The organism is Novipirellula caenicola (assembly GCF_039545035.1).
GTDB lineage: Bacteria > Planctomycetota > Planctomycetia > Pirellulales > Pirellulaceae > Novipirellula > Novipirellula caenicola.
Map to the genome: position 1 here is coordinate 57672 of NZ_BAABRO010000007.1, position 115343 is coordinate 173014.

A 115343-nucleotide genomic window follows, 5' to 3' on the forward strand; every position below is an offset into this window, starting at 1 on the left:
ATGGCGAAGCAGTAGATTTCGGTTTGGATCGACTTCTCAAAATCGTTGTCACAGCACACCCATAGCGTGCGGCGACCATCGGGCAAGCGAGGTCCCCAGCACAGGCCTTCGGGTTTCTCGTGAGCGTGTTCGCCCCCCAATCCAAATTTGGGGTCGAGCAAATCGATAAAGAGGCTCTTGTGTGCCGGGGTCACCGACGACGGCAGGTCCGTTTTAGGCAGCGATTCAATTCGCGTCACGTCGGTGGCCTCGGTGGTGTCGATCAAGAAGATCGCTTTCGTCTTGGCTTCACGCCCGGCCTTGCTGTCACGTTCAAGCACGAGAAAGCGATCTTCGTCGACCGCCAAGATCTCGCTCGTTCCGCTGGCAAGGTTGTCTAATTGGTAGACGATTTCGCTTATGCAGTTGTGATTGCCGTCAAAGACCACGCAGCGGCAATTCAGTCCAATGCAATATCCGTTTTCGATCACCGCGTCTTGGATCAGCGGGCTTTGCGGAAGGGCGATCATGCGACTGCCGCTCGGGGTGACGGCGATTCCTTCCAAACCGCGGTTGCTGTACACGCCCTTTGTATAGACGCCGTCTTCCACCGCTCGCAAACGGAACTTGTCGGGCACCGTGAATTCATTCGAGATCCGTCCCGACTCGTCAACGACAACGATATGAGGCCCATACTCGTCGCTGATCAACAGCGACTTGTCGGGCAACAGTCGTACGCTCTCAGGATCAAACGCGGTCCAAACGGGATGTGGGGTTGGAGAATTCAAGCACTTTTCATGGGCCTCGATCGAACCGACAAGCGGTTCGCCGGTCGGTGTGCTGAGCATTCGCGTCGTTTTCAGCGCGAAGCCGATGGATTTTGATGCTGGGTCGACGGTGATTTCGGCTTCATGGTAACGGCACTGATAGTTCACCTCGCCATCGCCCGCCCCGCGATCGGCCAGCAGCAAGAATCGGTTGCCGATGCCGGTGTATTCGATCCCCGACAGACCACCGAATTGGTTTGACGGCGAGCCGTCTTCAAGCGGGGTGTCATCGTGGCTGAGGTCGTGTTGATCGCCATCGATCGCGACTTTTCCAATCAGTTCAATCTCAGGCGTTGCCGCGGGGACCGCTGCACCGCCCAAACCCAACGTTGCAATTCCAATGCTCAAAAATGATCGAATCAGGCCCGTTTTACAGGTCATTATGTGTACCAGCAAAAGAACAGAGGAGTGAGTGGAAGCGACAATCGTTCCATGCTCGCGCAGGAAGAGAAGCCAAACCCTGCGATCGGTTGATCGAGCGGGATTATGTAAAAGCTTGGCGAAAATCCGATGTTGGAAATGTGAAGATTGCGCGAAGGTGCACGTGCGCTGGATGCAGTACCGGGTCGAACAGACCAAGCCGATTCGCATGCGCGACCCGTTGTTCGCGGAAATCTTTCGCCATACCGATCAGATCAAAATGGTCCGCGTCGACACGGACAAGGGCGTTCGCGTCACCGAAACATCGGATGACCCGTATATCGTAAAATTAATCAAAGCTCACGCCCAAGCTGTTTCTGGTTTTGTTGCCAAAGGGTTCCCGCAAGCCATGAAGAATCATCCCGTGCCAGAAGAGACAGCGGCGGATCCGCCCAAGTATTCGCACCCGGCGATCGCCAAGTATGGCAAAGTCGTCTCGCTGCCGGACGCTACGCAGCAACCTCGCGACGGCAGCTGCATCGTTGTCGATGTCACCCAAGGCGGCGAGCCGGACAAACTGAACTCTGCGTTGGATAAGGTCGCTCGCTTTGTCAACATCTACCGAGGTGCTGGCAAGAAGCCGGCCCAGGTCGACATCGCCGTTGTCCTTCACGGCGATGCGACGTTGACCATTTTGAACGATGACGCCTATGCCGCTCGGTTTCAAACCAAAGGCAATCCCAATCTTGATTGTTTACAGGCACTGCACGAAGCCGACGTTCAGATCTTTGTTTGCGGCCAGTCGCTGATTGGTAGCAAGGCCAAGCCGGACCAGGTCGTGGTGTTCGCCGACGTCGCCGTGTCGGCACTGACGTCTTTGGTCAATCTGCAAACCGAAGGCTACGCCTACGTGCCGCTGGGCAAGTAGGCGGTCAGTCTCGCCAGCGGCTGGCTACGCGAACTCGCCGTTGCGAGTCAGCACGAGGTTGTCGCGGTGGACCACATTCTCGTAGGGACAGTGGCCGATCAACTCGCCGATTTGGTCGCTCGGTTTGCCTAGGATCTTTTCGAGTTCGCTTGAGCGGTAATTGCAAAGCCCACGCGCGATCTCGTTGCCGTTGGGATCGTGCAGCGCCACCACGGCTCCTCGTTTGAACGTTCCCTTGACCGATTTGACGCCGACGGGCAAAAGGCTTTTGCCATTCTCCCAGACCGCCTTGGCTGCTCCGGCATCGATATGCAGAACCCCTTCGACTTTGGCCGAACCTCCGATCCAGCGACGTCGTCCCTTGATCGTTTTTTCGGTCGGCAGAAAAAGAGTGCCCACGTTTTCACATGCAAAAATCTTGTCCAGCACCGCGTCGTCATGCCCGGGTGCGATGATCGCCGTGTGGCCGTGGGAGGCGGCGATTTTTGCCGCTTCCAATTTGCTGGTCATGCCCCCTTTGCTGACATTGCTCAGTTTGTCTTTGGCAAGACTGAGGATCGAATCGTCGATGCGTGGGACCAATTCGATTCGTTTGCTGTTGGGATCATTCGGCGGCCCGTCATACAGCCCGTCGATATCTGAAAGGATGATCAGCAATGTGTCGGTCAGCAGTCCGGCCACACGGGCGGCCAACCGGTCGTTGTCCCCAAACGTCGTTGTCAATTCACGCACCGCCACCGAATCGTTCTCGTTGACGATCGCGATCGCGCCATATTCATGGATGCGGCTTAGCGCATTTCGAACGTGCAGGTAGGCGCTGCGGCGGCGAAGGTCCGATGCAGTCAATAAGACTTGAGCGGCATGACGGCCACGTGCGGCGATACTCGATTCGTAGGCCTGGATCAGGTCGGTTTGGCCAATCGCGGCAACGGCCTGCAGTTGCGAGACGACTTTGGGCCGCGTCGTCAGCCCCAGCTTGCCGACGCCGGCGCCGACCGCGCCGCTACTGACCATGACGGTTTGCCGCCCCGTGTCGGCGATGCGACAAAGTTGCGCCGAAAGTTTCTCGATACGATCCCGGTCCAGTTTGCCGTTGGGGGTGGTGAGGACCCTCGTCCCCACCTTCACCACGACACTACGTGCTCGCTGGATCGCAGATTTTCGGTGCGCTAAATACTCGTTTTCAGCTTGGTTCATCGGAAAAACGATTCCTTGATGACTTTAAAATGGGCAGCCGTTGTGAGGCTGCGGAGGGTTCGGAAATAAGAGGTGCGGCCCTGCGTACGGGCGAGTCAGACTGCATATTGCTGGTAAATTTCAGCAATGGATGCGGAACACGTCGCCCTTTTCACCAGGAAATAGCAGCTTCATGCCACCGCAAGAAGATTGAATTGTGTTGGGGAATCGACGACCTTGGAAGCCCAGCGTACATTTCATGTAGACTTGATGAAGCAGCATCGATCGAGAATCGTTGCTCCTTTAGCCGAACCATCCGCCTCTTCATCTTCCTCAGAACGAAGCATCTGATATGAGCGAATTACATCACGAGTGTGGTGTTGCTGCCATTTACCACCTGTCGGGACGCGGCCGAAGCCCGCTGTGTACCTCCGATGGGCCACGCCACATCTCGCGGTTGTTGCCTCGAATGTTGCTGGATATCCAAAATCGAGGCCAATTGGCTGCCGGGATGACGACGTTTGATCCCGCACGTCCTTCGATTCTGAGAACCCGCAAGGACGTCGGTACGGTGACCGAAGTTTTTCGGTTGAATCACCGTGCTAAATCCGAATCCTTGATGAAACATTTGGCCGGACGCGCCGCGATCGGCCATGTTCGCTACGCCACCTGTGGCCAAGATGACCGCAGTTACGCTCAACCGTTCGAGCGAAAACATATTCACAAACGGAAATGGTTCAGTTTCTGTTTCAACGGCCAATTGGCCAACTACGGTCTGCTGAAAGAACGACTGCTCGCCGATGGCGATCATCATTTGTCGCTCGATACCGACACCGAAATCATCTTGCACGAATTCGGTCGTCTGTTGAGCCAAAAACCCGATCGAATGGAATGGATCGATGTGCTGCGTGAAGCCACGGCCAGTTTTGATGGGGCTTACAGTTTGGCGTTGTTGACCGCCGAAGGCGAGATGATCGTCGCGCGAGATCCATTGGGTGTCAAACCGATGTGTTACGCCAACGAAGGCCCATTGTTTGCCGCCGCCAGCGAAAGTGTGGCGCTGTTGAATCTGGGGTTCTCCGATGACCAAATCAAATCCTTGGCTCCTGGGCATGCGATCATCATCCATCCCGAAACGGGATTTCGGATCGAGCGTTTTGCCGAAGAAAGATCGCCCGCCCACTGCTTCTTTGAATGGATCTACTTTGCCAACGTCGCCAGCACGTTGGATGATCGAAGTGTCTATCTGAGCCGTACGCATCTCGGCGAAGAACTAGCTCGTGCCGAACGCGCCCTTGGTCGTGTGCCATTGGATTGTGAAAACACGATCATCGTTCCGGTGCCTGACACCAGCAAAGCGGCAGCCGACGCGATGGCGTTTGAGTTGTCGATCCCCTGCCGCGAAGGTTTGATTCGAAATCGCTATGCCGGCCGAACGTTTATCGAAGGTGGCGGCGCGCGAAAGGCCAAGGCATCAGCGAAATACACGCCGCTTCGCGAAGTGCTCGAAGGCAAAACGGTGATCTTGGTCGAAGACTCGATCGTCCGCAGTACCACGATGAACGTCTTGTTGGACCGAATCCGCGAAGTCGGCGGCGCCAAAGAGATCCATGTTCGTGTCGCCTGTCCGCCGATCGTCGCGCCCTGCTTCTACGGGATCGACATGAGTACGATCGATCAGTTGATCGCACCAAAATACTTTGGCATCAACGGCGAATTGAGCGACGAGTCCCAGCAGCGATTGGCCGATGATCTCGGAGCCGATTCGCTACGTTACCTGCCCGTCGACGCGATTGCGCGTGCGATTGGACTGCCCGAAGAAAAGTTGTGTCGTGCTTGTGTGACCGGAAATTACCCGACCGAATGCGGCCAACATCTTTACCAAATCGCGTTGGACAATCGCGGCAGCAACATCGATTCCAAGCGAACCTACGAACAGCTCGCCGCAGCATTGCAACAGAGCTAGTCTGTCGAACAGCTAAGCTTTTGAGCTTGTAGTGGTTTGTAGGTTGCGCAATCTTCCAGCCACCTCTCCCGGCGAAGCTGGGAGAGGTCGAACGGGCCTTTCGGCCTCGTTCGGGTGAGGGCGACCGCGCAACCTAGCTTGCCGCTCGCCACAGCTTACGCACGTTGGCACAGAGGCGTCGCCCTCAACCGCGCATCACTGAAGGCTCTGCTCGACCTTTCCCAAACTGCGTTTGAGAGAGCCAGCAGTACAGTGGTGTTAAGACACACGCTCATTCAGTAACCTCTTCGTCGACGGCGAGGTCACTGCGAAATTAGCGAAAACAAAAAACACCGCCCCCATGAAACTTGATCCGTCACTTCAATCGCTTGTCCTACGGGCCACGTCCGCCAGCGGCGTGAGCGATGCGGCGCTGATTCAATCGCTGTGGAGCGGCTATGGCAAGATCCTTCGCGTCCCGTTGACGTTCAGCGACACCGATCCCTCGCACCCCGCATCGGTCATCGTCAAACATGTCTCGCCTCCATGCGAGCAGCAAGGTTCGCCGGGGGCCTCGCATCCTCGCGGCTGGAACACCGATCAATCGCACCAGCGAAAAGTTCGCTCCTACGACGTCGAGGCAAGCTGGTATCGCGAGTATAGCGATCGCTGTGACGCGGCCTGCCGCGTCCCTGCATGCTTGCTCGCCGAATCGTTCGATGGCCAGTGGGTGTTTGTGCTCGAAGACCTGGATGCATCCGGGTTCGCCACGCGGAAATCGCATCTTGATCGTGACGGCGTGTTTGTCGTGTTGGCATGGTTAGCCCACTTTCACGCAACGTTTCTGTGCGAACCGCTTGAGGGTTTGTGGCCGGTCGGGACGTATTGGCATCTGGCGACTCGCCGCGACGAATATCAAGTGATGCAGTCGGGGAAATTGAAAGCGGCCGCTGCGGCGATCGACGCCCGCTTAAACGCGTGTCGTTTTCAGACGGCGGTGCATGGAGACGCCAAGGTCGCCAACTTCTGTTTCTCGGCCGACGGGACGCGGACCGCCGCCGTTGACTTTCAGTATGTCGGCCGCGGTTGTGGCATGAAGGACGTCGCCTATTTTCTTAGCAGCTGCATCTCCGAAGCCGAATGTGAGCGTAATGAATCGGTCTACCTCGATTTCTATTTTCGAGCCTTGCGTCAATCGCTCGCGTCTCGAAACAGCACGGTCGATGGTGATGCGCTCGAATCCGAGTGGCGTGCGATGTATTCATTTGCCTGGGCCGACTTCACGCGGTTTTTACTCGGATGGTGCCCCGGGCATCACAAACTGAATCGTTACAGTCGACGCATCACTGAGCAAGTCCTGGCGGAGTGTTAGCTCGGGTGTATCAACACGATGTAACGTCGGGCTTTCTAAGGACGTTCGGAACAATAAATGGTGGACGGTAGTGGACGAGGCAACGAGTCCTGCAGTTTCACTGAGCCAAAAAGGACTCGTTGCCTCGTCCACTACGGAAGACGTCGCCCGTTATTCTTCCGACGGTCCTAAGCAGGTCGTTCGGTGTATACCGCTGAAGCGTCGGCTCAGACCATCATGTGGAATGACTCATATTGTCCTGCTTAATTCGTTGGTTCGTCTTTAGGCAGGATTTCTTCAGGGGTTTTCCAGGGGGTGCCCGCCAAGTAGCCACCCGGTTTCGCAAACGTGTCAAAGTAAAAATCATACAGCGGAGAAAACTGCAAGCGAAAATCTTCGGAATCGCAATCGAAGAAATCGTCGGGGATCTCTTTGCCGAGACGCCAATCGAATACCCAGTTATGTTGCTCTTTTGTAAGCCCAGTGAACAATCCGCCTGCCGCTGCGTTGATCACATAAGGCAGATACTTTCCCGATCCCGTGTGCTTCTTCCACTTGATCTCCGTCTCTCCGTAAAGATGCGGATGCTCTTTCGAAGTGCTGGTGTATTTAACGTGTGTCGGTAAATAGCCATACGCCTTCGATTGTGTTAGCTCGATGTCGAAATTCCCATAAGGCTCGTTCAGTTGCCATTTGCTGCGGATGTCCCCCTGAGTGATCGTTTCGGCTGATAGAAGCTTGCTCTTGGTGAAAAAAATCCGTTCGATCCATCCATACTGATTCATTGGGTTCCTTAAGAACATCGGATGCAGCACAAGGTCATCAAATGGGTCGAAGCCAATCGATTCGACGAGATTCTTCTCAAGGAAGTTTTTAGTCGTCTCGTCTTTCTGTCGCACCTTGTAGCCGCGGGCCGATGCACTGCCGTAATTTGCCTTCATTACCAAGCCGCACTGTAAAAGCTCCCTCCAAAACTGGCACTCATAGGGGCGATTGGTCTGCTCGACGCCAAGCACAGCACCGCTTGCCACGTATTTGAATGACGTCGACTTCAATCTCGCTTGCAGGTCATAAATGCGATTGATCCTCAAAGGCACGCGGCTTTTTATCGACGCATCGTAGGATTTGTGTGACTCGCCTGTCACCATCAGTGTATAGCGTTTGAGTACGTCGTCTCGCAGTAGCGTCAGATCCGTAATTCCCTGATAGACAAGATCAACCGTGTCCTGATCGCTTTTCGATTCCTCGCCCCAAAGGCTTGCCGCCAAGATGGGCTGGCACAACAAGAAAAGAAAAGTGGCTAAAGTGCGAAATCGCATTGGTTTTCCCTGCAAGCTTCATGGAATCGCTGTCGTGGGGAGTGGTCGACCCCTTCCGCCGATAGCGGTGATGCTAACGTATGGGATTTGCGAGTCAAGCAAATGCTGCGGAGTGTTCGTCGGCTCTCTGCAAAGCGTTGTTGCGGTCACGCCTTGAATCTCACCTTCGTCGGAAAGTCTTCAAGCGGGGTGCTTTTCTAAAACACGACAGAAAGATTGATGCGACAGAAAAATTTTTTCACCGCGACGAAACCTTCTCTTTTTTTCCGTCGCATTAATGTTTCTGTCCGTAGGGTAAAAGCATTCGTGAATGCCGGTACCGTGTTTGGTGTTCAAGTGAAGGAGCCACGCCATGCGAGTGCGTATAGGAAAATGACTGTTTCCCCCGAGCACTTTGTATTCCTGGCACTTTGTGTCGACGCACCCCCGGAATTTGCCTGTGACATTGGCAATCCGTTAAACTTCGGAATGCGAATTCAACTGCGGTAGATCGATTGGGGTGTGCGGTGCCACAACCATCAGGTGCAATGATGCGAAAAAAAGAAGTGCTCGCAGCGATTCGGCGACGATATCGTGACCGCCAACCTCTGAACGTGTCCACGGTCAAACGCGAGGATCCTGAGCTGGTGGCCGCCGTGTACGATGTGACGCCGTACTGGGGTTGGAAACAAGCGTTAGCGGACGCGGGGCTGTCTTACCAATCAATTCGAATCGAGGTTCGTGAAACGGTCCAGTGCCAATTGTGTGGGAAATCGTTTCGCTCGTTGCTGGGGCATTTGCGAATCCACGAAACCGACCCGGAAGACTACCGCGTCAAATACCCGGACGCGGAAATCGTATCCGAGTCGATGCGTCAAGCGTCGATGGGGCCTCGTTGCAAAATGCCAGCCCCTTGGCTACCGCACTGGGAACCCATTTATACACCCGAGTATGTACTGGACCGTGTGAAGGAGTACGCGGATCAAGGCATATGGATGGAATTGTCAACGATTGAGCGGTTAGATGCTTCGTTGCTTCGTGCGGTTCGATACCATTTGGACGTCAGCTGGGATGATGCCTTGCGATGGATCGGGTTGGATCCAGTCGTCTATCGGGGATGTTACCGGCCCGATGATTTTTCGTTGGCGGATCTGCAGGCGTTTTTAGAGCAGCGCCGCGCGGCGGGCCTGCTCAGTACTCCGGCAGCACTGTTTGCAACCTATGATGATCGTCATCGTCGTCCGCGAGTGTTCACTTGGGCGCTGCAGCGGTACGGCAACTGGTCCGCGGCACTTGATGCCGCAGGCGTCGATCGATCGGACCCGCTGTTTGGCGGTGATCGGTATCTGACAAAAGAGAGTGTGATCGAAGACCTGCAGCGATTGCAGCACGAGTTGCCGGATATGTCACATACCACCGTCAGTCTGTTGCCCTACGGGATACAGTTGACCGGAGCAGCTACCCGGTACTATGGCGGTTGGGACGCCGCCTTGGACGCCGCAGACATTCCCGTTGATATTCGCCGCCGCATGGCGACTTACGATTCGGCGGACGAAGTCGTTGCGGGGATCACCCATCGATTGGAAAATGAATTCAGTGTTGCACCGCTAGATGTTTTCTTTGGCGCTCGTAGCGACATCCAATTGTGGAAAGCGGCGTTTCGTTTTTTCTCCAGCTGGCGATCTGCGGTGGTCAAATCAGGCGGCACATCCGCTCAAGTAAAGCAGGCGGCTGACACACCGCTGGGGACTCGGGCCAAGGTGCTTCGCGAGCTGCGACGGCGAAGCCATGATGTTCGCCAATTGGCTATCACCAGTCTGACCAGTGATGTTGCCGACAAACAACTTCATGCCATGGCATCGGGTTTTTTCGGTGATTGGCAATCCGCCGTGCGAGCGATTGGCGTCGATCCGAAATCCTATCATCAATGGAACTTGACGCCCCACCGAAAGTATGCGGATAAGGAATCGTTGTTGAAGGAAATTCGGCGACGCCGGCGGGCGGGCGAACCGTTGCACGCTCGCGGATTGACCAGCGGCGAACACGTCGATGTCCCGCTGCTGTACACCGCGCGTAAGATGTTCGGAGATTGGGAATCGGCGATCCGTGCTGCGGGTATCGACTACGACACGATCGTTCGCAAACGACAAGACTATGATGCGTACCGTGACCGTGTGTATCGAAGTTACACGTCGGCCGACCAAGTGACGCAGGAACTGAAGCGGCGTCATGCCGAGGGAATGCCGCTGAATGTGCGGGCGGTGACCCACAGCAAAGAGGAAGAGTATCGTGATTTTGCACTCTTTCGTGCCGCCAAAGAGTACTTTGGTTCATGGGAGGCGGCGCTAACCGATGCGGGGATCGACGTCGAGTCGATCCGCCCCGCTTGGGTGACCAAACGTGCCGAACGGCTGCGTCAAAAACAGCAGCGATCGCCTTGAAAACCTTGCCGACTGCCATTCCACGGCATGTGCCATCGCAGCCGTGTCTGATCACTGCCTTCGCCCCAAGGTGGTGACGCGTCTTTGCGAGGTGCCCCGCTGCGCTCTGGCGAGCATTGCATACCGAATGCAAGTGCCGTCCGCCAACAATATCACGTCATTCCGAGGCGGTCTTGTACCACCGAGGTCGTCCAGACGATTAGAATTGTGTGGCAGTGAGCGAGGGGGACAGGTTCGAGTCGAAACTGGGGTGTCGTTCGCTGCAAAAGCAAAAGCGAATCAATCGCATCGGGAAAAATGGGAATGCCAAACTTGAAATTGAAAACGATTTTGACTGTGTTGCTGTTGGTGTGTTTGTCGCTTCCGACCGCGTTTGGCGAGGATTTGGTCGAGCTTATGAACGGTTCCACCTTGACCGGCAAAATGCTCGAGATTCGTAAGGACGCACGCGAGTTTGATTTTTCGTCCAAGTTTGGTCAGACCGCAGTGACGCGAACCTACTCGTACGCCAGCGTGCATGCGGTCACGTTCAACGGCAAACGTTTTGTCTTGACTCCCAAGCAAGCGACGTCGGAAGGCGAGACATCCACTGGCGGGATCACTCGAACGCCCGCCGAACTGCGAAAGTACATTGAACAAGTCGGTAGCACTCCGCCCGATTGGCTCGCGTCGACTGACATGAACCACCCCTCCTCGCTCGATCTCGACTGGCCACTGAAGGCGCCAGGGAAATGGGACGAGTCTAAAAATATCGGGCAATACATTTGGGGCCGCGTCAATCCAAACGTCTCGCGTTGGAAACCGGGCATCAAGTTGGTGCATCATGTGATGGAACGTCATCAGCGTAACCCAACGCTGCTGAAACGTGACATGGAAAAACTCGGTGAGATGTACTTCACGTTGCTGCAAGATTACCCGCGTGCCGCCTATTGGTTGCAAAAAGCCAAGGTCTCGGCGACCACTCCGACCGGGATCCATCTGGCCGAATGTTATTGGCGTTTGGGCAGCAAGCCGATGGCAATGGAGATGCTGAAAGGCCGCAGTTTGCATCTCAACGCGATCAAGCTGCTGGGGGACATGGACGAAGTGGACAAGGCGATGGCGTTAACGGCAAGCTATGCCAACACGAACGCGTTTAACGAAGCCTTCCTGAACGCTGGCGATGCGCTGCGAGGTGCCGGACGACTGGACGAGGCGATTGAGTACTACCAGCGAGTGCTGGACATCAACAAGGCCCGCAATGCCGAGTATTTGAAGCGGTACCAAGCCCGAGCCGCCGAATCGATTGAGGCAATCAAGTTGTTTGACAAGGCCGATGTCAGCCGGGTTGCCGATGGAACGTACACCGCCCACAGCACGGGATACAACGGCCAGATGAATGTGGAGGTGACGGTGGCGGATCAGAAAATTCGCGACGTTCGCGTGACCAAACACAGCGAAAAACAGTTTTACTCGGCGCTGACGGATACGACGACCCAAATCATCGACCAGCAAGGAATCCAGGATGTCGATGGTACCTCGGGAGCGACGATCACATCGCAAGCGATCGTCAGCGCGACCGCTCGCGCATTGGCAAAGGGTGCAAATTAGATGACACATTTGTCGACTCGGATCACGAAGGCTGCGATGGGAATCAAACTTGCGTTGGCGGTATGCTCGCTGTTCGCTTACCTTGGGGGCGCGGCGGACGGGATAGCCCAAGAGCTGAATTCTTTCTCAACTTCCCAAACGCCGCTCGCACCTACGGCACCGTCTGAAAACGACCCGCTTCGAAGCGGCGATTTTCGCTGGCGTGTTAGCTCACCGCTGATTGCGGTGGATCCCGCACGGCTTCCCGAGTCGCCCCAACATCCTTGGCTGGCCCTGAAAGATCCTTCGATCGTGCGGCATCAAGGACGTTGGCATCTGTTTTGTACCTTGAGAAAAGCGAAGCAAGGCGACGGTCGTATTCGAATCGGGTATGCATCGTTTGTCGATTGGGCGGATGCGAGTGATGCCGATTGGAGTGTGCTGGATTTGACGTTGGGGTACCACGGAGCGCCTCAAATCTTCTACTTCGAGCCGCACCAGAAATGGTACTTGATCTACCAAGCCAGCGATGAGACTCGCAATTTGAAATACGGTCCGTGTTACTCGACCAATGATGATATTTCAAAACCCGACCGCTGGACTCGCCCCGAGCCGCTGTATGTTGTCAAAGAAGGCGCCAAGGCGGGGCTTGATTTTTGGCTGATCTGTGACGAGCAAAAGGCACATCTGTTCTTCACCACGTTGAACGGCCAAATGTGGCGAGCGGAAACGGCAAAGCAAGATTTTCCTAACCGCGGTTGGTCCGATCCCAAAATCGTGCTGAAGGCCGATATCTTCGAAGCTAGTCACACCTACAAATTGAAAGGCCAGAACCGGTTTTTAACCATCGTCGAGGCCCAGGCTGGCAAACGGCGCTACTTCAAAGCGTTCACCGCGGATGCGCTGGATGGACAGTGGACGCCATTGGCGGCAAGTCGCGATCAACCGTTCGTCTCGCCCAAAAATGTCGTCAACCAAAACGAGTCATGGGCGACGTCCTACAGTCACGGCGAATTGATCCGCGATGGATCGAGTGAAACGATGGAGATTGATCCCGCCGAACTTCGTTTGTTGTTCCAAGGTGCCAGCGATGCCGAGTATCAAAGTGGGAACTATGGACAGATTCCGTGGCGATTGGGGCTTCTGGAATTGCAAGGTTCCGCAAAATGAAACCGTTGCGAAACTACCTGCTCGCCGCTGCCTTGGCGACGCTTGCCACTGTGTTAATCACCACCGCGATGACGGGACACGCATTTTACCGTGACCTGTTTCGCGATCGATTCTCGTTGGCGATCACGGTTGGGACGGTGTTGTTGACGGCCGCGGTGTTGGCGTTATTGACGACGCTGGATCGAGGCCGATCCACCGCAGTGATTCGGTTGGATTGGTTCCTGCCTGCACTTCGCCGAGTGACTGCAGGAAATTCTCCATCGCATACGTTCCCTGGACGGCTGCTGCGACGCTGGATTCCCGCTCGCTTTCAATCGGATCGTCTCAAAAAGAAGCGGGGTTGGATTCGAAAGTCTTTGCGAAAGCTTGGCGTGTCGTGGTTGGCGACGCCGGTGCGACGCGTGGTGCAGTCAGTCTGTTTGGTCACGTTTGTCTTGCTGTTTTTCTACGTGTGCTGGCCATACAGTGCCCGTCCTCTGCCGCCTGGCGGCGTGTCGCACGGTTGGTCACTGCAATCCGTTGATCAACAAAGTGGCGAGTTTGTCTTAACCCAGGAAACTTCCCATTCGGCTTCGCCATCTGACTGGGAAATCAAATCCGGCGCGAAGCTTTTTGTCGTTGACGACCGCGTCGCGGCCCAGGCGACTGCGGCTGAGTCGATCACTGCGATTGGACCGTTCGTGGTAACAGGTCGCGAGGGAAAGCAGATTCGCTTGACGCCGCGGGAAACAGCCACTCCGGCGATGTTGGATGCGTTTTTAAGTGGTTCGGGGGCTTTCCAGTTGGCCCAGCGTGATCCACAAGCATGGCCTTCGCATTATGCCGACAACCTTTCGTCTAAAGAATTCATTCCGGCCGAGAGTTTCCTGCTGATCGACCCGTTGGTCAGTTTGTCCACAGCCGTCGCTTCACGCAGTTGGATCGCGTCGCTGGTTTCGGCGGCGGCGATCTTGATCGTTTGCATTTTGATTCCTCGCGGGTTTTGCGGGTATTTATGCCCTCTGGGGACCACCATTGATCTGTTCGATTGGGCGATCGCCCGGCGGACGACGCGATTCAATGTCCCTGACGATGGATGGTGGGTTCACATCAAGTATTACTTGTTGGCAGGCACTTTGATCGCCGCGGTGTTCGGTGTGTTGGTATCGGGGTTTGTTTCTGCGATTCCCGTGATCACTCGAGCGATGTTGTTTATCGGTGATCCGCTGCACAGCGGCGTGACTCGCGGTTGGCATCTTGTGCCCAGCATCGGAGTGGGCCATTTCGTTTCGATCGGGCTGTTTATCGCCGTGTTGTCGCTGGGGTTTTTGCGTCCTCGGTTTTGGTGCAAGTACGTTTGTCCAAGTGGTGCGGTGTTTTCGCTTGGCAATCTGTTTCGTGTGACCGAGCGTAAAGTCGAATCGTCCTGTATCCATTGCAACAAGTGTGTCGAGATTTGTCCGTTTGACGCGATCAAGCCCGACTTCACCACGCGCACCTCGGACTGCACGATGTGCCAATCGTGTGGCGGTGTTTGCCCCACTCACGCGATCAAATTCGTCGAACGCTGGAACGTCGTCGAGCTCAAAGTGGACAATGATCCGCCGACAAACGAAACCCCGCTCGGTCGTCGCGGTTTCCTGTCACTTGCCGCCGGCAGCACGGCGGCTGCGGTTGGCGGAATCGGGCTGGCCAGTGTGACCAAGGCGTGGGGAGCGAATTTAGATGATCCCAATTCGCCACGACTGGTGCGACCTCCGGGAAGTGTCCCCGAGCAATCGTTTTTGGAAATGTGCATCCGCTGTGGCGAATGTTTCAAAGCGTGCCCGAACAACGTGCTGCAACCCGAGGGATTCCAGCAGGGATTAGAAGGACTGTGGACGCCGATGGTGGTGGCCGATTGGGCAGGCTGTGAATCGAGCTGCAACGCATGCGGGCACGTTTGTCCGACGGGTGCGATCCGGCCGCTGGTGATCGAAGAGAAGAAGGCCGCACGGATGGGGTTGGCGATCGTCGACGAATCGACCTGCCTGCCCTTTGCCGGCACCGGAGCATGCGATTTGTGTGTGCAAGAATGTGACGCGGCGGGCTACCACGCGATTGAATTTACCCAGGTCGGAACCGAGCTGGACGAAGCCGGCCAACCGGTCGAAGGCACTGGCTATCTAGCGCCCGTGGTCCTGGATGACAAGTGCGTCGGCTGTGGTTTGTGTCAAACGCGATGTTACGCCATCAACGTCAAAGCCGAAGGACTGCTGTCTCGCTCGGCCATCATCATCGAAGCCGGTGAGGGCAAAGAGGATCGGTTGCACGAAGGTTCGTACATTGCGCTGCGTGAGCAACCGCAACGTCGACCCCCTGTCCCAACCGATAACGAAGTCGTGCCACCGGCGGAACCAATACAACCCAAGGAGGTGGATTCAGGAGGCGAGTCGGCCGACGACCCGTTCGGAGTTCAATCGGACGAAGCGGACGCCGATCCCTTTGGATTGTCCGATTGACCGGAGCAGGTATTTGTCTTGGTTCGGTAGCGTTGCTAGCAGGGAATTAACGGACATGGCGGGACAGCACTGCTGTGAAGCATTTACAAGCAGCGTTTAGCGGGTTTTCATAACCCGACGCGTCAGTTTTGAAGTTGCGCGTTTGTATCTAGGGGTAAAGCCCCGGACGTTTACCTAGCCCAGCCCAACGGGCTGGGACCAAGAAAACCAATGAATTGTAGGCCCAACGGCCCGGCCGTTTGCTGGGACGTATTGAGGGCGGCTAGCAAATGGCCGGGCCGTTGGCCCTTAGGTTTGTTTGCATTGAAAACCTGGCCCGTTGGGCCAGGCTAGGCAAATTGCTGGGCCTTTGGCCCGAAGAACGTCGAAAAGCGTAACTTCAAAACTGACGCTTCGGGTTATGGAAAATGCTTCACAGTGTTGCGTTTCGCGGCTGATGGAATGTCCCATTCATTCCTGTCTAACTACTTACTCGCATCTAGAACCGCTCTAGTCGCTGAGTCAATGAGTAACTAAAATTTGCGTTATGATCCAATTTGTTTCACTACTGCTGATTCCCTTTTTTGTGCTGGGGCAAGCTCTGCCTCATTCGCACGCGGGAACCGGCGTTGCTCAGCCGGATGGTCATGCTCTGCGTCCGCATGTACATATGCATTCGCACGCTCACCATCATGGTGACGAAACTGATCATCACCATGATGCCGATGAAAAGGACGTTGCAGCGGATGTCGAAGGCATTGTGCCAGCGGCGGATCATGATTCGGATGCCCTTTATCTGACGGCATCCGGGCAATCGCTGACGCGTCATTCCCAATCTTTTGAGATTGACGTGTACGCGGCAAATTTGGATGCGTCAACGCTGCCGGTTATGGTTGATACACGTTGTCGATACCACGCCAGCGTTCCGCCGGATCCGCTTGCAGCACTGCCGATCTATCTTCTCACAGCCTCGCTTCGGCTATAGCGGACGCTCCCTTGCACATGCTTTGATCATGTGCAAATCCGAGTGATCCGGCGGCAACAACTGAGGGCATTACTGCTCGATTCGCTGCCGCTGTCTTCTCCCCAACCAAAGCTTGTTTCAGCCTTGCGCTAACGCTGCGCGGTGGGTGTTGTCCGCTGGAAATCCGTTGAGAACAAACGACTCATGAACCCCTTGAAATCACGTTTAAACGCCTTCGTCGGCCCCACAGTGATCATCATTGCCGTTGCGGTAATCTGGTTTTATCAAGACGAATGGTTTGGCAGCGGCGACGTGGTCGACACGTCTGCGGCAACCCAATCAAATGCGTCCGCTGAGAAGCAAACGGTGCTAGAGATCAGTGCCCAAGCGAGGAAGAACCTCGGGTTGGTGTCCAAGCCTGCGCGGCCACAAACGTACTGGCGATCGGTCACGATTCCTGGGGTGGTTGCCGATCGCCCCGGCGTCTCGGACCGTGGCGTCACGTCGCCCGCGGTCGGGATTGTGACCGCGATCCATGCGTTCCCCGGTGACACCATGCGTCCAGGCGATTCGCTGTTCACCTTGCGACTGTTTAGCGAGTACCTGCAGAACACGCAGACGCAATTGTTCAAGGCGAATCAAGAAACGAGCATCATTCAAGCCGAGATGGAACGATTGGCCGGAGCCGCCTCGGTCGGAGCAGTTTCGCAAGGCAAGATGATCGAGTTGCGAGCCAATTTGACTCGTCAACGCGCGATCATTCAATCCTCGCGGCAAGATCTGTTGACGCGTGGATTGCTTCCCGATCAGATCGACCAAGTGCAACAGCAAGGTGAGTTCGTTTCGACAATCAAAGTCACGGCGCCTCCGTTGATGAACCAACAATCGCTGTGGGATGACCGTGATAACGCGGTTCGTCAAGCGAGCTTGGTTACCGATTCGGTTACGGCCAACGACATGGCTTATGAAGTTCAAGAGCTGAATGTCGAGATGGGGCAACAGGTTCAAGCGGGCCAACTGCTAGCCAAACTCTCCAACCATCAATCGTTGTATGTGATTGGTCACGCATTCAAACGTGAGGCATCGTTTTTAGAGCAGGCGGCAGCGGCCAATCGCGCGGTCCAGATCGAATTTGCTGAAGACAACGCGGCGGATTGGCCTGTGGTCGAGCAAACGTTCGTGATTCGACATCTCTCCAATACGATCGACCCTGATAGCCGCACGTTCGACTTCTTCATGCCGCTCTCGAATCAGTCGCATGCCTACGAGAAATCGGGGAATATGTTTCTGGTGTGGCGGTATCGACCAGGCCAACGAGCAAGGATACGTGTTCCCGTCGAGCAATTTGAAAACGTCTTCGTCTTGCCAGCCGAAGCGGTGGTACGAGAAGGACCCGAGGCGTACGTGTTTCGCCAAAACGGCGACCTCTTCAAACAGTTGCCGGTTCATGTGCTGCACGAAGATCGCCTTGCCATCGTGATCGCCAATGATGGCAGCATTTCACCTGGAAGCTATTTAGCGCAGAGTTCTGCCGCCTCGCTTAATCGGGTGCTCAAGTCACAGTCGACCAGCGGAAAAGCACCCGGAGTGCATGTGCATGCTGACGGCACCGTGCACGCGGCACATTGATTGAAGATTGAAGATTGAAGATTGAAGATTGAAGATTGAAAGGAACCAGACATGAATGATTCGGAATTGAAGAAGAGGACAAAGCAGCTTGCTCTGAGGGTGATGAAGCTCGTCGGTGCTTTGCCGAAAGATGCAGTCGGGCGTCCCATCGGCAGTCAATTGATCCGGAGTGCGACATCCGTTGGGGCGAACGATCGAGCCGCGTGTCGCGGGCGTTCGAGAGCTGAGTTCGTCTCAAAGCTTAGCATCGTCATCGAGGAAGCAGACGAATGTTGCTACTGGCTCGAACGCATTATGGAAGGCGACCTTTTACTAAAGGAGAAAGTCGAAGCACTACTCGACGAAGCGAATCAAATCACGGCAATCATGGTCGCATCCCGAAAAACAGCCAAAGGTGAATGAGGGTCGGCGATTCAATGTTCAGCAATCTTCAATCTTCAATCGATGATCTTCAATGTTAGATTCAATTATCAAATTTTCGCTCCGCTACCGAATGCTGGTCATTGTGATGAGTTTGGCAGTGTTGGTGTATGGTTCGTACCTCGCCACGCAAATGTCGATTGACGTCTTTCCTGACCTCGACCGACCTCGCGTGGTCATCATCACCGAAGCACCCGGCTTGGCGACCGAAGAAGTCGAAACGCTGGTGACCCAGCCTATTGAAATCGCGTTGTTGGGGGCCAACGGAGTGCAGGCGGTCCGCAGCCAGTCAACCGCGGGGCTGAACGTCATCTATATCGAGTTCGATTGGTCGACCGAAATTCGCGCGGCCCGGCAAACGGTTCAAGAGCGATTGGCCACACTCGAAGGCATTTTGCCCGCGGGCATCCGGCCTCAAATGACGCCGCCCTCGTCGATCATGGGGCAAATCGTAGTCGCCGGTATCTATCGTCAAGATGGACCCGATGGCGGACGACTTGCTCAACTTGGCAACACCGAAATGATGGCCGAAGTCCTTGAACGAATTGATGGCAAACCGCAGATCCAAATTTGGGAACCCGGCGACCGCCACGATCTTTCGACCTGGAAAAAGATTGAACCAACAAAAATTCAGTGGCATGATGAGCCTGGTCTCGGACCTGCCACGTCATCGGTCTCCGTGGGATTCGCCACCATCGAAATCAACGGCAAGACGTTGGAAGCAAACTTCTACAGCGAAGCCAAGCAGCAGTTAGAACTTCGCACCGTCGCGGACTGGATTGTCCGACCGCGGTTATTAAAAGTCACCGGAGTGGCCGAGGTGTTCATGCTCGGCGGCGACCGGAAACAGTACCAAATCCTGATCGATCCTACATTGCTACTCGAATACGACGTCACCGTTCAAGATGTCGAACGGGCACTGCGAGCCAGCAATATCAATACCAGCGGTGGGTTTGCCATAACCGGGGAAACCGAGCGTCCCATTCGTGTGCTCGGACGATTGGGACCCCAGTCGCGAGTGGTCATCGAAGACTTGAAGAAAGTGCCGGTGGGGAATCATCCCAAACGCTCGGTCTTGCTCGAACAGGTCGCGCGCGTCACCGAAGGGCCTCAAATCAAGCGTGGCGATGGCAGCGTGGATGGTCGACCGGGAATTGTCTTTACGACGGTCAAGCAACCGCACATCGATACACGAAAACTGACCGACGATGTCGCGCAGGCGTTCGCGGAAGTCGAAGCGTCGTTGCCTGCGGACATCGTCGTCAATAGCGAACTGTTTCGACTCAAAAACTTCATCGATCGAGGTATCTTCAACGTCGCCGAAGCGCTGGTGATTGGCGCCGTATTGGTCATTGTCGTGCTGTTTTTGTTTTTGCTGAATTTTCGTACAACCTTTATTACACTGACCGCGATTCCCTTGTCGTTGGTGCTGACGACGCTCGTGTTTCGCGTGATCGGGATGCTCAGCGGCAGCGAGTTGTCGATCAACGTGATGACGCTTGGTGGCATTGCCGTTGCCATGGGCGAATTAGTCGACGACGCAATCGTCGACGTCGAAAATATCTTTCGCCGATTGAAACAGAACAATGCGCTGCCGAGCGAACGACAGAAGCCATCCATCGTTGTTGTCTTCGAGGCGAGCAAAGAGATTCGTAGCTCGATCGTGTTCGGCACCGCGGTCGTGATTCTGTCGTTTATGCCGCTGTTTGCACTCTCGGGTGTCGAAGGCCGCTTGTTCACACCACTGGGGTTTGCCTATATCGTTTCGATTCTGGCTTCATTCGTGGTGTCGATGACAGTCACGCCCGTGCTGTCGTATTACCTGTTGCCCAGGTCGGGGGCGACTCACCGCGAAGGTGATGGTTTCCTGCTTCGTGGTTTGAAACATCTGGTCACGCCGCTGATTCGACTGAGCATGGCGATGCCCGGCACCCTGTTGATCTTGACCTGGATGGGGGTGGGGCTCGCTGCTTGGCAGATGTCACAGATGGGTAAGAACTTCTTGCCTCCGTTTGACGAAGGAAGCATTCAAGTCAACGTCACTCTGCCGCCTGGTTCCTCACTCGACGCTTCCAATCAAGTGTCCAAGTCGATCGATTCCGTTTTTCAATCGTTGCAGAAAAACAGTGAGAATCCTGATGGCGAGATTTTGCACTTTGTTCGCCGTACGGGGCGAGCCGAGATGGACGAGCATGCTTCGCCCGTCAATTTAGGAGAATATATACTCAGTATGAACCCCGATTCGCCAAGCGAGCGTGATGAGATCATCGCTCGACTGCGAGCAAAGATCAGCGACGAGGTTCCGGGCGTGGATATCGAAGTTGAACAACCGCTCGCTCATCTGATCAGTCACATGATTTCAGGCGTGTATGCTCAAATTGCGATCAAAATTCACGGTGATGATCTCGACACATTGCAGCATTTGGCGGAACAGGTAGAGCGGACGATCAAAGACGTTCCCGGCATTACGCCGCCCATCGTTGAACCGATTCAAGAAACCGCGGAACTGCATATCGAATTGCGGGCGGACGATTTGGCGCTGTACGGATTGACGCGGCAATACGTGGCTGACGTTTTGCAGACAGCACTCCAAGGCGAAGTGGTTTCGCAGGTCTTAGAGGGACAACGAAGATTCGATTTGCTGGTGCGGCTGGAAGAGGAGTATCGGACGGACTATGCCAACTTGGATCGCCTTCGAATCGACTTGCCCCATGTCGATGGCGATGCCGAACGCGGTCAAATTGAATTGCATGAAGTCGCCAATGTCGGTGAGGGGACGGGGCCGAACTCGGTAAACCGCGAGAACGCTCGACGCCGAATTGTGATTCGCTGTAACACCGAAGGACGCGATTTGGCCGGCGCGGTAGGCGAGATAAAACAGCGTGTGTCCGCTCAGGTTCAATTGCCAGTCGGCTATTTCATCGAATACGGCGGCCAATTTGAAAGCCAACAGCGGGCGACTCAGATGATCATCGTGTTGGCCGCGATCTCGGTCGTCGGAATGTTTGTCGTGTTGTTGATCCTGTTTCCCTCGGTGCGAATCGTTTTGCAGATATTGAACGCGTTGCCGACCGCATTTATCGGCGGAGTGCTGGCACTTGTGATCACCCAGCAAAGTCTGACGGTCGCGAGTCTGGTCGGATTCATTTCGCTCGGCGGGATCGCGGTCCGCAACGGTATTCTGCTGGTCACGCATTACTTTCACTTGATCAAAGAAGAGGGCGAAGTGTTCAGCCAAGCGATGATCATTCGTGGCAGTCTAGAGCGGCTTGCCCCTGTTTTAATGACCGCACTGACTGCGGGGATCGGGCTGATTCCGCTCGTACTGGGCGGGCAAGAACCAGGCCGCGAAATCCTGTACCCGGTCGCAACAGTGATCCTCGGCGGATTGACCACGTCGACGTTTTGTGAGTTCTTGATTCACCCCGGATTGTTTTGGAAATTCAGTGGCAAAGACGCCATTGCGATTGAAAATCGACGATCGTCGCTTGACGCATTCTGAGCCTCTCGAAATCCAAGTTGATGAACCTCCGAGATTGTTCCCCCTGCTGCGGTTCTTGATGGTTGCCTTTCAATCTCCAACCGAGAATCAATAATCGCAAATCGATGAAGGAAGATTCTGATGAAAGTTTTGACATTTCTAACCCTTACCATTTCGCTTTTAGGTTTCGTGGGTTGCAAACAGGAAACCACGTCCACTCCGGCGCCTCCAGCCGAAACCGCCGGGGAACACGGGGATGATCATGCCGATGGTGAAGTTCGCGATCATAGTGTCGCCGGACATGGCCACGGTGCTGGTCCTCATGACGGCGTCATTGCGGATTGGGGCGGTGGAAAGTATCACGTTGAATTCACGGTCGACCACGACAAAACGCAAGCGACCGTGTATGTGCTCGGAGGCGATGAAAAGACGCCTGCCCCCATCGACGCCGAATCGATCGAGCTGAGCATCGTGGATCCGCAAATGGTGGTCACGCTTGCAGCGGCACCGCAAGACGATGACCCCGAGGGCAAAGCATCACGCTTTATCGGCACGCATGAAAAATTAGGGGTGGTCCAAGAGTACGAGGGGACGATGACCGGCGTGATTGACGGCACCCCGTACTCGGGCGATTTTAAAGAAGAAGCCCACGACCACTGACTTACTTTGTTTTCGACGCTGCCTTTGATTCTGTTAGTATCTGCCATCCGCCGCGGGTGACGACCGCGGCGATGACGATGCCGATGATCAGGTCGGGGATTTGCGAACCGAGTAGCAGAACCAGCAAGCCAGAGACGATGACGCCAATGTTGGCGATGACGTCATTGGCCGAAAAAATGTAGGACGCTCGAAAGTTGATGTCGCCGTGTTTATGCCGCGAGATGAGTTTTAGACAAATCGCGTTAGCGATCAACGCAACGAACCCCATCCCCATCATCGCGGCACCAATCGGTTCACCACCGCCGATAAATCGACGGACCACTTCGATTAATACGCTGATACCCAAGACGACTTGCAACACGCCGCTGGCGGTCGCGGCCTTGTGCCGGATCGATGACGACCGCCCGACCGCGTACAGACTAATCGCGTAGACGTTGGCGTCAGCCAACATGTCGAGTGAATCGGCGATCAATCCCGTCGAACTGGCCAGCAACCCAGCGACGATCTCGGCGACAAACATCGCCGCATTGATCGCCAGCACCATTCGCAGCGTCTTTCGCTGCGACTCGCCGTCAGCTTCCAATTCGCATCCACAGTCGCTCATCGATTCGTGTTCAATCCGTGGTAGAGGTTTGAAGCTGGTAGACCAGCATGCGGTTTGTCAGCCGTATTGGCTCAAGCGACGAGTGCAATCTCCCCCAATCGATTCGTGTCGGCGATCTGTCGCTTTTGTGCCACGTGGATCATCGCGAGCTTGATGTGAGCAACCTTTAATCCATCAAAGAAATATCAAATGAGGAGCTATTTGAAATAAATCGATGAACTAAATCTCGCGATTCAAAATAGCATCTCCATGTCTCCCTCTCTCCCTCTCTCCCTCTCTCCCTCTCTCCCTCCTCACTCCTCCCTCCTCCCTCCTCACTCCTCCCTCCTCACTCCTCACTCCTCACTCCTCTCCCTCTCACTCCGGGCAGCCCACGGTGCGGTCGATCCTGGCGATCGTCGTCGCCAGCGTGGCGTCAAATCGGGCGAGCTGGGTTTCGAACATCAACAGCTCGCGGTAGGTTTCGATCAGACTATAAAAATCGGTGCGTTTGCCTCGGTAATCCGCCACCGATAGTTGCAGCGTTTTTTCGGTGCGAGGGATAATCCGTTCTTCGTACAATTGTCGCTGCTCGATCAGCGAGTCGGCTTGAGCCAGTAAACGTCGCAGTCGGCCGTATAGCGAGTCACGCTCGGCTTCCATGCGGTTGGCGGTGCTGTTGGTGCGATGCGCCGCTTCGCGAATTCCCGCGTTGATCTTGTCTCGCCAAATCGGCAACGTCGTGCCGACGGTGAAGCTAAGGTTGTCGTGACCGTTGGCAACCCCACTGAGTACGTCGTCATCGTCGCTGACGATCGACAAATTCACGCCGACCTGTAGATCGGGGTACTTTTGCAAACACGCCAATCGGTGGCGTTCTCGGTCGCGTTGGATTTCCCAAGCCAAACCTTGCAGTTCAGGACTGCACGCTTCTGCAGATGCGATCAATTGATCCAATTGCCCAGGGGCATCAGATATTCCTAAATCGTCGACTGCTTCGGGCACCATCGAAACGGGTTGTTGCAACAGCGCCGCGAGATCCGCTTGGGCCATCTGTTTTTGTTGAGTCAGCTGAATGCGTTGATCTTCGAGTCGGTCCGATTCCGATTGAGCTCGCAGTACGTCTTGTTGTGCTCCACCACTGCGATAGCGAGCCTCGGCCACGTTCGTCAAATCCTGGACCAAGTCTTTGGTTTCATCGACGATCTGGATCGCTCGCGTCGCGTACCACAGTTCGTAGTAAGCGATGCGTACCGATTCGGTGATCTCGCGTTCGATGCGGTCCACTTCGGCTTGAGCGATTTGCACCTCGCGACTGGCGATCGCTGCCTTGGCTCGTCGTTTCTCGGGCCACGGTACGCCTTGAGAAAGCGACATTTGATGCGCGATACGTCCGCCCGCAGTTTGCAAGGCTTGGTCATGCAGCGGCCAAAAGGTGTTGTTGAACATCGGGTCTGGCAGCGACTTGGCCTGCGGGATCACGTTAGTCGCTGCGGCAACGCGATGTCGCGCGGCTTGGATTCTTGGATGTCCTGCCAAGGCGATGCCAACGAAGTATTCGACCGGTTGGCCGGTTGACGGTGGGGGCGTTGTCGAATCGGTTACGCCTGTGGACCGCGTCTTCTCGTTTCCTGCGTCGGGTGTAGCTTCGACATCGCCCTCGGTACCGTCCGCTTCGTTCAGGGTGTCGTCCGCTTCGTTCAGTAGCGTCAGATCCATCGCTGCGAATACGGCGGCGTCTTCGTAGATGGTGGGGCGGATAGCGGTGGCCGAGTCGATTTCCGTTGCCTCGCTACGGACCATTTGCACCTTGGACTCTGACACACTCTGAGTGGAATCGGCCGTGGTCGGTGGCGGCGTTAGCTGGACAACACGTTGGCGGTTTGCACTGCACCCCCCTGTGGAAACGGCCAGCATCGCCAGCAGCAACCATGGCTTCGGTCGGGCTTGTCGAAGATTTCTCATGCGTTTTCCAGCGATGAAATGCGTCACTTTTCGGCGATTCACAGCTATAATGACACCATAAACCTTGCCCAGTCCGCATATTCCACTTGAACCGATCGGGCAAATGGACGATACAATGCGTATACCGGTCATGGGTATAATCTTCGGAGCGTTTCAGTAGTGATCTTCCGCCTAAGTCATATCGCCGTCATTCTTTCGCTGATCGTCGCAACGATGATCCAGCCGATGGCGCTGGGTATGACCGGAATCGCTTGTGCTGAGAAATGCGAAACCAGCCCCCGCTGCCAAGGATGTGGCTGTTGCGAAGTCAGTACGGCGGGGACGCCCTGCGGATGTTGTGCCGATAAAGCCAGCCCAACAACAGCCAGCCCCACCAATGCTGCCAATGAAGCTTCCGCAGCAGCGGCGAGTTGTTGTCATGATTCATCACCGGCGGCAAAGTCCGATGCGGCAAATTTTCGTACCGAATCGGATGACAACGATCGGATCGCAGAGGCAGCGACTGTCGAGAAGACGACCAAGTCCAGCAATGTCTCTGCGTGTCTTTGCGGGGTGACGACACAACCGCTAGGTGAATCCACTCCGCGTCCGCCAGTGAACGAACTGCGGAACCTTGATGTTCTCAGTTACCTGGTTCGTGTTATCGATGCCGAAGCGGTCGGTGCCACCGTCTATCCCGATGGGGACATTGGCGGGACGCATCTGCTGGCAGCCCATTATTCTCAGCGTGTTCTCTGTATCTGGCGTCTCTAACGTCTGCGTTTGAGTTGCGCTCTCACTGCAACTCTCTGTTGAGTCATTTCCTGCGCACTTGAGATCACGAATCTCACGTCTGGAAATGGTTTTTGTGCATGGATCGTAGCGCGATCGATGCCCTTTTTTGCGTCTTCGCAAACGCACGCTTGCTGCAAAGCCTATCCGAGAACTCAATATATGTCTGCGCATTCGAATTCAGACGATTCAAACGACACAGGGCCCATCGCATCATCGGACTCACCCCAGCCCAGCACGCCATCGTCGGCACGGCCGCGAAGTGGACGAGCATGGTTAGCGCGAATCGCGGTCCAGGCGGCTGTTGTGCTGGCGGTCGCTGCGCTATTGCTGGTGATGATCGGGGTTGCTCAGCGGACTGGATGGATCACGCCAGATGGTTTTTTCGGGGCCAAGAACAGTGATGCTTCGCAGTCCGCTGAAGGGGACGCGGACAAGCGTTACATCTGTCCGATGATGTGCACCCCGCCGTCAACCGAACCAGGACGCTGTCCCGTTTGCGCGATGGAATTGGTCGAAGCAGTTGGTGGTGGCGGAGGAGACGGAAAATCGGTCACGATCGAAGCGGCGGCTCGGCGTTTGATTGGAATTCAAACTGCAACCTCGAAACGAGGCAGTCTGAACCGGGTGATTCGGACGATCGGTTCGATTGATTTCGACGAAAGCAAACTGACAACCATCTCGGCCTACGTCGATGGTCGACTCGAAAAAATGTACGCCAATTATGCGGGTGTCCGAGTCAACAAAGGGGACGACTTGGCGTTGATCTACAGCCCTCAGCTCTATTCGGCCCAGACCGAATTTGTCACCAGCATCAACGGTGGATCGATCGGACGGTTCGCTGCCAGTGAGACGAATCTGAACGAAATGGCGAGAGAGAATCTCACGGAACTCGGAATGACCGAGACCCAAATTGAACAGCTTCGCAAGAGCCGAAAACCGCAATCGCGGATCCGTATCAAGTCGCCTCAGTCCGGTACCGTGATCGAAAAATCGGCGGTCGAAGGTGACTATGTCAAAACGGGACAAACGATTTATCGCATCGCGGATTTATCGTCGGTGTGGTTGATGTTGGATCTGTTTCCCGATGATGCGTCGGTGGTTCGGTTTGGACAACAAGTCGAAGCTGAGATTCAATCACGGCCGGGCGAAGTGTTTACGGGGCGAGTGGCCTTTATCGATCCCATCGTCAACCCGCGGTCTCGGACCGTTCGCGTACGGGTCGAGATCTTGAACTTTGACGGAAAACTGCGACCGGGCGATTACGCAACCGCGCGAATCACCGTTCCCACCGTCGCCACCGACCTCGTTTATGATCCCGCATTGGCAGGTAAATTCATCAGCCCGATGCATCCGCAAGTGATCCGGGATGAATCGGGCGAGTGTCCGCTGTGTGGGATGGACTTGGTGCCAACATCGACACTGGGGTTCTCACCGACACCGCTGCCGCAGCAAAAAGTGGTGACAGTGCCTCGCGATGCCGTGCTGTTGGCCGGCAGCAACAGCGTGCTGTACGTGGAAACGGAACCAGGCCGTTTTGAAATTCGGCGAGTCACGCTCGGTGCGATGAATCGGGACGAGGCGGTGATTGTCGAAGGGTTGGCGGCGGGCGAAACCGTGGCGACGAACGGGAATTTCTTGATCGATTCGCAGATGCAGCTCGCGGGAAATCCATCACTGATGGACCCCAGTCGAGCGACTCGTTTTGCTCCAGGCCCGATGTCGTTGCCGAAGACAACACCGGTGATGTTGGCTGATGAAAGCGGGAAGCGGTTTGACCAGGCCTATCAGGCCTACTTTGAGATTCAAAGTGCCTTGGCCGCCGACATGACGCCACCGCCTGTGGCGCTGAACGCGTTACTAGAGAACCTGTCGCAATTGGAGTTGTCGGGCGATGTTCCCGACCGCGTGCAGAAAGAGTTGGCGGCGGCACGACGCAGTGCCGGACGCATGGATGGATCGATCGAGACCGCGCGGGAAGCGTTCCGAGGCGTCAGCCACGCGATGCTGCGTGCCGCGGCGGTCGCCCGTGGCCCGCAAACCGCCACCACGCTGACGCATTACTACTGTCCGATGGTGCCGGGCGGCGGAGGCGATTGGATGCAGCCAGGCGGCGAGCTAGTCAACCCCTACTGGGGCAGCGAGATGTTGCACTGCGGCGAGGTAGTGGGGGAGTGAGGAGACAGGGAGACAGGGAGACAGGGAGACAGGGAGACACGGAGACACGGAGACACGGAGACACGGAGAGTGGGAGAGAACTCGGAATGAGGTACTTGAAATGAGTGAGCGAATTAGGACGCATCGCGATTTGATTGTTTATCAGAAGTCGTTCGCGGCAGGGAACCGAATCTTTGAGTTGTCGAGATCGTTTCCACGTGAGGAGATGTACTCGCTGACGGATCAGGTGCGCCGTTCGTCACGAAGTGTGAGTGCCAACCTTGCTGAAGCATGGCGTAAGCGACGCTATGAGAAGCACTTTTGCAGCACAATGAATGTTGCAGAGGCCGAAGCTGCAGAAACACAGGTTTGGATCGAGTACGCATCCGCGCATGGCTACCTCGACGCGGAAACGACGAAGCAGGTCATCGAGCTCTACGACGAAATCTTGAGAATGATTGTCGCGATGATTCACGGTTCATCAAAGTGGTGCGTCGACTTCCAAGGAAAGGGAGGAGGGAAAGTGGAGAAGTCGGGAGTGAAGGAGAGCGAAGAGACGTATTTCATTGACACCGATTGCCCCGCACTCGACCAAGAACTTCTCCTAACTCCCACCTCCTCCAATCCCAACTCGGAGCGAAGCGATGCTTAACCTGCTGATTCGCTTCTGTGTTCGTGAACCTTGGCTTGTCGTCTTGATGACGATCGGCTTGTCGGTTGGTGGTTGGTTTGCTTACCAAGCCGTTCCGATCGATGCGATTCCGAACGTGGGCGAGAACCAAGTGATCGTGTTGACGCCGTGGCCTGGGCGGTCACCCAAAGACATCGAAGACCAAGTCACGTATCCGCTCAGCGTCTCGCTGCTGGCCGTACCAGGCGCCGAATCGGTGCGTGGCAAAAGCATGTTCGGATACAGCTTTGTGCAAGTCACGTTCAAAGACGAGATCGATTTCTACTGGGCACGCAGTCGTGTTGCCGAACAACTCGGCAGCGCTGCTTCGCAATTGCCTGACGGTGTGGTTCCACAACTTGGACCGGATGCCACAGGGCTTGGCCAGATTTATTACTACGTCCTCCGGCCGCCTGCCGACGGGATGAGTTTGGCGGAGCTTCGCAGTCTGCAAGACTTCGTTGTCAAATTTGAATTGCAAGCGGTCGAAGGGGTCAGCGAGGTCGCTTCGATCGGCGGTTACGTTCGCCAGTACCAGGTCGAAGTGGATCCCGACAAACTTCGTTTCCACAACGTCACGTTGGACGCCGTCGCGATGGCGATCAAAGGATCGAACTTGGATGTCGGTGCGAAAACGGTCGAGACCACGGGGATGGAATTCATCGTGCGTGGCAAAGGATTCTTGGGCAGCGATGGCGACAAATACCAAGCGGTCATCGATTTGGAACAGACCGTGATTCTGCAGCGAGACGGCGTGCCGGTCCACTTGCGTGACGTTGCACGCGTCCAACTGGGGCCTGATTTCCGCCGCGGTGCCCTGGACTACAACGGCGCCGAAGCAGTCGGTGGCGTTGTGGTGATGCGATATGGCGAAAATCCACGCGCGGTGCTGGATCGCATCAAAGACAAAATAGCGACGATCGAGCCGGCGTTGGGTGGCGTCACGATCCAGGGCGTCTATGACCGCAGCAACCTGATCGACGAAACGATGGCCACGCTCACGCATGCACTTCGCGATGAGATTCTGATCACCGCCGTCATCATTCTGCTGTTCCTATTGCACGTTCGCAGCAGTTTTGTGGTGGCGATCAGTTTGCCAGCAGCGGTGTTGATGTCGTTTATCGCGATGCACGTCGTGGGGGTCGAAGCCAATATCATGTCGCTCGCCGGGATCGCGATCGCGATCGGAACGATGGTCGATATGGGGATCATCGTTTCCGAGAATATCTACGGGCATTTGGCGGAATGGGAAAAGGCTAGAGAAGGAGACAAGGAGACAAGGAGAGGGGGAGACACGGAGAGTGGGAGACACGGAGGGCCAATGTCTGGTCCAAAAGCTCCCTCTCTCCCTCTCTCCGTGTCTCCCTCTCTTTCCTCTCGGGCAGCGGTCATCTACACGGCGACGATCGAGGTGGCTCCGGCTGTGGTGACGGCGGTAGCGACGACGATCGTCAGCTTTTTACCTGTCTTCTTTCTGACCGGACGCGACTACAAACTTTTCTCGCCATTGGCGTATACCAAAACGTTTGCGATCGCGGCCGCGATGATCACCGCGGTAACGATTGTCCCCGCACTCAGTCGATTGCTGCTTCGCAGTGCCAATTATCAAAAGCGAACCGCGCTAGCTGCGGGGATCGCCATGGCGGTTCTGATTTCGATGGCGGCCCATTTTTTGTGGGGGAATCGCATTGCCGAGTGGTTGGCAATTCCGCTGTGGACCGTCTCCGCCGCGACCGCCGTGTTGGGATTCGTGCTGGGGTGGCAATTGTTGCGTGAACGGATTCGTCCCATCGAAGAGATTCCGTCCAGCCGATTTGTACGCTGGATCTATGCCGCCCGCCTGCGTTACGCGCTGAACAACAAAGCGGTCGCATTGTCGTTTCCTGCAGTCTTGTTGGTGTTGGGCGTTGGCGCCTACATCGGCATGCCCACGGTGATGCGGCCGGTCGAACGCGTTGCCAGTTGGTTTGGGGCGGATCTGAATGAGTTTCCTGGCTACGTCGATGCAAAACACATCTTCACGGGACTTCGCAGCGATGATTGGATCGCACTGGACGAAGGCAGTTGGTTCTACATGCCGACGTTGTATCCGGCAGCCAGTTTTTCGCAGGCGATGCAGGTGTTGCAGACACAGGACGTCTTGATCGGCCAGATCCCCGAGGTCAAAGATGTACTGGGCAAAATCGGACGTGTTGAGTCGGCACTCGATCCTGCACCCGCCGCGATGGTGGAAACCTATGTGATGTTGAAACCCGAGAGCGAGTGGCGTGAGGGTGTGACGGCGCGTGACGTGTGGGATGAAATCAATCGCGTCGCCACCTTGCCTGGGGTAACACCGGCATCGGCGCTGCAACCGATCGAAGGCCGAGTGGTGATGCTGCAAAGCGGGATCAAGGCGCCGATGGCGATCCGTGTGTATGGCGATGATTTACAAACGCTCGCTGACGCGGCGCTCGCAGTGGCTGCCACGCTAAAACAATCACCGTATATCAACGCAGGAACGGTCAATCCCGACATCGTGTTAGGAAAACCGTATGTCGAGTTCTCTGTCAATCGCGAAGCGGCGTCGCGGTATGGGATGAGTGCCGCGAAGGTCAACGAAGTCATCGAAACCGCCCTGGGCGGCATGAATTTGATCAAAACGGTCGAAGGCCGCGAGCGTTATCCGGTCCGTCTGCGGTATGACCGTGATTTGCGAGAACATATCGATCAACTCAGTCGATTGCCGGTCGTTACCGACAGCGGTGCGGTGGTTCCGCTTGAGGAATTAGCGACACTGGATACCACGTGGGGGCCGGGTGCGATCAATAGTGAAAACGCTCGCTTGGTAGCCCACGTCGCGTTCATGACCAACGGTGCGGCGGGGGATTTGGAATCGGTATCGGCGATCGAAAAGCAACTATTCCAAGCCCAAAGACTGCCCTCGAAACATCCGAATCATTTGTCGCTTCCGCCCGGCTATTCGCTCGAGGCGGTCGGCAGTTTTCGTAATCAAATCGAAGCGAACCAGCGTTTGATGTGGATCATTCCGCTGGTGATTCTGATCAACCTGCTGTTGATTTACATCGAGTTCCGCAACCTGCCGATCTCGATGGCAGTCTTCTCCGGGATCCCTGTCGCGTTCGCTGGCGGGATGGTCTTGGTTGGATGGATGCAAGTCGAATTGAATACCGCGGTTTGGGTCGGGTTCATCGCGCTGTTTGGTTTGGCGGTGGACGATGGCGTCGTGATGGCGACCTACATTCATCAACTGCTAAAGAAACGCGAAATCAAATCGGTCCAGGACATTCGCAACACCGTTTACGAAGCCGGTTTGAAACGGATTCGGCCTTGCATGATGACCACCGTCACCACGTTGGCGGCGCTCGTTCCCGTACTGATTGCGACCGGCCGCGGAGCCGATGTTGCTCGTGCGATGGCGATCCCCGTGTTCGGTGGGATGTTAGCAGAACCATTCACCTCGTTCATCGTGCCGACGCTGTACAGCGGCTATCTAGAATTGAAGATGCGATTGGGGTTGGCAGACCCATTGTGGCACGGCAGCGACGAGAACGATTTCGCCTCCATTGATCAGTCGAAAGCGTTCGAGAGGAGTGATGCTTTATGAATTGAATCACTCGTATCTACCTCAGAAAAAAACACCTTATTCGTGAAGGATTCTCGTGATCACGCATCCAATCGGTGACGGACACCATTGGAATGGAAACCCTGTCGAAAGATTCCCCCCATTTTAAGAGAGAGAACAAGGATGAAACGCGATTTAAATTTAGCACTGACCCTCGTTGCCGTTGTCTTTGCGACGGCTGCGTTGCCGGTTAACGCTCAAAACCATCAAAACCATCAAAACCATGAAAACCATGAAAACCATGAAAACCATGAAAACCATGAAAACCATGAAAACCATGCCGCTCATGAGCTTGCCGCCCACGGTTCATCCGCTGTGACGACCGCCGAGCACCCAGTCCAAGGGCCTCACGGAGGGTCGCTGCGACAAACGGGTGAGATTCAACTCGAGACGGTGGTCTCGCAGGGTGGCATCCAAATGTTCGTGTACGACCGATCTGGATCGGCGGTTGCGGTCGAGCAAGGCCGAGGGGCGGCGTCGCTACGTGTCGAAGGAAACGCAAAACGCTATCGCTACGATCTGCTTCCCGATGGCAAAGGCGGTTTGTCGGCGGCAGTCAACTTGTCAGCGATCGCAGGACGACAAATCGAGATCGATGTTCAATTGGTGGGCGTGCCATCGACCAGCGGCCAAGCGGTGGTTTTTAAGGAAGTGGCAACGGTTCCGGCCAGCGAAGCTCAGCTTTCCGCCGCCGCGATTGCGAGACAAAAGATTTGTCCTGTGTCCGGCAAACCGCTGGGCAGCATGGGCGACCCGATCGCCGTCGATGTCAACGGAAAAAAAATCTATGTCTGTTGCGCTGGATGTGTAAACGCCGTGAAATCCAATCCGGCGAAATACGCATCTGGACGACCTGAGATTACGGTCACTAGCGCCACCGCCGCAGACGCCGCCTTGGTCGCCAAGCAAGCCAAGTGTCCGGTCATGGACGAGCCGCTCGGCAGCATGGGACAGCCTGTCAAGATGATGGTCGGGGACAAGCCGATCTTTCTGTGTTGCAAAGGATGTGTCAAAAAGATCAAAGCGGAACCGGCCAAATATCTGGCCATGGTTTACGGCGACGCGTTGTCGGCTAAGGAATCGGCGAGTGCCGCCAAACATGTTGCGGGAAGCGTTCCTGCCCAAGGGGAACAGGTGCGTGAGGGCGTGTTCAAAGTGAGCCAAGCCGATGCACCCTACATCGCCGCACAGAAGCAATGTCCCGTGATGGACGAACCGCTCGATGCGATGGGCGGCCCATTCAAGGTCAACGCGGCTGGCAAAGCGATCTACATCTGCTGCCCCGGCTGCGCGAAAAAGATCGCCGCAGATCCAGCCAAGTATCTAACGATTCTGAAGTCACAGGGTATTGAACCGCCCGCACTACGTTAATCACGTCGGGAATAAGAGAGGTCGAGGTCGAGGTCGAGGTCGAGGTGGGGGCTTGTCTCCCTGTCTCCTTGTCTCCCAGCTCCCACCTCCCAACCCCCAACTCCTTGTCTGATCACGCGGGGGTGGTGTCCGTTGGACTCGTGACCCAGGTCATGATGACACGCACGCCGCCCCTGCCTTTTTCGTTTTTCTACTGAAATGGTTTGCGTTTTCTCACCGCAGTGTCACTGAATGATCGCTGCGAAATGATCCGTTGTATCGAGCACGCTTTTGCCTCTTCTAACACGACTACGCTATCTGCCCTATCGAATCACACGGCGGATTTTGACGTTGAATATTTCTTGTTTTCTCGAAGCTAAGATTGAAGCGATTCAATCTGAGCCCTTGCCTGCAGATTACCAATTCGAATGGTTGACGGTTGCTCGTTTAAACGAGCTTCGAGAGAACCCAAAGAATTCAATTAGTGGTGCCTGGAATTCGTTGCTTGAAATTCATCAAGCAGAATGTGTCGTCGTTCGCGCCGATGAAGTTGTCGTAGGGTTGGCCGGGGTGAAGACCGGGATGGTTTCGGGCGAACTGAACCATGATGGTGATTTGCGAACCAAGTTGCCCATCGAGTTACCGGCCGACATGGCTTATGTGTTCGGAGTGCATGTGGTTCCACGGTATCGTGGCAAGCGACTTTATGCGGCGATGGTGTCGCTAATTGCCGAGCGGGTGTCGGAATGCGGGGGCAAACGCCTATTGTTGACAACGGAATGCAGTAACTTTCGAGCCTTGAAAAGTGTGCGACGGATGGGATTTACGCAGGTCGGACGTACGGTGTTGGTTCGAGCCGGTCGGATTTGCTGGGCTAATTATCCAAATGAAAATCAAATCGGCGACATCCGCGTAGGGCGTTATGCGGGTGACATTTCTGCTTGACGCAGGTTGCTGGCTTGCAGTTTTCCAAAACATCTTTCGAGCGAGTGCAGCAACATGCCGTTTTCGATTAACTCGATCAAATTACACTTGACTCTGTACTATTGTACGGGGTCGATAATGGGTGTTGGAGGAAGTTGAGATGGCAGGGTTCACGATCGGTAAAGTAGCAAAGGCGTCCGGCGTAGGAGTCGAGACGATTCGCTTTTATCAGCGCAGCGGTTTGATCAACGAACCGACGCCGATCAGGACATCCTTTCGTGAATATCCTAAGGCGACCGTGGATCGTATCCGGTTTATCAAGCGAGCTCAGAATCTTGGGTTCACGCTTGCCGAGATCCAGGAATTGCTCGGATTGTCCGAGCAGCCCGGAGCGTCACGGCGTGAAGTAAAAGCAATCGCGGAAGCCAAGTTGGAGTCGATCCAACAGAAAATTGCGGATCTTAAACAGATGGAAGTCACGCTCTCTCAACTTGTTCACGATTGCTCGGGGCGGGGAAAGATCCCTGGTTGTCCCATCATTGAAGCAATCGTTGGTGAAACAAACCCTTGTAATCACAGCGGAACTTAAGATCATGAACACAACGTTTTCGACCTCGATGACTTGCGGAGGATGCTTGAGCAAAGTCACTCCGTTTTTGGACAACGAACCAAGTGTCCGCCAATGGAAATCGGATTTAAGTGATCCAAGAAAACTGATTCACGTCGACTTGGCTCCCGAAGGCCAGCCCGAGCACATCGTTGACTTGATCGGACAAGCAGGCTTCACGGCGTCGGTGATTCCGCATCAGCCGGAAACCATCTCGATTGCCACGCCGCCAGCGAAACCTGCGTTTAGCTTGGCGACGTACAAGCCGTTGTTCCTCGTCGTTAGCTATGTGGTTGGTGCCACGGTGCTGGTTGAGTCGATTCACGCGAATTGGCAATGGACCCGAGCGATGAGCTACTTTATGGGGTTCTTCTTTTTGGGGTTTGCGTTCTTTAAATTGTTGAACATCTCAAAATTTGCCGACGCCTTTGCGACCTACGATATCATCGCCCGCCGATCACGTTCGTACGCGGTCGCGTACCCGTGGATCGAAGTGACGCTGGGGTTGCTGTTTGTCACCGGAACGCAGTTGATGGTCGCAAACGTCGTGACCGCAGTGGTGATGAGCATCGGGTTGGTGGGAGTGATAGCGGCGGTCAGGAAGAAGCAAGCGATTCAGTGTGCTTGCTTGGGAACCGCATTCAATCTGCCGATGTCGGTGGTCACGATCATTGAAAACAGTGTGATGATCGCAATGGCACTAGCGATGTTGGCGATGTAAGGCAGTGTTCGGCAATAACTTCGCCATGCGAGTTTGGTTGCAAATCACGCGGGTGAAGTGTTTTCTGTAGTGGACGAGGCTACGAGTCCCGGCCTGACACCCAGTTGCTGGGGCTCGCTCTCTCGTCCACTACCTCGCCTCGTCCCCTACCTTCAAAGCTGGCAGTCGACCCACGCCCATTTCGGTCAATCTCTAGCAGAACGGTCCAAACGTCGCCGGAGGGCAGATGTCATTCGGGACACATTTTGAATTGGCAAAATCATTTGCGAACGTTTGCTCAGTGGCAGCTAATCTCCAGATCCGATTTCGAGTGAACGTAGGTCGTGGGACCACTGCTTGCATGCATCGGCGTACGCGGCGATGAACCTGGTGGGATCCGAGGGATGTGCATCGGGCGATTCGGATTGTAATTGCTCGCACAAACGCTCGGCGATCGATGTGTCGATCTCGTGATCCGATGTGGGATGGGCAATGAAGTGTTCGTTGGTATCGTCGAGCATTTGTCGGCTCGCGTGCCACAGACGCTCTTCAGGTTCGCAGATCGATGATGCATTAGGACCTCCGGTCTTACGTAATGCTTTCAGCAGCGAGGCGACTTCCAAGCAAAAACGCAACATCCGGCTCATCGAGTACCGTGGTTCACTGAAACGAAAATAGTGAAGTACCGAATAAAAGTGATGCGATTCAAGTAGCTCAGCCATATGGGACGCCAGCGTGTAGAGATCTTGATGGATCAACGAAGGATCGTCGCCTGTCAGATACGGTTTGAGGTAAACCAAACTGTCGCCGGTTCGCTGGGTCCGATAGTCAATCTCGCAAGCGAATTGATTACGACGAGCCAATCGGGAATAGATCGAGATGACGTAGGCCAATACCAGCGTAAAGAAACTGAACCCCAGTGCCGCGGCGGCAACCGTCAAAACCTGCATCGGTGAATGCTTAGGCACCAAGTCGCCGATGCCCAGTGTGGTGATGGTAAAGCCGGCGTAGTACACCGCCGTCCAAAACGACGTATCCACCGGTTTGCCGCTGCTGGTGATGATGCCGTTACCAAGTTCGGGCCACGCGATCAGACTGAGCCCCAGCAACAGCAACGTCCCCCAGCTGATTACATGAATCGTAATCAGGACGGGGCCGCTAAAAACGACAAGGCGACTTCGCTTAAGCCATCGCGAATCAATCAAGTGGTAAAATCCGCGATTGATCACCGTCGTGACCGGGCCGACCACGGCGCGGGGGTGCAGAACCGCCATGAAGGTTTCCCACACTCCTAGCAGAGTGAGCAGAATGCCGACGATCGTGCAGACCCAAGCGAACACGGCTAATCGATGACCCCTGCGTATTTGCGGAACAGCTTGATCAATTCTTCCAGCTTCTCGTCTCGATCTGCTGGGTTTCCATTTTCGATGGCCTCGGTGACACATCTTTTCAAATGCTGTTCGAGCACGATTTGTCCCACTTTGCCTAACGCGCCGGTGGCGGCGGACAATTGCATCAAAATATCGACACAGTACTGATCTTCTTCGATCATCCGCGACACCGCTTCGACTTGTCCCACGACCCGCCGAAGGCGATTGGCTAACTTCTTTTTTTCTTCGTCATCAAGCATGGCAAATCAGAGTCTTACGCACGAAGCGAAGCCGGGGACATTTCGTTTGGGTAAAAGCCCATTGTACTCAGCCAAACTCAATCCGGCAGTGGACACGATGGCAATCTACATCTCCATGCCGTGCATCCCCCGATTGTGCCCGGATTGGTAGGTTGATGGGTCACCAAAGCGTCGCACGATTTCCTCGAATATACTTCCTTTGGGGATCTCTTCGTCGGTCTCTATCACCTTGTGATAGAGATCCTCCGGCAGCACTCGGAGTGCAGTCATTAGCCCCATGATCGACATTGGCCACATCGCCCGCATGCCTTGGACTTCGCGACGACTCCAGATCGTGTCCATCATCGCATCGGACATATTCATGCTTTTCATTTCTTGCGGATAACCAGGGGTGTCGAACCCGGGATCATCGCGAGTCGCATCCACGCGGGGGCGGTTGGAATAGTTCGCCAAATAGCGGTCGACCGAAACGCCCTTGCGAATCCGGGGGCCAACTTGCCGCGTCATGTGATTCATCATGTGGTGAACCATATGACAGTGGAACATCCAGTCGCCTGGGTTGTTGGCGATGAACTCAAAATTCGATGCTTGGGCAATCCCCACCAACTCGGTGTTACGAGGGATCCAGGCCGATTTGGGAATCCGAGCCCCTTCGTGTCCCGTCACCCAAAACGTATGCCCATGCAAATGAATCGGATGATGTTGCATCGGAGAAAAGTCGAGCAAGCGAATCCGAACTCGTTCGCCATGTTTGACGACCAGTGGTGTGGTGTAGGGACCGCTGCGGCCATTGATCGTGTGCCAATTCCAATCCATCCGCCAACTGTCAGCAATGGTTTGAGTCGGCTCGATAAAGAAGTTTTGAAAGATCAAGCCAAAGTCGCGATCCACCGGCGGATCGAACACTTTGCGAGGGTGCACGATAAACCAACCAACGCTTCCAAACGCTTCTTGCATGGGGACGTGAGCATGATAAAAGAACGTCCCCTCTTCGTGCACATCGAATTCGTAGACGAATGATTTGCCCGGTTCGATCGGATTCTGAGTCAACGTTTCGCTGCCATCGTACTGGACCGGCAACTCGAATCCGTGCCAGTGCGTTGTCGTGGCTTCGGGCAGTTCATTGGTTACCACGATCCGCACCCGATCGCCCTGGTTCACTTCGATCGTAGGGCCTGGCATGCTGCCGTTGTAGCCGTAGACATTCATCTTGTAGCCAGGCAGAAACTCTCGCTCGACCGCCATCGGCACCAAGTGAAATTCTTTTGCACCCCGCACCATTTTCCATGGCAATTTTTCAAGATCCGGTGCGACGAACGGAGCCGGACCCGCCGCGGCACTGCGAAAGCCTGGCATCAATTTGCCAAGGTAATAATCCGAATCGGGATCGTTACCGCGACTGGGTTTGAAGCGAGAAAAGCCATCCATTTCCGCTTTGACATCCGAGCCCGCAGGGACTTGGGGATGAGGCTTTTCCGAGTGATTGGCGTGCCCGGCATGTCCGTCGGACATCGGCATCGGTTTTGGGTCCATCGGTGATTGGGCGTTGGCAGCGCCCGCCAACAGTCCGCCGGCGGCTGCCAGCGATCCGACTTTCAAGAATTGGCGACGATCTTCGTTACTGGGCATGGTTCAGTCTCTCTTGTTGCAAAAGTAAATAGGTCGACTCCTTTCGCATTCGATCTCCCGTCTCCTCACTCCTCACTCCTCACTCCTCACTCCTCACTCCTCAATCTGCACTACCGCGGCTTCGGAGTCGCATCGATATGGCCTGGAGGCGTTGGTCCTTGAGCGGCTTGCAAGCCGCCCTCGAGCATGAATCCACGAACGAGCACCTCGTTGCTACGAACCATCTCGAGCTGTTGGATCTGCGTCAACCGTGCATCGAATAAGTCATGCTGTGCGGATAAGACATCAGGCCAATCGACGCGGTTGTCCTTGTAACTTTCCAGCAGTTCTTCGTAAGCCATTTCTGCTTCGGGGATAATCACGCGATCGTATTCGGTGGCGATCTGAAGCGACGTCAGGTACTGTTGATAGGTAGTCGCTAAACGCTGCTGCAAATCAAGTTCGACGCGGCGGATTTCCTCTCGTTGACGCATCAGATCCGCCTGCGCCTGGCGAATTGTGCCTTGGTTGCGGTCAAACACCGGCAGCTCGATCGAGACCCCTGCAACCGCCACCGTTTCTTTGGCGTCGAAGTTGTAGCCGGATCCACCGCGAGCCACGATATCGGGGACCCACTCGACGCGTTCACGTTGCAGCGTGACTCGGTCGCCCGCAAGTTTGGCCCGAGCCGCCATCAATTCCGGGCTTTCGGCAAGCAAGGTTGACAACGCTTCTTGGTAGGAAAGGGGGATGGTTTCAGGCATCAATGATCCCGACACCGACGCCACGGTAAAGTCGACACCGACGAGCGAAACCAGTCGACGAAACTGTTCTCGATAATGGTTTTCGGCGGTCAATACATCCAACCGAGCTCGCTGCAGTGTGATATTGGAACGCCGAACTTCGGGACGGGTGGCTTGGCCTTGGTTGTACAACTCACGTGCGGTCACCGCGCCGTCTTCGGCTGTTTTCAATAGCTCGCGACGCAGTTCCAACACCTGGCTGGCGGCGAGCGTTTGGTAGAAAAGCCTTCGCACATCGTTGCAAACGCGAAACTGCTGAGCGATGGCGAGATGTTCGGTCACGTGTGCCCGTCGCATGTACTTTTCACGACTCAGATGCAGTTTGCCTGCCGTGACAAAACGCTGTTCCACGATCAACCCTTGGAACTCGCCAGGCGAATCTTTGTCACCGGGCACGTCCAATCCGATTTGCTCGCCGCTGTACATCAGCGTGGGGTTCGGATACAGACCGGCTTGCAATGCCTTGGCTGTTTCGCCTGAAATTTGCAGCCGAGCTTGGCGGATGGTTGGATTGTTCTGCGCAGCGAGCGCTAAAAAATCACTCAGCGTGTAACCGGCGGCTTGAACGTCTTGCGGTACTGCGTTGTCAACCACCGAGCCATCGACGACAACCGGAGGCGGCGTCATTGAGTAGGCTTCATCGCCAAGTTGTTCGTGAGGGAACAGCGGACCGGCTGCGTCCAGATCGCTCAATCCGTAGGGAGCCTCGGGGACCGGCGGCGGAGGGACGAACGTTTTTCCTGGATCCGGTCGCTGGGCCGACGCCAGCGATGCGGATCCGGTCAGTGCGAGTGCCAATAACATGCGAGATTTCGAAAAACGTCGTTTCACTTTGCTTTGCTCCTTGATCCGCCCTGTATGGCATCATTGCCCGTAGAACGGTATCGGAGCGATACCCACCCTGGGTACATGTGGTCTTAACCATTCGAGTGCGTTCACGCAAGAAAATTCCGTTTGTGCGGATTAGGAAGCTTGAAAGCGGAACGCCCAAAAACAACGCCCGCGAACCTTGTGCCAACGCGGTCCGGTATCACGTTAGTTTTGCGGCACGCAGTCTCAGTGCGTTGGTGATCACCGACACGCTACTGAAACTCATTGCCGCAGCGGCGATCATCGGACTCAGCAAGATCCCAAAGAACGGGTACAGCAGGCCGGCGGCAACCGGAATTCCCAGCGCGTTGTAAATGAACGCAAAGAACAAGTTTTGGCGAATGTTGCTCATCGTTTTGCGGCTTAGATTGCTCGCCGCCGCGACGCCGCGAAGGTCACCACCGACCAAAGTGACGCCTGCGGATTCGATCGCGACGCCGGTGCCGGTTCCCATCGCGATGCCCACATTCGCTTCGGCCAATGCCGGGGCGTCATTGATCCCATCGCCTGCCATCGCCACGATTTTGCCTTCGCTTTTTAGCTGACGGACAAAGGCGTGTTTGACTTCGGGCGAAACCCCTGCATGAAACTCGTCAATGCCCAGCTTGGTGGCGACCGCTTTCGCCGTAGGTTCTGCATCGCCTGTTAGCATCACGACCTTCAGTCCCAGCTCATGCAGCGTTTCTAGAGCCGCCGGCGTGCTCGGTTTGATCGGATCGGTGATCGCCATCAGCGCAGCTAACTGACCGTCAACGGCGACAAAGATCACTGTCGCGCCTTCGCTTTGATGCTTCGTCGCTTGCGCACGCCCCGCTTCGACGCCATCGACGTTTTGCTCGATCAGCAAATCAGCCTTTCCGATGATCACGTCGTGTCCATCGACTTGGGCTCGAACGCCACCGCCGGTAATGCTGCTGAACTCGGTCGCATCGTGTTCTGCTGTGTTATCTTGTTTCGCACGTCGCACGATCGCTTGAGCGAGCGGATGTTCACTTTGTGTTTCCACGGCGGCGGCCAAGGCCAAAATCTCGGTCTCGCTTGTTCCGCCAAACGTTTCGATCGCGGTCACTTCCGGTCGGCCTTGAGTTAACGTGCCGGTTTTGTCGACGACGATCGTGTCGACCTTTTCCATCACCTCCAACACTTCGGCATTCTTGATCAGCACGCCCTCTTTGGCACCGCGGCCGACACCGACCATCACCGACATCGGCGTGGCCAATCCCAACGCACAAGGGCAAGCAATGATCAACACGGCAACGGCGGCGACAAAGGCGTGCGCCAATGCCGGTTCGGGGCCAAACATCGCCCAACCGATAAACGCCAAAATCGAACAGACGATCACCGCGGGCACAAAATAGCGAGCCACAACGTCGACCAGCTTTTGAATCGGGGCACGACTCCGCTGAGCATCGGCGACCATTTGCACGATCCGGCTCAGCACGGTATCGCCACCCACCCCGACCGCTTCCATCACAAGGGCACCGGTTTGGTTGAGCGTTCCTCCGGTGACCTCGTCCCCTTCGGATTTCTGCACGGGGATCGGTTCGCCCGTCAACATCGATTCGTCCACACTGCTGCTGCCGCTGAGGACACGGCCATCGACCGGGACTTTTTCGCCGGGGCGGATTCGCAAACGATCTCCTTTGTGCACCGAATCGAGCGAAACTTCCTCTTCGCCCTCGTCGGTCAATCGGTGCGCTGTTTCGGGAGCCAACTGCATCAATTCACGGATCGCACCGCCGGTTTGCTGCCGTGCGCGAAGCTCCAATACCTGTCCGAGTAACACCAGCGTGATGATCACCGCAGCCGCCTCGAAGTACAGCGGCGGCACCCCATTTTCGAAGAACGCTTCGGGGATCACGCTAGGCAACAGGACGACCACGAGGCTGAACAGATAAGCCGCCAGCGTTCCCACCGCGATCAGTGAAAACATGTTCAAATTCATGCTGCGAAATGACTTGACGCCGCGAACCAACAATGGCCAGCCGCACCAAAACACGACCGGTGTGGCCAGTGCCAATTGCAACCAAGCGAATACGGTTTGAGACATCCAATCGCTGATCCGCAGCCCGACCATCGGCCCCATCGCGATCACCAACAGCGGCACGGACAAGGCAACGCCGACCCAGAAGCGAAGTTTCATATCGGCGTACTGCTGGTCATCGCCATGGTCGGCCATGTCGACAAACTTGGGCTCTAAGTCCATGCCGCAGATAGGGCAGTCCCCCGGCCCCACTTGCTCGATTTCCGGATGCATCGGGCAGGTGTAGACCGCCTCCAGATCAGTTGGCTTTGCGGCCGCAGGGCTCTTGGGGGACCCTGAACCGTGGCAGCAGGATGATTCGCTTGCAGAAGCATGTTTCTTTGCAGCCTCTTTCTCGGCGCGCGTTGCCAACACCCCTGCCGGGTCCGCCTCGAATTTCTTCTGACAGCCTTGGCTGCAAAAGAAATACGGTTTTCCATCGTACTCGCTGCGTAGCGAATCGCTCGGATTGACCGTCATTCCACAAACAGGATCCACGGCGGTGATTTGAGAGGTAGACATCGAGGCTCTTTCAGCGTGTCAGTTCGGCAATACGTCGTATACCCTCTACCCGTATGCAAGTTGCATGCCGTAAGCGGCGGCGTTTGGAGTGTCCAGCAAGGTTCCCCTCGATGCGTGTCAAAGCAAGGCTTCATCACGACGCGCGATACGGCATCTCGCGTTGGGCTGCTAAAGGCGCTCCATCGAAGATGACAATTCTGCTTCACCCTCCCAACGAAGTCGGGAGGGTCGAAAATCGAGCCGATAGCGAGATTTTCGGGGAGGGCTGGTGACGTTGAACTTGCACGGTGTTACCTCGAACAGTGCGATGCCCATCGGTGAACTTGCTCCGCTCGTTTAGGGGCGAACTGTCACCGTAAGGCCGCATCGTCGACACATTGACGGCAGAGGGTGTGTCGGCCTCCGGCCTGTAATCGCGAAGACCTAGATCACGAATCTGCGACACCCCCAATTTACATCGCGTACTGGTAACCAAACACCGCGTTAAAACCGGTGCCGTCGACGCCGCTGCCGAGCACTCGATAGTACTTGTCGGTGATGTTTTCTAGCGATAGCGAGACTTGGTGTTGGTTCCGCTCGCCGAACGATCGGCCTGTCCGCACATTCAGCGTGGCGTAACCCGGAGTCCCGCCTGAGATGAACCGCACATCACCGAGGTTCGCGTTGTTGTAACGATCCGCCCGACGCACCATCCAGGTGTAGACATCGAAATAGGCTCGCGATTCGGGAGCCGTCAAACGCAGACCCAAGATTCCTTGGGTTGGCGGGATCCGCGAAATCGGCTCATCGCTGCTTGTCATTTGTCCGTACGTATAGGCAAAGTTCCCGTACAGCGACAGATTGCGATACAGCAAGTATTCGCCACTCAGTTCGGTACCGTTTAGGTACGCGGTTTGATTGGTTAGGAAGTCGGAGCCCCCAATGACTTCGCGAGCCAGGATGCTGTCAAAATCGGTCCAAAATTCGATCAGCTGCAATCGCAATCGGTCGTCGTTGTATTTCAGCCCGACCTCGTATGTGTAACTATGCTCGGCTTGAACCGAAAGGTTGCCTACCAAAGGCACCGAGACATTATTCTGTAGCGACGTTTTGTTTGCCGTCAAATCATCGATCGTCGGAGCACGAAAGCCTTCGTAAACGCCGCCGACCAATCGCACTTCTTCGGTCAACCGATACGACAACCCAACACTGGCGATCCAATCCTGATACGAGCGTTCAAAATAGGTGGGGCCGAGCGTGTCGAAGTTGGGCGTCCCCGAGACGTTGATGTTCTCGTAGCGAACGCTCGTCGTTGCATCGAGTCGTTTGGTTAGCGGTACGTTCCATGACAAAAACGCACCCACGCGGTCCGCTTCGGAATCGTCGGGGTATTGAGGATCGGTTACTGTTGGCGTTGCTCCAGGTGATGTTGGGTTGTTGATCTGGACCCGCTCGGCATTGATCGATTCGGCATAGAAATCGGTGCCGTACGTCAATTTCCCGAAATCGCCGATGCCTTTGACCGCGGAAAGTGTCACGCCCCAACCGAGATCGTCGAACTCACCGATCTCTCGCCGTGTCGGCTCAGCCGTAGGGTCGTTGCTCGCATAGCGATCGACCACGCTTGCTTCTTTGGTGCGAGAACCGGATAACGTCAACGAGTATGCATCGGCAAAAAACAAATCGTCTGCGGCAAGCCCTTCGAGTCGTGCGTAGATCAAATCGCGTTGCTGTGGATCAAACACCGTGGGACGCTGCGTCGGCACGCTTCCATCGGATGCCGGGCCAAGCACAAACGGCAGGAAGCGATCGCTGCGTTTCAGATCTTGTTGCTCGAAATGTTGCAGCGCGACGGTCAGCAACGAATCTTCGTTAAGCATGCGTTGCAGTTTGATGTCGCCCGCGTACTGGGTGTAGTCGGTCGCTGGTTGACGCCCAAAATCGCCTCCGACATCGACATTGCCGACATCCAGGTATGAGATGCCTCCGGTGATTCCGGTCGCTCCATACCAGCCGCTGAAGCCAGTGCGGGTGTACGATGATGCTTCGGCGGTGCTGTAGATTTGACTGAACTGAGGGCTGAAGTAGTCACCACGCAGCGGGTCAGCAGAGCGCGTGACGACATTGATCACGCCCCCGATCGCATCACTGCCCCACATTGCCGATTCGGCGCCGCGAATGACTTCGATGCGTTCGATCGACCCTGGATCGATCGTGGCGGCATATTGGTTCGGTCCCGGTCGCAGGATGCTGGTATTCATGCGAATGCCATCCACGAGGACCAGGATTTGTTGACCGGTCAAACCGCGAATGAACGGTGACAATTGTCCATTGCCGGTTTGTTGCAGCGTGACGCCGACTTCGTTTTGCAGCGCACGATACATCGTGGTGGCTTGGCGTCGATCGAGGAGATCACGGTCGATGATGGTCGCCATTTGCGGCGTGTTGAACAGATCCGACTCGCCACGCACGATGCTGTTCAGGCCCGTTGGATTGTTGACGCTGCCGCCAAACATCTGATTGCTTAGCGAGGGGAACGATTCGTTGAAAAACGCTTCGTTCGTGGCGTCTGCTTGCGATGGCGTATTGCTTGAAGGCGGCGTCGGCGGCGTTTCAAAATCGTCGCTCGATGGCACAAACGTCTCGCTTGCAGACGCGTCGGTTTCGCTCGCGTTTGCGGTCGATCGCGAAGCCTGATCAGGAGCCTCGACTGGGACGGGCGTCGTCGGCGCCTGGGGCGGCCGAACTTCGATCTCCGGCAACGTGGCTGGTTCGTCCTGCTGCAGCAGCGTGGCCAAGGTGACCGTGGGGTGTGCGGGCGCCGCGACCAACGTTTCGTCGCCTAGTGCGACCGAGCCAATGCCCATCATGCCCAGCGGCGGCAGCATCGCGATGGCGAGTCGTGAAATCCTTCTCACAGCAATTTGGTCCTTCATTTCCCGAACGATGCATTGGCCGTGGCAGCTGGGCTAGACGCTTGCAATCGTTCTGATCGAGCTATCCGGTTTCATCGGTGTACTCGCTTCGATTGCTCCATCGCCCTTCTTTGGCACCGGCAAAGTCAACGCAGTGCGAATGACCGTCAGCGTATTTGCGGGAAATGACGGTGAAAACTTCGCCTGAGGCGGTGAGTAATCCGTCGCGGCAATGTGGGGACCGATCTCGAGGGCGCCGGAAATGCCCAGGATTCACCGTGCTTCCGCGTGTCGCCGCCGTGTGGCACGTCGCGTGCTTAGAAAGGGTCCGCCTGCCGGCGATGATCTGGCCGGTTTTCGCCCCCGTTTTTTTTTGAATCCTCGATCGAGTGCCGTAGCCCAATTATCCGTGACTGATTCTGAACCCTCCGAAGCCGACGCGCAGGCCCCGCAAGTGACTACACAGGCCCCATCGGCCGACGCACAGGCCCCGCCTGCAGCGGCCCAAGCCCCGTCCGCCGCCCCGTCTCATTGCCTGCCTTTGCAATCGTTCCCGAAGATCATTCCGTCATCGGAACTACTGCAAGGGCGTCGCGAGGTCTGGATCGAACACGGCAGCGAAATGTATCGGCTTCGCTTAACGACGTCGGGGAAGTTATACTTAACCAAGTGAGCGACTTTAACCTTTTTATACGATCGACGGGATTTTCCCTGACGCTGCACGCCACCGTGGTGGCGGCGATTTGTGCTGTCCCGATGACCGTCATCGATCGCTTCTCGCTGCAGGGCGATTCGCAGGTGGTCACCGTTCAGCTGAGTATGACGATGCCGTCGGCGACGCCCGTTTCGCTCGAACCTGTACCGCTTGAGCCTGTACCGCTCGAACGGGAACGGGAAACACTTGTTGCCGAACCTGTGGTCGAGGACAGGCTGGCGGACGACGTCTCACGCGATCGGCTAACCACCATCACCAAAACGGTGGTGCCGACGGTGTTGCGAGTGCCCGACATGCCCACCGCCACTTCCGTTTCGCGGGCACGACGATCGCAGCCCAAACGCGAGCTGCCGAGCGTAACCGAGGTCACTGCGGAGCGTCCGCGTCAACCACCGACAGCAGCATTCACTCCCAGCGTTTCGATGAATCCGCTGGAACCCTTGGCAGGGATCTCCGATCGGACTCCCGCCGATTTTTCGGCCAATGCTCCCCCTGAATACCCCGCCGACGCGGTCGCTCGTCGCTTGGAGGGAACGGTGAAGTTAAAGCTGATGATCGACAAAACGGGGCGAGTCGAGCGGGTCGAAATTGTGGATTCCAGCGGGCATGGATCATTGGACCGTGCGGCGGTCGAAGCGGTCCAGGCGTGGCAGGGCCAGCCTGCGAAACGATATGGACATCCGGTTACGTCCGAGGAAGTGTTGCCGATCCGCTTCCGCTTGTAATGACTGGTGATCCGACCGTGTGCGACCAGCAAGGGCGAGGCCATCACGCCATTTGGTCCAAGTCCAATTTGGTCGAGTTCGTCGTATTTGCCTTTAGCACCGTTCTGGCCTGCTCGAGCGCCGTTTCGGAAAGAGTGGCGGTGTTGGCGGCCACGCAATCGCTAGGGATCCAGATCCGGTAGTCACGCATGTAGGCGTCATTGGCCGTGAACAAGATGCAAATGTTAGTGGCGACGCCGGTAATCACCAACGTGTTGACCCCTAGATTCTTTAGCAGGATATCCAGCGTGGTGCCGTAGAACGCCGAATGCATTGGCTTTAACACAAAGTAGTCATCCGATTCAGGCACCAAGCGTTCGACGATCGCTTTACCGCGAACATTGTCCTCTAGACAATGATCCACTTGGCTTCGGAAATCGGACTGCCATTTGCCAAAGTTGTCGTTGGCGTAGATCACCGGCCAACCTCGCTCGGCGAATCGTTGCTTCAGTTTCTGCAGCCGTTTGGCAACCGGCAAAGCAAATTCAAGCAGTTGTTCGCCTTCGTCAAACTCCAGATCGTTGATCATGTCCACAATCAACAGTGCCGTCGCAAATTGTTCGGTCTCGTCGTATTTGGATTCTGAATCGGTAAGGCTCATACGGCGGTCCTTTGATTCATCGCGAACGCTCCCGTGCGGGTTCGCCACGCTTCGACTTGTTGAAACTGATTCTCTGCACGCTCGATCAAGCGTGAGTAATCGAGACTGAGTAACTCGGGATCACTCAGCGATTGCAGCATCGTCCACAACGCACGTTTGCCCAAGATTCCCAGCGACAAAAACTCGAGTGCTTGGAAGTTTCCGAAATCGCCTGATGTCGTGCGTCCGAATTTCGGCATGCTCATCTTGGCTCCGGTCCATGCAATCGTTTTCTTGACCACTCCGGGCATCGCGTCATAACGCTGGATCAAACCTTCGAGTTCCGCTCGGTCTTGTTCCACTTCCTGCAGCAGTGTGGTGGCGAATTCACCAAGGGTTTCTCCTTGGTTTTCGTCGATCAGTCGTTCGATCACGTCCGTTGCCGCGGTCGCGCCAGCGAGGTGGTCATTTAAATAGGTGGATAATAATTCGTGATTCACAGTCATTGAATTTGCCAAGAGAAGAGTTGATCCGATGTCGTTTGAGACCGCGCCGACGACGACGCGATCTAGTTGGCCCCGATTTAGCTGGCTTCGGTCTAGCTGGCCCCGATTTAGCTGGCCTCGGTCTAGCCGGCCCCGATTTAGCTGGCCTCGGTCTAGCCGGCGGTCACCACTTCGAATCCAGCGCGGCGTGCTTTTTCAAGCATCGGTTCAAGCGGTTGGGTGACTTTCGCGACGACCACTTGAGTGTCCGGGGGCAGATCCGCGGCTCGATACACGCGGCTCGTTTCGTCCTCGACCAACACCGGCCGGCCGTCGGTCACCTCTTGATGCTCGTCGGTCAGTACCCCCGTGTGGACGCTATCGACGTTGGTCCCCGAAATATCCTCGTTGCTGCGTTGTCCCGCATCGTGAGAAAAACCTTCGTGTCGCCAATGAACCGTTAGTTGTGGCATCGCTCGTGAGCTCCTTTGTTTTCGCGTGAATTTGATCAGCACATCAAGCAACTGCTGTACCAACAAGACTCGGTGCAGTCATCACATCCGAGTTTGGCCAGTCGGACTTTGGGCACGGAAAATGCAACGGTAGAGGCGGCATGAACGAAATTGGACTCAAGATGATCTTCGACGGTTGGGCGCCGGTGATTCGGACGCTCGTGTTGGGGTCGTTGTCGTATGTTTCGCTGGTGATGCTGCTGCGGATCAGTGGCAAACGCACGCTTTCAAAAATGAACGCGTTTGATCTTGTGGTGACGGTCGCGTTTGGTTCGACGCTCGCTTCGATCATGACCTCGAGCCAAGTCTCGCTGGTGCAGGGAGTCCTTGCGCTGGGCTTGCTTGTCTTGTTGCAGTTGATCAATACCTTTTTAGCGGTTCGTTATCCCAAGTATCAGGCATTGATCAAAGCTCAACCGACGTTGATCTTTTTCAATGGCCAATTCCTGGTCGATTCGATGCGGAAGCAGCGTGTTTCGCGAGAGGAAGTGCTTGCTGCGATGCGTCAGCATGGCGTCGCGGAACCCAGCGATGTCGACGCCGTGGTGATCGAAACCGAAGGCTCATTGTCGGTGATGACCAGGAATGCTTCGTCACTGCAGTCGCTCGATCGCGTTGGTGTTTCGACTCACGATTCGCTGGGCGAGCGACAGGGTGTGTCGGAGTCTTCTTCACACTGAGCAACTCCCCGATTCACCTTCCCCATCGAACACGGAGCATCACACCATGCAGCGCCGGCAACTCGAATTTCTGTCTAATTTTCACGTCGTCGCCGGAAACGAGCGTTCCCAAGCCGCCGTCATGGTGCTGGCCAAAGGAGACTCGACCGGCGGTCCCGAAAATCGTCACGAAAGCAGCGACCAATGGTTGTACGTGGTCTCCGGCGAAGGCAAGGCCGTGGTCGAGCAGCAAGACTATGTGCTGAAACCCGGCACCTTACTGCTGATTGAACGCAATGAATCCCATGCGATCATCAATCAAGGCAATGCACCGCTGAAGACCGTGAACTTCTACGTGCCGCCTGCCTATCACGGCAGAGAAGGGGCACCCCCGTCGCACGATTAATACGCGGAGGGCCATGAAAAGTCAGCGTTGCCGAGCGACCCATCCCGTGAATTGGCTTTCAAACCGACGCCGCGTCCGCCTGCCTTGCCGTGTCTTTGTCCCCTCAGGGCAGTCGATACCCTGGCATGGTATTTGCCACCTTGCTTGCATCATCGGGCATCCGGTTTCGTTTTGCGTGATCTGACGTATTGGATGCGAATATCCAAGCTTCAAACTCCAACCGATAACCAGTCTGAACGATGAGCGACCAACCGAAGCACGGCATGATGGGATCTCGAGGCGTCTCGCGTCCGATGGCCGAGATGGAAATGATGAAGGATCACCAGGGCGGTCAAGATGCGAAAGCGAACCAGGATCAGGAGCGAGGGGGGAAACAGGAACACGGGGGTGAACACAAGGGTGGGCATCAACAGGGTGGGCATCAACACGATGGCGAGCATGATCACGGGGGTGGGCATGAGATGAGTCACGACGATCGTTTGTCGATGCTGAAAATGCATCACAAGCAAACGTTGTGGATCTATTGGACGCTGCCGATGTTGGGGATCTGGTTAATCTTAGCCCCCTTTAATTTCGGATACCTGAACGAAGCACTGTGGGTGGACCCCAGCGGTGGACGCGGGCCTTGGTTTGCCGAAGAATCGACGGCAGAGCTTCGTCAGTTACGTGCTTGGTTGATGACCATCAGCGACATCGTTTCGGGCGTGTTGCTAGTGGTGTTGGGATGGCGATCCCTTACACCCAATCGTCCCTACAGCTTGTGGGCATGTTGTTTCGTTGGGGTTTGGTTGACGTTTGCCCCGATTCTGTTTTGGGCACCCACGGCCGCTTCGTACGTCAACGATTCGTTGGTCGGAATCCTGGTGATGGCGCTGACGATCCTGATACCCGGGATGCCCAATATGATCATGTACATGCAACATGGTCCACCGACTCCGCCCGGTTGGAGTTACAACCCATCGAGTTGGCCGCAGCGATGGGTGATGATCGCGACCGGTTTTGTCGGATTTGTTGTCTCTCGTTATCTGGCGATGTTTCAGCTCGGGTACATCGATTTCGTTTGGGATCCATTCTTCGGATTTGAAAGCGGATCCAAGAAGGTGCTCAATTCAAAAATGTCGCACATGTGGCCCATTTCCGATGGAGGGCTTGGCGTTGCGTCCTATACCTTCGAATTCATGATGGGGTACATGGGAAGTCCATCGCGTTGGCGAACGATGCCGTGGATGGTTGCGTTCTTTGGTGTCTTGGTCATCCCGCTGGGACTGACGCACATCGTGCTTGTCATTTCGCAGCCGGTGCTGGTGCATCATTGGTGTGCGATGTGTTTATTGGCCGCCATGGTCATGCTGCCGATGATTCCGTTGGAAGTGGACGAAGTGATTGCGATGTTCCAGCACGTTCGCCAAGCCAAACAACGCGGCGATCGTGGAGGCTCGCTCCGGCAAATCTTTTGGAAAGGCGGCAAGGCAGACGGATGTACCGCAGACGAGCGATCGCCTGAGATGATCGAAATGCCCGAAAAACCATGGCAGCTACTGAAAGCCTCGATTTGGGGAATGAGTTTTCCATGGACTTTGGTGGTCTGCACTGCACTGGGCGTCGGCATCATGGCTGCGCCCACCTCGTTTGGAATCGATATCAAAACCACCGCCGCCGATATCGGACATCTCGGCGGCGCTTTGATCGTGACCGTTTCCGTGATTGCGATGGGCGAAGTCATTCGCATCGGACGTTATGGAAACGTGTTGTTGGCACTCGCCGTCATCGTCGGCCCCTGGTTGGTCGACTCGGCGACCACGGGGTTTGCAATCACCAACAGCGTGCTTGGCGTGCTCGTGCTGATTCTGACAATACCGCGAGGCAAAATTACTGAAACGTACGGATCGTGGGATCGATTCATTCGTTAACCAATGCTGCGTCGATGAATCGCGAGTGTGTTGACCAACCGAACACTGGGCGATCGATCGGCACCGATCATCCATTGACAAACACAGCCACGTGAACGGGGCACATGGCTGACGTTGTTTGAACCACGTCCCCGCTATTGGAGAGTATCGATGAGTAACCAACGTTTTGCTAGTTGTATCGAAGCCTGTCTCGACTGCGCGCAAGCCTGTGAGCACTGTGCTGAGGCATGCCTGGGCGAAAAAGATGTCAAGAAGATGGCCGACTGCATTCGCACCGACCGCGATTGTGCAACGCTTTGCTGGTCCACCGCAGCACTGATGAGCCGTGATTCGCAGTTCAGTGCCAAGGCTTGTGAGTTGTTAGCCGAAGTTTGTGAGGCGTGCGCGAAAGAGTGTGGCCAACACGACATGGATCATTGCCAAGAATGCGCAACCGCGTGCAAAAAATGTGCAGCCGAATGTCGCGAGATGGCTGGCGTCCAGGCATAACATCACGACACGGCTACTTAGCCTCGACAGGAATCACAGTGCATTCCCATTCGCTCTTGCAATCGTGATGATCGGTTGTAAGAGCGAATTTTTTTATCGTTTCGCAAGTCACGCCGGATTGAACAGCGAATCTTGTCGTCCTGGATCCGCTGATCCCCCGCCGGTTGAACCGACGGGGGATCTCGTCACGATCGGAGGACTCGTTTTTTTACCCTCGCTTTCTTTTTTGCCGCTGTTCTCCCGTGGCCTGGGACCAACGTCACGACTCGCTAGCGTTTGCCAGGTCGTGAACTCAATTCGAACGACAATCCTTCGGGACCTGTCGCTGGAATCGTTGCATAGATCGGTGATTTCTCGGGATGACTGTAAATCTCGGGCAATTGGTTGATCAAGTCGGCATCGGCTGCCGATGTGCCCGGCGGCACTGGCGAGCCATCGGGCATCGCATACTTGCGGAACAGCACCATGTAGTTGCCTGGAACGACGCCCATCACCTCGGGAGCCGATTGCAATGTGAACGTGCCATCGGAAGCGCTCGTGGCATAGCCGCCGCGTCCTTTGATCCCGGCCTGAGGGATCAGCGTCAACGACACACCTTCGATCGGTTTGTTGTCCAACATCACGGTTCCGGATGCTGCGACGACGTCATACGTCGTGCTGCTGCCACAACCGATGCTGGCAAGGATCAAGATGGCAACGCTGCAAACGAGTGGATTGAATATCTGCATTTTCTAATGTCCTCGAGGACTGTAGGAGAGGAATAATTTGGATACGCCAGTGAAGGTCGCGGCTCCGATGCGAGCCGTGTTAGTCGGAATCAGTATCTGCAGGTTGCCGCGTGATTCGATGCAACCATCGCATTCTCACATATTAAAACTCTTCGATGACTTCGCCGTCACCGATGTAGGCCAAGTGTCGGAGGATCGAGATCTCGGTCGACTCGCTGATGAACCGAACCGAACCATCCGCCAATGTGAATTGAGCGCCGCCGGGATGCACACTGCCGGACGTGGACCATGCACTCAAGCGGCTTGCTTGACGCGTTCGTTGAAATGGAATGGTGTCCCAAGCACAACACAGCAAGTTGTTGATCCCCAAGCTGTAGGCCAAATCGACGCCGTTGCCGACCCATTTGGTGTAGCCCCAGGTTTGCGGAACGCCGTCATGCACGCCACGAAGCGTTTCGCAGACCGCGACCGTGTTGCTGGTCCCGTCAAGCACATCTCGCATGCGAGACGAATCGTCCATGCCGAACATGCGGCGAGTCAACAGATCGTCTTGGCTCCACCGCGGCGCGGTAGAGGAGGTTCGGCGAATGCTGAACTCGTAGTTCGTGAAGGCACCTTCGAGTGACGTGGTGCCTGGCGAGATCGAATAAGACGTGCTCGACGTGGTGGCGTAGTGAGTCGGATTGGGATCCGAAGGACACAAAAAGGACTGTACCGCGGTGCTGATCACCACGTCATTGGCATTGCCCGGTTCGCCTGGTTTGGGGCCCGACAATGTACTTTGTCCCGAGTCACGAACGTAGGCGCCGGTGGATGCGGAGGTGTCCATTTCTTCGTAAAGGTTTTGCTGTTCGATGTAGGGCAACACGCCCATCCAGCCGCGATGATTGCGGACCTTCGTCAATCCGGGAATCGCGGTGCCCGAGGTGATCGAACCAGCTTGGCTGGCCGAATACGGAAACTTATTAAACGCGCTGTGGTAATTGTGTAAGCCAAGCCCAATTTGTTTCATGTTGTTTGAGCATGACATTCGCCGTGCCGCTTCGCGTGCAGCTTGCACCGCTGGCAAAAGTAATCCAACCAAAACGCCAATAATGGCAATCACAACCAGGAGTTCAACGAGCGTAAACGCGTGACGACGTTGCGGAAACTGCATTACAGGGATCCTTCGAATAAGAAAATAGACTTTGCCGAATGAAAGAGATTCGGCTGATACGGATACCGCCTGATAACGTCGGGTTCGCAAACCCCGCGCCAATGCAGGCCGCGCCGCGACGTAGCGGCTTCGTCACGCCATGGAACTCGCCATCGTCTCGAATTTTCAAGGGGAAGCTGCCATGCACAGCAGACGCGGTAGCGTTTGCGCCATGCCCCTTCGGTACCGGTGCCCCCTCAAGTGACGGTGTGCTTGGTTCGGCAGGATCGCTGTGCTTTTTTTGTAAAAGCATCCGCTTTCGCTGTCAGCGATGAAGCGGTGCCGTGGTGGCACTGCGGAATTTGTTGGCACCGCAATGCTTGAAGTGCAAGCAATTGCAGCAGTTGCACGGCGTCGACTCGAAAACGAACCGCGAAGAGACAAGGCGACACAGCCGATTTGCTCGCTAGAGTCGGCGTGAAACGCAAGATCTATATAGTTTTCAAGTATCTATAGACAATGACGGTTGTTTGTTGATGCCCGCCATGGTGTCACGGGCAACGCCGAGGCGGCTAGATCAAGATGTCCTTGACGACATGACCGTGAACATCAGTCAACCGAAAGTAGCGTCCTTGGAAGCGGAATGTCAGTTTTTCGTGATCGATCCCCATTTGCTGCATGATCGTTGCATGCAAATCGTGCACGTGGACCGGGGTTTCGGTTATGTTGTAGCAGAACTCGTCGGTCGCACCGTAGGTGATCCCCGGTTTGATCCCGGCACCGGCCATCCACAACGAAAAACACCGTGGATGATGGTCGCGTCCATAGGTCTCGGCATTCAGCGCTCCTTGGCAATAAGAGGTTCTGCCAAATTCGCCGCCCCACACGACCAAGGTGTCCTCGAGCAATCCAAGTCGTTTTAGGTCGTTGACCAAAGCGGCGGTCGGTTGGTCCGTGTCATGACATTGCCCCGGCAATTGTTTGGGCATCGTGAAATGTTGGTCCCATCCCATATGGAACAATTGAATGAAACGCACGTCACGCTCGGCCAACCGGCGTGCCAACAAACAGTTGTTCGCATAGGTGCCTCGCTTGGTGACGTCCGGACCATAGCTATCGAGCACGTGTTGGGGTTCGTCCGAAAAATCGGTCAACTCCGGAACCGAGGTCTGCATTCGATAAGCCAATTCATACTGCTGAATTCGCGTGTGGATCTCAGGGTCGCCAAACTCATCAAGCTTCTCTTCGTTCAGCTTGGCCAAATCATCGAGCATCCGTCGACGGGTGGTCGCATCGAGACCGGCGGGGTTGCTCAGGTACAGCACGGGGTCACCGATGCTCATCAATTTGACTCCTGCGTAGGTTGACGGCAAAAAGCCGCTGCCCCACAGTCGGTCGTAAAGCGGTTGGCAATTGGGACGCCCCGTCCCACGCGAAACCATTGCGATGAACGTAGGCAGATTATCGTTCATCGAACCCAGCCCGTAATGCATCCAAGATCCGATGCTTGGCCGTCCAGCCAATTGGTGGCCGGTTTGGAAAAACGTGATCGCAGGATCGTGGTTAATCGCTTCGGTTTGCATCGAGCGAATCAGGCACAGATCGTCCGAGAGCGAACCGATGTGCGGAATCAACTCGCTACACATCTCGGTTCCCGACTCGCCGAACTTCTCGAATTTCCAGCGAGCTCCGGCCAATGGGAACTTGCTTTGCCCCGCCGTCATCCCTGTGATTCGCTGGTTCATGTCGACAAAGTCACGCAGTTCTTTGCCTTCGTGTTCCTGAAGCAGCGGCTTGGGATCGAACAGCTCTTGTTGCGAGGGGGCGCCGCTTTGAAACAGGTAGATGACCCGTTTGGCTTTGGGCGGGGTGTGATACTGCTTCAGTACGCCGTTGGGATCGGGAAAATCGGATGCCGACGATGTGGCTTCGCTACCCCAAGCTTCGCTGCCCAACATCGACGCGAGTGCCGCCGTGCCTACGCCCGAGGCGGTTCGTCCAAAGAAATGCCGACGCGTGAGCATCAATCGACTTTCGTCGGCGACATGATTCGGTTGTTGGATCTTGCTGGGCATGTTCTTCACGAGTCCACGATTGGAGTGGGGGAAGTCGGGTAGATGATTTTTCGAGCGGTCGCGAGTTGGTTCGATCAGGATCAAGGAACGTCGGAACCATCATGGGCTGATTCGTTGCTGATCGCTTAGCGATCTCAATATTGGCTTGCCAAACGATCCACGGCATTCACTGCTTCGATGTTCTTTACTCCACCGAAACAAATTGATCGAGGTTGAATATCAAATGAGCCACGGAGGTCCACGCGGCGTGTTCGGTCATGTCAAGCTTCGCGTCGCGAGCGGATTGTCCGATCGCAAGCAGTTCGCTCTCAGCTTCGGGTTGCGACTTGAAATGATTGCGGAAATAATCGAGCGAGCCGAGCAGTACCTTGGTCGATCTCTCGGAGATCGGTTTGGCAATCGCCCACTGATACATCGTTGCGATTCGCTCGCCGTCGGAGAGCTCTGCAGCTTGCAATCCGCGTTCGGAAAGTTTGCGAGCCGCTTCGAGGAACGTCGGGTCATTCATCAGCACCAACGCTTGTAGAGGCGTGTTGGTCCGTCGGACTCGAACATTGCAAACCTCGCGTCCACCCGCATCAAAAATGATTTGACGAGGTGGATTGACCGCGCGTTTCCAGTACGAATACATGCTCTTTCGGTACAACGCATCACCGCTGCTGACACGATACTTCGTTCCTGCATTGGCCGCCAACGATTCCCACAAACCATCGGGTTGATAGGGGTTGACCGAAGGGCCGCCTGGTTGGTCGTGAAGCAATCCACTTGCTTGCAGCGCAATATCACGGATGACAAAACCGTCGCTGCGATAACGAGGGCCGCGGGCCAGCAGCCGATTGGCGGGATCGATCGCGGCGACCGATTCGGTCAATCGCGACGATTGCCGGTACGTTTGACTTGTGACAATCAGTCGATGCATCGCTTTGACATCCCATCCCGATTCGATGAACTCGACGGCCAACCAATCGAGTAATTCGGGATGGGAGGGTACTTCGCCTTGCACTCCGAAATCTTCAGTCGTCGACACCAATCCCGTTCCGAAATGATCTTGCCAAATCCGGTTGATCGTCACGCGTGCGGTCAGTGGGTGCTCGCGAGAGACCAGCCACTTTGCTAATTCAAGTCGGTCGGCGGGCTGTGATGCGTCCGGTGACGAAAGCAGCGCCGAAGGAACACCGCGTTTCAGCACTTCGCTTTTGTCTGGTGCATCGTACTGGCCACGCATCAGCAGATAAGCCGGCAGCGGTTCGCCCTCGCGTTCTTTCATCACCATCGCCGTCGCGATCTTCGCGCCGGTACGCTTGAGTGCCCGGTCCGCGTCTTTGAAACGTTGTTCCGCTCGCTTCAATTCAGGGTCAATCGACTCGTAGTAATTGGAAAGCTTTGTTTGTTCGTCCTTGGAACGCGATTTCAATGGTTTTTGCAGGATCGCCACGATCGATTGGTCTGCGATAAAATGTTCGCGATCCGCGTTTGCATTTCGTGCCGCCGTTTGCAGTCGAAATTTGCCGATCGAATGGTTAGGGAAATCTCGAGTGAAGCTCATCGAGACTTTGATCGTCGTATTGGGTTCGGGATGAATGGGCGTCTTCAGATCCAAGGTCAAACGGACGTTCTCGGCATGATTGCTGTGGATGCCCCATCCCGAGCGTAGATCGTCATCGAGCACGTGCTCGGGACTGTAGTTTGGTTGCTGGCGACTTGCCGTCGCCGAGACGATTTCAATCGGCTGGTTCTCTGACGACACCTTTACATCGGTCAGCACAAAGTTGCCGTTCGAGCTGGGGGCTAATTGATTGGGTTTGGTAAACGCATCGTCCACGATGGCTTCGATCTGCAACGCGTCGATCCGCTGGGGTTCTGGATTTTCGTCCGACGGCGCGAAAGGTTGCAGTTCGATTTCATACGTCACTCCCTGCGCGGATTCGGTGGTCGAGTACTCGATGGTGTTGTCGTCATTGATATGAAGTTTGCCGGTGCCGCGGAGCGTTGCGTTTTGGATCGTTGCATCTCGCCACGGTCGGTAGGGTGAATCGGGCAAGTCGTCTTTGATTTCTTCGATCCACGCATTCATACGTTGGAACAACCCATTGCGGGCCGCGGTCCGTTCGCGTTTCGCGTTTTCATAAGCTGCGATGATTTCATCAGGCACTGCTGCCAACGGCGATACCGCCGTCATCGTTGGCATCGCATCGACGCCTTTGCCGATCCCCCGTTCGCCGATGTTGTTGAAATAGCTGTACAGTTGAAAGAACTCTTTTTGGCTTAGCGGGTCGTATTTATGGTCGTGACACCGGGCGCAACCAAACGTCAATCCCATCCAGACGGTGGAGGTGGTTTCGACACGATCGATCACGTTTTCGACGAAGAATTCAGCGGCGAGGGCTCCGCCTTCGCTGTTTTGACGATGGTTGCGATTGAATGTCGTCGCCAATCGTTGAGCATCCGTGGCCGCCGGAAGCATGTCACCGGCAAGCTGCTCGATCGTAAACTGATCAAACGGCATGTTGTCGTGATACGCCTTGATCACCCAATCTCGCCACGGCCAATTGGTTCGGCCATTGTCGTTCTGGTAACCATCGGTGTCGGCGTAGCGTGCGGCATCAAGCCAACGTAGCGTTTGACGTTCGGCGTAGCCCATCGAATCGAGCAGCCGGTCGACGGCTTCGCGATACGTGGACTCCGTCGGATCTGCTTGCATTCTGTCTTGAAGTTCTTGCGGCGGCAGCAGTCCCGTCAGCGTCAATGATGCACGACGCAGTTGAGTCATCCAATCCGCAGGCGAGGATGGCGCGAGCCCCGATTCAATCAATCGCCGACCGACAAAGGCATCAATGGGGTTGATAGACCAGCGTTGGACCGTGGCGGCGTCCCAACCGGATTGCGTTGCCGCCGACTGGATCACCTCGACGGGAATGGGAGGTTTCTGCGGGGGTTCAAAGGCCCAGTGCCCCTCGTACGGAGCACCTTGTTTGATCCACAAATCGAGGATGCGTTTTTCTTCGCTTGATAGTGACCGATTGCTATCCGGCGGCGGCATTTGATCGCCTTCGTCGGTGCTATGGATGCGTACATGCAGTTCGCTCGATTCCACATCGCCTGGGACGACCGCGAAGTAGCCGCCGAGGTCGGCGAATAAGTTTTCTTCGCTGTCGGCCCTGAACTCGGAATCTTGATTTTCGGCATCCGGCCCGTGGCAATGAAAGCACTTGTCCGACAGGATCGGGCGGACTTGGTCGCTGAAGTCGATTGTTTCTTCGCCATGCAAATTGCATCGCGTGCCAGCAGAGATCGCAATCGCCACCACACACACACGCAGGGGCAAATTCAAGAGGGGACTGCTCACGTTTCAATCCGATGGAAGAAGGGAATTGGCGGCCTCGATACGACTGGGCAGCCAATTCGTGATGCAGCCAAGTCGATCTCACAGCCAAAGTCACTGTCAGGTGGGGTCACATCCCTGGTGCGAATGTGACTCAGCGACTTGTTGTTTTGCCCGCCGTCTCACGGCACCAGGGCAATCAAAGCGATTGCTGAAATGCGTGAGTTGTTACGGCAAAGGGCACGAAGTTACGGTCTTCTTCGTTGCTGTCGACTTGTGGACAACGCTTGGATTCTAATCCACCAAGCAGCCAACTCCAAGTCACGTTCCGGCCAAGCGGGGCTGAACGCAGAGTTTCGACGTCGAAATTGCAAGATTTTGTCACGTCAGCGTGAGCGACAATTGCCATCAAGTCGCGAGCATGCAAGCCCAGTGTGGTAAAGCGTTTAGAGCCAGAGAATGACGGTGTATATGCGTTGTAGCGACGCTCGCCAGAGAGTGGATGGTTGCCACGTAAATTCAATCACCACCTTCTGGCGAAGGCAGCTGCGAAAAAATGAATCTTCACCGTCTGTCCAAGGACGCTGCCTGAAAATGCTTCACAGCGTTGATACAAAACACCATCGGTCGTGACCGCCGGCCTGTGGGGTTCGATCCACAGGCCGGCAGCAAACCGGTGGGAAAACTACTTTTTGTCCAAGTAACGATTGAAAATGTTTTCCAGCAATTCTTGACGTCCGCTGCTGTTCGTAGCGGCTTCGCCCTTTTCGAGCATCAGCGTCTCCAGTTCGCCGAAGGAGGTGTTGCCCGCCTCGATTTTTTGGCCCAATTCTCCGTCCCAGCTGCTGTATCGCTGGTCGACCAGTTTGCTCAGGGCGCCCTCTTCGATGATGTTTGCGGCGACTTTCAAGCCGCGAGCGAACGCGTCCATGCTGCCGATGTGGGCGTAGAACAGGTCGATGGGTTCAAAGCTTTCGCGACGGACCTTGGCGTCAAAGTTCACTCCGCCTGGTGCCAAACCGTACTTCAGCAACACCAACATGATCTGCGTCGTCAGGTAATAATTGGTCGCAAATTGGTCGGTGTCCCAGCCCAACAGCAAGTCGCCGGTATTCGCGTCGATCGATCCGAGTGCGCCTTGCATGCCAGCGTATTCGAGTTCGTGCATCATCTCGTGACCGGCTAAGGTCGCGTGATTGGTTTCGATGTTCAGTTTGAAGTGATCGGTCAGATCATAGGCACGCAAAAAGTTCAAGCAGGCTGCGGCATCCGAATCGTATTGATGCTTGGTTGGCTCTTTAGGTTTCGGTTCGATCAAGAATTGTCCCTTAAAGCCGATCTCTTTCGCATAGTCGACGGCCATGTGAAAGAAGCGAGCGAGGTGATCGAGTTCGCGTTTCATGTCGGTGTTGTATAGACACTGGTAGCCCTCGCGACCGCCCCAGAACACATAGTTTTCGCCACCGAGTTCCTTGGTGACTTCAAGCGCCTTTTTGACTTGTGCCGCGGCATAGGCGAACACTTCGACGTTGCACGTCGTTGCCGCACCGTGCATGAAACGCGGATTGCTGAACATGTTGGCGGTGCCCCACAACAGCTTGACGCCGGTTCGCTGCTGTTCTTCGCCGAGCACCTTGGCGACCGCGTCCAGATTGGCGTTGGACTCTTTTAGTGTCGCGCCTTCGGGGGCCACGTCGCGATCATGGAACGCGTAAAACGGAGCATCGAGTTTTTCAAAGAATTCGAATGCCGCGCGGGCTCGGTTGCATGCGTTTTCGACCGATTCGCTGCCATCGTCCCAAGGTCGCTGCATCGTGCCGCCGCCAAACGGGTCGCTGCCAGTGCCTCGAAACGTGTGCCAATAAGTGACGGTAAAACGCAAGTGATCCTTCATCGTTTTGCCCGCGACCACTTCGTCGGGGTTGTACCAACGAAATGCGAGCGGATTGTCCGAATCGGGGCCTTCGTACTTGATCTTGGAAACTTCAGGAAATGCGCTCACGGTAAGGCTCGCCTTGTAAAATCGGGTGGGAGAATCGAAAGAATGCGGGATCGGATAAATTTCACACTTTAAACGCGGTGGGGTCCTTGAAAGTATACAGGTTGCCACCCCCGTCGACGGGTGCTTGCGCCCCTTCAAGTCCCGGCTAAGGCGTATTTTCTCTGGCATTGTGGCATCGATCCAGTAGACTTTTTGCAATCGATCGTAGATATTTCACATGGTTTGAAGTCTTGGGTTTGGAACGGTTTTATGACGCGGCGATCTGTGGCACTACTGATCGAAACGTCCAATGGCTATTGCCGTGGGTTGTTAGACGGCATCATTTCGTACGCAAAACACCATGCAAATTGGTCCATTCACCTGACCGAACAAGAGCGTGGGGCGGCGCCACCGGCATGGTTGCAGACATGGAAGGGAGACGGCATCATCGCGCGGATTGAAACCGATACGATTGGCCGTCGTCTGAGAAAATTTGGACTGCCGATCGTCGATCTCAGCGCGGCGCGTCATGTCAAAGGCATCCCCTGGGCCGATACCGACGACGAAGCGATCTCGCGTTTGGGGGTTCAACATTTCACCGAACGTGGATTCACGCAGTTGGCCTATTGTGGCGATCCTGGGTTCGAATGGTCCAACCTCCGGCGTGATCACTTCAAACGGATGACCATCGCGGCGGGGTGTTCATTCCACGAGCACCAGATGACGCCTCGATATGATCCCGACTTTAGCTGGGATACCGAAAAGCGAGCGATCGCCACTTGGTTGAATCAATTGCCGCGGCCGGCTGCGATCATGGCTTGTTACGACTTTCAGGCTCAGCAGGTGTTGGACGTTTGTCGAGAACTCGAAATCGCGGTGCCCGAAGAGATTGCGGTCTTAGGCGTCGACGATGACCGGTTGATTTGTGAGTTGGCCGAGCCAAACCTCTCCAGCGTGATTCCCGACACCAAATCCACCGGTTACGAAGCCGCCGAGCTGCTGGACCGAATGATGCAAGGCGAGCCGGTGTCCCCCCGCCAACGTTTGATCACACAACCGCTGGGGATTCGCGTCCGCCAATCGACCGATACGCTTGCGATCGAAGATGTCGAAGTGGCGCGGGCGCTCAGCTACATCCGCCGCCACTCGCTAGCGAATATTCGTGTCACCGACATCCTGCGTCATGTCTCTCTGTCCCGCCGGGCACTGGAACATCGCTTCATGCGACTGATTGGCCATACCCCGCACGAAGAAATCATGCGAGTGCGAATCGACCGTATCAAGATCCTGCTTCGCGAAACGGATTTGTCGATCCATGAAATCGCCGAGCGTGCCGGATTTGAGTACGCCGAATACATGGCGGCCGTGTTCAAACGCGAAACGGGAACCACCCCCACTGAGTTTCGTGCCAAGTGTAACGCGTAAAGCAGTGTAGGAAGTGGTGTATTTTCGCCATGTCCACAACGAGCGAGATCGAAGCGACGCGACGTCTATTGAAAAAGGCAACGCAGAACTATCATGCCAACCAGGGCATGGCGATCGCTCTTTTAGCAGAATCACCAGGTGTCGTTCGGTTTGTGAACCGTTTGGGCCAACAGGAATGCACCGTTCCCCCAATCCATTCCGACCGCCTGCCTAATGCAACGATCGAATTCATAAGTCGAAAGAATCATGATGGACGCAACGAAGCTGCAAGATTTGGTCGATATGTTTTTTACATGTCGACGAGACGATTTGATGCAGATATTTGGCGAAATGTTATCGGCACTCGAAGCCGAGCAATCGATGCCGCCTGGCCGATTGATGTCTCGCAACTACGAAACCGCTCAAGCAAACCCCGAGATTCATACCTTGCCGGGGAATCTGAAAGATGCGCGCGATGCCATCTTTCCATTCTATTGGGGGACTGATAGTTGGCAGTCAAAACTGCATCTCGAAAACGTCAAAGGGCCACCCAACTTTGCCTCGTTGATCGGCTCGATCGCGGCGCTTCTGAAAAATCCCAATCTCTGTGTCGATACGTATTGTTTGCGATCCAATGAATTGGAGGTCAAATCGATCACGGCGCTTGCGAATTTGATCTTCTATCACACCGAGTCGCCTTGGGGCGTGTTCACGATTGGTGGCACGATTTCAAATCTGTATGGTGGCAAAATCGGGATTGAAAAAGTCGCTCCCGGCACGATGCAAAATGGGCTTGGCGACAAAAGATTAGCGGGACTGGTTTCCGAGGCGGGGCATTATTCCAACGCCACCTTGGCCGGTTGGCTGGGGATCGGAGTCAAGAATCTGCACTCGGTTCCCACCGATGAAAACATGTCAATGCGGTTGGATCGATTGGAGCAAAAGCTTGACGAACTGTATTCGGATGACGTCAAGGTTGCCTTTGTCATCGCCACCTTCGGCACCACGGATGCCTTTGGGATTGATGACATTCAATCGATCAAGCAGATCATCGATCGCAAATCGCAGCAATACGGCGTCACGCCGGCGCATCTGCATGTGGATGCCGCAGTCGGTTGGATCAGTTGCTTTTTGACCGAATACAATATTCAAACCAACCCGCTTGGTGCGAATACGGAAACGTTGGAATTGATTCAGCGCAGCCAACAAGCGACGGTCGGGTTTCGCTATGCCGATTCGGTCACCCTTGATTTTCACAAAATGGGTTGGGGGCATTATCCGTCGAGCGCGTTCATTGTCCGTCATCGCGACGACTTGCTGCACCTGACGCGAACGCTCGAGGAGATCCCTTACTTTTCGGAAGCCGATTTTCGTCATGATCCGGCGCTATTTACGCTGGAGTGTTCGCGGCCGGGGATTGGTCCCTACGCCGTGATGGCGTCGCTCAATGGCATCGGGTTGAACGGTTACCGCTGCCTGGTGGCCAACGCGATCGAAAAAGCGAACCAGTTGAAAAAGCTAATCGAAGAACTCGATTTTTGCAAAGTGCTGAACTTGAACACGCCCGGGCCGAGTGTGTGTTGGTGGGTGTTGCCGCGAGGACGCAACGCGAAAGAGTTGTTCAAGCAACTCGAAGAGGGGACGATGTCAGTCGAGGCCCGAACGCAATACTTTGAAGAGATCAAGCGGCTCTACAACAAACGAGCCGCCACGCTCGATCCCGCCGTCGATGCACGATTGAGCTTCACGACGTCGATTGGTTACTGTCCTCATGGGATCCAATTGCCCGCTTGGAAGGCCGTGATCTTCAATCCCAAAACCGACGACGAAGTGATCGATCGTCTTGTCGCCAGTATCAAAGATCTTGTCTGATGCGATGACAGAGCATCGGGCCGGTTCCATTGAGCCGTTAAGGGCGGTCGGAACAATCAGTGACGGGCTTTCCCGTAGCGGAAGTCGTCAAGACTTTCGTTTTCCAGGCTGGTCGAAACTCTTAACGGCTTGTTGATTTAGTCGTACGACGGACTTCCGAGTCCGTCGAATACACCATTGACGGACTCGGAGGTCCATCATACACCCTCGCCGCAGGGAACTTCATTAAATCAACAAGCCGTTGACGAGTTCCGCTACGTCAGTAATTACTCCGAAGGTCCTAAGGACGACGGCCTGTGGGAACCGGCCTTACTTGAAACTGCACACTTATTTTTCCATCGTTCCCAACCAAATACTCAGTCGACGATCTCGAATGACTGTGCTTCATCGGGCCCAGGATTACGATAGGCGGGGTCTTTGGCGCGGATGAAGATCTCGCCATCATCCAAAACCCGGACCTCCATCGGCACAATCGTGACGCCTTGTTCATTGATCGTTTTCGCGTTGTCGCCGATATCGCGAGTTTCGATTCCGGTTCGCGATAGCGGAGGAACATTGCCGTTGAAAAACGCGGTGCACCACCACCGGCCCTGTTTGTCTTGAAACGGAGTGCCATGTCCGAGGAAGCGGCCAGCAAATTTGCGTGGGCCGTAGGGACCGGTGATCTCGTCGGCGACACTGTAGTACAGATTGTACGAACCTCGGCGGCCTTGATCGGTCGACCATGCGGTCCCCAGATGCACGTATTTGCCGCCGACTTTGATCATCGTGGCGCCCTCGTGACCGATGCGGCTGATCGGTTTTCCATCGGGACCTGGGCGGCTACCCGCCGGATCAATTCGCACAGGATCGCCGGTGTAGCGGCTCAGGTCGTTGCTCAAGGGAGCAATAATCGTGTTTTGCCAAAGCAGATAGATCGTTCCATCATCGTCGGTAAACAGCGACGGGTCATGCCGAGGGCCCATGCCGCCGGCCATTGAATGTGTCCATGGGCCTGCGAGCTTTTTGCCCGTGGTCGTCGCAAGGCTGGAAATCTGTTTTGGGCAATGCACCAATGCCCAGCGGTCACCGAGCCAGTGAATTTCAGGAGCCCAAATGTGTTTAGGTTTGTTGCCCTGCTTCTTCGCCGCCAATGTGTCGTCGGTCGTGAAGATTGGCCCGAGTGATTCCCATTGGATCAAGTCTTTGCTGCGGTAGACTCGCACCTGACCGCCGACGATGCTGTCGTCGCCGAGACCGATGTTGTAGGGATCCGCCGCCTCGCGTGGATCACCCTCGTTGGGCTGCGTTCCAGTGAGGTAATAGTAGTCGTCGGGGCCGAGCGCGATATACGGATCGCGGATCCAGCCCGATTTGATATACAGCGCCCGGTCATGCGATTGGAGTCCAGCCCGAATCGCTGCGGCATCCATCACCGGTCCGGGTTTACGATCGGTTTTCTGCTGGATGAACGCCGATGCGGGAAAATCGTCGGCCGCTTTGCTGGACGCTGCATTCACTTTGTAATCAAGCACTTTGCCATTGAAGCGATTCGGCGCCGGGTAGTCACCCGCAGACGTGCGGTCGTCAAATCCGACGCTCATCGCATCGATCGGTTGGGCCGGGATCAGACCCGGCGAGGGTTGGCGGATTGGCGGTTGGTCGTTCACGGACAGCGATATCTCGTGATCCGACAAAGTAGCATTCAGTTTGACCTTGCCGCTAACTTTCTCGTTGGCGGTCACGCGTGTCACTTTGCCGTTGACGCGAACATCCAACGCAGGGACTCCGTCGATAAAGTGCAATGCGTATCCGTGTTGATTTCCGCCTTGGGCAATGGCAACTCCGTTTGGCTGTTCCGCTTCGGTGACGGCCTGGATCTCAAGCGGTCGGTTGGCAATCTGCGGTAACTGGGGATTGTCGGCGTTTTGGTCTCGCGAGGCAGCCGGTTGCTCTGGTTCCCAGATCACCCCGACTCGCCGCGCCCATGATTCCCATTGGGCGACCATCGACTTGGTGCGTTCGGGTTCTTTTTCAGCCAAGTCATTCAGTTCGCTTCGGTCCTCGGCTAGGTTGTACAGTTCCCACTTCAATTCATCGGGCATGCGTTTGGCGTAGACCGCTTTCCAGTCGCCTTTTCGCAATGCATGCGCCGCTTGGTGATCGAACCCAATCACGCGTTCAGGAAGCGATTCGCCTCGCATCGCGGGCAGCAAGCTTGTGCCTTCAAGCGGCGTGATCGCGTTGCCGCCAAGCGTTTCGGGATACGTCGCGCCGGCGGCTTCCATTAGCGTTGGCATCACGTCCATCACGTGTGCTGGGTCACGCACCCAGTCGTCGGATTTGCCAATCCCGTCGGGCCAATGAGCGATAAAGGGCGAACTGATCCCACCTTCGTGAGTGAAGTGTTTGTAGAGTCGAAACGGAGTATTGCCGAGGTTAGCCCATCCGCTGCCGTAGGACTGATGCGTGCCCCGTCCTCCAATGTCTCGGACCTGGTCCCCGGTATGCAGCGTGGTCGTGCCCCGTCGCGATTTACCGTCAAAACCAAAGGGGCCCCATTCGTAACAGGCGCCGTTGTCGCTGAGAAACAGAATCAGCGTGTTATCGAGGTCGTCGGTTTGTTTCAAGTGATCGAGAATCCGGCCGACACCATTGTCGACTCCTTCGACCATCGCAGCAAACACCGACATCCGACGAGCCAAGTCAATTTGGCGGTCTTTGTCGAGCGAGTCCCAGGCGGGATTTTGTTGACCCGAGAAACCATTGGAAATGTCATCGCGGTCGACCGGAACGAGGCTGCGTGGACTCAGTTTCCAGCGATCGCCGTCGACCAAGCCGAGTTTCTGCATTCGCTCGAACCGCTCCTCTCGCAGCACATCCCAGCCGCGTTGATAGATCGCATCATACTTGTCGGCTCGCTCCGCCGGAGCTTGCACGGGAAAGTGCGGCGACGAATGTCCAAGGAACAAAAACCAAGGTTTGTCACTGTCTTGTCCCTTGCGAATAAAATTCAATGCGTACTCGTTAAACACATCGGTCGCGTAGAATTCGTCCGCCGGAGGATCGATCTCCTTTTCGCGACCTTCCGGCAAACGGATGTAGTAGTCCGCGTCGTATTGGTCGTGCGAATGGTCGTCGGTGTAGCCATAGAACTCGTCAAACCCACGCCGGATCGGTCCTGTTTCGGGATGTAGGTGCCATTTGCCGACGTAGTAACAACCGTATCCCGCGGGTTTCAAAACTTCGGCTAGCGTTGCGCATTGATTGTTCAGCCGGCCAATGTACCCGGGGCCTCGTTTGGGGTCGGGGCGACCCGTAGTAAAGTCACCGATGCCGGTTTGCGATGGATACAATCCCGTCATCAACGAGGCACGCGTCGGACAACAGCGAGCCGAGTTATAGACTTGAGTGAATCGCACACCCCCCGCAGCGAGAGAATCGATGTTGGGGGTAGGGATCTCGCCGCCGTAGCAGCCCAGGTCCGAATAACCGAGATCATCGGCCAAGATCACAAGGATGTTGGGACGTTCGGCGGCAACGGTCGTCGACGATATCAGTAGCATCGCAGTGGCGACCACGCGATACGAAAGCCAGGTCCGTGGAATCTTCATTGCTCTATTGGGTTGGCGTAGGTTGTCGGTTCTTGGATTGGTTTGCCCGCTTTTTAGCCTTGATTTTTGGTTTGGCTTTGCCGGCGGGGCGAGGAAGCACGTCGTGAGTCACGGCCCAATCATTCCACTGTTTTGCTAACGTGTCAGCGAGTTCCGGGTGTTGGCTTTTCAGGTTGTTTTGTTCGGTGCGGTCGGCCGCCATGTCGAACAATTCCCAGTCGCCTCGGAGTCCCTGGCGAACCAGTTTATGGTTGCCCACGCGAATCGCCGCGTTCCCTTCGTGTTCCCAGTACAGCGGTCGATCCGCAAAGTCGCCTGATCCGGTGAGTAGCGGTTTCAAGCTTTGTCCCTGCATCGGTTTGATAGGGGTTCCGTTGAATGTTTCAGGATAGGTTGCGTCGCCCAAATCGACACAGGTTGCCATGATGTCAATCAGATGCGTTGGTGTTTCAATCCAAGCCTCGGGGCCGGTGCGTGGTTCGATCGCCGCCGGCCAATGCGCGATCAACGGACTCGATGTGCCGCCTTCGTGGTTGTAGTGCTTGTACTTGCGAAACGGTGTGTTGTTCAAATGCGCCCAGCAGCGACCGATGAACACATCCGAGTGAGGATCGCCCGGGTTATCGCCATTGTATTTCCCAGAGATGCCTGCTTCGGCGTTGCCTCCGTTGTCGGACAGGAACAGGATCAACGTGTTGTCGAGCTGTTGGCGTTGACGCAGTGCGTCGACCAATTTGCCGAGGTTCTTGTCGACTTCTTCGATCATCGCGGCGTAGATCGCCATCATGTCGTCGTAGCGTTTTTGCTCGTCCGCCGAGAGCGAATCCCAGGCAGGAATCTCCTCGGGACGCGGTTCGAGTTTCCAGTTTTTGTCGATCAAGCCCAGTTCAATCTGTTTTGCATAACGCTGTTCCCGCAACTTGTCCCATCCGGCCATGAATTTACCGCGATACTTGGCGATAGTTTCCTCGGGTGCCATGCATGGAAAATGCGGGGCGACATGAGCCAAGTACCAAAAGAACGGCTTTTTGGCGTCGATCGCTTCGTCAACGAACTTCAGTCCTTGTTCGGTCCACAGGTCGCTGCCGTACCATGGTGGGTTCAATCGCGGATCCTCCGATGAAATCGTTTCTCCGTTCAGGAACATGTTTGCACCGCCTTTGCTGCCGGTTTGATTCGAAAAATGAACACCGCCGGCGGCCAAGTTCAGACTGCGATCAAACCCGCGGCCCCAGGGGTGGACGCCATGATTCGCACCGACATGCCATTTGCCCGTCATCGCGGTGAAGTAGCCGACTTGGCGAAGCACTTCGGCGATCGTGACGCATTGATCGTTCAGCCGTCCTCGGTAGCCAGCAACGCCTTGGTCGGCCGTCATCCAACCGATTCCGGCTTGGTGTGAATACAGCCCGGTCAACAGCGATGCACGTGTCGGGCAACATCGCCCGGTGTTATAGAACTGAGAAAATCGAACGCCGTTTTCGGCCAGTGCATCAAGGTGAGGCGTGGGGATCTCGCTGCCATATGGTCCGATGTCCGAAATGCCCATGTCATCGACCATGATGACAATGATGTTGGGACGCTCGGCTGCGGATGCGAACGTGCAGGATAGCGTTGTAAGCGACAACGCCAAAAGGAAAGAGAGCTTCATGGGGAGTGCGCAATTTTGGGGAGGGAGGGGGATGGCTCGTGTTTGCCTGCAACGGCTCAATGAATCAAGCAAAATCGGCGGGCGTGCTGGATCGGATGGACGCGAGTAATACGAGCGAGCTTGCCATCTCTCGACATCACGCCGTTGCTTAGGGCTGGGGCCAACTCAATAGCGTCTTTCCGTCTTCACCAAGCAGTTGCAAATCGGCAATCGTTGCCGTTCCAGGACCATCGCCGATATCGATTCGTAATTGATGAATGCGTTTTGATACCGCGATTGGAATTTGGACCCATTGCCATGCATCACTCGATTCCGTTGCAAACCGAATGTTGCTGCCATTGGGTAGCGTTGTTTTGGCGTCGGTGGTGTAGAACACTTCACCGCTGGGGTTGCCCTGCGTTTCGCTGCGAGCCCGCAGTTTGAACGTGATTTGGTACGGGCCATTGGGAAGCTGCTTGTTGCGCAAGTCGATGGCGATTCCGGGGTCTTCACCGGTGAATTGCAAACGCAATTCGTTTCCTGCGATGTTCAGCTTCGTGTTCTTGCGGGCACGGATGTGGTTCGCTGGGTGCGAGTTTGCCGATTTGCCCTTCTTGTTGGAACCGGCGTTCGTTGGCTTTTTCTTTTGGTACTGTTCGGGCGTATCCGCGTCAAAGTTAGTCCACTCGCGATGGCGATGCGGCAGTGAAGCTTCCTTGACCGGCGCACGTGCTTTGGCCGGAGCGTGCACGACGTTCTCAGCCATCTCGTGCCACATCGCAATCATCTGGTTTAATCGTTCGGGCTGCTGGTCGGCAAGGTTATTCAGCTCACATCGATCCTCGGCGACGTTATACAGCTCCCACGCTTCACGTTGAAAACTAACAAGCTTCCAATCGCCATCGCGAAGACCGCGGTCGTCGGCAAACATAAGATGAATCGGCGGTCGTGATTCAAGCGGTTCACCGCGAAGTAACGGTTCCAGCGAGACTCCCGAAACGGGACGCAACGTTCGGCCCTGGCGTGATTCAGGAATCTCGGTTTCAGCAAGGTCGGCCAGCGTGGGCAAGACATCGATCAAGTGAGCTGGTTGCTTGATGATGCTGTCCGAATCGAGCTTCAGCCCCGCGGGCCAGTGCACAATCGCGGGAGTCGAAATTCCGCCTTCGAATTGGTTTTGTTTGTAGTAACGAAACGGGCTGTTGCGAGCCCAGGCCCAACCGGTTGAATCACCGAAGGAGACGTTCGCACTGGTCGGCTCGACATCCAATCGAGCCGGTTTTCGATCGTACGGGCACGCACCGTTGTCCGAGACGAACAAGATGAAGGTGTTTTCCAGTTCGTTGTTTTTCTTTAGATCGGCAACCAAGCGGCCCACCTCTTGATCGACGCGATCAATCATTGCCGCAAGCGTGGTCATGCGATTGGCTTCGTAGTCGCGTTTCCACTGTTCGAGATCATTCCATGCCGGAATGTGTTCAGGCCGAGGGCTCGGTTCGAGTGATTCCGGCAATACTCCCAGTCGCTTCTGCTTGGCAATCCTCGCGTCACGTACCGCGTCCCAGCCTTGGTCGTATTGGCCTTGGTACTTTTTGTAGTCTTCGGGTAACGCATGCAGCGGAGCATGCGGTGCATTGAAAGCCACGTACAAATACCATGGTTTGCCCGTGGTGCGGGCTTCGTCGAGGAATTTCAAACCATAGTCCACATTCGCAACGGTCGTATAAAATCCATCGCTCGGAACCTGCCACGGCTCGCCGTTGAGCCGGAACGTGTTGTCGCCTGAAAAGTAGTTGCATGCACCGCTGAGGTGACCAAAGTAGCGTTGGAAACCAAAGTCAGTCGGTTGTTGGTCCAAATGCCATTTGCCCGTCATGGCGGTGAAGTAGCCCGCATCGCCAAGCACTTCCGCCGACGTCACGGCATGCGATAGCGACGTGTCTCCCGCGGCAATGCAGTACTGGCCAGACAGCAAGCAGACCCGTGATGAATGGCATTTAGCCGTGTTGTAGAACTGTGAAAACCGTGCGCCATTGCGGGCAAGTGCATCCAAATTCGGTGTTTCGATCTCGCTGCCGTAACAGCCGATATCCGAAAACCCCAAGTCGTCGACCATCATCACCACGATATTGGGACGCTCGTCGGCAATGCAGGGACGCACCGAGACGATGCAAATGAATCCCATGCACCATGTGGTTATCTTTAGAAGGTTGGTCATGGGTGGTTTCCAGTGCAGGACGGTGAACGTGGACTCGCTTCGGATTACTTGCGTTTGGCTTGCTTTTTTCGATACGTTGCGCCATTGTCCGCAGGTATCGAGTTGTGCCAAGCAAGAAGCTTTGTCTTTAAGTTTACCGCAATCTCTGGATGATTGGACGCCACGTTCGTCGATTCGGCTCGATCGTGGTTTAAGTCATACAGTTCCACGTTCGACCCATCGTACTCGCACAACAGTTTCCATCTGCCCGATCGAACCGCGAGATCGGGCAGGTCCTCGATCCCATAAAACGAATCGCGATCCGGTGGGCGGCGAAAGAAGATCGGAGCCTGGCGTGACCCCCCTTCCCCTCGCAGCGTGGCGACTAACGGTTCGCCATCAAATTGGACGCCGTCGGGAAACGGGGTGTCCGTCAACGTTAGCAGAGTCGGTGCGAGATCGATCGCCGAGAACACCGATTCGCGGTCAACATGCCCCTGCCGACGAACGATCGACGGCCCCCACACGACTAACGGTGACCGGACGCCGCCTTCGTACAGGTGCGTTTTGAATCCACGAAACGGTCCCGCTTCTCCAGCCCCCGGCGCCGGACCGTTGTCCGAGCAGACCAGGATCAGCGTGTTGTCGCGAAGCGCGGCGTCGTTACGGATTCGGTCAAACAATCGGCCAAGCTGCGTGTCCATCGCTTCGAGCACGGACAAATACAACCGTCGCAGCGAACCATCGCCCCACGTTTCGACCGGAGGCCAATACGGGCCGTGGACATCGTCGGGCCACAGGTTGATGTAGAAAGGCTGCTTGGCCGCGGCGGCTTTGTCGATGAACGGGATGGCCGCATCGACAAACCCCGATGTGATTTCCGATCGCAGCATCCAGCGATATCCATCACCCAGATTCTCGGCGTCCTCCCAAATGCGCCCTGGTTTTTCTTGACCCGGTTTCAAGATCAGCGGCAGCAGTTTCGGCCCCATGCCTTCGAAATTGGTCAGCGATTCATCAAAGCCATATTCGGTGATCGACGGAGCATCGTTGACATCCCGCTGCCCGCCCATGTGCCATTTGCCAAAGTGGCCTGTCGCATAGCCGGCCTGCTGGAGCGAACGTGCCAGCATCGGAGCTTTGGGATCGAGCCACTGGGCCACCCCGCGTTCCTCGTTGCTCTTTCGATTGTTCAGATATGACGTGATCCGCCAACGTTGCGGATATTGGCCGGTCGAGATGGCTACTCGCGACGGCGAGCAGATTGGCGAGTTGACATAGAACTGCTCGAACCGAACGCCCTCGGCCGCCAAGCGGTCGATGTTGGGCGTCGCAGCGTCCTCGTTACCGAAGCACGAAAAATCGCCCCAACCCATGTCGTCGATAAAGACAAGGATGATGTTGGGACGCTCGGCAGCCACACTGGTTTGAAGAAATTGTGCCCAGACGAGGGCGAGAACGAGGATCAAGAGTCGCTTTTTCATGGTGTTTCCGTTTCCGTCCGTTTCGTATGTAACGGAACTCACATCCCGTCCCGAATTGCCTCTTCTCGTGCGCGATCACTTTCCGCATCCATCTGCTCAATCTCTTCGTTGGTCATCTCCGGCGCCGGGTTGACCGTCACCTCGGAACTTGTGCCGCATCCGATCAGTGATACGAAACCTACTGCGATAACGAAAACAATGGAACTGAACTTCATGAGAATATACTCCATTCATGGATAAGTAAGACAGGAAATTGATTATCAGGCTTGTGGCAGGAGTGCCGTTTTCTGGGCGTCACGACAACGCCTCTCTTCACGACAACCCATCGTGATGATGTTTGGGCTATTGGTCCTTCAGCGACGTTGTCTCTCTACCCGCCACGCTGCCCGCAGCACCCCAAATGCCGTAGTTGCTCGCCGAGCCTGCTGGCGGAGCCCCCGGCGCGGAAGTGCCGATTGGGCCTTGGTTCGTGTTGCCGGTATCGATGCTGTCGGTGATAAAGGTCACCGAGCCGTCGCCCATCAGCACGTGGCATCCGCCCTGATGACGACTGCCTGCCGTGAAGATACCGCCGGGGCCATTGGCGTCGCCGTTGCCTCGGATACAGTTGGCTGAATTGGGTGGGAATGTCTGGCCCACGCCCGACATCATCGGTTCCCCTTGAGCCCAATTGGATCCACGATAACGGTGGCCTCCCGAACTGGTGTCAATCGCGAGCGTCACGCTCGGTTTGTAAAACAGGGGGCGCTCGGGGTCGCGAGCAAACTCGAGGACTTCCGCCTTGGGGTTGTCCCGCATGTCATTGCCGCTTCCGTTGCGAACCAGCACGTCGCCCGCCAATTCGCGTGTGCCGCTGCTGCGTTGAATTTCCGCCATCGCAATCGTCGTGCTCAAACCGTCCAAGCAATCACGAAATCGCGTGACAAAACGATCCTTGAAAAATCCCCGATGTTGACCAATGTTCACCGGAGTGCCCGCATTGTTACGGGTGTTGTTGCAGTTCCAGAACGAGTCTCCGAAACTGAATCCATAGTTCAGTTGGCCGAACGGAATGCCCGCGTTTGGAGCAAGGTCCGATGGGCATAACAGCGTCGGAATTTGCGTTCGCCAGGGGACGTAGTTCACGTTGTAAGCCGCTGGCCCCATCGCCGGCCAAGTCGTGCCACCCGCGTCGGTGTAAGGGTTGGAAATCTGCTCCCACACCGCTTGCTGCTCGAAAAACGGTGTCAAACCCGGCATGGCGGAAAGACGCTCACGGTTGGTTGTCGTTGCACTGGTGGTCGGTGTGCCGCTGCCGCCGCCTTGCTGTGGTAACTGATTGTATGCCGAATGGTAATTGTGTAACGCCAGTCCCAGCTGTTTGAAATTATTGCTGCACGACATTCGTCGAGCCGCCTCGCGGGCCGCTTGAACCGCAGGCAATAACAAACCGACTAATACTCCGATGATTGCGATGACCACTAACAATTCGACCAGCGTAAATGCCGGGCGAGGTGAATTTGTCAACTTCATGACTAGACTCCGCAAAGAAGAGGGACGCGGGAAGCAGTATGGAAATATAACTCAGAGAGATTCTCTGGCTGTTTCGATGAGTATGAGGGGGGCCTGCCTTGGCAGCTCCGGCGATCCTGCTTGGTTTTGGTGCTTTTAGGTTAGCGGTTTGCCGCTTGTTTGCAATGGTTGCTAGCCGAGATACGAGCGGAGTAACCAAGTCTATACATTAAAATGTTGACAAAATGTGTAAGTTTATTTTGTCGGGGTGGTTGCGGAGGCTAAGTGTCGCATCGGCGAGTCTGACTTGCCATCGAAATCCGCCGTGAACCCAGCGTGGGTTTGACAAAACAGGCGACGGGGGCAAGATCGCACTCGGTGGGATGTCCGCAAGTCGCGAACTAAATCGACTTGGCTGTGTATCGATTTGATTACAAATCGATTTGGCTGCACCGCGAAGATGAAAGCGGAGAAAATTGCCGCAAAAATTGCAACAGAGAAGAGAAACGGGTTCGTTTCAGGTGACGGCGAGGGTAAGAATTGTGGTTTGCGCCGCCACGGGGTTAGCGTGACTCGCTTGCGGGTTGCGAGCTGACTCGGCAACCCGCAAGCGTGTTCCTGTGAACGGGATCAGGCAGGTTAGAAATCGCTGCTGATCGTTTCTTTGTTCGCTCGCGTACCCAGTGCGCCCCACAATCCATACGGACTTTGTTGGCCTGGCGATGCGGTGCCAGTGCCACCGACGTGTACCATCGCTCCAGCACCGGCGGTCGCTCGGCTCGCCCCGGCTTCGATCGAATCGGTGATGAACTTCACCGCTCCGTCACCCATCAACACATGGCATCCACCTTGGTGGCGGCTGCTAGGTGTCGCAACAAGCTCTTTGAAGTGGTTTTGCCCGCTAGGCAAGTTCCGAGGGGATGTGGCTTTGGTGGTTTCGGGGGCATCGCCCATGCAGATTTCTTGATTGGGCGGCAAAATGGTGGTGAAGCCGCTAAACATTGGACCAAAGTCAGCCCAGCGATAGCCACGTGCAAAGCCTGAGCCTCCGGTGGTTACGCCAGCCTTCCAAAAGCGAGGCCGAGTGGTGTCAACCGAAGGGAGGCACACGCTTGGATTAAGATACAGCGCCGCGCCATCTTCTTGACGAGCCACGGTCGAGATGCTGTTGTCTCCCAGGTCGCTCGCAATCTCACCCGCCACGACTGTATTGGCGAGTCCGTCGAGAATGTCTCGGAACGCGGCGGGGCTGTGGACGACAAACGCACCACGGCAACTCGCGCGAGCTTCTTGTGCCGCATTCGCCGTTTTAATGCCGTTGTCGTCGGTAGGACCAAAGGTTTGCATGACGATCGAATCGCCAAGGCAAGCCGCAATGTTCGTGCGTCCCAATGCCGGTAATCCCTCACCAGGATCGCTTGGGCAGCGAAGGCCTGGGATTTCCGTGTTCCACGGCGCGTAGGTTGATACGTTGGGGGTGGGGCCCATGGCGTTAAAGCCAGGCTGTGGGTTGCTGATTTGTTCCCACAACGCCTGTTGTTCGAAAAACGGCGTCAACCCCACCAACATGCTCAAGCGAGTGTTGTTGCGTTGGTTCGAGTTGTTCCAAACTTCATTACCGCTGCCCGGCAATGCACCGGTTCCACTGCCATGGATTGGCATTTGGTTGTACGCGGCATGGTAGTTGTGAATTGCCAAGCCGATTTGCTTGAAATTGTTCGAGCACGACATGCGGCGTGCGGCTTCGCGAGCAGCTTGAACCGCAGGCAACAGCAGCCCGACGAGCACTCCAATGATGGCAATGACGACCAATAGTTCCACTAGCGTGAACGCTGGCCGCTGATTAACTGAAGAATGTGATTTCATGACTTAGACCTAAGTGGAGAAAAGAGGAAACGCAGACGCGTTTGAGGGTGTAGTTTGATTATAGGAAACGTAGTCAAGAACTGGAATTGGCAAAAATGCAAATCCAGCATCGTGGGCGGGTGGTAGAGGCGATCCATTGGAGGGCGGGGCCGCTATGTCTAGCTCCGCCGCAGTAGCATGATCCCTCGGACGGACGGCCTGTATTCAGATTGATTCTAAGGATCTTCCTCGCCCACCAAAATGCGAATGTGATCCTTGCCGGCTCGCACGACCAATTCGTCCGCTTGCTCGGGTAATCGTGCCGTCAACTTTCCGATGGTCATTTCCAATGTGCTGGCGTCCAGGATGCTGAACGATGCCGGTGCGGCGATCGAAACAATGGCACCGCCAGGCATCTCAAAACGCGTCACGTCTCACGAGGCCCTGTCTGAAAACCGTAGCGAAACTCGTCAAGACTTTCGGGGGGCCTGCGTCAACCGAACGAAAGTCTTAACGGCATGTCGATTTTATCGAGATGCAAGTGCCCTTGGTGAGCCGAGTGCCGTGAGGCACCGGGTATCGCATGGAACCCGGCCGCTGACGCGTCGCGGCTCACGAGGCTCTGTCTGAAAACTGTAGCGGAAGTCGTCAAGACTTTCGGGGGGCCTACGTTAACCGAACGAAAGTCTTAACGGCATGTCGATTTTATCGAGATGCAAATGCCCTTGGTGAGCCGAGTGCCGTGATGCACCGGGTATCGCGTGGAACCCGGCCGCTGACGCGTCGCGGCTCACGAGGCTCTGTCTGAAAACCGTAGCGGAAGTCGTCAAGACTTTCGGGGGGCGTGCGTTAACCGAACGAAAGTCTCAACGGCATGTTGATTCTATCGAGATGCAAGTGCTCTTGGTGAGCCGAGTGCCGTGAGGCACCGGGTATCGCGTGGAACCCGGCCGCTGACGCGTCGCGGCTCACGAGGCCCTGTCTGAAAAACGTAGCGGAAGTCGTCAAGACTTTCGGCAGCATGGCATAACCCATTGGGAAATCGAAATTCTTCACGAATTCCGTTACCAAGTTTCCGCCTCGGATGCGTTCTCAGACAGTGCCTAGATCAACAAGTCGTTGACGGCTTGTTGATTTAGTGAAGGTTCCTGCGGCAAAGGGTGTAGGATGGACTTCCTAGTCCGTGAATGGTGGATTCGACGGACTAGGAAGTCCATCGTACGACTAAAACAACAAGCCGTTGGCGACTTTCGCTACGCTACATTCGGCGAACCAAGTAAGGAAAAAGACTTCACCGCGGTGCTCAAGAATTGGGGGGCGGTCAACGGCAGACCGCAGCCCACAAGCGGTGATCCTCGGTCGAAACGCGTGCGATCAAAAATCGCTAATCGTCTCTCTGCTCGCTCGGGTGCCCAGGGCGCCCCACAATCCATACGGACTCATGTAGCCTGGCGACGCGGAGCCACTGCCACCTAGATGCACCATCGCTCCGGTACCTCCGGTCGCTCGGCTCGCACCCGCTTCGATTGAATCGGTGATGAACTTCACTGCACCATCGCCCATCAACACGTGACAACCACCTTGGTGGCGGCTGCTAGGTGTTGCCACCAGTTCTTTGAAATGATTTTGCGAACTTGGTACATTGCGGGGCGAGCTGGCTTGAGTGGTCGCGGGCGCGTTACCCATGCAGATTTCTTGGTTAGGCGGCAGGATCGTGGTGACGCCACTATACATGGGGCCGAAATCAGCCCAGCGATAACCACGCGCAAAGCCAGTGTCCCCACTAATCGCTCCGGAGCTCCAAAAGCTCGGCCGTGTGCTGTCGACCGCGGGCTGGCACGAACTTGGATTCAGGTACAACGCCGCGCCATCGACTTCAACCGCAACGGTTGAGACGCTGTTGTCTCCCAAGTCGCTCGCAATCTCGCCCGCGACAATGGTATTGGCGAGTCCGTCGAGAATATCTCGAAACGCCGCGGGGCTGTGGACAACGAAGGCGCCACGGCAGCTCGCTTGTGCTTCGACCGCCTCGTTGGTCGTCCTGATTCCATTGTCATCCGTGGGGCCAAACGTTTGCATCACGATCGAATCGCCCAAACAAGCGGCAATGTTGGTTCGTCCCAGTGCCGGTAATCCCTCACCAGGATCACTTGGGCAGCGAAGGCCTGGGATTTCTGTGTTCCAAGGCGTGTACGTTGAAATGTTGGGGGTTGGTCCCATCGCGTTAAAGCTAGGTTGTGGGTTGCTGATTTGTTCCCACAACGCCTGTTGTTCGAAAAACGGCGTCAACCCAACCAGCATGCTCAAACGGGTGTTGTTGCGTTCGTTCGAGTTGTTCCAGACTTCGTAGCCAGTGCTCGGCAGCGCACCCGTTCCGCTGCCATGGATCGGCATTTGGTTGTACGCAGCATGGTAGTTATGAATCGCCAAACCGATTTGTTTGAAATTGTTCGAACACGACATCCGCCGTGCGGCTTCGCGGGCCGCTTGTACCGCTGGCAACAATAGGCCAACCAGTACTCCGATGATGGCAATGGCGACGAGTAATTCGACCAAGGTAAACGCGGGTCGGTGCCCGTTTGGTAAGTTTGTTTTCATGATGTGAACCCCATTTGAGAAAAGATTCAAACGCGAACGCGTTTGATCGTGGTAGTTAGAAATCGTCAACGCGAAGGAAACGGGATTGGCCGTGTGTGCGAAGTGGTTGTCTTGGCAAAACGATGCGTCCGAGATCCCGTGACAAGTGGATGGACTCCTTTGGCTATTGAGGATGTGAATGCTGCAGTTGGCTTTGTGGTCGGCCGTGTCAGTGATCTGCTGGAAATTCAACCCCGTGAGGCCTCGCAAAACTAAACGCACGTGAAAGGCCGCGATCTACAACTAATTTTTGTGTCGCGATCAGGAATTCTGGAAAGTTTCCTTTTTGTGCCGCCGGCTGCTGCGAGGGCGTGGTCAGCTGGAAGCTCCGTTTTCACGGTGGTTGTGGGGGTGGCGGTTTCCGCTACCTGTCGGGTAAAGGGCTGGATCTCGCCGAAAAGGTGATTGCCGGCGGCGACGGTTACCGGACGTCATGCGGAGGCCTAAGGGGGGGCCCGCTGACTGGATCGGGACGAACATTCGATCGTGTTGGGGGGCGTTCCGAGGACCACACGTGGCAATTCGAACGTTAGTCCGATTCTCCAGCGACAGGCAGTCGGTAAACTGATTCAAAAGCGATGGAGTGCTATCGCAGATCTGTTATGACACGTTGCGTCCCGCGATCGAATTGACATGTTAAGTATCGAAGCTTTGATTTTGATCACCGGCGTTTTGCTGTTGCTGGGGATTGCGTCAAATAAATTCTCCGCCCGCATGGGCGTGCCCGTCTTGGTTCTGTTTCTGCTCGTTGGCATGTTGGCAGGATCGGAAGGGATTGGCGGGATCGAGTTTGAGAATTATTCGCTTGCGCACGGGATCGGGACGATTGCGCTCAGTTTGATCCTGTTTGACGGGGGGCTTCGCACACCGTATCGCTCGATTCGCGCTGCCTGGAAACCAGCCGGAGTGCTGGCCACGATCGGGGTGTTCATCACCGCGTTGATCACAGGATTGGCCGCGTCGTGGTTTTTGCAGATCCCGCTGATGGAAGGTCTGTTGTTGGGCAGCATCGTGGGATCGACCGACGCCTCGGTCGTCTTTTCGGTGCTCCGTTTCGGCGGCGTCAACATCCGCCGTCGACTCGCGGACACTCTCGAGGTCGAAAGCGGTTCGAACGATCCGATGGCGATCTTTTTGACGGTGGGGCTGATTCAAGTGCTGACCGGGGCGGTACCGCTCGGCCCCGGATTGTTGGTTTTGTTTCTCACCCAAATTGTGTTTGGAACCGCGGTCGGGATGTTGGTCGGATGGGGCGGCGTGTGGGTGCTGAAGAACATTCAACTTAGCGCCGCGGGGTTGTATCCCGTTTTGGCGACCGGTTTGGCATTGTTTTCCTTCGGATTCGCGGCCGCGTTTGGCGGCAGCGGTTTTTTGGCCGTTTATTTGACCGGCATTGTGATCGGCAATCGCCGTCCCGTGTTCCACCGCGGTATCTTGTTGTTCCACGACGCCGCCGCATGGTTGTGTCAAATCTTGATGTTTATCGCGCTGGGGATCCTCAGCTTTCCTAGCCGGTTATTGGATGTCGCCGGGCCGGCGCTGATGATTTCCGCTGTGCTGATTCTGGTCGCTCGGCCGGTCGCCGTCTTCTTGTCCGTTTCGCTGTTTCGGTTTTCGTTCCGAGAGCTCACGTTTCTGTCGTGGGTAGGACTCAAGGGAGCGGTTCCGATTACCTTAGCGACGTTCCCGATGATGGTAGGGTTGCCCGGAGCTCCGTTGATGTTCGACACGGTGTTCTTTGTCGTGTTGGTCTCCGCGATTGTCCAGGGCTGGACCCTGCCGTGGGTCGCGCGGTCGTTAAAGCTCGAGGTGCCGGCAAGATTGCCGCCACCGGTGACGCTGGAGATCAGTTCACTGCGAAACGTCGAAGGCGACATCGTCGATTACTTTGTCGATGATGAATGTCGTGCGGCCGGTCATATGATCAAGAACCTCGCGCTGCCCGACGGAGTGGTGGTTGCGTTGATCGTTCGCGACGAGCAAATCATTCCTCCCCAAGGACGTTCGCAGATCCAGTACGGTGATCACGTCATTGTCGTGCTGCGTCCAGGGGTTCGCGCGATGGTCGATCGCGTTTTTGCCCATCGCGAGCAGGAACCTGTCACGCTGCCGACCGCATTGGAATTCCCGCTGCGGGGTTCGATCACAGCGGCGGATGTGGAACAGTTTTACGACATCCAGTTGGACGCTGCTGCAGACGCGACGCTGGATGAAATCATGCGATCGCGACTCGGGCCCAAGGGAGCGGTCCTGGGAGCCTCGGTGCAATTTGAGCAAGTTGTCTTGTGCGTTCGCGAGCTCAGTGCAAATGGAACGGTACAGTACGTCGGGATGATGATTCTGCCGACTCCCGAACCTGAACCTGCAACGGATCCTAAGCCTGCATCCGACGCGACACCAGATGCGACACCGGAGCGTGAAGACAAGGCGTCGGAAAGCGAAAAGAAGCAAGACGACGAACCGCTCGAAACACCCGCGGTCGCTTCACGCAGCGATCGCAGCGAAGAATCGCCCGAGAAGTAGTCATCCATCTCACACTGTCGCAGCGGACTACGACAACAACGGTTTGCCTGAATTGTTCGTGAGCAACGGCAATGTGGACACTTACGTGGCGGACGAAACCACCAATGAACCGGTGCTTCAGACGCAGCCTGTACAAATCTTCGAACTCGATTCGGCGCTTCAGTACAAGTCGATTCAAACGCAGCAAACCGACGACTACATGCAACAACGTCATTTCGGTCGCGGCGTTTGGACATGGGATCTCAATCGCGACGGCCGCGTTGACACGGGCGTGACGCATCAAACCGAACCCGTTGCGGTTTTGGTCAATCACAGCGAGTCGCAAAACCATTGGGTTGAATTGCAGCTTGTTGGCGTGACATCGGCTCGCGACGCGATTGGGGCGCGCATCACGCTGCACGATCAAGGATTCGAACGCGCGGGCTGGGTCGTGGCAGGCGACGGTTATCTGTGCAGCAGCGAACGCGTCGTGCGATTTGGGCTAGGTAAATCTAACTCGCCGCGCGAGTTCACCATCACTTGGCCCGATGGCAGCGAGCAAGCTTTGGCTGCGTTGTCGGTGGATGCCCGCTGGCTCGTGGTGCAAGGCAGTGCTCCCTATCGGCTGGACTAAGCAGGCAGGCGACGGGCGAGAGCCAGTCCGCCATCTGAAATGCAAAAAAACGGAAGCGAGTGAGGAATGGAATTGCCCGTATTTTGTTCCGCGTGGATGTGAGCAATCGCGTCTTTAGACCGAATCCGCATTAGCAAATGCGAAGGGCGGCTACGGTTCGACGGGGTGAATTGCGGCGTAAGTCTGCGGTTGTGTCTTGACCTCGCGCCCTTAACGGCCTAGCATGCAGTCTATAGACTTTTGTCAGGTGCCTGCTTTATGAGGTGATGGAAGTGCGTTTTCTGAAAGTGCGTGGGGCTTTTGTCGCCGCTTCGGTTCTACTGTGGCTGACACTCGTGGGGTGTGGAGGACCGGAGAAGTCGAACTCGTCACCCGAGGTGGATGAGTTGCAGCAGTTTTTGTCAGAGCATCCCGACATCGATAACCCTGAGGACGAAGGACCTCCTTGATCCAACGAGATTCGAAGTTTGGCAAACCCCTGCGGTGCTGCATCGCACCGATGCAGGTTGCGGCGACACATTCGTGTCCGCCACTGGCAGGACCGTTCGGATGGGCTCACGCTACGTGTTGGTTTGCCAGCGATTTTTGATGTGGGGCGACTACTTATCTTCTGCCACCTTTCTTCCTGTTTCTTTCGCCAACAGAGGTTCTCAAATGAATCAAACATCAAGCCGAGCGGGCTTCACCTTGGTTGAGTTATTGGTCGTGATCGCCATTATCGGAGTGTTAGTGGGATTGTTGTTGCCGGCGGTTCAGGCCGCTCGCGAGGCAGCACGCCGGATGAGTTGTAGTAACAATTTTAAACAGTTGGGATTGGCGACTCACAACTATCACTCTGCCTACAATCAGTTGCCGGTGCAAATGGGAGGATCCGCGCAGGTGTCTGGGTTTGCAGCCGACGCTCGGCGACCGGGCACGGCGACGATCGCCAAGGGAAACAATCGTTTCTGGTTGAGTGCTCTGGTGGGGCTGACGCCATTTTTTGAACAGCAAGCGATGTGGGAGCAGATCAGTAATCCCTATCTAATTCCCGCCGGCGATCCTGGCGAGGGTCTCTTGTTTTCGGCAATGGGGCCGTACCCCGGCAAGGGACTTGGCACAGGGTCGCAGGGGCATGGCGAGAGCATGTATCGGCCGTGGTTGACCACCATCGGAACATTGCGTTGTCCAAGCGATCCCGGTGAAGGGTTGCCAGCGCAAGGTCGTACCAATTATGCGTTTTGTCTCGGCGACGCGATTCAGCAAACCGACGAAGGGTACACCAGCGTATCAGGATTCAAAAACAGTACCCGAGCCCAGCGTGCTCGCGAGTCTTGTCGAGGTGCCTTTGTGCCTCGAAAAACCATGCGGTTCCGCGATATCTTGGATGGGCTTGCCAACACGATCGTGATGGGCGAAATCAAAACGGATCTCGGAGATCGGGATGCATCGACCGAATTGATCAAAGCCACCACCGAAAATATTCTGCGTACCAATCCTGGGGTTTGTGGATCGCAACGAGACCCTGAGCGACCCCAGTTTTGGTTGCAATCGCTCGGCAGCGGCTTTGCGTTTACTGGCGGGGCAGAGCGTCAGCGGGGCTTTGTGTGGAGTTTTGGAAACGCGATGAATACTGGGTTTCATACCATCCTTCCGCCTAACAGCGAGATCTGTGCGTCGGATTGGGTGAACGCGTCTGGCGGATCTTCGGGTGGGGCGTATTGGGGCGAAGGGGTGTATTCGGTAAGTAGCCGTCACCAGGGCGGAGTGCACGTTTTGATGGGGGACGGTGCCGTCAAATTTGTCACTGATTCGATCGAAGCGGGGCAACGCAGTCATGCCACGGTGCGGCAGGGTGGTACTGCCGCCGACCCTGTGCACGCAACCACTCCGGGATCGCCAAGTCCGTTTGGTTTGTGGGGATCGTTGGGAACCCGCGCGGGTAAAGAAGTCATTGACGAAGCGTTTTAATCGAGATCGCCAAGGTGGCGGTCCTCGATGGGCTGTCGCTGAGATGGAAAACGCAGCACCGCTGTGGCGGAAGCATCGACCAGAAAAAGCGAAAAATGGATTGCCTCCGTTTTTCGGTGACCTAGGGTTGCTAAGCGGCGGTAGCTTGCAACACCCCGGTGGTTCCTCGATTGTTTTTTCCATCGATCTCAGTTGGGCGACGAATTGTGAAACGCGTTTGACTGGATTTGCCTTCGATAAAGGTCGTCCCTCCTGATGCGCGCGTTCAAAATTCTGCTTGTCCTGTTCGTAACGCTTTTCGTAGCCGTCCCGACAGGGATTGTATTCTTGTTAGCGATCATTGCGACGATCGGTAGCAATGCCAATTCGCAGCTCGACGCCAATTCGCAATTTGGCGGCGAAGTAGAGGTCACCTCGGTTTCTCATTCCGAAGCGATCTTGGATCCTGCCGATCCGATCAAGATCCAGCAGGGCAATGTGACGCTCTATTTCGATCCTGCCACGGACGAGGCCCAAGCCGAGGCGGTGTTGGGGGTTCTGGCTTCGAAATGTCTGCTGGGAACCAGCGATTATCAATATGCCTTTAGTTTGAGCTCGACTCCGGCGGCCCATCAGCTGAGATGCCTCGATAGTATGTCTCTAGAATTTTGCGAAAAACTGCAGCCGATCTACCAGTCGATGGCCACGATCATCAGCCACCAGTGTTTTCAAGGCGAGACGTTTCGCCTGGTCATGCAACCGTCTGACGCCGATGCGACGGTGATCGCCGAAAACCGAAGCGATGTCGCAGCATGTTGGTTTAACGGTTCGCAGAGTGTCTTTTTCGAACAGCCCTTTTCGCCTCAAGAAATCGAGGCCATTTTGGATGGCTTTCGCGAGCTTGAGATGGTTTCCCCCGAAAGCGACTTGGCTCACCTGTTTTTTCGCCACACCGAGCAATCCGGCGAGGTGCAGGTCATTGGCAAACAAAGCCGTCTGGATGCGATCGATCCGGCCACACTGCATGCAACGCTTCGCTATCGCGCCCTTCAATCGAGTTTGTTGTTATGTGGGGGGCGTCAATGCACCTTTTCGGTCACCGATCCTGGATTTAATCCCATCACAAGCGTCGTGCATACGCCGCCATTTCAGCCCACTCAGTTTGCCAAAAACGGATGCATGCTGTATTTGTCCGACGACTCGATCTCTCAGGCGACACTCGATGCCATTGCCGCACGTTTGCCGACGATCCCCGAGCGTGAGATCACGGTCGACTTTTGGATTAGCCAATCCGACAATCAGTACACGGTCTTGGCTCCCTCCCCGGACGCCGTGCTAGAACGCGGTGCGGCGCTGCAGCGAAGTCGGTTGTCCACCGGAATCGGTATCAACAGTGAATTGCCCGACGAAGCAACGTTGACGATGATTGCGTGCGACTATGATTTTCAGCCCCATCATGCGATGCCGGTTCGCAAGCGATTGGGACCTTATCTCGCGCGTCACAACAACCGCTTGAGCTATGCAACATCATTTGATGAAGCTTTTGCCAATCGAGTCGCCGATTATTTCGAATCTCAAGGCGTGTTCACCGAGCATGGATCGGCCCACGTTGAAATCTTTCATTCGGATCAACCCGAGTCACTGCCGTGTGTGCAGTTGTATGTCACCGAGTCAATGATTGCGTCTGAATCGACTCCGCAGGTGAAAGCGTTTGGATTGAAGGTGGCCGCGGAGCTGTTTCCTGGGCAAAGATCTGTCTTTCAGCTGTGCGATGCTCTGGGGGTACCGCTAAAGGGATATGCTTGGCTAAGCGAAGGGTAGGATCTGAGTGCTGACGATCGATGGCAGCGTGAGTTAACAGCGGTCTCGGACAATTCGCCACACGCAAACGCGGGGTCGCACAGAATGTGTGCATCGGTCGCATTTGCAATGTGCAATCGCAGGGACTGGATGGTCGGGGCAGTTGCCCCCCCGGATTCACTGTTGCTCTCCTTTGATCGGAAAAAACGCAATTTCGTCGAAAAAAAATTGCGACGGCAATGTGGCATGAAGCGACGTGGTTCGGCTCGCTATGGAGCTTAGGTGGACATTGACTGTGCTCGTTTTCGATGATGGGGGCCATCATCCGCTAGAGAGGTTTCGCGAGGTATATCAATTGCAAAGGTTTCGCAGGCATCGAATCTGAGAGGCGTTCAATCGAACCCTGACAGTTTCTGCGATCCCCATCATGTTTTTTTGGGATGGGGGTCATTGATGTATTTTACTTGGCGGTCCGGGACCGTCTTCGATTGTGCGAAACAACGGAAGAACAAGTGATCACGAAATTATCACGAGCAAACAGACATCGCGACGCATTTACTCTAGTTGAGTTATTGGTCGTTATTGCCATCATCGGCGTGCTTGTAGGGCTGCTGTTGCCTGCGGTGCAAGCGGCTCGCGAAGCTGCGCGGCGGATGCAGTGTAGTAACAACCTGAAGCAAATCGGGCTGGCGGTACACATGTACCATGACACCTTTACCGCCATCCCCCCTGCCTCCTTTTCAAGGCTGAGTGTCGATACCAGCTCCTTGCCCGCTTCGTGGCTGGTGCGGATCTTGCCTTACATGGAGCAATCGGCAGCCTACGAGCGAGCGGTATTCGCTGGTAGCGATTGGAGCAATCGAGGTAACGGGATCAACTACAGCTGGGAAGGGTTTCACAAATTGATTGTGCCCACGATCAATTGTCCCTCCAGCCCGTTGCCGATCTCTCGCATGGACACGGCGCGGCCAGGGACCGTTGCACTTGGAGCTCCTGAGCAACTCGAGATTCAAATGGCAAACTACGCTGGTGTTTCGGGGGAATATGCCTACGGATATTCCAATGGGACGTCCGCTTGGTGGAATGGATACTTCGGAATGGCGGATTACTCGGGAAGTATCATTCCGGTTGACAACAAGAACCCTCGTCCACTTCGTTTTGCTTCGGTGCAAGACGGGTTGAGCAACACGTTCGCGGTGGGTGAGCAGGGGGACTACAAACGCGTTCGCAACACCGATGGAACCACCACCGAGTATGATCACCGCTCAAGCAATTTCTACGGCGGAGCATGGTGTGGCGGCGGGGGCGATGCCGATCCTACCGCACTGTACGGTTACCGCCAAAACTACGCTTCGGTGCGACGAGGAATCAATTTCTCACCGACCGCGTCCAACAATCCTTGGGGAACAGGTCAGAACGGGGGATGGCCCGGAAATCACTCGATTTTCAACTCGGCTCACCCTGGTGGAGCTCAATTTCTTCGCATGGATGGATCGGTCCTGTTTGTGACGGAAAACCTCAACTTCGAGACATTGTCGCGACTGGTGAATCGGCGCGATGGTGAAACGATCGAAGAGTTTTAAACTTCGTCACGGCGATCGAAGCTAAACTTGCTATCTTGAAAGACGGCCATTCGTGGCCGTCTTTGCTTTGAGTGAGGACGCGCCGCGTTCTCACCATCTCACTGCACGAGCATGTCGATCTGCTGTCATAGGCTGCGGTCGACGCCTCCATCCCTGCTGCAGCGATGGGGCATTTGCTCAGCAAACCACCACCCTACTTTGATTTTGGAAAACGATGACACGAATGATTGACATCCACCGGAATGTCTCGCGGGTCGCAGCTGTTGTAGTGCTTTTGACTGCGTCAATGAGCGTGGGCTGTGGACCAAACGATAAACCCGATCTCGCGGTCGTGACGGGAACGCTGACCAAGAATAACCAGCCTTTTGTCGGTGCAACGGTCGAGTTCTATCCGGATCAACCCGGGGCTCCTTCTTACGGCACGACCGACGAAGAAGGTCGATTCACCCTTAGTTATTCCACTGGCGATCCTGGTGCTGCACTTGGCAAACACACCGTCCACGTGATCGGGGGCCGCGTCAAAGGAGGCAGCAAGTCGAGTGACAACACGCAGGCCGAAGCGACCGATGAGGCACCGGCCATGGCGGCTTCGCCCATGGCGGGGGGACCAGGAACGGTCGCCAACTTGACCGCCGAAGTGTTCGAGGGAAAAGCCAACGACATCAAATTGACCATCCCCTAGCACCACGACCGCTATATTGCCGCAGCCAATTCGTACCGCCAATCAAGTTTTCTCAAAGGAAAATCGAGATTTAGACGCTTTGCAGCGACGCTCAGACACGTCACGATGAATACCGTTCGTGCATTTGCTTCATTCCCATTCGGAGGCAGAGACCATGATCGCCATCGACGGCGTCCGCAAGGAATCCATTCGCAGTCACTATCAACTGGGGACGCTGTTTTATCGTTTGCTGTGGGGGCCGCACATCCATCACGGGCTCTGGCATGGCAACGAATCTCCCTACGTTGCCCAGTGTCAATTGACCGATACGCTTGCTGACATGGCGCGGATTACTGCCAACGACAGGGTGGTCGACATTGGTTGTGGGATGGGCGGATCGTCGATCCGGCTTGCGAAATTGCGTGGGTGTGACGTGACCGGCGTCACGCTCAGCCCGGTCCAGCGACGTTGGGCGATGATGTCGTCAAGAATCAAACGTGTGGGCAAACGGACGCAGTTCCTTGCCGATGATGCCGAACGAGTGAGTTTTGATCGGGCTAGCTTTGACGTGGTGTGGAGCGTCGAATGCACCGAGCATCTATTTGACAAGCCCGAGTTTTTTCACCGAGCGGCGACATGGTTACGACCGGGTGGCCGGATCGCGATTTGTGTTTGGTTCGAAGGCGAAGACACCAGCGTTGCCGATCATCGCAAGCAGTGTGAAGAAGTCTGCCAGCGTTTTGTGTGTCCGTCGCTAGCCACGCGAGCGGACTACGCTCGCTGGATCACCGAATCAGGCATGCGGGTGACTCACAACGAGGATTGGACGAGCCGAGTCGCACAGACCTGGGAGATCTGTAAGCAGCGTGTTCAGCGAACCGGGGTGCGGCATCTCGCCAAAATACTCGACCGAGAGCAAGTTGATTTTATCGACGGATTCGACGCGTTGCTCCGTGCCTATCGAAGCGGCGCGATGCAGTACGGAGCAATCGTCGCCGAAAAGGACGCTTGATGCAGGATGCAAGTCGCGGCGTCGGATGTTCGTAACGCGGTGAAGCGTTTCGTAGCGAAACTCGCAAGAGTTTCGGGGGGGGGCATACGTCATCGAACAAACGTCTTGACGGCTTATTAATTTAATCCAAATGCAAATCGCACCAGTGAGCCGTGGGCCGTAAGGCACCGGGTCGTGCGTGGTACCCGGCCGCTGACGCGTCACGGCTCAATATATCAACAAGCCGTTGACGACTTTCGTGACTACCGACGCATCCATTTGCATTGATCGGCTGATATCGCGCTCGCCCCCTCACCCGAGCATCGCCTAAAGGCAACGCTGTAAAGCGTTTTTTCGTAGCTACCTTCGCCAGAAGGTGGTGATTCGTATTGGACAGCGATCATCCACGCTCTGGCGAGCATAGCTACGGAACGCAAATGCCGTAATTTGCCGTCTCTAAATGCTTCACAGCGTTGGCCTACAGAACGTGCTCGACCTGCCTCCTGACTTCGGAGACTGCTGATTTTGAAGTAATCTAATAGGCCGGAGGCCGATACATGAATTGCCGTTGGCGTGAGCCAACGGTTTAGGGGCGACCTGTCGCCGTAAGGCCGGAGGCCGACACACTGGCCGAGAGTGTGTCGCCCGCTGGGCTATGTTTTCCCACCTCCGCTAGCCGGCGGCTCACGCTACCGGCAGAGAGTGTGTCGGCCTCCGGCCTTTCGTCCGCGATTCTGCTCGCGATCGCTACAGCGTCGGCGGTGTCCACTTGGGAATGCCTCGCTCTTTGAGTTGCCTTTCGTAGCGAACTCCTTGCGGATGTTCGGCCGAGTACGGAGCGTCTTCGTTGACCATCAATGGCACCGTTTCACTCCACCACTGGTCGTACGCTTTTCGCATCTCGGCAACAACTTCGGGATGCTCTGCCGCGACATCTTGCTTTTCGTGAGGGTCGGCAGAGATATCGTACAGTTCTTTGTTGTTGACAAACCGCCATCGTTGCGATCGAACGGCACAGCTCTTGAACTTGCTGTCGTTGGGATCGGCCCCTTTCTCCCAGCGACCGACGTGCACGAACAGATTCCGATCGGCCCAGTCGGCATCGGGATCTTTCAGCAGTGGCAGTAGACTGCGTCCGTCAATCGGTTGGATGTCCGACGGAATTTCGCTGCCGGTCAGCTCACAGAACGTTTTGTACAAATCGATGTGGGCGGTCAGTGCCGGAATATCAACGCCTTCGCCGAGTTTGCCCTTCCACCGCCAGAACGCAGGCACATGCGTTCCCCCTTCCCATGGTGATCCTTTGCCCGTTTTGAATCCGGCGGTATACATCGGAGTTCGCTTGCCATTGAGTTTGCCGCTGCGACCGGCTTGGCCGTTGTCGGTCATGAAGATGACCAGCGTATTGTCCCAAAGCTTCCATTCGTCGAGTTTCTGCATCAGCACGCCAAAGTTGTCGTCGATATTTTCGATCATGCCATACCGACCTTGCGTGCTTGCGTCCCAGCCCAAATCGGCGAATCGTTTCTTGTACTTCTCGGGTGCCAGCATCGGACCGTGCGGAGCATTGGTGCTGACGTAGGCGAAAAACGGAGTTTTTGCTTCATGTTGTTTCTTAACCCAACCGAGTGCGGCCTGAAAGAAAACGTCCGTGCAAAATCCTTCGGTCTGGACGATCGTGTCGTTGTGCAGAATCACGTTGTCAAAGTACTTGCCTTCGTTTTCACGATTGGGTGGGAAATCAGCGCAGCTACCTTCATAGGCTTGGCCAATTCCGCCGGCACCGTGAATAAAGACTTCGCTGAATCCGCGGTTATACGGCTGGTACTCGTCTTCATCGCCGAGATGCCACTTACCGAAGATTCCGGTTTCGTAACCCGATTTTCGCAGCAGTTGCGGAAACGTGGTTGTCGAAAGCGCCATCCGCTCGCGTTCTTTGATCGTATGCGTCACGCCGTTTCGGAACTCATGTCGACCGCTGAAGATCGACGATCGCGTCGGAGCACACGTCGGGCTGACGTGGAAGTCGGTGAAACGTGTCGACATTTGATAGAAGCGATCGATGTTCGGAGTCCGCAGCACCTTGTTGCCCATGCACGATAGATCGCCCATGCCTTGGTCGTCGGTCATGACCAGGATGATGTTCGGGCGAGATCCCGCCAAATCGTCAGCGCGGGCCGACTCTGCAGACACGGCTGACAACATCACAGCAAACGAACAGAGGGCTAACGAGGCTGATAGATACCGGTTCATCATAGGAGCCACTTTTTCAAGGATTGGGGGGAGGATGAGTTCTTAGCGGACTGTTTTGCCGTCGGCTTAGTTATCGCCGACCCAGGTGCGAATGTTGACCTTTCCTTCTTTCAGTTCTTGCTGGCGACGCTGCAAGTATTGATGAGAAATCTCGCGAGCTTTTGCCCGATCCGATTGGTCATAGTCCCAGAACTCTTGCACCACGGCTTCGCATTCGGGGAAATGAGTGCCGTCGTCTCCAACGCGTTTGCGTGTTTCGGCTAAGCGAGACTTTAGCTCGGCGACCAAATCGGCATGCTCGGGGTTGCTGTACAAGTTAACGGTCTCTTGCGGATCGTTGACCATATCATACAGTTCCCAACCCGGTGGCGTTTGATAGCCGCCATCGTAATTGCAGCCGTAATAGTAGATCAGCTTGTGCGTCTTGGTGCGGATGCCGAAATGGGCTGGATTGTCATGGTGTGCCATGTGCATCCAATAACGGTAGTAGGCTTCTTGCTTCCAATCGTCCGCTTCCTTGCCGGTTTCCAGCAGCGATTTGAACGAGCGCCCCTGGACCGAATCGGGAATGTTTGCCCCGGCAAAATCCAACATGGTCGGGCCGTAGTCGACGTTTTCGATGATCGTGTCGAATCGCCCTCCGGCAGGGACCGCCTTGGGGTAACGCACAAGAAACGGCATCCGTTGTGACGGATCGTACATCCATCGTTTGTCTTGGTAATCATGCTCGCCCAGCATGAAACCCTGGTCGCCGGTGTAGATGATCACCGTATTGTCGAGCTGCCCGCTGTCTTCGAGATGTTGGAACAGCCGGCCAAGGTTGTCGTCGATTCCTTTGACACAGCGCAGGTACTTTTTCAGATAAGCGTTGTAGGCAAATCGGGTGTTTTCTTCATCGCTGTAGTTTTTCGGGTCAAAGTTAGGCGGGAACTCATTGGGATACAATTTCGGCAAGTCGCCCAAATAGGACCGACGCGGATTGCGACCGCCGATGGACGTGCCGATATGAGGAATCAATTCATCGTCGGCACCACGCGTGGCCATCGAACCGAATCGTGGATCGCGTTTCCAAAGCGTCTCGGGTTCGGGGATGTTGACATCCGCCAGGTACGATTCGTAACGCGCTGCATTGTCAAAGTAATCATGCGGCGCCTTGTAATGGTGCATCAGAAAGAACGGCTTGTCTTTGTCTCGACCTTCTTTCAGCCAATCGAGTGTCAGATCGGTGATCGCGTCGGTCGAGTGCTTGCCGTCGAACTTGATTAGGTTCTTTCCCCACGGCTTGTCGCCACGGACCAGGAACTCGGGATTATGGTAGTGGCCCTGGCCGGGAAGCACACAATAGTAATCAAAGTCAGCGGGTTCATCGTGCAGATGCCACTTGCCGATCATCGCAGTTTGATAACCCGCTTTTTTCATCTCGATCGCCAGCATTTGTTTACCTGGCGGAATTCTGCCTCCCAAATCAAACGCACCGTTGGTGTGGTTGTATTGACCCGTCAGCACACAGGCTCGCGACGGCGAGCAGATCGAATTGGTGCAGAATGCGTTGGTGAATAGCGCCCCTTCGTTTGCCAAACGGTCGATGTTGGGAGTCGGCGCTACTTCCGCCAGCCGGCTGCCATAGGCCGAGATCGCGTGGGCCGCGTGGTCGTCGGACATGATGTACAGGATGTTCGGTCGGTCGGCGGCATCACAGGGCCGGGGGCTGGCCAGCCCAACGCTGACGAGTAAAAGGCAAAATAGTTTGGCGAGGTGGTTCATGTTGCGTTCTTTCGTCTGCTACGGATGTGGGGAGGGATAGGTGTAGTGGCCAGATTCCACTCGATGGAGACTGCTTTCTTGAAGCTCGCGTCGCTGGTTCTTGGCAGTGGAATTGGGCTCGCGAATGATTGTTTTGGATGGCGATGGAAATTTCCAGGGCATCATCCTAACTCGAAAGCCTCAGTGCGGCACCAAGGACCGGGGCGTTCAATGAAAAGGAAACGGGTTATTGGGCATCGTCGCGTCGGGGTGTTGTCGAGTTTTGTCGTCGATTCAATGGATTTGTTTGAAAATTTTTGACAACGATGTCCATCACCTTCGCACGATACTAAGCGATGTTCCCGGGGCAATGCTTAACGCCGTGAACGATTTTCTGGTAGCTACCTTCGCCAGAAGGTAGTGATTCGCATTTGCGCGGCAACCAACCACGCTCTGGCGAGCGTAGCTACGAAACGCAAATGCCGTAATTTGCAGCCTGAAAATCGTTCACGGCGTTGGGGGAATGCTACGGATGCAACGTCACCTGCAAAGGAATTTGGATATTGAAGGACTGGCGGACATGGTTCTCGTCATAGATGTCCGCGGCACACAACAGTGCCACCGGTTTTCCATTCTCCATGTACACCTGCGGTCGTTCGAGGTGATCGAACTGCTGGACTTCGCCATCTTCCCACTGGACCGTTCGCTGAGAAATCTCGTGGTATTTGCCTGGGTGCCAATCCAATCCGTCGACCGAATCGTAATGGACGAGCGAAAAGACTCGTTTGCGTCCTTCGTGTTTGATTCGCTTGACGATCGCTCGGTACTTCCCGTCTTGGAACCAGATATAAGGATCCTCAGCGGGAAAGTGCTCGCCTTCGAACACAAAGATCGGTTTGTCATGTTTGACAAATGGACCGGTGGGGCTGTCCGACGTGGCGACGCAGTGAACGACGGGGCCGCCGTTGGGCAGCGGGCGTTCCTGGCCAACCCCTTTGTAAACCATCAAAAAACCGCCATCAGGTCGCTGGCAAACCGAAGGGTTCGAGGTCACTAGCGAATCCATTGCCGATGCTTCAGGGCTGACATCGATCAACGGTTTGTCGCTGCGTGTCCACGGACCGTTTGGCGTGTCGGCGACCGCGACTCCGATGCGTTGGTTGTTTCGGTGTTGCCAATTCAGCAGATGTTTCCCTGGAACGCCAACGATCTCGCCATCGCCGGTGTTGCCCATGTGGTACAGATAATACTTGTCACCAAATTTATGCACGGTTGGATTGTGAGTACACCAGCCATCCCAATGTTGCTTGCCGCGACGTGGCAACGCGACATCCTTGAATTCGAACGGGCCGAAGGGACTGGAGGAAACCGCATGAGCGATTTCCGAATCGGTCACCCAAGCCCATCCCAGGTTGCGTGGCCATCGCGAATACAGCATGTGGTACAGTCCGTCCTCGCCCTTGACCAGCGATCCACCCCAAATGCTCATCGTGACACTGCGAAACGCGGACTTTCGCGAAACCTTGCCGAACTTGATTTCCATGTCCGGCGCCGATGGTTTGGGTTGCGATGTCAACTCGTTCACGCGAGGCACAATGGTTTTGGGAATGTCCAATTTTCCGTCGTGCGCTCCGGCGGCAAAGTTGCTGATCACAAACTCGTTTTCTTTGGACCAATCCGCTTCGACTCGACCATCGCCTAAGATGATGCGGCCAAGTTTGCTGCGGAACCACTCCGATAGCGGCAGATACGAATCGTCATTTGCGACATTGTTTCGCTCTTTTGGATCGAGGCGAAGATCGAACAGAGCCATTTCGACTTGCTCGCGCGGAGCCGTCAGCGCCCACTTAATATCTTGCCCAGGCGGTTGTCCCCATTTCTCGCCCGGCTTGCCATTCTTTTCACGGACTCGCATCGAAAATGCAAAGTCGTCCGCTCGCAAGTAGGCTCGCGGGCCAATCACATGATTCATCTCGCCAATCACATAATCGCGACGGACCGCACCGATGAGCGTCTCACCGAGGGGATGTCCATCGAAATGAGCGTAGTGATCGTCGGACAAATCCGCACCCGCCGCTTGCAAAAACGTCGGCGCGAAGTCGACGAATTCAATCGGTTCGTTACAAACCGTGCCCGCCGGATATTGTTGACCGGCCGACGACACGGCGATCACGGCACAGTGGTTGGACGTGTCGTACGGTGCAAACTTTGATTCGCCACCCTGTTCTCCCAAGTGCCAGCCATGATCACCGATCACATACAGAATCAAATAATCGCGATTCTGCTTCACGCTGAACTCTTTGAATTGTTCGACCGCTTTGCCGATCAAGGAATCACCCATCGCACAAAACGCATAGTAGTCGCGAATCGCCTGCTGCTTGTCTTCGGCGGACAGGTCGGCGAAGTTGGTTTTTTCGAACCACAACACCAATTGCGGCGGCAGTTTTTCGAGCTCGTCTTTGCTGAATTCAGGGACCTTGTAGGTCTTGCCGGCAAACCGATCACGGAACTCCTTGGACGGCAGCACGGGGGTATGAGGGAAGTGGAATCCAAGGTTCACAAACAGCGGTTGGTCCGTCGGCGGCCCTTCGATTTTGCGATCCCAAGGTGTCTTGTAGGACGCACCTGGATGTCGAATAAAATCCACGAAGGACGCCAAAATCTCGCCGTCTTGCGTCTTTTCCGTCGGTTGCGGACTGACGCCACCGATCACCAGATCGTTGTGGTCGCCAAACGAGAACAATAAATCGAGCTCACGTCGCACCCGAGTTTTCTGTTTGATCGCGGTTTCGCTTAGTGGCCCTTCGGCCGGCGTGAAAATCCGCATCGGTCCGTCTGGCATCGACCAAAAATCTTCCATCCCGGTTGATTTGCCTTTGCCCCAAGTCTTCTGATGAAACCAATCCGTGCGATCGTTTTTGTAGAGTTCCTTTTGATCAACGCTGACTTCGTAAATCGGCGTCTTCTGCAGTTTGCGTGCATCCCACTTGAAACTCGCAATCCCGCTTTTGCCAAAATGGGCCGTTCGATAACCATTCTTAACCATCAATTGGGGAAAGAACGGCTGGGCGAAATCAGTCGATTGGTGTCCCGATTCAAAACCGTATTGTCCGCTGTGGTGTGGGTACATTCCAAAATGCATCGACGTACGACTCGGTGCGCAGCCGGGCGAGTTGCAATACACTCGGGTAAACAACACCCCTTGTCGGGCCAGTGCATCCGCATTGGGCGACGAGACATACCCGAGTTCGCTGTCGTCCCGTCCTGCGGTCACGCGGTTATACGCCGCAATAGAATCGGCGCGATGGTCGTCGGTCAGGATCCAGAGGATATTGGGTTGTTTCGCCGCCGATTCCTCGGCCGTCACCGCCGGCAATCCGCACGCCATACAGGCACATAGCAGTAGTAGCAATCGCATGGATCACGATCCCTTTTAGGTCAAGCACATTGATAATGATGTCTCTACAGCGACTTTACTGATATCGCGTTGCGTTGGTTTGTCGCCAAATAAGAACGGTACCAAACTTTCGCCGTTGATCTCGTAGTTGGATGGCAGATCAACGCCGGTCAGTTCGGCGATCGTGGGTGAAAAGTCGGACATGTTTACCAGCACCTCGGCTACTTCTTTTTGTTCTTCTTGGCGGCTTTGTCTTTTTTCTTCTGCGTGAAAGGAATCACGGGGCGTGCGACCTTCTCGGACGGGCCGCGGAATACATACGGAGCCCACAAATCGCGTGCCTTTTGCCACTCTTCCAACGTGCGGGTGGGATACCAGCCCGGCGATCCGTATTTGCTGAAGTCGTAATTCTCAGCGTTCTTCTCGACCCATTCGCCCACCGTCGGCGTGGGGCATGTATCCGGGAAAACGCCGACGGCACGAAATTCCTCCGACACGCCTTGGTCTTTGATCACGTGGGTTCGCCAATGCTCCAGCTCGGCGAGCAATTCGGCTTTCACATCGGCGTACTGCGGATCATCCGCGACGTTGTGCGCTTCGTGTGGATCTTTTTTCAGGTCAAACAGTTCGATCTCAGGCTTGCTCGCCGCCATAAACGCCGCTTGTTCCGGCGTCAGCTTTCCTTCCAAATTCAGGACGTTCATTTCCGCGAGCGCAGGATATGCACCTTCTTTGTAATGACTGAATTGGCAATACGCTCGTTCGGGCATCTGATTCAGAATCAACTTGTGATCCTTCGATCGAATCGATCGCATCGCGTCATGTGCGTCGTCCATCTTGTCGCGTGCTGCGAAAACGTACTTGCGGTCCTGGACCTCCTTACTGAATAGACTTTTGCCATGCAGTGGAACCGGGGCCTCGATGCCAGCCGCTTCGAGGATTGTCGCGCAGATGTCGATCGACATCACCAGATCCTCGTTGACTTGCCCTGGTTTGACTTTTCCCGGCCAACGCATGATCATCGGAATGCGAGTTCCTTCGTCATAAAGAAACTGCTTGCCACGGATGTGGCAGCGGCCGTGGTCGCCAATGAAAAAGACAATGGTGTTTTCCGCCAACCCTTCGTCAGCGAGCCGTTTCAACAGTTCCCCCACTTCACGGTCGACAATCTGCATTTGTTCCAAACCGGTGGCCCAATCGCGGCGGATGAATGGGGTGTCCGGGTAATACGGCGGCAGCTCAACATCCTTGGGGTCAATCGGACGCAGCGGATCGCGATTCCAAGCTCGGTGCGTTCCCCCAAACGTGATGCGAGCAAAGAAAGGTTGATTCGGTTCACGCTCGTTCCAGTCCTCGCCCATGAACAATTCATTCTTCTTGTCCGGCAAGAAATTGCAGTCGGTTTTCCAGCTCATTAGCGCAGTGAAGTAGCCTGCATCGGCCAGCAGATGAGGGATTGGGCGAATCCCATACGGCAACGGTTTCTTGTCATTGGTGCGGTGTTGGTGAGCACCGATGTAATTTTGGTGGAACCCCGTCATCATCGCAGAACGCGAAGTCGAGCAAACCGGCGACGTCGTGAAAGCCCATTGGTAGCGAATCCCTTCGGAAGCCAATTGGTCCACGTGCGGTGTTTGGATTCCCTTGGTGCCGTAACACGACAAGTCGGGGCTCCAGTCTTCGATCGTGATCCACAGGATGTTGGGACGGTCCGGCGTCGCCGTCGCTTCGTCTGCCGCCGAGGTGACGGTTCCCAGCGAAAGCAGAAAGACAGCACTCAGTAGCAGCAAATCGATGGAACGTTGGGGGGCGGTGTTTTTCATCGTGCAGGGGATTTTCAAAAGTGGACTTGGAAGAGGAACCGCTGTGGGGAGTTTCGGACTATTGGCTAACGCTGAAGACTTTCAAATTGTCAAAATCAATGGTTGATCCGTTGACGGTCATGCCGATCTTTGTTTTGGTCGGGTGATCGATCCCGGGCGAACGAAGCTCGACAATCTTCTTGCCATCGAGCGAAGCCTCTAGAGAATCGCCCTTGATGCGAACGCCCAATCGGTACCACTGGCCAGGTTTCAGATTAACAGCAGCGGCGTTGGTCTTTTCGGCGAGCAGTGTGTCCAGCGACTTCTGTTGCTCGGGGGGCAGGTTTTTGGATTGGCGTTGTTTTCGGACCTCCAAATTCATGTTGCCCGTTTTGTCGTCCGTGACCGAGATCTTTTTGGGGGAAATCGAAACGCGACAGATATGTCCGGCGTGAACCGATTTTTCATTTTGATCGTCGAGCACAAAGTTGAATCGCGTGCCGCCGCTGAAACGAAAATCGAATTGCAGGTCGATGTCGTCAAACTTGATGTTTTTGCGAATCACCGCTCCGTGATCTGACTTGGTTTGCTTGCCGACCAACACGCCATCGACGATGTTCCATGCATCCTCGGTTCCTCGTGCCGAGGTGTAACCTTCACCGACGCTCTGACGATTGTCGAAGTCGTCCTCAAACACCGTCGCTCGGTCCTCGGCGGCGTGAAGACTCGATACCGTGGCGGTCAAAATCAGGACGCTCCATGCGGCTGCAACGGTGCAAGACGGAACAACACCGGGTCGTGCGAAGGATTTGATCATGTCAATTTCTTTTTCAGCAGGCGTGAAGGGAATTGGGAGTGATTGGATGAGTGGGACGTGAGTACACTCGGCGTGTCACTCGATCTGCAATAACATCGGATGGGTGCAAATTTGCACGATCAAATCGGCAAACCGGCCACCGGATTGCTTGTTCTGTTTGACGATTTCTTCGATGGCAACCCGTTCCGCGATCGTGGTCGGGTGACCGACCGCATGCGATAGTAGTTTCGCGGTGATCACCTGGGTGAATCGATCCGATTGTTGCATCAAAATCGAACGCATTTCGACCACTCCGTCAAATGTTTCGCCGCTCGGTGTCTTGCCTGCGGCGTCGACTGGTTTGCCTTTGCCGTTGATCCCGTATTGCTCTCGCCAAGCTCCGACGGCGTCAAAGTTTTCGAGTCCGAATCCCCATGGGTCGATCCGGCGATGGCATTCGTTGCAAGTCGCGACATCACGGTGCTTGGCCAACATCTCGCGGATCGTGGTGGAACCGCGTACATCGGGTTCGATCGGTTCCACGTCTGGCGGCGGCGGTGATGGGGGCGAATCTAACAGGTTTTCGAGAATCCAAACGCCTCGCACGACGGGTGAGGTGCGAGTTCCGTTGGACGTGATCGTCAACATGCTGGCGTGACCCAACAAACCGCCGCGTGGATGACCGGCCGGCAAATTAACACGGCGAAATTCGTTGCCTTCGACGCCGTTGATTTCGTAATGCTCGGCAAGTCGCTCGTTGAGCATCGCGTAACCGGGATTCAAAAAGTCGGTGACGGGACGGTTGGAATGCAGTATCTCCGAGAACAAGGCTTCGGATTCGCTACGTATCGCACGCTCAAGTGCGGGATCGTAGGCAGGATACAATTTCGGATCAGGCAACATCGCTCCGACGCGGCGAAGTCCCAGCCATTGTCCCGCAAAATCGATCACAAACCGATCGGACTTCGGGTCTGCGATCATGCGTCGCACCTGAGATTCCAACACGTTCGTGTCGAGGATTGCACCAGACGCCGCCAACGACATCAGTTCCTGATCGGGCATCGAATTCCAAAGGAAATACGACAACCGACTCGCGATGGCGAAAGTATCTTTGTTGTCTGCGAAAGGTCGTTCGTACAGAAATCTTGGCGAGCAGAGCATCGACTCGATAACTTGTCGCAAACCGGCCTGAGGTGACATCCCTTCGTCTTGAGTCGCCTCGAAAATTTGCTGATACAGAGCGGTGACTTCGGGCGGAACCGGACGCCGGAACGTCCGAGTCAGCAGCGTTTGCAGTGCGGATTGGGACAGATGATTTTTGTCGTCCAGCAACTCACGGGTGATCGCATTGGGCCAAGATTCCAAAAGAGGCCCGTCAATGTGTAATTGCTTTACTCGCAGCAGTTCTCCAACAAGCATCCGCTTTGAATCGATCACTCCCCAAGGACTGCGAGCGCCGCGCGGGCAATCGCTAGCGTGGACGAAAAACGTTTCGCCTTTTTCAAGTTCAATCTCGCATTGGACGGTCGCCATCGTCGGTCCGACTTCGACCAATGCGACTCGACGTCCGCCCACCGACGCACCACCCGCGTATTGCAACGGGAACGGAGCGGCGACAATCGATACGTGCCGGCGGTAGTTTGGTGGAAAAGGTTTGCCTGGAACGCGAACAAGCTTCTTGCCATTTTTGTCGTGTTTTTTTCCTTCCCAGTCGGTAATTTTTTTTTCCAACTCGGCCGTATGGATGGTGTGCGACATGTCGAGCTCGATGCGATAGACGCCTGCTCGCGGAGCCTCGAACTTGGATGGCCAAACAACATGCCCTCGGTTCTTGCTGCACCATAGCACCACGGTGTCGCCATCGCTTTCGACGCTCTTTCCCCGTTCCAATTCCGCGGCCTCCTGCGTGATGGAAACTCGCGGGTCCGGACCATTTGCGATAACGTCCTTTGCGATCCGGCGTGCGTTCTGCTGCAACACTCGCATGAACTCGCCGGACTGAGTCAACGTGGCCGCCATATTGTCAAATCCGGCAACCTCCGAATCTTGGGGTAATCCTGCGGACAATCGCAATCGAGTTCCCAGCAGGTCGTTGACCGTATTGTCCATCGCCGTGTGGCTTAAGCGACGAAGTTCGATTTGCCCCGTCTGGCTCGCCGACTGGGCTGATCGCCGAATCTCGGTTTCGACGGCTTTAACAAATGATTTCAGTTCTTTGGCGGAAGGCCGCGGCTGCTCTTCGGGCGGCATTTCACCAAGTTTGACGAGATCCAATGCGTCTTGCCACGCGATCGCGTTGGCTGGATCACTCAGGTCACGCGAGAGTTGATCGATGCGAAAATCGCCTTTCGCTTTTCGAGCGTCATGGCATCGGATGCAGTGCTGCTGAGTGAATTGGTCCACCGCCGACGTGAAGTCGTCGCCTTGCACACTTTGGCAAAGCAGCAACGCCAGACAGAACGCCAGACTGTAAGGCATCAGGGAGCGGCGACAGGATAGTGATAGGTTTGGTTTCATTGCTTCGTTGGTTTCGGTTGATCGGTGGGGTGAATCGTTCCGATCAAAAATATTCAGGTTTACGTGTTTCAGTTTTTATCGCGTTCGGTCTGGAGTGGGCCGTAAGGCACCGGGTAATGCGTACGCCCAGGACGCACACGTCCGTTCGGATCACAAAATCAACAGCCAGCTACCCCGTTATATATTCGTTCACTGTCCCGTTACTGCCCGCAAACGAGTCGGTTTCGATCCCCATTTGCTGCAGCATGGTCACAAAGACGTTGCTCAGCGGCGTGCCTTCCTGAAGCCGGATATGTCCTTGGTGTCGGAACCCACCACCGGCCAGCAGCACCGGCAGATCACGATTGGAATGCGAGCTAGCGTTGCCCAATCCGCTGCCGAACAAAACTTGCGTACAATCCAATAGCGTTCCCTCAGTGGTCTGAGTCGATTGCAGACGGTGAAGGAATTTGGCGAGCGACTGAGTATGCAAGCGTTCAACTTGGACCAAGCTCTCGATGACGTCTGGATCTTTTCCGTGATGCGATTGGCCGTGGTAATCGGTGACTCGCGTGTTGCCAATTTCGATTGGCATTCCTTTGCCTGGCAAGGCGACGGAAATGACCCGCGTTGAATCGGTTTGCAGCGCCAACGCAGTCAGTTCCAGGATCAAGTCCAAGTTTTCGTGGTAGTTGGTGGCTCGATCGGTACTCGCGGGCACACCTGGTTTGGGCGTTTTTAGCCATTCCAGTTGACGACGGATCCCCGTTTCGATGTCTCGCACCGACGTCATGTATTGATCCAAGCACGCTTGGTCGGTTTTCGACAATTCACGGTGAAGCATCTTGGCATCAGCATTGACCAAATCCAAGACGCTACGCCCCATCTTGATCGATCGAGCCGTTCGTTCTGGATTGGCATCGTTCACAAACAGCTGCTCGTAAATGTCCAGCGGGTCGGACATCGTCGGCATCGGGATGCCTTTGTCATCCCACGACAACGAATCCGAGACACCCACATCGGCGGCACCCAATTGCAGCGATTGAAATCGCGTGTTGGCGCCGAGCGTTTTGGCAGCCAATTGATCGAGTGTGATTTGATTGCGAATCACAATCGACTGGCCAACGCGTTCGGGTTTGTAGACACCCGACAAAAACGCCGGAGCTCCTTTGTGACCGCCGGTAACCCCTGGGTGGTCGGCGTTGGAGATCAAGGTGAACGTGTCACGCAAATCTGACAACGGCTCGATCAATTTCGGGGCGACATAATTATGTCCGGTCTGTTGCGGATTCCATTCGCCCGGATACATGCTCAGCGAAACACCGATACATACAAGCCGAGGAGCTGCCGTTGCAGGTGGCAACGATGGTGGTCCAGCGGCATACGTTTTGCCAGGCGATAGCGACTCGAGAAACGGCAACGCTACGGTGGCGCCTGCAGCGGCCAGACAACGGCGTCGACTGATTGATTGCTTGATCATGGAAAGTTCCTATTGCTGGTAGCGAAAGTCGCCAAGACTTTCGATTATTCTTCTAGCGGCGCGGCGTGATGTTGGTGCTAACCCTAACGTCCGGCCTGGTAAATTTCTTTGATCGTTTCCGCGTTCAGTGCCGAGCGGAGCAACATGAATTCATCGATGCGGCCGTCCAGATTGCGGATCGGTTCGTTACCGGTTTGTCGCGGACGTAACCAGTTGCCTATTTCCGCGGTGCCGATGTGTAGCGGTTCGGCGACCGGCAACCCATTGGATCCCGCCTTGTTGCCGTTGACATAATGGTCGACGGTTTTTCTCTCTGCGTTGTAAACGGTCGCCAGATGCATCCAGCGTCCGAGCGGGGCGAGTTCGTTCAGCGGTGTCGACGGGCTTCGCATCCGCCGCGATTCCTCGACGGTGTCTTGCCCAATCCCAAGCTTCAACGTGCCCTCTTTGGCGATTTGCCAATGAGGCTGCCATGCATCAAAGGAATCGGTCAGCAGGAGTGCTTGATTGACTCCGCGTAATTCGTCCAGCCGAACCCAGCATGCCATCGTCAAATTTGGCCAACGACCTGGGATCCGCACCCGCAATCGGTCGGCGGGATTGTAGAACCCAAGTGCCTTTTTCTGAGGCCAACGTCCTGTCAACATTTCGCAACCGACCACGGTTGCATTGATAGGGTTGGCGTCCGCAAGATCAATCACGGTATTGCGACCGTTGCCCTTTTCGCCGAACTCTTCGAAATTGTAGTAGACCAATAAATCAGGACGTTTGGCAAATTCAGTGCTCCAGGACTTCCATCGCTCGAAACGATTTGCAACCGATTGATCCATCGCCTGGGCCGACGGGAACCGATCGAGAGCGAATTCGGTTCGGCGAGTTTCAAACGATGGATCGACTTCGACGCTTTCGCCTTCACTGACGGGACGTCGGTTCGTGTCGTCGCGTGACGCTTTGCCACTGGGATAAAGATCGACCAGCCCATCAAACACATGGACTTGAGATCGTCCATCGTCGCCTGCTGAAATGGCAAACTCGGTACCTCGGTCCACGAGTCGCACGGCATCGGTGGTGACGGTGAATCCTTCGGCTTGTTCGGCAACACGGGCTCGCAGTTTTCCATGTCGCAGATGGGCGTGCTCAAGTGAATTCAAATCCAAGTCGACGGGACCTTCGAGATACAGTGTCACACCGTTGTAAACTCGGATCTCTGCCAACCCCGATTCAAGCTGCAATCGGCCCGGTGACAGCAATAGCGGTGGCTCGACGTTACCGTGCCAAACATCCTCGGACGTTTGAGCAAGGATCGCGATCGTGGTGTCCGGTTGTGTGGGTGTCGCCACGCTGGCAAATGGTGATAACGATCGGCCGGTCACGAACAGGAATGCCATAAACAGAACGGACACAGCCAGAATCGCCGTGACGACCCACCACGCTTTAGATTCAGTGTGCTTGCGGTATTTCGTCTGATGCACCTCAGGTGAAACATGATCGAGAGTCGAATTTTGCGGGCAAACCAGATCGACAAGGTCGACGACCGACGACCGATCAATCTCGTTGCTAAGTAGCGAATCAAGTCGAAAGTGATCAACCCAAGCGTTCATTCGTTCGGGGTTACCACGCATCAATTCTTGCAAACGTTGACCTTGGCCTGGATCGATCTGGCCATCGATTGCTAATTGAAGCAGGTTGGCAAATTCGCGGTCGGTATCGTTGCTCATCGCGAAGTCTCCGGCATGTTCAACTCGATACACTGCAGCAACAGCCCGCGGATTCGGTACAACGTTTGTCGAATCGATCCTTCGGGGCGTCCCAATTCGTCCGCGATGCTGCCGATCGAGCGCTCGCTTGAATACCGCATCTCGATCAATGCCCGTTGCGGCCCTGGCAATTGTTTCATGCAGTGCCGAAGTGCGGATTGTTGATCCTCGAACCCCCTGGACCGCTCGGTGGCAAGATCCGCCAACTCGGTCATGAACGACTCGTCAAACACCAAGCGGTCGCGAGAATACTTGCGAACCTGGTTCATCACCTTGAATCTGGCTACCTGACTCGCCCACGCCCAGAAATCGGTTCCGATTTCGAATTGGTCTGCCTTCTGCCAAAGCACGACGTTCACCTCTTGCAGCAAATCGTCAACGTCTTTGTCATGAGCAAGCAAACACCGCACGAATCCCCGCAACCGAGATTGGTGCTGGGCAATCAATGCAACCACCTCTGTCGATGCATCCGTCGTGTTGCGGTCGTTTGACGTCACGAAGCGAAAATCCTTAGTAAAGGTGCACAAATGGCACGGTTTCGGGGGGGCGGTTCAAATGGCTAATGTCCGTGCGAAACCGCGTGTCAACAAATTATTTGCGTTTTTGGCTAACGCTGCGGCGGTCGCGATACCCGCACGGATCAGGCCAACAACGTGAAGACGAGCCGAATTCAGTAACGCTGTGAAGCCTTTTCTCGTAGCGACCTTCGCCAGAAGGTGGTGATTCGTATTGGACGTCAATCCTCCACGCTCTGGCGAGCGTAGCTACGGAACGCAATGCCGTGCTTTGCCTTCTCTAAATGCTTCACCGCATTACAAATTTAGGTGTGGCTGGACTCGATCTCTTCGATGATAATCGTTCGTGGACGCGGCAAGCGTCCGTGAATTCGCTTGAACGCTCACCCCCCTTTCAAAACCTCAGAAAATCAAGCCATGGATCTCCTTCGACGGTTCTCGAAATCATCTCGCATTTGGGCCACTTTGTTGTCGTTTGCGTGCGTCTCTACCGCGCTGGCCAATGAACGCCCCAATATCATTTTCCTGATGTCCGATGATCAGAGCTTTTACTCGCTTGGCTGCTACGGCAACGAGGATGTGAAAACGCCCAATCTTGACCAATTGGCCGCCGAGGGGATGGTGTTCGACAATCACTACGATACGACCGCGATCTGTATGGCCAGTCGTGCGAGTGTAATGACAGGGATGCTGGAATACAAAACGGGCTGCAATTTTGATCACGGCCCGATGACGCGGGACAAGTGGCAGCAGAGCTACCCCATGCTGCTTCGCGCCAACGGTTATCGCACCGCGTTCGCAGGTAAATTCGGATTCGAAGTCGTCGATACGCCGGAGTCCAAGAAGTTGCAACTTCCCAGCGACGACTTCGACGTGTGGGGCGGCGGCCCCGGGCAAACGAGCTACAACACCCGGCAAAACAAATCGATGGCGAAGTATGCCGACGAGTATCCGCACTCGACGTTGTCCTACGGCGCCTTCGGTCGCGACTTTGTTCGTGATTCGGCTGCGAAGGAGCAACCGTTTTGCTTGTCGATCAGCTTCAAAGCACCGCACATGCCGGCGACACCGGATCCTCGATTTGATGATGTCTATGCCGGAAAGACATTCAAAAAACCGGCGAACTTCGGTCGCGAACACGGCACGCACTTTTCCAAACAGAGTCAACAAGGACGTCAATACGAGCGGTTTCATTCGTGGCACTACTCGGACGATTACGACAATGTGATGGCAAAGTACCATCAACAAATCTACGCCATCGACGTTGCGGTCGGGATGATTCGGGATGCGTTAGAAGAGCATGGTGCCAGTGACAATACCGTGATTTTCTACACTTCGGATAACGGTTTTTTGTGTGGCTCGCATGGTTATGGTTCCAAGGTGCTGCCGTACGAAGAAGCATCACGCGTGCCATTGATCGTTTACGATCCTCGCCATCCCAACCGTGGGAAACAGTTGCGAACCGATTCGTTGACGGGCAATATCGATTTTGCGCCGACCATTCTTGCAATGGCCGGCATCACGCCGCCCCGCAACATGGATGGACGCAGTCTGATCCCGATCCTTGATGATCCGGCCACCGACATCCACACCTCTCTGCCGCTGATCAACGTGTGGGGGACGCCCGCAACTCAATCGCTTGCGATCGTGACCAAAGACATGAAGTACATTTACTGGGGTTACGCCGGAGACGGATTCTCGCCGACCGAGGAACTTTATCACACGCGAAAGGATCCGCTGGAATTGGTCAACTTGGCCAAGAACCCCGAGTACAGCGAAGCGATGAAATCAATGCGGGCCGGTTATGACCAAGCGGTGGAAAAGTGGAAGCAGGATGCGGTACCCTACAATCGCTATCAAGAGTACGGCGTGATCTTCGACCGCCACGCCCCCTGGGCCGAAAAGGCAAAACGTTTGCAAAGAGGCAGGTCGCGGGAGTAAGCGGCTGGCTAGCAAGCGGCATGTTTTCGGGCCAAAGGCCCAGCGATTTACCTAGCCCAGGCCAGCGGCCTGGGAATCCGTGTCCAAGAAAGTTAGGTAGGGCCAACGGCCCGGCCGTTTATACGCCTCAATCCCACACATATCGTTCGTCGATTTCTATATCATGCCGTTTACAAATCGCCCGAAATTCATCATGGAACGACAGCTGGTCGTGATGTTTGTTTTGGTTGCGTATGTATTCGTCAACCTCACCACGTTCGGAGTGGCTGACTGAAAAAACGCCATAGCCTGATTGCCAAGAGAACCTTGAAGTCCCACCCACGGCGGTTTTCGCCCACTTGGATGTTTCGGTTTTGATGTTCTCGACGAGTTTCGCAATACTGATGGTTCTTGAAAGCCCAATCAGAAGATGAACATGGTCGATGTGTCCTCCCACGCAAGCATTCACGCATTTTGATTCTTTGACGTGGTGGGAGAGCATGCGAAACATTTCTTCGCGGAACGGTTCGTCCTTTAGAAACGGTCGACGTTCTTTGGTTGAGAAAACGAGACGGATCCAAACTTGCGAAAGTGATTGAGGCATTGGGCAAACCCTGGATTAGCGATGCAAACTGCCGGGCCTTTGGCCCTATGGAAGTATCTTACAACCATTCCCAGGCCGCTGGCCTGGGCTAGGCAAACGGATGGCCCTTTGGGCCGAAGAGGGGACTGCGAGATTAGGTGATTCAGCGACACCTTCCTCGCATCGACCGCCCTGGCAACTTCCCACCCCCTATCGCTTGTTAAAAATTAACCGGGTTTGGTCGGCGGGGATCCAGCACTCGCGGCCGTCGGCTAGTTCGATGTTTAACCAATCCGCTTGACTCGTTTTTACATCGAACTCTAACCCGTCATGCAGCGGCTCGAAAAATGCCGTGTCATACGAATACGCCGGGCCTTTGCGACCAAACGTTTCACCAACGATCACCACGCCTTCGCGTCCCGATTGAATGTCAGCGTAAACCGCGGTCCCCACCATCACTGCGACGCTGGATGCAGCTAAGATCACCACCGCCGTCGTCGTCCGTGTTCGGTAGCGAAGATGCACGAGCAGCAAACTCAGAAACAATGTCCAACTGAGGACCAACGCTGCGCAGATCCATCGCAGCGGCCAACGCAGGAAACGGTCTGCGCGGACATCGTCGATGGCATCGACCGCCAACGCTCGTACGGCTTTCAAGTTTTCGCGGACCTTGTCGTCAAACGGTCGATACACCTGTGCTTGGCGATAACATGCGATCGCTCGGCCAATCTCGCCAGCTTTGAACCACGCATTGCCGGCGTTGTACCAAGCATGTCCTCGTTGTCGGGCGTCGCCGGCAGCACTCTCGAACTTTAACGCCGCTTGCTTGAACAACGATTCGGTTTCTGGCAATCCAGGATCCGAGTGGATGGCTTGATCAAAAAGCACTTCCGCTTCGCTCCACTCCGATGCGTACGCAGTTAGCGGAGTTGCGCAGAAAACAATCCATAGGAAAACCGAAAGACGGCGGAGCTTTGCGAACAGTCGACTTGCTACCCCGTTGAGTTCAGGGATCGAGGCGGTTGATTTCTGTGACGAAAAATCGGACCTGTCTGCGACGGCATGGGTTTTCGCGATCAAGTCAATGTCGGATTGGGAAAGCTCAATCTCACGCAGACGATTTTGAGTGTCCTGGATCGTCCAAGCGTTCGGCGGAACCGAGAATCCAGTGGCCAAAAATCGCAGAAAGGATTCCCACTTTTGCACGCTCCCCTCGGGTTGCCGAAGCAAGTCGTGATACGCGGCGACTTGTCGTCGGTAAACCGGGTGAGTCGCACGACGCCGTCGCTCGCGGACCCATGGCACAACAAAGGCAAACAATACGGTGGTGGAGATCATCCACAGCCAAAAGTAGTCTGCCAAAATCCCAATCGCGTGATTCAAAAATGGACTCATGATTCCTGGTTGTGCGTTGTGCCAAACCCCTTCGGGTTGGTCGGTCAGAGTTCGCTCGGCGAGGAGCGATCGTACTTCGAAAAAGTCTCGTCCGTCATCCGCAAGTACTTTTAGGGGAATCGCTGCGGTTTGGATGAAGCGATATTCGCCCGCCTCTGCGTCAAAGACTTGGATTCGCAGCGATGGAAACGCGGTGATGTTGGTGGTCAACGGACGCACACGGATTCGGAAACTGGTTCCATCGGGGTGCCATGTTCGCCCCATTTCGCTCGAGACGTGGAACCGTCCCCGCAAACTCCGCTGCAATGATAGCGGTGGAAGTTCGAGCATGCCGTGCGGTGCGTCGCTATGCACTCGGACGTCGATTTGCAGAACTTGCCCGACCGTGATTTCATCGGTTGCCGACGTGACATCGATCTTGCATGGGGTGAACAGTCCGCTAAACCATTCCGAGCGATGCTCCGACGGCAGCGGAAGCACGCGGACCGGCGTTTGTTCGGATTCCACATAGACTCGCTCGTACGACTTCAGCGCCGAAAACGGCTCGAACAATCCATTGTTGTAGTAGGCGGCATAGGGAGCGAACGCGCCTTCGGGGCTCTTCAGCAGGGCACACTCTAAACGCGTGGGGCCGATGTTGACGGTGTTGGGTTCATGGAAACGAATGAACAATGGAAACTCGACCGTGCCGAACAAGGCTGGTTTGTCGTCAGGCGGCACGCGAGGAACAATGATGCGTCGACCGCCGATCGGCATTCCCATCTGCAGTTCTTCGGGGGCAGTGCAGCGAGGTATTACTACCTCGGCATCGTGGTTTCGAAAAATGTCCGGATAACATTGCAGTGAGCGAAATCGGTTTGTCTCCTCTTGGCTCGACCATTTGACATTCACCCGCGTCGGTTCACCGACGTAAACCGATGTTTTTTCTGGTCGAAATTCAAACTGCATGTTCGAACTCGGTTGGGGGACGCTGACCAGGAATTGCGTGGGCAAAGTACGGTAAAGGTGGGTTGCCGAGCGGAACTCGAGCGATGGAAAAACCGACACCCCCGGATGCTGCGGGACAAATCGAACCACCGCATCGGGTTGGCGAAGATGTGACGTGGAGGGGGCGTTCAGCTCCAAACCGACGAACGCAACATCCTTGTCATCCGGCGGCAACGATTCGGGTTGCTCCACCGCTTCGGGGAATTCGATCACGGCCGTCGCCACCACATCGGTGAACCAGGATTGCTCTTTGAGTTTGATCGGGATTTCGACGACTTCGAGTTCGGAATCGGTCGCTGGTGCCTCGGTCGCTGGTGCCACGGTCGATGATACTTGGGCATCCGCATCTTCATTGTCTAACTGCGCACCGGCGACATTCGCTGCGGCAAGGGCCAAAACGATTCCAAGTGTCCTCAACAATTCGATATGCCATCGACGGCTCACCAATCTTTCTCCACTTTGCCTTGGTTGCTCTTGGCTCGCTGTTGTTGGCGAAATTGCAGACTGCCCTGCTCTTGCATCAAAATGTCTTCCACCGAATAGTTGGGGACCGGCAACGGTTGCATTTCTCCGCCGCTGGCAAATTCGCCTTCCCCTTGCATCGACGACATCATCGCTTCGTCGGACTCACTCGATTCCATCATGTCTTCGTAGGACTCTTCATCGTCCCAGTCGCCTTCGTCCGAGTCTTCGGAACTGTCGCTGGCCAATAGGTCCAGGATCTCCTGGATCTTGCGAATGGCGATCTGTTGCAGGTCGCGAGCATTCGCCCAGCGGCTCCATTGCCGTAGCGGTTCGACCGCTAAGTCTTGGGCCGTGATCGCTTGTTTCATCAGCCTCAGCGGCTCTTCCAATACGCTTAGCGGTTGCGTGTCTTCGGACGGAACCGATTGCGACATCGCTTGGTCAAGTTTCTGCATGGCCGCGTCGATCGCAATTCCTTCTTGATGCAATTGCCGCTGCTGTTGCGAGAATTGTTTGCCATCCTCGGCCGCCGTTTCCGGTTCGCCTTCCGGCGGTTGGGCAACCGCCGGTTTGCGACGCCCTGGGTCCTGTCGGCTGGGAACTTTGTCACGCAAGGCCGTTTGTTTTTGTTGCAGTTCCTGAAGCAGCTCGATCAAATTTTGAAGTTGTTCCTGCAGTTTCTGCTGACGCTCATCCTCTTGTTCGATTTGCTGTTGCAGCTGAGTGATCCAGTTTGCGGTCGGATCGAGTCGCATCCTCGCACGCTTGAACTCGGGTGACATCCGACATGCATCCAGAAAACAGGTCTGGGCTTGCTCGACGTTCGACAAGGCGGATCTCGGTTCCGCATCCGCGTCGTTGGCGGCTAGATCCAAGTAACACAGCCCTTGGTTGAATCGCAGTGCCGCGGTTTGCTGGGCCGAGATCTGTCCGGCTACGATGCTCGAATCGATCGCGTCATAAATCTCCATCGCATCCGCCGTCCGGCCTGCGGATTGTAACCGTACGGCCTCGGCAAATTGCGACGCCACGCCGGTTTCCTCGGCCGACAATGATGGCGTTGTTACGACGCTGATGGCGGCGGTGAAAAGCAATGCAGCAATCTGCTGCACTGGAAATTGTGTGCGTCTGCGTCTGTGCGAACGATGCTGCCACTCGGCGATCAATAACATCGCTAACGCCAGCCCCATCAGCGGGAATCCAAGCTCTTGATAGGTAACGTAGGTGTCGCTTCCGCCGACATCGGCGATGGGTTTCTCGCTCGCGTATTGCCAATACAGACCAGCCAGATCAAATGCCGACGTTCCTGCCGAGACGTAGGTGGCACCGCTCGCCAAACGAGCAAGCTCTCGCAGTCCGCTTTCGTTCAATCGCGTCGTGACAAATTGTCCGTCGTGTTTCAAGTACTCCGTCGCGCCCTCGTCGCCTGTGATGGGAATGCGTGAACCCGCCGCCGTGTCGCCAATGCCAACCAACAACAGTCCCGCCGCGTGCTCGTTTAGCAGTTTGGCGATCCGCTGATTGTGCGACCCATGTTCTTCGCCATCGGTCAGGACGATCAAATCCTGCATTCCGTTGCGCTGCTCGGTAAAGATGCTGTCGGCACACTTCTCGGTGGCGGATAGTAAGGTGGTGCCGCCGAAATCGACGGTTCGCGGAGTGGCTTGATCCAACACGTATCGCACAAAGTCGTAATCGAACGTTAGCGGACAGAGAATGTTGGCACTGCCCGCGTACACGACCAACGCCACTCGTTCGGATTGCAAGTGGTCCAGCGCGTCACGGATCGCGTCTTTGGCGGCATCCAATCGCGACGGATAAGCGTCCTCGGCCAGCATGCTTTGCGAGACATCGAGCACAAACACCACGTCACGACCGCTCTTGGACACCGAATGTCGCTGCGGCGAAATCCCAGGACGCGCTAACGCCAGGACCAACAGCAGCGTTGCCGCCAAGCAAAGTCGGTCACGCCATCTTGATCGCAGGCCAAGATCGCCGCCCATCGCATCGATGACCGTCTTTCGGCGACGCCGCGCACGGCGAAGCAACCACGCCACCGGCAACAGCATCACCAGCAGTCCAAGCATGCTCGGGTTTTGAAACGTAAAGAATGTCATGGCACCGTCCGTAACCACGTGGCTTCGAGCACAAGAGCAATGATCAATATCGATAGCGAAACAACCAATGGCAACCCGAACCACTCGGCGACTCGCGTGTATTGGCGAGTCACGATGCGGGAACGCTCTAGTTGATCCACCTCGGAATAGACCGCCAACAATGACTCGAAATCGTGAGCGGTGCGAAAAATGCCACCCGTTTCGTGGCTGATGTGTTCGAGCACGCGTTCGGCTTCGGAAAGCGGTGGATCCGCAAGTGGTGCGGACGACGACGGCGCGGATATCGATTGCGCTGCGTGGTCTCCCAAGCTGATGCAGTAGACGCGGCAGCCCCACTCTTTCGCCAATCCCGCGGCCTCGACTGGCAAATGTTGCCCCGAGTTGTTCTCTCCGTCGGTCAGCAGGATGATTACACGGCTGGAAATTTCACTTTCGAACGATCGTCGCTCGCGAACGTCGGGGTCATCGAGTTGTCGTAGCCGGGCGGCGGCAATCGCCAAGGCGTCGCCGTAAGCGGTGCCATCTTCGTTGGGCCGCTGTTGGATTTCGAGGTCGCGAACCAATTGCAGCAGTGCTTCGTGCCCAAACGTCAACGGGCTACGTGTGTCGGCGTACCTTGCAAACGTGATCAGCCCCAACAGATCACCTTCGCGTCCCTTCAATTTTTCGCCGTCGCCCGCGATGAAGCGTTCCACCAATTCTTTGGCCACCTGCATGCGGCTGTTCTGTTTTTTGTCCGGCAGCTGGATGCTCATGTCCATGCTGCTGCTGACGTCGACCAACAACTCAATCGCGATTCCTTCGGACACCTGGACCGTGTGCGTGCTTCCCGCCTGCGGTCTGGCCAGGGCCACAATCAAGAGCATCAGCGAGATGATGCGAAGCAGCGGCAGCAGCCAAAGGTACCGAGCACGTCCGCGATCGGTATGTTGCCAAAGCTGTAGCGACGGGACCGGCAAACTAGGACGCGCAATTCGCATCCGCCATGCCAATATCGCAGGAACCGGCAACAACAGCAGCAGCCAGGGATAGGCGAAACTCATCTTCCCTCCTGCTGTTGCAACTGGTGGGCAAGTTGCGCAGTGTCGTATTCTTCGGCGTATACCGCTCGCTCGATCGCAGCACGCACGTCAACCGATGCGGTAAAGTTCGGGTCGGCCAGCAACCGTTCCAAATCGTGACGCGGCATTTGGCCGGACTGCAGCAAATGTACGAGATTGTCCGTTGGCGGCGGTGACTGCGAGGTGGATGGTGCGGCCGTGGG

80 protein-coding genes (2 of these 80 cut by a window edge) are annotated in these 115343 nt (G+C 55.5%); 37 read left to right on the forward strand and 43 right to left on the reverse strand.

Annotated features, from left to right (window positions below):
• Nucleotides 1–1187 carry the 5' portion of an esterase-like activity of phytase family protein gene (locus ABEA92_RS15300; RefSeq protein WP_345684721.1) on the reverse strand. Its footprint begins 19 nt before the window's first position, so the window shows 1187 of its 1206 coding nt (coding positions 1–1187); its start codon is at nt 1185–1187; its stop codon lies off the left edge, out of view.
• Between the two features lie 157 nt (nt 1188–1344).
• On the opposite strand from ABEA92_RS15300, the gene ABEA92_RS15305 reads away from it, so the two are divergent.
• Nucleotides 1345–2094 (forward strand): DsrE family protein, encoded by a 750-nt coding sequence (locus ABEA92_RS15305; RefSeq protein ID WP_345684722.1) that lies wholly within the window; start codon nt 1345–1347, stop codon nt 2092–2094.
• Nucleotides 2095–2118: 24 nt separating this feature from the next.
• On the opposite strand, the gene proB is transcribed toward ABEA92_RS15305, so the two are convergent.
• Nucleotides 2119–3291, reverse strand: coding sequence for a glutamate 5-kinase (gene proB / locus ABEA92_RS15310; protein ID WP_345684723.1), 1173 nt, complete (start codon nt 3289–3291; stop codon nt 2119–2121).
• A gap of 331 nt (nt 3292–3622) precedes the next feature.
• Here proB and ABEA92_RS15315 point away from each other — a divergent pair, with 331 nt between their 5' ends.
• Complete coding sequence (locus ABEA92_RS15315) at nt 3623–5236, forward strand: amidophosphoribosyltransferase (protein ID WP_345684724.1); 1614 nt, start codon at nt 3623–3625, stop codon at nt 5234–5236.
• 340 nt (nt 5237–5576) lie between these two features.
• Nucleotides 5577–6587, forward strand: a complete 1011-nt coding sequence (locus ABEA92_RS15320; protein WP_345684725.1) for a phosphotransferase — start codon at nt 5577–5579, stop codon at nt 6585–6587.
• Between the two features lie 242 nt (nt 6588–6829).
• Here ABEA92_RS15320 and ABEA92_RS15325 read toward each other — a convergent pair whose 3' ends face one another.
• Nucleotides 6830–7885: a hypothetical protein gene (locus ABEA92_RS15325; protein ID WP_345684726.1), complete on the reverse strand. Its 1056-nt coding sequence runs from the start codon at nt 7883–7885 to the stop codon at nt 6830–6832.
• A 527-nt stretch (nt 7886–8412) separates the two neighbouring features.
• Here ABEA92_RS15325 and ABEA92_RS15330 point away from each other — a divergent pair.
• The 9 genes from ABEA92_RS15330 (at nt 8413) to ABEA92_RS15370 (ending at nt 22657) form a co-directional block, all read left to right on the forward strand.
• Entirely contained in the window at nt 8413–10305 is a 1893-nt protein-coding gene (locus ABEA92_RS15330) for a Ros/MucR family transcriptional regulator (RefSeq protein WP_345684727.1), read from the forward strand.
• 303 nt (nt 10306–10608) lie between these two features.
• Nucleotides 10609–11895, forward strand: a complete 1287-nt coding sequence (locus tag ABEA92_RS15335; protein WP_345684728.1) for an FMN-binding protein — start codon at nt 10609–10611, stop codon at nt 11893–11895.
• Nucleotides 11896–13044: a glycoside hydrolase family 62 protein gene (locus ABEA92_RS15340; protein WP_345684729.1), complete on the forward strand. Its 1149-nt coding sequence runs from the start codon at nt 11896–11898 to the stop codon at nt 13042–13044.
• A complete protein-coding gene (locus tag ABEA92_RS15345; RefSeq protein ID WP_345684730.1) occupies nt 13041–15524 on the forward strand; it encodes a 4Fe-4S binding protein in 2484 nt (827 codons plus the stop codon). The genes ABEA92_RS15340 and ABEA92_RS15345 overlap by 4 nt, the downstream gene beginning before the upstream one ends.
• A 526-nt stretch (nt 15525–16050) precedes the next feature.
• Nucleotides 16051–16488, forward strand: a complete 438-nt coding sequence (locus ABEA92_RS15350) for a hypothetical protein (protein ID WP_345684731.1) — start codon at nt 16051–16053, stop codon at nt 16486–16488.
• A 183-nt stretch (nt 16489–16671) separates the two neighbouring features.
• Nucleotides 16672–18096 (forward strand): efflux RND transporter periplasmic adaptor subunit, encoded by a 1425-nt coding sequence (locus tag ABEA92_RS15355; protein ID WP_345684732.1) that lies wholly within the window; start codon nt 16672–16674, stop codon nt 18094–18096.
• Between the two features lie 51 nt (nt 18097–18147).
• Complete coding sequence (locus tag ABEA92_RS15360; RefSeq protein WP_345684733.1) at nt 18148–18498, forward strand: four helix bundle protein; 351 nt, start codon at nt 18148–18150, stop codon at nt 18496–18498.
• Between the two features lie 52 nt (nt 18499–18550).
• Entirely contained in the window at nt 18551–22018 is a 3468-nt protein-coding gene (locus tag ABEA92_RS15365) for an efflux RND transporter permease subunit (RefSeq protein WP_345684734.1), read from the forward strand.
• A 120-nt stretch (nt 22019–22138) separates the two neighbouring features.
• A complete protein-coding gene (locus ABEA92_RS15370; RefSeq protein ID WP_345684735.1) occupies nt 22139–22657 on the forward strand; it encodes a hypothetical protein in 519 nt (172 codons plus the stop codon).
• 1 nt (nt 22658) lies between these two features.
• Here the strand turns inward: ABEA92_RS15370 and ABEA92_RS15375 are convergent, their stop codons facing one another.
• Nucleotides 22659–23261: a cation efflux transmembrane domain-containing protein gene (locus ABEA92_RS15375; protein ID WP_345684736.1), complete on the reverse strand. Its 603-nt coding sequence runs from the start codon at nt 23259–23261 to the stop codon at nt 22659–22661.
• Nucleotides 23262–23618: 357 nt separating this feature from the next.
• Nucleotides 23619–25205, reverse strand: a complete 1587-nt coding sequence (locus ABEA92_RS15380) for a TolC family protein (RefSeq protein WP_345684737.1) — start codon at nt 25203–25205, stop codon at nt 23619–23621.
• Between the two features lie 159 nt (nt 25206–25364).
• Between ABEA92_RS15380 and ABEA92_RS15385 the strand changes: the two genes are divergently transcribed.
• The 8 genes from ABEA92_RS15385 to ABEA92_RS15420 all read left to right on the forward strand — a co-directional run bounded on the left by ABEA92_RS15385 (nt 25365) and on the right by ABEA92_RS15420 (nt 36030).
• Nucleotides 25365–25958 (forward strand): hypothetical protein, encoded by a 594-nt coding sequence (locus ABEA92_RS15385; RefSeq protein ID WP_345684738.1) that lies wholly within the window; start codon nt 25365–25367, stop codon nt 25956–25958.
• 180 nt (nt 25959–26138) lie between these two features.
• Entirely contained in the window at nt 26139–28154 is a 2016-nt protein-coding gene (locus tag ABEA92_RS15390) for a heavy metal-binding domain-containing protein (protein WP_425572443.1), read from the forward strand.
• Nucleotides 28155–28254: 100 nt separating this feature from the next.
• Nucleotides 28255–28785 carry a four helix bundle protein gene (locus ABEA92_RS15395; protein ID WP_345684739.1) on the forward strand — a complete coding sequence of 177 codons (531 nt, stop codon included), beginning with the start codon at nt 28255–28257 and terminating at the stop codon, nt 28783–28785.
• The gene (locus ABEA92_RS15400) at nt 28778–32410 is read left to right on the forward strand and encodes an efflux RND transporter permease subunit (protein ID WP_345684740.1); all 3633 of its coding nucleotides are present in this window, start codon (nt 28778–28780) and stop codon (nt 32408–32410) included. The genes ABEA92_RS15395 and ABEA92_RS15400 overlap by 8 nt, the downstream gene beginning before the upstream one ends.
• A 141-nt stretch (nt 32411–32551) precedes the next feature.
• Complete coding sequence (locus ABEA92_RS15405; RefSeq protein ID WP_345684741.1) at nt 32552–33799, forward strand: hypothetical protein; 1248 nt, start codon at nt 32552–32554, stop codon at nt 33797–33799.
• Nucleotides 33800–34069: 270 nt separating this feature from the next.
• Nucleotides 34070–34723: a GNAT family N-acetyltransferase gene (locus ABEA92_RS15410; RefSeq protein ID WP_345684742.1), complete on the forward strand. Its 654-nt coding sequence runs from the start codon at nt 34070–34072 to the stop codon at nt 34721–34723.
• Nucleotides 34724–34862: 139 nt separating this feature from the next.
• Nucleotides 34863–35291, forward strand: coding sequence for a MerR family transcriptional regulator (locus tag ABEA92_RS15415; protein ID WP_345684743.1), 429 nt, complete (start codon nt 34863–34865; stop codon nt 35289–35291).
• Nucleotides 35292–35295: 4 nt separating this feature from the next.
• Nucleotides 35296–36030, forward strand: a complete 735-nt coding sequence (locus ABEA92_RS15420) for a heavy-metal-associated domain-containing protein (protein WP_345684744.1) — start codon at nt 35296–35298, stop codon at nt 36028–36030.
• 287 nt (nt 36031–36317) lie between these two features.
• Here ABEA92_RS15420 and ABEA92_RS15425 read toward each other — a convergent pair whose 3' ends face one another.
• From ABEA92_RS15425 to ABEA92_RS15450, 6 genes are all read right to left on the reverse strand, one after another.
• Complete coding sequence (locus tag ABEA92_RS15425) at nt 36318–37283, reverse strand: potassium channel family protein (protein WP_345684745.1); 966 nt, start codon at nt 37281–37283, stop codon at nt 36318–36320.
• Nucleotides 37284–37351: 68 nt separating this feature from the next.
• Nucleotides 37352–37639, reverse strand: a complete 288-nt coding sequence (locus ABEA92_RS15430) for a metal-sensitive transcriptional regulator (protein WP_345684746.1) — start codon at nt 37637–37639, stop codon at nt 37352–37354.
• A 105-nt stretch (nt 37640–37744) separates the two neighbouring features.
• A complete protein-coding gene (locus tag ABEA92_RS15435) occupies nt 37745–39268 on the reverse strand; it encodes a copper oxidase (RefSeq protein WP_345684747.1) in 1524 nt (507 codons plus the stop codon).
• Nucleotides 39269–39378: 110 nt separating this feature from the next.
• Nucleotides 39379–40881 (reverse strand): TolC family protein, encoded by a 1503-nt coding sequence (locus ABEA92_RS15440; RefSeq protein ID WP_345684748.1) that lies wholly within the window; start codon nt 40879–40881, stop codon nt 39379–39381.
• Between the two features lie 199 nt (nt 40882–41080).
• Nucleotides 41081–43465, reverse strand: coding sequence for a heavy metal translocating P-type ATPase (locus ABEA92_RS15445; RefSeq protein WP_345684749.1), 2385 nt, complete (start codon nt 43463–43465; stop codon nt 41081–41083).
• Nucleotides 43466–43917: 452 nt separating this feature from the next.
• Complete coding sequence (locus ABEA92_RS15450) at nt 43918–46362, reverse strand: TonB-dependent receptor plug domain-containing protein (protein ID WP_345684750.1); 2445 nt, start codon at nt 46360–46362, stop codon at nt 43918–43920.
• Nucleotides 46363–46621: 259 nt separating this feature from the next.
• Here ABEA92_RS15450 and ABEA92_RS15455 point away from each other — a divergent pair, with 259 nt between their 5' ends.
• Both ABEA92_RS15455 and ABEA92_RS15460 read left to right on the forward strand, forming a co-directional pair.
• The gene (locus ABEA92_RS15455; protein ID WP_345684751.1) at nt 46622–47032 is read left to right on the forward strand and encodes a hemin uptake protein HemP; all 411 of its coding nucleotides are present in this window, start codon (nt 46622–46624) and stop codon (nt 47030–47032) included.
• A complete protein-coding gene (locus ABEA92_RS15460) occupies nt 47029–47799 on the forward strand; it encodes an energy transducer TonB (protein ID WP_345684752.1) in 771 nt (256 codons plus the stop codon). The genes ABEA92_RS15455 and ABEA92_RS15460 overlap by 4 nt, the downstream gene beginning before the upstream one ends.
• Nucleotides 47800–47842: 43 nt before the next feature.
• Here ABEA92_RS15460 and ABEA92_RS15465 read toward each other — a convergent pair whose 3' ends face one another.
• The 3 genes from ABEA92_RS15465 to ABEA92_RS15475 form a co-directional block, all read right to left on the reverse strand.
• Nucleotides 47843–48439: a cysteine hydrolase family protein gene (locus tag ABEA92_RS15465; protein ID WP_345684753.1), complete on the reverse strand. Its 597-nt coding sequence runs from the start codon at nt 48437–48439 to the stop codon at nt 47843–47845.
• Nucleotides 48436–48924, reverse strand: a complete 489-nt coding sequence (locus tag ABEA92_RS15470) for a hypothetical protein (RefSeq protein ID WP_345684754.1) — start codon at nt 48922–48924, stop codon at nt 48436–48438. The genes ABEA92_RS15465 and ABEA92_RS15470 overlap by 4 nt, the downstream gene beginning before the upstream one ends.
• 152 nt (nt 48925–49076) lie before the next feature.
• Complete coding sequence (locus ABEA92_RS15475) at nt 49077–49376, reverse strand: hypothetical protein (RefSeq protein WP_345684755.1); 300 nt, start codon at nt 49374–49376, stop codon at nt 49077–49079.
• 140 nt (nt 49377–49516) lie between these two features.
• Here ABEA92_RS15475 and ABEA92_RS15480 point away from each other — a divergent pair, with 140 nt between their 5' ends.
• The 4 genes from ABEA92_RS15480 (at nt 49517) to ABEA92_RS15495 (ending at nt 52879) form a co-directional block, all read left to right on the forward strand.
• Complete coding sequence (locus ABEA92_RS15480; RefSeq protein ID WP_345684756.1) at nt 49517–50095, forward strand: DUF421 domain-containing protein; 579 nt, start codon at nt 49517–49519, stop codon at nt 50093–50095.
• 46 nt (nt 50096–50141) lie between these two features.
• A complete protein-coding gene (locus ABEA92_RS15485; RefSeq protein ID WP_345684757.1) occupies nt 50142–50480 on the forward strand; it encodes a cupin domain-containing protein in 339 nt (112 codons plus the stop codon).
• 239 nt (nt 50481–50719) lie between these two features.
• Entirely contained in the window at nt 50720–52390 is a 1671-nt protein-coding gene (locus ABEA92_RS15490; RefSeq protein WP_345684758.1) for a vitamin K epoxide reductase family protein, read from the forward strand.
• A 150-nt stretch (nt 52391–52540) separates the two neighbouring features.
• Entirely contained in the window at nt 52541–52879 is a 339-nt protein-coding gene (locus tag ABEA92_RS15495; protein ID WP_345684759.1) for a four-helix bundle copper-binding protein, read from the forward strand.
• A gap of 269 nt (nt 52880–53148) precedes the next feature.
• On the opposite strand, the gene ABEA92_RS15500 is transcribed toward ABEA92_RS15495, so the two are convergent.
• The 5 genes from ABEA92_RS15500 to xylA all read right to left on the reverse strand — a co-directional run bounded on the left by ABEA92_RS15500 (nt 53149) and on the right by xylA (nt 62141).
• Nucleotides 53149–53607: a hypothetical protein gene (locus ABEA92_RS15500; protein ID WP_345684760.1), complete on the reverse strand. Its 459-nt coding sequence runs from the start codon at nt 53605–53607 to the stop codon at nt 53149–53151.
• A 142-nt stretch (nt 53608–53749) separates the two neighbouring features.
• Nucleotides 53750–54763, reverse strand: a complete 1014-nt coding sequence (locus ABEA92_RS15505) for a DUF1559 family PulG-like putative transporter (RefSeq protein WP_345684761.1) — start codon at nt 54761–54763, stop codon at nt 53750–53752.
• A 551-nt stretch (nt 54764–55314) separates the two neighbouring features.
• Nucleotides 55315–56817 carry a DUF1501 domain-containing protein gene (locus ABEA92_RS15510; protein ID WP_345684891.1) on the reverse strand — a complete coding sequence of 501 codons (1503 nt, stop codon included), beginning with the start codon at nt 56815–56817 and terminating at the stop codon, nt 55315–55317.
• Nucleotides 56818–57001: 184 nt separating this feature from the next.
• A complete protein-coding gene (locus ABEA92_RS15515; RefSeq protein WP_345684762.1) occupies nt 57002–60163 on the reverse strand; it encodes a PSD1 and planctomycete cytochrome C domain-containing protein in 3162 nt (1053 codons plus the stop codon).
• 661 nt (nt 60164–60824) lie between these two features.
• Complete coding sequence (gene xylA, locus ABEA92_RS15520) at nt 60825–62141, reverse strand: xylose isomerase (protein WP_345684763.1); 1317 nt, start codon at nt 62139–62141, stop codon at nt 60825–60827.
• 249 nt (nt 62142–62390) lie between these two features.
• Between xylA and ABEA92_RS15525 the strand changes: the two genes are divergently transcribed.
• Nucleotides 62391–63545: an AraC family transcriptional regulator gene (locus ABEA92_RS15525; protein ID WP_345684764.1), complete on the forward strand. Its 1155-nt coding sequence runs from the start codon at nt 62391–62393 to the stop codon at nt 63543–63545.
• A 246-nt stretch (nt 63546–63791) separates the two neighbouring features.
• Entirely contained in the window at nt 63792–65396 is a 1605-nt protein-coding gene (locus ABEA92_RS15530; protein ID WP_345684765.1) for a pyridoxal phosphate-dependent decarboxylase family protein, read from the forward strand.
• 356 nt (nt 65397–65752) lie between these two features.
• Here the strand turns inward: ABEA92_RS15530 and ABEA92_RS15535 are convergent, their stop codons facing one another.
• From ABEA92_RS15535 to ABEA92_RS15575, 9 genes are all read right to left on the reverse strand, one after another.
• Nucleotides 65753–68941: a sulfatase-like hydrolase/transferase gene (locus tag ABEA92_RS15535; protein WP_345684892.1), complete on the reverse strand. Its 3189-nt coding sequence runs from the start codon at nt 68939–68941 to the stop codon at nt 65753–65755.
• 52 nt (nt 68942–68993) lie between these two features.
• Entirely contained in the window at nt 68994–70640 is a 1647-nt protein-coding gene (locus ABEA92_RS15540; protein WP_345684766.1) for an arylsulfatase, read from the reverse strand.
• A 148-nt stretch (nt 70641–70788) separates the two neighbouring features.
• Complete coding sequence (locus ABEA92_RS15545) at nt 70789–72735, reverse strand: arylsulfatase (RefSeq protein WP_425572446.1); 1947 nt, start codon at nt 72733–72735, stop codon at nt 70789–70791.
• Nucleotides 72736–72881: 146 nt separating this feature from the next.
• Complete coding sequence (locus tag ABEA92_RS15550) at nt 72882–74300, reverse strand: sulfatase family protein (protein WP_345684767.1); 1419 nt, start codon at nt 74298–74300, stop codon at nt 72882–72884.
• A gap of 38 nt (nt 74301–74338) precedes the next feature.
• Nucleotides 74339–74515 (reverse strand): hypothetical protein, encoded by a 177-nt coding sequence (locus tag ABEA92_RS15555; RefSeq protein WP_345684768.1) that lies wholly within the window; start codon nt 74513–74515, stop codon nt 74339–74341.
• Between the two features lie 127 nt (nt 74516–74642).
• Entirely contained in the window at nt 74643–75812 is a 1170-nt protein-coding gene (locus tag ABEA92_RS15560; protein WP_345684769.1) for a DUF1559 family PulG-like putative transporter, read from the reverse strand.
• Between the two features lie 618 nt (nt 75813–76430).
• The gene (locus tag ABEA92_RS15565) at nt 76431–77657 is read right to left on the reverse strand and encodes a DUF1559 family PulG-like putative transporter (RefSeq protein ID WP_345684770.1); all 1227 of its coding nucleotides are present in this window, start codon (nt 77655–77657) and stop codon (nt 76431–76433) included.
• A 215-nt stretch (nt 77658–77872) separates the two neighbouring features.
• Nucleotides 77873–78067 (reverse strand): hypothetical protein, encoded by a 195-nt coding sequence (locus ABEA92_RS15570; RefSeq protein WP_345684771.1) that lies wholly within the window; start codon nt 78065–78067, stop codon nt 77873–77875.
• A gap of 943 nt (nt 78068–79010) precedes the next feature.
• Nucleotides 79011–80234: a DUF1559 family PulG-like putative transporter gene (locus ABEA92_RS15575; protein ID WP_345684772.1), complete on the reverse strand. Its 1224-nt coding sequence runs from the start codon at nt 80232–80234 to the stop codon at nt 79011–79013.
• A gap of 672 nt (nt 80235–80906) precedes the next feature.
• On the opposite strand from ABEA92_RS15575, the gene ABEA92_RS15580 reads away from it, so the two are divergent.
• The 8 genes from ABEA92_RS15580 to ABEA92_RS15615 all read left to right on the forward strand — a co-directional run bounded on the left by ABEA92_RS15580 (nt 80907) and on the right by ABEA92_RS15615 (nt 90394).
• The gene (locus ABEA92_RS15580; RefSeq protein WP_345684773.1) at nt 80907–82796 is read left to right on the forward strand and encodes a potassium/proton antiporter; all 1890 of its coding nucleotides are present in this window, start codon (nt 80907–80909) and stop codon (nt 82794–82796) included.
• A gap of 58 nt (nt 82797–82854) precedes the next feature.
• Complete coding sequence (locus ABEA92_RS15585; protein ID WP_345684774.1) at nt 82855–83409, forward strand: ASPIC/UnbV domain-containing protein; 555 nt, start codon at nt 82855–82857, stop codon at nt 83407–83409.
• 272 nt (nt 83410–83681) lie between these two features.
• Nucleotides 83682–83858, forward strand: coding sequence for a hypothetical protein (locus ABEA92_RS15590; RefSeq protein WP_345684775.1), 177 nt, complete (start codon nt 83682–83684; stop codon nt 83856–83858).
• 205 nt (nt 83859–84063) lie between these two features.
• Entirely contained in the window at nt 84064–85359 is a 1296-nt protein-coding gene (locus ABEA92_RS15595; protein ID WP_345684776.1) for a DUF1559 family PulG-like putative transporter, read from the forward strand.
• 255 nt (nt 85360–85614) lie between these two features.
• Nucleotides 85615–87159, forward strand: a complete 1545-nt coding sequence (locus ABEA92_RS15600; RefSeq protein ID WP_345684777.1) for a hypothetical protein — start codon at nt 85615–85617, stop codon at nt 87157–87159.
• Between the two features lie 551 nt (nt 87160–87710).
• On the forward strand, nt 87711–88721 hold the full coding sequence (locus ABEA92_RS15605; protein WP_425572444.1) for a DUF1559 family PulG-like putative transporter: 1011 nt from the start codon (nt 87711–87713) through the stop codon (nt 88719–88721).
• A 214-nt stretch (nt 88722–88935) separates the two neighbouring features.
• The gene (locus ABEA92_RS15610) at nt 88936–89403 is read left to right on the forward strand and encodes a transthyretin-like family protein (protein WP_345684779.1); all 468 of its coding nucleotides are present in this window, start codon (nt 88936–88938) and stop codon (nt 89401–89403) included.
• Nucleotides 89404–89557: 154 nt separating this feature from the next.
• Nucleotides 89558–90394 (forward strand): class I SAM-dependent methyltransferase, encoded by an 837-nt coding sequence (locus tag ABEA92_RS15615; protein WP_345684780.1) that lies wholly within the window; start codon nt 89558–89560, stop codon nt 90392–90394.
• A 726-nt stretch (nt 90395–91120) separates the two neighbouring features.
• Here ABEA92_RS15615 and ABEA92_RS15620 read toward each other — a convergent pair.
• The 10 genes from ABEA92_RS15620 to ABEA92_RS15665 form a co-directional block, all read right to left on the reverse strand.
• Nucleotides 91121–92629, reverse strand: a complete 1509-nt coding sequence (locus ABEA92_RS15620) for an arylsulfatase (protein WP_345684781.1) — start codon at nt 92627–92629, stop codon at nt 91121–91123.
• A 63-nt stretch (nt 92630–92692) separates the two neighbouring features.
• Nucleotides 92693–94390 carry a sulfatase family protein gene (locus tag ABEA92_RS15625; RefSeq protein ID WP_345684782.1) on the reverse strand — a complete coding sequence of 566 codons (1698 nt, stop codon included), beginning with the start codon at nt 94388–94390 and terminating at the stop codon, nt 92693–92695.
• A gap of 505 nt (nt 94391–94895) precedes the next feature.
• Complete coding sequence (locus ABEA92_RS15630; RefSeq protein ID WP_345684783.1) at nt 94896–97787, reverse strand: sulfatase-like hydrolase/transferase; 2892 nt, start codon at nt 97785–97787, stop codon at nt 94896–94898.
• A 15-nt stretch (nt 97788–97802) separates the two neighbouring features.
• Entirely contained in the window at nt 97803–97970 is a 168-nt protein-coding gene (locus tag ABEA92_RS15635; RefSeq protein ID WP_345684784.1) for a hypothetical protein, read from the reverse strand.
• 17 nt (nt 97971–97987) lie between these two features.
• Nucleotides 97988–99589, reverse strand: a complete 1602-nt coding sequence (locus ABEA92_RS15640) for a sulfatase family protein (protein WP_345684785.1) — start codon at nt 99587–99589, stop codon at nt 97988–97990.
• Between the two features lie 58 nt (nt 99590–99647).
• On the reverse strand, nt 99648–100385 hold the full coding sequence (locus ABEA92_RS15645; protein WP_345684786.1) for a 3-keto-alpha-glucoside-1,2-lyase-like domain-containing protein: 738 nt from the start codon (nt 100383–100385) through the stop codon (nt 99648–99650).
• A gap of 75 nt (nt 100386–100460) precedes the next feature.
• Complete coding sequence (locus ABEA92_RS15650; RefSeq protein WP_345684787.1) at nt 100461–102881, reverse strand: DUF1592 domain-containing protein; 2421 nt, start codon at nt 102879–102881, stop codon at nt 100461–100463.
• Between the two features lie 169 nt (nt 102882–103050).
• Nucleotides 103051–104340 carry a DUF1552 domain-containing protein gene (locus ABEA92_RS15655; RefSeq protein WP_345684788.1) on the reverse strand — a complete coding sequence of 430 codons (1290 nt, stop codon included), beginning with the start codon at nt 104338–104340 and terminating at the stop codon, nt 103051–103053.
• Nucleotides 104341–104423: 83 nt separating this feature from the next.
• Nucleotides 104424–106058 (reverse strand): LamG-like jellyroll fold domain-containing protein, encoded by a 1635-nt coding sequence (locus ABEA92_RS15660; RefSeq protein WP_345684789.1) that lies wholly within the window; start codon nt 106056–106058, stop codon nt 104424–104426.
• The gene (locus ABEA92_RS15665) at nt 106055–106594 is read right to left on the reverse strand and encodes a sigma-70 family RNA polymerase sigma factor (protein ID WP_345684790.1); all 540 of its coding nucleotides are present in this window, start codon (nt 106592–106594) and stop codon (nt 106055–106057) included. The genes ABEA92_RS15660 and ABEA92_RS15665 overlap by 4 nt, the downstream gene beginning before the upstream one ends.
• 435 nt (nt 106595–107029) lie before the next feature.
• Between ABEA92_RS15665 and ABEA92_RS15670 the strand changes: the two genes are divergently transcribed.
• A complete protein-coding gene (locus tag ABEA92_RS15670) occupies nt 107030–108553 on the forward strand; it encodes a sulfatase family protein (protein WP_345684791.1) in 1524 nt (507 codons plus the stop codon).
• Nucleotides 108554–108680: 127 nt separating this feature from the next.
• On the opposite strand, the gene tnpA is transcribed toward ABEA92_RS15670, so the two are convergent.
• The 5 genes from tnpA to ABEA92_RS15695 all read right to left on the reverse strand — a co-directional run.
• Entirely contained in the window at nt 108681–109136 is a 456-nt protein-coding gene (tnpA, locus tag ABEA92_RS15675; protein ID WP_345684792.1) for an IS200/IS605 family transposase, read from the reverse strand.
• 189 nt (nt 109137–109325) lie between these two features.
• Complete coding sequence (locus ABEA92_RS15680; protein ID WP_345684793.1) at nt 109326–111941, reverse strand: tetratricopeptide repeat protein; 2616 nt, start codon at nt 111939–111941, stop codon at nt 109326–109328.
• Nucleotides 111938–114079: a vWA domain-containing protein gene (locus ABEA92_RS15685; protein WP_345684794.1), complete on the reverse strand. Its 2142-nt coding sequence runs from the start codon at nt 114077–114079 to the stop codon at nt 111938–111940. Before ABEA92_RS15685 ends, ABEA92_RS15680 begins: the two co-directional genes overlap by 4 nt.
• On the reverse strand, nt 114076–115122 hold the full coding sequence (locus tag ABEA92_RS15690) for a vWA domain-containing protein (protein WP_345684795.1): 1047 nt from the start codon (nt 115120–115122) through the stop codon (nt 114076–114078). The genes ABEA92_RS15685 and ABEA92_RS15690 overlap by 4 nt, the downstream gene beginning before the upstream one ends.
• Nucleotides 115119–115343 carry the 3' portion of a hypothetical protein gene (locus tag ABEA92_RS15695; RefSeq protein WP_345684796.1) on the reverse strand. 588 nt of this gene lie beyond the right edge of the window, so 225 of the gene's 813 nt are visible here — the last part of the coding sequence; its start codon lies beyond the right edge, outside the window; the stop codon is at nt 115119–115121. The genes ABEA92_RS15690 and ABEA92_RS15695 overlap by 4 nt, the downstream gene beginning before the upstream one ends.

Excerpts from the sequence above, each read along its gene's own strand:
- ABEA92_RS15470 (WP_345684754.1), bottom strand. The coding sequence starts at position 48,924 with ATGACTGTGAATCACGAATTATTATCCACCTATTTAAATGACCACCTC.
- ABEA92_RS15390 (WP_425572443.1), top strand. The coding sequence starts at position 26,139 with ATGTCTGCGCATTCGAATTCAGACGATTCAAACGACACAGGGCCCATC.
- ABEA92_RS15475 (WP_345684755.1), bottom strand. The coding sequence starts at position 49,376 with ATGCCACAACTAACGGTTCATTGGCGACACGAAGGTTTTTCTCACGAT.
- ABEA92_RS15670 (WP_345684791.1), top strand. The coding sequence starts at position 107,030 with ATGGATCTCCTTCGACGGTTCTCGAAATCATCTCGCATTTGGGCCACT.
- ABEA92_RS15650 (WP_345684787.1), bottom strand. The coding sequence starts at position 102,881 with ATGAAACCAAACCTATCACTATCCTGTCGCCGCTCCCTGATGCCTTAC.
- ABEA92_RS15685 (WP_345684794.1), bottom strand. The coding sequence starts at position 114,079 with ATGACATTCTTTACGTTTCAAAACCCGAGCATGCTTGGACTGCTGGTG.
- ABEA92_RS15315 (WP_345684724.1), top strand. The coding sequence starts at position 3,623 with ATGAGCGAATTACATCACGAGTGTGGTGTTGCTGCCATTTACCACCTG.
- ABEA92_RS15355 (WP_345684732.1), top strand. The coding sequence starts at position 16,672 with ATGAACCCCTTGAAATCACGTTTAAACGCCTTCGTCGGCCCCACAGTG.
- ABEA92_RS15335 (WP_345684728.1), top strand. The coding sequence starts at position 10,609 with ATGCCAAACTTGAAATTGAAAACGATTTTGACTGTGTTGCTGTTGGTG.
- ABEA92_RS15465 (WP_345684753.1), bottom strand. The coding sequence starts at position 48,439 with ATGAGCCTTACCGATTCAGAATCCAAATACGACGAGACCGAACAATTT.
- ABEA92_RS15545 (WP_425572446.1), bottom strand. The coding sequence starts at position 72,735 with ATGGTCGACGACTTGGGGTTTTCGGATATCGGCTGTTACGGCAGCGAG.
- ABEA92_RS15455 (WP_345684751.1), top strand. The coding sequence starts at position 46,622 with ATGCCCAGGATTCACCGTGCTTCCGCGTGTCGCCGCCGTGTGGCACGT.
- ABEA92_RS15395 (WP_345684739.1), top strand. The coding sequence starts at position 28,255 with ATGAGTGAGCGAATTAGGACGCATCGCGATTTGATTGTTTATCAGAAG.
- ABEA92_RS15600 (WP_345684777.1), top strand. The coding sequence starts at position 85,615 with ATGCGCGCGTTCAAAATTCTGCTTGTCCTGTTCGTAACGCTTTTCGTA.
- ABEA92_RS15480 (WP_345684756.1), top strand. The coding sequence starts at position 49,517 with ATGAACGAAATTGGACTCAAGATGATCTTCGACGGTTGGGCGCCGGTG.
- ABEA92_RS15530 (WP_345684765.1), top strand. The coding sequence starts at position 63,792 with ATGATGGACGCAACGAAGCTGCAAGATTTGGTCGATATGTTTTTTACA.
- ABEA92_RS15340 (WP_345684729.1), top strand. The coding sequence starts at position 11,896 with ATGACACATTTGTCGACTCGGATCACGAAGGCTGCGATGGGAATCAAA.
- ABEA92_RS15445 (WP_345684749.1), bottom strand. The coding sequence starts at position 43,465 with ATGTCTACCTCTCAAATCACCGCCGTGGATCCTGTTTGTGGAATGACG.
- ABEA92_RS15565 (WP_345684770.1), bottom strand. The coding sequence starts at position 77,657 with ATGAAATCACATTCTTCAGTTAATCAGCGGCCAGCGTTCACGCTAGTG.
- proB (WP_345684723.1), bottom strand. The coding sequence starts at position 3,291 with ATGAACCAAGCTGAAAACGAGTATTTAGCGCACCGAAAATCTGCGATC.
- ABEA92_RS15510 (WP_345684891.1), bottom strand. The coding sequence starts at position 56,817 with ATGCCCAGCAAGATCCAACAACCGAATCATGTCGCCGACGAAAGTCGA.
- ABEA92_RS15405 (WP_345684741.1), top strand. The coding sequence starts at position 32,552 with ATGAAACGCGATTTAAATTTAGCACTGACCCTCGTTGCCGTTGTCTTT.
- ABEA92_RS15540 (WP_345684766.1), bottom strand. The coding sequence starts at position 70,640 with ATGAAGCTCTCTTTCCTTTTGGCGTTGTCGCTTACAACGCTATCCTGC.
- ABEA92_RS15690 (WP_345684795.1), bottom strand. The coding sequence starts at position 115,122 with ATGAGTTTCGCCTATCCCTGGCTGCTGCTGTTGTTGCCGGTTCCTGCG.
- ABEA92_RS15350 (WP_345684731.1), top strand. The coding sequence starts at position 16,051 with ATGATCCAATTTGTTTCACTACTGCTGATTCCCTTTTTTGTGCTGGGG.
- ABEA92_RS15360 (WP_345684733.1), top strand. The coding sequence starts at position 18,148 with ATGAATGATTCGGAATTGAAGAAGAGGACAAAGCAGCTTGCTCTGAGG.
- ABEA92_RS15630 (WP_345684783.1), bottom strand. The coding sequence starts at position 97,787 with ATGCGATTGCTACTACTGCTATGTGCCTGTATGGCGTGCGGATTGCCG.
- ABEA92_RS15610 (WP_345684779.1), top strand. The coding sequence starts at position 88,936 with ATGACACGAATGATTGACATCCACCGGAATGTCTCGCGGGTCGCAGCT.
- ABEA92_RS15500 (WP_345684760.1), bottom strand. The coding sequence starts at position 53,607 with ATGCAGATATTCAATCCACTCGTTTGCAGCGTTGCCATCTTGATCCTT.
- ABEA92_RS15495 (WP_345684759.1), top strand. The coding sequence starts at position 52,541 with ATGAGTAACCAACGTTTTGCTAGTTGTATCGAAGCCTGTCTCGACTGC.
- tnpA (WP_345684792.1), bottom strand. The coding sequence starts at position 109,136 with ATGCCTCAATCACTTTCGCAAGTTTGGATCCGTCTCGTTTTCTCAACC.
- ABEA92_RS15660 (WP_345684789.1), bottom strand. The coding sequence starts at position 106,058 with ATGAGCAACGATACCGACCGCGAATTTGCCAACCTGCTTCAATTAGCA.
- ABEA92_RS15400 (WP_345684740.1), top strand. The coding sequence starts at position 28,778 with ATGCTTAACCTGCTGATTCGCTTCTGTGTTCGTGAACCTTGGCTTGTC.
- ABEA92_RS15325 (WP_345684726.1), bottom strand. The coding sequence starts at position 7,885 with ATGCGATTTCGCACTTTAGCCACTTTTCTTTTCTTGTTGTGCCAGCCC.
- ABEA92_RS15655 (WP_345684788.1), bottom strand. The coding sequence starts at position 104,340 with ATGATCAAGCAATCAATCAGTCGACGCCGTTGTCTGGCCGCTGCAGGC.
- ABEA92_RS15330 (WP_345684727.1), top strand. The coding sequence starts at position 8,413 with ATGATGCGAAAAAAAGAAGTGCTCGCAGCGATTCGGCGACGATATCGT.
- ABEA92_RS15505 (WP_345684761.1), bottom strand. The coding sequence starts at position 54,763 with ATGCAGTTTCCGCAACGTCGTCACGCGTTTACGCTCGTTGAACTCCTG.
- ABEA92_RS15555 (WP_345684768.1), bottom strand. The coding sequence starts at position 74,515 with ATGAAGTTCAGTTCCATTGTTTTCGTTATCGCAGTAGGTTTCGTATCA.
- ABEA92_RS15420 (WP_345684744.1), top strand. The coding sequence starts at position 35,296 with ATGAACACAACGTTTTCGACCTCGATGACTTGCGGAGGATGCTTGAGC.
- ABEA92_RS15580 (WP_345684773.1), top strand. The coding sequence starts at position 80,907 with ATGTTAAGTATCGAAGCTTTGATTTTGATCACCGGCGTTTTGCTGTTG.
- ABEA92_RS15365 (WP_345684734.1), top strand. The coding sequence starts at position 18,551 with ATGTTAGATTCAATTATCAAATTTTCGCTCCGCTACCGAATGCTGGTC.
- ABEA92_RS15525 (WP_345684764.1), top strand. The coding sequence starts at position 62,391 with ATGACGCGGCGATCTGTGGCACTACTGATCGAAACGTCCAATGGCTAT.
- ABEA92_RS15345 (WP_345684730.1), top strand. The coding sequence starts at position 13,041 with ATGAAACCGTTGCGAAACTACCTGCTCGCCGCTGCCTTGGCGACGCTT.
- ABEA92_RS15620 (WP_345684781.1), bottom strand. The coding sequence starts at position 92,629 with ATGATGAACCGGTATCTATCAGCCTCGTTAGCCCTCTGTTCGTTTGCT.
- ABEA92_RS15625 (WP_345684782.1), bottom strand. The coding sequence starts at position 94,390 with ATGAACCACCTCGCCAAACTATTTTGCCTTTTACTCGTCAGCGTTGGG.
- ABEA92_RS15640 (WP_345684785.1), bottom strand. The coding sequence starts at position 99,589 with ATGAAAAACACCGCCCCCCAACGTTCCATCGATTTGCTGCTACTGAGT.
- ABEA92_RS15645 (WP_345684786.1), bottom strand. The coding sequence starts at position 100,385 with ATGATCAAATCCTTCGCACGACCCGGTGTTGTTCCGTCTTGCACCGTT.
- ABEA92_RS15370 (WP_345684735.1), top strand. The coding sequence starts at position 22,139 with ATGAAAGTTTTGACATTTCTAACCCTTACCATTTCGCTTTTAGGTTTC.
- ABEA92_RS15485 (WP_345684757.1), top strand. The coding sequence starts at position 50,142 with ATGCAGCGCCGGCAACTCGAATTTCTGTCTAATTTTCACGTCGTCGCC.
- ABEA92_RS15490 (WP_345684758.1), top strand. The coding sequence starts at position 50,720 with ATGAGCGACCAACCGAAGCACGGCATGATGGGATCTCGAGGCGTCTCG.
- ABEA92_RS15615 (WP_345684780.1), top strand. The coding sequence starts at position 89,558 with ATGATCGCCATCGACGGCGTCCGCAAGGAATCCATTCGCAGTCACTAT.
- ABEA92_RS15550 (WP_345684767.1), bottom strand. The coding sequence starts at position 74,300 with ATGAAAAAGCGACTCTTGATCCTCGTTCTCGCCCTCGTCTGGGCACAA.
- ABEA92_RS15320 (WP_345684725.1), top strand. The coding sequence starts at position 5,577 with ATGAAACTTGATCCGTCACTTCAATCGCTTGTCCTACGGGCCACGTCC.
- ABEA92_RS15560 (WP_345684769.1), bottom strand. The coding sequence starts at position 75,812 with ATGAAGTTGACAAATTCACCTCGCCCGGCATTTACGCTGGTCGAATTG.
- ABEA92_RS15595 (WP_345684776.1), top strand. The coding sequence starts at position 84,064 with ATGAATCAAACATCAAGCCGAGCGGGCTTCACCTTGGTTGAGTTATTG.
- ABEA92_RS15375 (WP_345684736.1), bottom strand. The coding sequence starts at position 23,261 with ATGAGCGACTGTGGATGCGAATTGGAAGCTGACGGCGAGTCGCAGCGA.
- ABEA92_RS15635 (WP_345684784.1), bottom strand. The coding sequence starts at position 97,970 with ATGTCCGACTTTTCACCCACGATCGCCGAACTGACCGGCGTTGATCTG.
- ABEA92_RS15575 (WP_345684772.1), bottom strand. The coding sequence starts at position 80,234 with ATGAAAACAAACTTACCAAACGGGCACCGACCCGCGTTTACCTTGGTC.
- ABEA92_RS15380 (WP_345684737.1), bottom strand. The coding sequence starts at position 25,205 with ATGAGAAATCTTCGACAAGCCCGACCGAAGCCATGGTTGCTGCTGGCG.
- ABEA92_RS15415 (WP_345684743.1), top strand. The coding sequence starts at position 34,863 with ATGGCAGGGTTCACGATCGGTAAAGTAGCAAAGGCGTCCGGCGTAGGA.
- ABEA92_RS15425 (WP_345684745.1), bottom strand. The coding sequence starts at position 37,283 with ATGGCGGTTCTGCACCCCCGCGCCGTGGTCGGCCCGGTCACGACGGTG.
- ABEA92_RS15430 (WP_345684746.1), bottom strand. The coding sequence starts at position 37,639 with ATGCTTGATGACGAAGAAAAAAAGAAGTTAGCCAATCGCCTTCGGCGG.
- ABEA92_RS15435 (WP_345684747.1), bottom strand. The coding sequence starts at position 39,268 with ATGCCCAGTAACGAAGATCGTCGCCAATTCTTGAAAGTCGGATCGCTG.
- ABEA92_RS15535 (WP_345684892.1), bottom strand. The coding sequence starts at position 68,941 with ATGCTACTGATATCGTCGACGACCGTTGCCGCCGAACGTCCCAACATC.